The sequence below is a fragment of the Bacillus cereus group sp. BfR-BA-01522 genome, assembly GCF_022662635.1.
GTDB lineage: Bacteria > Bacillota > Bacilli > Bacillales > Bacillaceae_G > Bacillus_A > Bacillus_A cytotoxicus.
In genome coordinates, this window is sequence record NZ_JAKUDY010000001.1 from 1 (window position 1) to 115,343 (window position 115,343).

A 115,343-nucleotide genomic window follows, 5' to 3' on the forward strand; every position below is an offset into this window, starting at 1 on the left:
ACATATGGCTGTTCGTAGAGCACGTACGGGGAAAAAGGGAACAAACAATAGTCAAAGTCATACCTACTATTTTGATATTGAAAAATGCAAAGTATGTCCATTCAAAAGTGGGTGTTACAAGGAAGGCGCTAAAAGTAAAACATATTCTGTGACAATTAAATCCACTGAACATAAGGAACAACAAGCATTTCAAGAAAGTGCATATTTTAAAGAAAAGGGGAAAGAGCGTTATAAAATTGAAGCGAAAAATAGTGAACTTAAGCATAGACACGGGTATGATGTGGCATCTTCCTCGGGTCTGATTGGTATGCAACTGCAAGGTGCAATGGCTATATTCGCTGTCAATTTAAAACGAATCCTAACCTTGATGAAAGAAACAAAGTAAAAAAGGATAAAGAGAAAGACGACTTTTCATTCAAAATTGAATGAAAAGTCGTCTTTCTTGTTTTGTATCCGGTTTATAAACCGAAAAACGTAAGTTTTTCAGTGCCCTCTCGCTTAGAAGACTCTTTTTATGTTTCTTATTTTATTTTGTAATGAATTGTTGTGTCCAGTAGTTACCGTTTTCTACATGACCCACACCGATGTGAGTAAAGCTACTATTTAAGATGTTTGCGCGGTGACCTTCGCTATTCATCCAAGCTTGTACAACTTCTTCTGGTGTACGTTGACCTTGTGCGATATTTTCACCTGCAGATTTGTAAGAGATACCAAATCGTTTCATCATGTCAAATGGAGAACCGTATGTTGGGCTATTGTGATCAAAGTAGTTATTTTTTTGCATATCTTCAGATTTTGCACGTGCTACTTTGCTTAATTCGTTATCAACTTGTAACGCTGATAAACCGTGTTTTGCACGTTCAGCATTTGTTAATTTAACAACACGTTGTTCAAATTCGCTTAAAGAACCTTTTTTTTCTTCAGCAGGTTTTTGTGTTTCAGGTTTAACTGTTTCGTTGTTTACAGCAGGTTTTTGTGCTTCAGGTTTAGCTGTTTCGTTGTTTACAGTAGGTTTTTGTGCTTCAGGTTTAGCTGTTTCGTTGTTTACAGTAGGTTTTTGTGCTTCAGGTTTAGCTGTTTCGTTGTTTACAGTAGGTTTTTGTATTTCTGGAGTTATAGGTACGGGTTGCTTATTAGAAATGAAGCAGTTTTGTTGGAATGCTACTTGATTCCACTCTGCTAAAGATTGGATTCCGATAGATTGTAAGTATGCTTGTAATTCTTGTTGATTCATATATTTCATCATAACTTTAGAATTATGAATGTTTTGAATCTTAATTTTAGCTGGTTGTACAGTTGCAGCTTGTGCGTCTAAAGATGTTACTCCTAGCGTTAATGCAGTTGCAGCTGCTACAGATAATAAAACACGTTTTTTCATAAAGATGTGTCCTCCTATGGAAAAGTATTGTACTGTTTTCAACAGATTCATTTTTGACAGCCTGTCTGACTGACAAATTTATGGTAACACAGAAAAGGTCGCAAAAAAGATGGAAAAAAATTCATAGACTGTAAAATTTCCTGTTTTATCCTAGAGTAGGAGGAGAATAAAAATAGGAGAACACTAGATTATAAGAGGAATGATTAGCAATTTTATCTTTACTAATAAAGATGAAATTTTGGTATAATTTACCGTAGTTTCATTATAAGAAACCTCACATAGCGAAGAGTTTCAAAGTTTTGGAAGGAATATAATGGATATTATTTAACAAAACTGTAACGTTTTTGTTGTTCTTTTTTATCGGACAGTAACATATTTTTAATCTTGTAGCGGATAAAAACAGCGGCTATCTCTTTACATAGAAGAAAGGGATAGCCGTTTTCTTATTATTATGAGTTATACTCAATTGCCTCTAATAGTAGATCTACAATATGAACTCCTCGCATTTTATGAGAGAGATGTTCACGTTCAATACCAAGTTTCATTTGTAATAAACAACCTGGATTAGCAGTAACGATTGTAGTTGCATTTGTTTCGTGGACACGTTCCATCTTGTAATTTAAAAATTCCATCGATAGTTCAGAATGAACAATATTATAAATTCCAGCTGAACCACAGCAACGATCAGCATCTTTCATTTCTCGATATGTTATGCCTTGAATTGCTTGTAGGAGCATACGTGGCTCTGAGGATGTATGCATTACGTTGCGCAAATGACAAGAATCTTGATACGTAATAATTTGCGGTGGTAGGCGTAAATCAGTTCGTTTATGGAAATCTAACTCAACTAAAATGGCTGTAATATCTTTTATTTTCGCAACAAACTGTTTTGCCCGTTCAGCCCACTTCGAATCATCTTTTAACAAGTGATCATAATCTACAAGATATGCTCCGCAACCACCAGCATTTGTAATAATATAATCAATATTCAAATCCTCAAAAGCTTTGATATTTCGTTTCGCAAGTTCTTTTGCTCCCCTCTTTTCACCAGCATGACCATGGAGCGCACCGCAGCAATTTTGATTTTTCGGAATCACAACATCACAACCAGCAAGTTGAAGAAGTTTCATCGTTGCATTATTTGTTTCTAAGAACATGGTATCCATTAAGCATCCTGTAAAGAAAGCAACACGTTTTTTCTTTGTCGCTTGAGCAGGTAAAAATTCTGGACGGTTTTTCATTTTTTTCATTTTTGGTACTTTTGGTAAGACAAGATCCATCGTTGCAAGTGTTTCAGGAAATAGCTTCATAATCCCTGTTTTATGTGTCAATGTTTGTAAACCAGAGCGTTGGTAAAATCCAATGATTCCTGTTAATGTGCGCATGCGATTTTGATGGGGAAATAGTCCCTCAAATACCATTTTACGAACAGCTTTCACAGGCATAGAGAACTTTTTATTTTGATTAATAATATCTCGTGCTTCTTCTAATAGATGGCCGTAGTTTACACCTGATGGACAAACAGGTTCACACGCGCGGCAACCAAGGCAAACATTTAATGTATTTTCCACATCTTCATCAGGTTCTATTAAACCATCAACAACCGCTTTCATTAAAGCGATACGCCCGCGAGGTGAGTGAGACTCCTTATAACCAGATTGAATATAAGTAGGACAAGTTGGTAAGCAAAATCCGCAACGCATACAGTTTAATAATTCATCTTCATTTAAGCGCTCTTTAAACTCTTTTTGAATTTGTTCTTTGTTCAATGTTGTCATTGTTCGACCACCACTCTTTTACGAGAATCTTTGGCGAACATTTTTCCTGGATTCATAATATTGTTTGGATCGAAAGCTTGCTTAATTCCTTTCATAGCCGCGATGCCCTCTTTGCCTAATTTTAATTCTAAATAAGGAGCTTTCATAGCACCTACTCCATGTTCACCTGTAATGGTGCCGCCGAGTTTAATAGCTGTTTCAAAAATTTCAGCAAAGGCTTGTTCAGCACGGTGCATTTCTTCTTTATTGCGAGCATCTGTCATACAAGTTGGGTGTAAGTTTCCATCACCAGCATGACCAAATGTACAAATTGAAATGTCGTATTTTTTAGCGATTGCATTAATTGCTTCCACCATTGGCGCAATTTGTGAGCGAGGAACAGTTGCATCTTCTAATATTGTTGTCGGCTTTAATCTTGCTAAGGCAGAAAGGGCGCTACGACGTGCGGTACGCAGTGCATCTGCTTCTTGCTCATCTTTTGCAATACGCACATCAACCGCATGCATCTCGCGGCAAATTTCAGCCATTTTTTCAATATCACGATTCACCACTTCACTTGCACCATCTTGTTCAATGAGAAGGATGGCTTTTACATCGGTAGGCAGACCGATTTGGGCAAATTCTTCTACGACTTCAATTGTCGGCTGATCTAAAAATTCAAGTGTTGCAGGAATGATTTTATTCGCAATAATCGTAGAAACGGCTTGAGCAGCTTCATTCATATCTTGATATAATGCGAGCATGGTTTTCTTTGTTTCAGGCATTGGAACGAGTTTTAAAATAGCCTCTGTTACAACACCGAGAGTACCTTCCGAACCAACGAATAAACGAGTTAAATCATAACCCGCTACATCCTTCGCTAATTTACCACCTGTTCGGATGATATCACCATTTGGTAAAACGATTTCAAGACCGATTACATAGTCTCTTGTTACACCATATTTTAAGCCGCGTAAGCCACCGGAATTTTCGTTAATATTCCCGCCGATTGTAGAAATTTTCATTGAGCTTGGGTCCGGTGGGTAAAAGAGTCCTTTCGCTTCTACAGCATTCATAATAGCAAGGGTAATAACGCCAGGTTGCACAGTAACTGTTAAGTTTTCTTCATCTATTTCTAATATTTGATTCATATGACGGAAAATCAAAACAACGCCACCTTCAAGCGGACATGTTCCTGCACAGAGATTTGTACCAGAACCACGAACGTACACAGGCACTTTATGCGTGTTGCATATCTTTAGCACTTCGGATACTTCATTTGTATTACGTGGTGCAACGACTGCATCAGGAATCGATTGAAAGTTTGGCGTCGCATCATAACTATACGTTAAACGACCCATATTGGATGTATCTACATTCTCTTGACCAACAATAGATACAAATGAATCAATAATATGTTGTTCTAGCATTAGAAATCCCCCTCAAACTGTTGACTTAATATCCTATTCATGAGAGTTGGACTTATTTCATGATTTGCCTTTGTGAAACAAATCGCATTATGAGTACAAACATCTTTCAAGTAAATTGTTTTTCTCCCGTGAATAACCTTGAGATTGTTGACATGCTTCTGAAAGAAAATAAGAATAAAAGCGCTGTCACATTGTTTTCATTAATAATGATAAAAAAGTAGGGAATTTCTTTCTATATATAAACAACTAAAGATTAGTTCGTTTTTTCACCCTTTTTTGTATGATTATCTAATAGGAGGAGGGCAAAGTATAAAACAATTAAATCTTTAAATTGTTTTGGGTTAAGTCCTGTACGGTCCTCGACTCTTTTTAACCTGTAATGCAATGTATTAATATGAATATGTAAACTTTTAGCTGTTTGTTTATACGACTGATTGTGCTCAAGAAATAGTCGTAATGTTTGCATCAGTTCCCCTTCAGATAATAAAGGGGCGATTGTACGTTTCAGAAATTCTTTCCGAGTTTCGGTGGTAATATCTTGTAAACACATTTCCAATCGTAAGTCTTCATGAAATACAATTCCTTTTGTTTCAAAGGCGACAGAAAGGGCACGCAATGCTTGTTCATAAGATATATGCATCTCGCTAGGCATAACAGTTTGACCGATTCCAATATAAACTGTAATCGGGAATAAAGCTTCACAATCTTGTTTTAATCGTTTGAAAAATTGAAAGGATTTGTTTTTAGATTCGATTGTAGTAAATAAAATAAAGCGGTCATTTCCCCATCGTACAAATAATGCATCTTTTGTTAATAAATTGCGAATATGTTGCCAAATTTTTCTTTGTAACATTGCGTCCTCCTGATTAAAGGAGATTAAAACGAGTTGTTTCTTTTTGTATAAATCGATTCCAAGTGTTTTGGCACGATCTAAAAAACTAGGTGACCAATCCTTACTTTGAAGCCAATCAAACACGAATGCTTCATAGGAGCGCTGCTTCAGTTCTAACTGTTCTAGAAAATAATTTTCATGGATAAGCAACTCTGTCATTTTTCGTAATATTTCTCCGTATGGTGAAATGTTTTTTGGGTCACCTGTTATGCCAATCACACCGATGACTTCATTGTGAAAAAGGAGCGGGAGGTTCATTCCAGCTTTTACGCCTTGTAAATGGTGTTCATCCTCTTTTGTAATAATGACAGTTTTCTTTTCTTTTGCACACCGAAGGGCTCCTTCATGAAACTGTCCAATTCGCTCGAAATCTGTACTCGCAATGATGATCCCCTGTATATCAATAATGATAATATTCCCTGTAATGAGTCTTCTCACTTCACGGACAATTTTATTTGCTAAATCAGGAGAAAGCATAATTTGCACACCTCTACTTTTATTTGTTGTACATTATATATGTTGTCGTTGTATTCATATAGGAAGATTTCACACATTCCTCACAATTATTTGTTATTTTACAATTATAACGAAATTATCTACAGATGGAGGGAATCTCTTGAAGAAATATTTGTTTCTTCTATGTTTTTTGTTTCTGTTAGCAGGGTGTAATGAAAATTCGTATACACCGATTGCAAAACATAAAAGTGTAGTTATAACAACAAATATAAAAGAAGGCAGCATTAGCTTTATTGATAAAAAGTTAAAAAAAGTAATTGCATCATGGGAGCTGCAAGAACCTATTACTGGTGTTACGATACTTCCAAATGGTGAGGATATGCTTGTATACGGAAAGCAATTAGAATATATATATATTTATTCGTTAACAGAAGGGAAGCAAATGAAGAAGTGGAAGACAGGAAAAGGAATTGCAAATATTATTGTAGCAAATGATGGTAAGCAATTGTTTTTGGCGGACCAAAATGAACAAAAGATACGATTTTTTACGATGGATGGGAAAGAGATAGGAAATGTTCCTGTAGCAAAAGGCCCCCTTACAATGGTGCAGCATCATAAAAATTTATATGTACTAAATTTTTATGATACAGAGCTATCTACGATCGATTTAGAGAAAAAGCAGGTGAAACAATCTTTTATAGTACCACCAGCATCGACAGGAGCTATGGTGAGTAGCGATGGGAAGGAAATATGGATCGGCGGACATGGAGATGGAAAGCAAGTGAATGAAAAAGTACTTGTATATTCACTACGTAATGGAGAAATGCTTCGTTCGTTACATGCACCATTTATGCCGATTAGTATTTCTGGGGATGGAAAATTTGTATACGTCTTAAGTCATGGATCAAATATGCTTCGAAAGTTTGATGCGGGAACATATCGAGAGGTAGGAGCAACCGAAGTAGGATCCAATCCATTTGCTTTCTTAAAGAGCGGGGAAGAAGAAGGATATGTCGCCAGCTATGATAGTGACGAAGTGTATATCATTGATATAAAGGATATGAAGATAAAACAAACGGTTGCAGTTGGCAAAGGGCCATTTCACTTGACTGAGAGAGAGGAGAGAGAAAAATGAACAAATATAAAGTATTACTTGTTGATGACGAGAGTGATATGAGGCAACTTGTTGGTATGTACTTAGACAACTTTGGTTATGAATGGGATGAAGCGGAAAATGGAAAAGAGGCACTTTTAAAATTAGAAGAGGCGCATTATGATTTTGTTATTTTAGATATTATGATGCCAGAGATGGATGGAATTGCCGTTTGTAAAGAAATTAGGAAAACATCAGATATTCCGATTATTTTTTTAACGGCTAAGGGAGAAGAATGGAATCGAGTAAATGGTTTACGAAATGGTGCGGATGATTATGTTGTGAAGCCATTTAGTCCCGGGGAGCTGATTGCACGCATGGAAGCTGTACTCAGACGATATACAAAGCAAGGGCAACAAGAAGAATTGGAATTTGGCCCAATACGTATGAATGAAAAAAGCAGGAAGGCTGAAACGAACGGAAAAATCATTTCCCTTACAGTAAAAGAATTTGATTTATTATATTTTCTTTGCCAGCACCATGGCCAAGTATTTAGCCGAGAGCAGTTATTAGAGAAAGTATGGGGATATGACTATGCAGGAAGTACAAGAACGGTGGATACACATGTGAAAACAATGCGTTTGAAACTAGGAGAAAGCGGGAACTGCATCCAAACAGTTTGGGGTGTAGGATATAAATTTGAGGTGTAATATGTTTACAATGGTACAGAAGCTATGGCTTACAGTTGTATGTGCAGTATGTATAACAGTTTCTTTTCTTTACTTTGTGTCATTGTACTCGTATGAAAAATTATACGTTCAAAATATTAAAGACACATTAATTGTAGAAGGAAAAAAACTTGTTTCACAATACAATAAGCGTGAAGGGATTTCCGCATTTGAGGAAAAGGTAAGAATGTTTGATAGAGTCTCTCATGCAGATATACTATTTGTAAATAACCCGCGTGATTTAAGTGCGTGCTTACCTTTTGATGTGCATTATGATTCACTTATTAGTGAACAGGATCGACAAATATTATTAGACGGTAAAACAGTGACAAAGGTTGGATATGAGGAACACTTTAATCGGAATATTATGGGAGTAGTTATTCCTGTTTTAGAAGAAAAGAAATTAGTGGGAATTGTATATTCTTACATCCCTTTAAAAAGTATTAAAGATTTAATATTTGATATGGGCATCATTTTAGCACCGTTAGCGCTTATTATAGTAATACTTACTGTATGGATTGGCCGGAAAATTATTATTGCGATTACAAAGCCGCTTTCACAAATGGAACAGATTGCAAACCATATGGCAACGGGGGACTTTTCAGAGCGTATTACCATTTCATCTGAGGATGAAATAGGTCGCCTTGGAAGAGCATTTAATAAAATGGCTACTTCATTGGAGAATGAAGATATAAAGCGAAAGGAATTTTTAGCGAATGTTTCACATGAACTTCGGACGCCTCTTAGCTATATTAAAGGATATAGTGAAGCGATTTTAGATGGTGTGGCAAAGGGGAAACAAGAGAAATTTATGCAACTTATTCATAAAGAAGCAGGACGGATGCAGCGACTTGTGCATGATTTATTAGATTTAGCTCAATTAGAAGGGGAGCATTTTCCACTTCAAAAACAGCCAATTGTCTTTGCGCAGCTTATTGAAGATGTGGTGGAAACGTATGAATGGAAATGTATCGAAAAACAAGTGGAAATTTCAATGGAACTAGATCCGGATATTATTGTAATGATTGATGAAGATCGAATGCAACAGGTGCTCCATAACATATTGGATAATGCTATCCGCTATACAAATGAAAAGGGAAAGATTACAGTGCAGCTACAGAAGCTGAAGAAAGATTGTCAGTTGAAAATCATGGATACAGGAATTGGAATTGAACGAGAACATGTAGAACAACTTGGCGAAAGATTTTATCGAGTTGATAAAGCAAGAAGTCGTCAGCATGGTGGGACTGGACTCGGACTTGCGATTGTAAAACAAATTGTGCACATTCATGATGGGAAATGGAAAATTGAGAGCGAAAAAGGAAAAGGAACAACTGTTATGATCCAATTACAAATGGAGTAACGCAGAGAGGGGGGCATGGTAGAACGATAGGATTTTTATGGAAATGAAGGGTGAAAATAATATAGTATGCAGAGAAAAGGAAGATAAATAGAAAAATTATTAATTTTATTCCTTGTATAGTGAAAAATTGACGAATTTATGAACAAAATATTTGTACTTCATACCAATTCGTTCTAAAATAGGTATGATGCTTAATTCTTATAAATCGTTTTAATTGTTGTTTGGATGATACTGAGGTGATTTAACTGGAATACAAATCTATTAAACCAAAAAAAATTTACGAAGAGGTATCTGAAGCCATTTTAACAATGATTAAAAATGGTACATTAAAACCTGGAGACAAACTTCTTCCTGTACATCAATTAGCGGAGCAGTTTCAAGTGGGCAGATCTGCGGTTCGTGAAGCGTTAAGCGCGCTTAGAGCGATGGGCCTAATTGAAATGAAACAAGGAGAAGGAACATATGTGAAGAACTTTGATTCTTCGTCATTGACAAAGTCGTTAAATCATACGTTACTAATGAAGAAGGAAGACATTTTGAATTTATTAGAAGTGCGAAAAGTGCTTGAAGTGGGGGCAGTTCGAGCAGCAGCAGCAAAGCGCACGGAAGATAACTTGCAAAATATGAGGCATTGGTTAGATGAGATGGAAAAAGGTATTGGAGATGAAAAAGCTGGCGAAAAAGCAGATTTTCATTTTCATATGGCAATTGCAGAAGCTTCACATAATAAGATTTTACTTGAGCTTATGAATCATGTTTCAGAAATGATTGCTGAAACGATTGGTGAGTCAAGGCGCATTATTTTATATGGTGAACAAACGACAGCAGAACGACTTTTAGAAGAGCATCAAGCAATTTATGAGGCAGTATTGGGGCAGGATATAGACTCTGCACAACAAGCAATGCTAAATCATTTAACGAATGTAGAGCATATTGTCACAGGTAAAAAGATATAAATTCGTGATTTGGTCATTCAAACATTTACTGTTAGAGAAAGATTAACTGAGCGTGTTTTTAGAAAAGGAGATTTGGGCGTTGGTTGAGCCTACTTCTTCTTTTTGGTCATCTGATGACCATATGATTGTGAGCTAGATTGTAATGAGGGGGAATTTAAATTATGAAAGTTACTTTATTTGTTACTTGTTTAGTCGATATGTTTGAAACAAATGTCGGTAAAGCAACAGTCGAAGTGTTGGAGCGTTTAGGTTGTGAAATCGAATTCCCGGAAGCGCAAGTTTGTTGTGGGCAACCAGCTTATAATAGCGGGCATGTAGAATCAGCAAAAGAAGCGATGAAGCATATGATTGAAACTTTCGAAGATGCAGAATATATTGTTACACCTTCTGGATCTTGTGCGACAATGTTTCACGAGTATCCACACGTTTTTAAAGACGATCCAAAGTGGGCAGCACGTGCACAAAAAGTAGCAGACAAAACATATGAATTAACACAATTTATTGTAGATGTGTTAAAAGTTACAGATGTTGGAGCGAGTTTAAAAGGAACAGCAACCATGCATAAATCTTGTCATATGACACGTATGCTTGGAGTAAAAGAAGCACCAGGAATTCTATTATCTAATGTAAAGGGATTAACTGTAAAAGAACTGCCTAACGTGCAAAATTGTTGTGGTTTTGGCGGAACGTTCTCAGTTAAGATGACACCAATTTCTGAGCAAATGGTAGATGAGAAAGTAGATAGCGTGATGGAAACAGGCGCAGATTACTTAATTGGTGCAGATTGTGGGTGCTTGTTAAACATTGGCGGACGTATCGAGCGTTTGGGGAAAAAAGTAAGAGTCATGCATATTGCTGAGGTATTGAATAGTCGTTCATAAAGGGGGAACATAAGCTATGTCTATGAAAATCAGTGAAAAAAAATTTAATGATCGCGTTGGTGATGGAATTCAAGATTCATTTATGCGCGGTGCAGTAACTTCTGCGCAGACGCGTTTATATACGAATCGTCTAAAAGCAGCAGATGAATTAGGAAATTGGGAAGAGTGGCGTGAGCTTGGTGAACAAATTCGCCAACATACTTTAGAAAATCTTGATTATTACTTGATGCAACTGAGTGAAAATGTATCAAAACGAGGTGGAAATGTTTTCTTTGCGAAAACAAAAGAAGAAGCAGCTAACTATATTCAAGAAGTAGCGAAAAAGAAAAATGCAAAAAAAGTTGTGAAATCAAAATCAATGGTAACCGAAGAAATTAGCATGAACCACGCGCTTGAAGAAATCGGTTGCGAAGTTGTTGAGAGTGACCTAGGAGAATATATTTTACAAGTGGACAATGATCCACCATCTCACATTGTTGCACCAGCACTTCATAAAAATAAAACACAAATTCGTGATGTTTTTAAAGAAAAATTAGGATATGAAAACTCTGATGATCCATATGAAATGACAAAATTTGTTCGTAAGCATCTTCGTAAAAAATTTATGGATGCTGAAATTGGGATAACAGGTTGTAACTTTGCGGTTGCAAATACAGGTTCTCTCTGCCTAGTAACAAATGAGGGGAACGCAGACCTTGTTATGTCTATTCCGAAAACACAAATTGCGGTAATGGGTATGGAGCGTATGGTTCCAACTATGGAAGAGCTCGATGTTTTAGTTGGTTTACTATGCCGCAGTGCAGTAGGACAAAAACTAACGAGTTATGTAACAGTAGCTGGTCCAATTCAAGAAGAAGAAATAGATGGACCTGAAGAATTCCATTTAGTAATTGTAGATAATGGACGTTCTGAAATTTTAGGATCTGAATTCCGCCAAGTACTGCAATGTATTCGTTGTGCAGCATGTATTAATGTGTGCCCTGTATATCGTCACGTTGGTGGACATTCTTACGGTTCTATTTATCCAGGCCCAATTGGAGCTGTTTTATCCCCACTTTTAGGTGGATATGACGATTATAAAGAACTTCCATATGCATCTAGTCTGTGCGGAGCTTGTACAGAAGCATGTCCAGTAAAAATTCCATTGCATGATTTACTGTTGAAACATCGTCAAGTTATTGTTGAGAAAGAAGGACGTGCCCCACTTGCAGAAAAATTAGCAATGAAGATGTTTAGTATGGGTGCTTCTTCAGCCGCTTTATACAAAATAGGATCAAAAATGGCACCAGTTGCACTAAGCCCATTTACATCCGGTAATCGTGTTACAAAAGGAGTAGGGCCACTGAAAAATTGGACAGAAATTCGTGAGTTCCCAGCTCCAAGTAAAGAAAGATTCCGCGATTGGTATAAAGAGCATAAGAAAGGCGGGGACAAGTAATGGCAGGAACAATTCAAAATCGTGATTCTTTTTTAGATAACATTGCAAAAGAACTTGGACGTGCACGCAAGACAGAAGGAGTGCAGCGCCCAGTATGGAAAAACAATGTGAATCTTGAAACATTAAAAGATTGTTCAGAGGAAGAATTATTAGAAGTATTTAAAAAACAATGTGAAAACATTCATACAACTGTAATTGAAACAACAAAAGATGAGTTAAAAGACGCGATTCAACAAATGATTGCTGAAAATGGTGGAGGACCTATTTTAGTATCTGATGATGAACGTTTTGAAAAGTATGGTTTAACATCTTTCTTTAGAGAAGAGCTTCCAAGCCAAAATGTTGAGGTGAATATTTGGGATCCTGAAGAAAAGGACGAAAATATTCGTTTCGCTGAAAAAGCAAACATTGGAATTGCATTCAGTGATTATACATTAGCAGAATCGGGTACTATCGTTGTCCAAAGTCGTAAAGGACAAGGTCGTTCTTTGCATTTCTTACCAACTGTATACTTTTCGATTATTCCGCGTGAAACAATTGTACCTCGTATTACACAAGCAGTTCGTGATATGAATGCACGTGTTGAAAAGGGAGAAGCGGTAGCATCTTGTATTAACTTTATTACAGGTCCAAGTAACTCAGCTGATATTGAGATGAATCTTGTTGTTGGTGTACATGGACCATTAAAAGCATACTATTTTGTAGTATAAAATGGAGAAAAGCAGGCGAGAAATAGCCTGCTTTTTTTAGTGGACTTAAGAAAACAGTAATTAGCAAGATCGCACTCTCTTTGATATATTTTGGGGAGAAAGGGGGAGGAAGTAGTGCTGTTATATATATATGCATTTGTAACAGGAATCGTGTTCGGATCCTTTTACCTTGTGGTGGCTCTTCGTGTACCAAGGGGAGAATCTATCATTACTCCGCGCTCATATTGTCCTCATTGTCAGCATAGATTGCAGCCTAAAGAACTGATTCCCATTTTGTCTTTTTGTATGCAAAGCGGTCGTTGTAAACATTGTAAAAGGAAAATACCTTATACTTATCCGATAGTTGAATTGATAACGGGAAGTTTATTTCTTATTTCAGTATGCATGGTGGGAGTGGAGCAAGAATTGATTGTCATTTGTACACTTTTTTCTTTACTTGTTATGATTACGCTTACGGATCTTTTTTATATGATGATTCCCAATGCTGTATTACTTAGTTTTAGTTGTATTTTTCTTATCGAATATATGATAAGCCCGTTTATTTTTTGGTTGGATAGTGTGCTTGGTGGAGGAATTATATTTTGCGTATTGTATATACTCCGAATGATATATCCAAATGGTCTTGGAGGTGGCGATGTGAAATTGTTATCTCTACTTGGATTTGTACTAGGAATAAAAGGGATTTTGATTACGCTTTGTATTGCTTCTTGCTCCAGTCTTTGCTTTTTAGGAATTTGTTTCCTATTTAAGCGAATGAATATAAGAGATCCCTTGCCGTTTGGCCCTTTTATTGCACTTGGGACAATCTGTTATGTCGCTATAAAATTTTTGGAATAAGGCGGGGGCACATTGCTGAATTGCATATCAATTCTTTAATAACCAATCATATCCATTGCAATAAAATATGATTGGTTGTAACATTTACCAGTATTTAAATGACGAACATTGTTTAAAGGATTTTAACTAGTATTTAAGAGGAGAATACAATGAATAAAATAAAACGGTTACTGAAACGTAAAACGACTTGGATAATTCTTATCCTATTTGTATTTGTTTATGTAAATAACAGTTCTCTTTTGGCTAAGAGGGCCGAGGGGACTCCTCTTCTTCTTGCTCACCGAGGACTTTCGCAAACATTTAGCATGGAAGGGATTGAGGATGATACATGTACAGCAGAACGTATAGATAAACCTGAACATCCTTATTTAGAAAATACAATTCCATCTATGGAAGCGGCATTTAAAGCTGGAGCTGATCTAGTAGAGTTTGATGTTCAACCAACTAAAGATAATAATTTTGTTATTTTTCATGACTGGACTCTTGATTGCCGTACTAATGGTAAAGGTGTTACAAGAGATTTTACAACAAAAGAATTACAAGCACTTGATATTGGTTACGGTTATACAGCTGATGGGGGTAAAACATTCCCGTTTCGTGGTAAAGGGATTAATCTTATGCCAACACTTGATGAAGTACTTCACCATTTTCCAGATCGTTCTTTTCTTATTCATATTAAAAGTGATGATGAAAATGAAGGAAACCAATTGGCGGCTTACCTCAAGAAACTACCAGCGAAACGCCTTGATCAACTAACTGTATATGGCGGTGATAAACCAATTGCTGCGATAAAAGAGCGTATCCCTAGTTTACGAACAATGTCAAAAGCAACCATGAAAAAGGATCTTCTTACTTATATTGCATTAGGGTGGACTGGCTACATACCTTCAAGCCTGAAGCATGGAGAATTACATATACCAGACAAAGTAGCTCCTTGGCTTTGGGGATGGCCAAATCGTTTTCTTAATCGAATGGATAAAGCGGGTACTCGAGTTATCGTTGTAGGAGGAAATGGATTTGGATTTTCAAGTGGATTTGACTCATCTGAAGATATAAAACGTCTTCCTGACGATTATACAGGTGGAATTTGGACAAACCGCATTGATAAAATAGCACCTGTATTTAAGAAATAAGGGATGATATAACAATCGAAGTTTTTTCATATGTTTAACTATTTATATTTTAAAAGAAAACGTATTAATAATGTTGAAGTTTTATATGCGCCCGATCTCCCACTGGGAGCGTCAATATTTTTGTGTAAATGCATTTTCAACCTTTTCGGATAGAACGTCACTTTTAGTATAAATATAAGCTTTGCTCGAAGGATCGATTTTATTTATTGGCAGGGCTAGCCCTGCCAATAAATAAAATTTCACGATGCTGTGTCCTTCCTCTTCAAATTCTTCCAACATCGTTAACGATGCAGCACGCGCCTTACGAATTTTGTGTGATAAATTGCGGGCTATATGGACTAAACAAGATTGATATTTGGCTCTTGAAAATACGTTTGAGATGGCATCTACCATGTCTTTGAAGCCATCTGAAATAAACAGAAGGATATCCTTTACACCACGATCTTTGAGTTCTTCTAAAAGCTCTTGCCAGTTATACGCTGATTCAGTTGGCGCAATCGTGTACGCAAGCACTTCTTTTGATTTATCTTCACAAATACCAACAGCGATATAGGTTGTATCTACATACACACATATATAGCGAGTATGTAAAGGTCGTTGATGAAACGCTTTAACTTGTTCAGAAACAGATTTCTTTGAGGCGTGTAACATTTTCTCGATTAAACGTGCAATTTCTGTCCTTGTAATTCCTTTTGGAAAGAGATGAATCACAGTCGCGTTTCGCGTATCATTTGAGCGCTGATATGGTGCCACTGTCTGTTGCTTAAATTCGCCGTTAGATCACGCGGTATTTGTAAGTGTAACTCTCCATACTCGGTGTGTCATGTACGAGAATACGAACCATTGCGAGAATTACCTGAACTGAAACCTATACAATCATATTTTTCTAGTTTAAAAATGAAGTTCATTTTTGGGAATAATTAATTTCTTAAGTTGATGGCAACGGGGCGAGCCCTCTAATATAAATAAGAAATTGGGATGAAATGAATACTTTCTTTTATTATCAAGAACTCAATGAAAAAGTTTTTAAAATAAAAGAATATTAATGATAAACTTCTTCAATTCTGTCCAGCCATTCATTTACTAGAGTGTTAAAAAGTTGTGGTTGCTCTATTTGTAAATTATGTCCAGCTGTATCCAATACGGCAAATGTTCCTCTTGGATATTTATGTAAAATGTTAAGGGCATCTTTATATCCAACAGAAGCGTCTTGTCTTCCTAAAAGAAATATACTGGGCTTATCAAAATTAGATTGATCAACTTTAAATGAAAACTCATATTTATTCCTAACTCTATTTAAAAACTTTTCATCTGCAATTTTACAGCCTGCAACAATTTCATTTTTGTAACGCAACCAATTATACTCATCAAGTACAACTTGATTGCTTTTGAAATGTTCTAATTCCTCTTTCGATAAACTTTCAATAAATTTAGCATCTGTTTTCAAGACTCTATGTTTCTCAACGGCTCTATTTTCGTTCAGAGGGATAATAACAGGACATATAAATGCTGCTCCGAGTATTCGTTCTTTTTGTTTTTCGATAAGTCCTCTAGCTATATAGCCGCCGTAAGATTCACCAGCAATTATGTATTCTTGATCATGGAGAACGGCTTGAATAAAATCTAAAACAGCATTCAACATTTCATCAGAGCAACTTATTTCGTCATAGTTTTTTGTTACTCCCATTCCAGGTAGATCGATATAAATACGTCGCCATCCATCTCTTTTAGTAAATATAGGTTCCATACAACCACTCATTAATCGATGATCAGGTGCATAGCCATGTACCATTAAAATTGGTTTTCCTTTCCCTATATCTTCATAGTAAATGTCGGCTTGTTTAACTTTGCAATATGGCATATTGAACCCTTCTTTCTTGAAAATTTTGAATATTCTATCGGTTATTCCCTCTAAATTTAAATATACAAGAAGAAAATTAAAGATTCCAGTTATTTGGAACGGAATCTTTATCCTGCAAAATTCCCCAATCTTGACCATAGCTTCTCTACTCCATCATTATCGTTTTGAAACTATTGGCTGTTATTTTCGGGGAATTTGGAACTGTTGTTATAAGGGAGTTTACCACCGTTACTAACATCTACAAAATATTATTTCAGTTAGTTGCATATTTTTTACTGTAGAATGAATTGTATAAGCGTAAATTTGTACCGAATTATTTGGAGAATGCTAGTGAGTGAGGCCATAAGTTAAACTAGAACACGTCAATTTATAAAAAATTTCACAAATCGACCATGTATCTCAATTTTTTGCGCTTACAATGAATTTCTGAGGAGGAAATTGACTATGATGGATTGGAATAAGGGGAAAAAACAGATTGAAAATACGTTTAATGGCACGATATTGCTTGCACAAGATAAAAAATTCTATTACAAGGTGCCTATGGAGAAGCTTCTATTCAAACACATGCTCCAATGAAACTCAAGCAACGTTTTAACTTAGCTTCTGTATCAAAACCCCTAACAGCATTAGGTATTTTACTATTAGTGCAAGAAAATAAAATCAAATTAGATGATGATATTAACAAATGGTTTGCAAATTTACCTTATGATAATATTACTGTACGCCACCTTTTACAACACACATCAGGTTTACCTGATTATATAGAATTGTTTGCTGATCATTGGAACGAATCAACATTTGTTTCAAATGAAGATGTGCTACAACTCTTAACTCAATATGCACCACCTCGGCTCTTTGAGGCAGGTGAACAAATGGTATATAGCAGTATGTATTATTATCCCTGTTGATTGAGCGTGTTACGAATAAGAGTTTTTCTACGTATATGACTGAAGCGATCTTTAATCCATTAAATATGAAACATACAACAGTAACTTCAACTACTTTTATAGAGGAATATCCTTGTGAAATTGCACAAGTATATGTATATGATGTTTATAGTGGCAAACATATTAGGCCTGTTGAATTTGAAGAAACTAGGGATACTGTTTATTTAGATTATATTACCGGTGATGGAGGAATTTATTCAACGGTGGAGGACTTATGGAAATTAGGGCGTGCTGTCATTTGTGCGCAACTTTGGAATAAAGAATTGCTTGAACAAGCTTTTACTCCATCAACTCTTTCGGCAGAACAATCTTTTCCTTACGGTATGGGATGGATGATATATGAAGATGAACAACTGGGAACATGCGTGTCCCATACTGGTGGTTGGCCAGGCTATGCAGCCACCTTTAAAATTTTTCTTCAATCTAAAACAATCTTTGTCTTTTTACGTAGTAAAGAGCAAGGATTAACCTACGAACAAGCGATTGAAAAGGCACTAAAAACAAATGAATTAATCTTACCAAAAAAACCTAAGCAACTGAAAGCTATACATTTATCAACTGAATTATTGGAAGGATATGTGGGAAAATACTATTTACAAGAGAATCCTGAATATGCGATTGAGGTGGTATTACAACCCAATAATCGCTTATATATATTTACCAAATACAATGCCAATGGAATTACATGCAATTAATGAGAATGAATTTTTTTTACGTAGTATAGAAGTTTTAATAACGATTAAACAAAATATATTAACTGTTATTGACGGAGATCAAAAAACGATCGCAATAAAATAGTATGAAAGTGGGGGAGTATCACATGCCCATCAAGCTAACCAAGTAACTTACTAGATATGGAACGATCCTTGGTTCAAAACTAATAATTGATAGAAAAGTAGGCATACTAAAGAAGCCTATTAAAATCTGATTTTTTCGCTAGGCAGCTTGTCTATGCTTCACCGTCGTTTTATACACAATCCCTAGAATATCAAAGACGGTCATTTTCTTATACCGATGACATTTACGACCGTTCTTTTTGAGCAGTAGATAAAGACGATGCAAAATTTTCAAAAGTTCTTCTGTGCCACCGGCTATCGCTTGAAACAGTAACGGAAAGTAATCTTTAATCATATAAATCGCTTTGTATTCACTCAGCTCCTGCTTTGTTTTTTCAAGCAGAAACTGTCGCATTTGAAACATCGTAGAAGAACAGAGGAGAATGCCGATGAGTTGTCCATATAAATGGCACTCTAGGCGTTCTCTTTTAATATTTTTACATTCATCAATTTCAAAAAATGACTTCCACGTTTTAAACAAAATTTCAATCTGCCAACGAAGTGAATACAGTGAGTGCACGTAGTTCATTGGTACTCCTTCTAGAGACGTGTTCGTGATATATACATTCATACCCATTAAACGTTTACTTTTATCCTTCATGACAATGCCTTTTTTCTTTTCACGTATCGCTTGGTTTTTCAGGCGTGTTTGCGTTTCATCATCGGTTAAACGATGGATAATGACACGTGCTGGAAGCTTCTGATTTTGTCCAATGTATGCCTCGGAAATTTCTATTGTTTCACCAGGGATTAGGCTCGACATTATTTGTGTCATATCAAGCTGTATGTATTCTGTTTGCTTTTTTAACGTGCCGTTGTTGAAGTATTCTGGCTCAGGATTCTTGATATAAATGCGTGTATTCAGCTTCAACCGCGAGATATAGTAAGCCTCTTTATCATGAATAGTTTGTAAGTCTCCTAAATCGAAGTAACCAAGATCACGTAAACACAAATCGCCCGCCCCTACGGTTTCAAGGCAGATGGTACCGTATGTTTTATCATTATTCTTTCCTGGCCCAAGCTGCACGTTAAGAAATTGACCACTAAGTAAATCATATTCCAATTGGATTTTCACGCCTGCCGTATTACTACTTCCACCTGAACCTTGATAGTCAGTGGCGAAATGGTCAGGCAGTTGAAACACTGTTGCATCTAAAATACGGATACGATTGAAAGTAGAGATCATGTGTGCAGAAAGTGAGTGATTTGAACAGAGTTTTTGTTTGAGAAGAGAAGTAAAGACTTCTCGAAGAAATGCGACAGCTGCTGGATTAAAGCGTTGATTCAATCCTTCTGAGCTCATCAGTACTCCAGTTGAAGCTTCTAACTGACTGCACAAATGTGTAAGTGATGCGCTGGCGACTTCTTGACTGAGCCATACGCAAAGGGCAATGAGTTCGTTCGCTTGATACTTACTAGATCGCTGTACAAAGCCAACTTGTTTGGCGATATCTTGTAGGACTACTGGAGATAAAAAGTATTGTAGCTCTTGTGCGAAAAGATTCAGCTCATTTGAAATAATAGGATTCATTAAAAACACCATCCTTTCTCATAAACTTCTTACGATAAGCATAGCGTTTTTCTATTTTGAGGATATGATTTTAACTTCGCTTGACGGGCAAGTGGTGAGATACCTTATAAGAATAAATTATAAATATAGATAAATAAATTGTAATTTACTCTATTGAAGTGATGCACCTAAAATGAAGATAACAATTATATAAGGGATAATTTTATGAATAATAAATTGAAATATTTATTAGGGATTAGCATTACCGGATTTGGGGATGGAATTCAACAAATTGCCTTGCTATGGTATATTTTTCATTTAACAGGACAAGCAACTTCTATCGGATTAATGATTGCAATTTATTATATACCAAGTATCATTTTAACACCTTTTGTGTCTGTTTATGTAGATCATCATGATTCTAAAAATATTGTTGTTCTAACAGATAGTATTCGATTTGTACTTGTTTTAATCATGGCAATACTTATTTTCATAAAATTTGAATCAGTATTTATTTTTTACATTATGCAATTCTTATTAGCAGTTTGCTACACTGTTTACAAACCTGCATCTTCTGCATTTATTAAGGAAGCATTCTGTAATCATGATATACCATTTGTTATATCAAAAGCATCTTCATTAAATGAAGCAGCATTACTAGTGGGAACTGGTATATCTGGGTTATTTCTAGTTAAATTTTCTTTAGCCACTAGTTTCTTTATTAATTCTGTAACATTTTTAGTTGCGGCCATTTTCTTTTCTTCTATAAAAAGAATGAACCCTAAAAAAGTAAAAAATACAAGAATATCCTACCTTGCAGAATTAATATCGGGATGGCGTTTTATTAATCAAACAGAAGGAATGAAGTACTTACTGTTTTTATCCATTTTGAATAGCATTAGCATACAAATGACAACAACTTTATTATTACCTCTTGCAGAACAGTTTGAAGGAGGTAGCGGGCTTTACTCAATATTTGAGATAGCATTTTCAGTAGGAGGAATTATAGCAGGCTTGATTGCTATCTATTTTTTAAAAAAGTTTAAACATAAAGTTATTTTTATTACGATGATGGGTATGGCAACCTCTTCTTTTTTATTATATTTGAATGACTATAAAACAACGGCCGTTATTTGTATATTTATAATGGGGCTATTTACCATGTCGCATTTGATTATCGTGCAAACGTTAATACAGTTAAATACTACAACAGAATATATTGGTAGAGTAATAGGCTTAAGAACAATTCTAGCATCATTTGTTAAGATATCTTCTGCTCTGTCGACTGGTATTTTAATAACTCATATGGGAGTGAATAATATTTTACTTTTATTTTCTATCTTAATATTGGCTAGCTTTATTACGATTGGAAATATAAAAAAACACATGTATTAAAATGAAGGGAAATACATCTGGAAGATTATTCAGAGATGCTATTACGGGTTGTAAATAACTTGCGAATCGAGGGGTAAAATGGTTAATATACGTTCGAAAACAGAAGAATTAAGGGCGAAATTAAAAACTATATTGAATCGAGAATATAAAGAATTGGCTGTTCAGGAGTTAAAAGTAATAGGAAATGGAGTACAAAATATTGTGTTCCGAGGGGATTCGGAAAAAGGACCTTTAGCATTTCGAGTACCTTGGGAACGTGAAGTGAAAAATATAAATGAAGGGTTGTTTAATAGTCGAATCTCATTGCAAAAGGAAGCGGAGCTTTCTAAGTTTTGTAATTCTAAAGACATTCCAGTGCCAAAGGTTCACGGACTGCACCTTTCTACAGAACTTGATTTTTTAATTTCAGATTACCTGGCTACTGATCATATTCAAATTTCTGCGTACAAAATAGGAGAAGTAGTTAATAATCTCCATAATATGCCAATTGAAGATTTAAATTACCAACATAGGACTAGGAAACCATCTAGTAAGTATATAGCTGAACGTCTCGTAAAAAGAGTAGAAGGATTTAATAAAATTACACATTGCGATATTGAATTTCCTGATATATCGATAATCGAAGAGATTCTTAAACAAGCAGATCATGTAAAGAAATTATTACATATGGACATTCGACCAGCAAATCTAATTGGATATAACGGAGAAGTTAAGGCGTTGATTGATTGGGATAATGCTCTAATTGGTCACCCGCTGCTAGAACTTATGAGGATAGCTGAAACTAATGAAATTGATTGGTATGAATTTAAAGATGGATATAAGAATAAAGATATCTTTGAATCTATGCCTCGTATTGTCAGCTTATTTTATCAGCTTGATACAGCGGTAATGCTTGCAAATCTGTTTATAGCGCAACTGAAAATAGAGGAAAAAGGCATATTCTATAAAGAGCGTGTGAAAACACTTCATAATGAAATACATAGATATTTATAAAAATAAATAAAAGATGCTTTGACATAGGAGGCCACTACATCGCCATCAAGCTAAAAATATGAATTTCCCCAAAACAATAAATACGAGCAAAATGCACAAAATTTTCGTTCTGGGGGTAATATGAGATTTTAACTTGATGGGCATGGGGGAGTATCAACAAAACGCGAATTTCGTATCCTAAGCAATTTTTTACATAGAAAAAGCCGATTTCCTGTACGTTAGGGGATCATCGGCTTTTATTTTAAATATTTAGGACTTGGTTTCAGAGGCAAGACTAGGCATTAGTACGGACTGATTGCCATAGGCTACAACTTCCTCAAACAGGCGAAAAAAACAGCTTGTTTGAGGAAGGAAATCAAAAAAATAACAACCCCCCACAGAGAAAGTACATTTTCTCTGTGGGGGGTTAGTCATTGAAAGTAGCTTTTGGGACAGTCCTTTCATTAATGTTTCATATGAGCTTGTAAAGGAATGATTTCCTCTTGAGGAGCAACTTTACCAGCTTTTTTTGTTCCGCTCGTTAAATAATGATATACCATACCTACAAAGACGGATCCGCCAATGATGTTCCCGAGTGTTACGGGAATTAAATTGTGAATGGCACCAGCAAAACTAATTGTATCAGAGTGTGGCGATAGTAAAGATAATGCAAATAATGATAAGTTTGCAATGCTATGCTCATAACCGGATAGGAAAAAAGTAAAAACAAGGAACATCATAACAAGAATTTTGGCTGTATCACCTTTCACTTGAGACGGAAGAAAACAAGCTAAACAGACAAGCCAATTACATAAAATACCTTTAAAGAAAAGCTGAATGGTAGGTGTTCCCATTTTGATTTCCACAACTTTATTCATCAAATGTTCATGATCGATTGTTTCAAAAATTCCAGTTGCATAAAATAATAATGCAAAAAATAATGCCCCTGCTAAATTGCCTGCATAACAAGTAATCCAGTTACGAAATGTATCGGAAATAGTTGTTTTGTTTCTTAAAGTGGAGACTGTAAAATACATTGTATTTCCTGTAAATAATTCAGCGCCACCGTATATGATTAATACGAGTGCAATACCGAAAAACATAGAAGCAGCTAAATAAGTTGCCGGAGAATTTTCTATACTGAAGAAATTACCTAATTTAAAACATAGTACAATAATAAAGCCGATATAAACGCCAGCAAGTGCAGCACGAATGAAGTATTGCATTAAATTTGTGTCTAGCATTTCTTTTTTTTTCTGAGCAAGTTTTACAACGTAAGTCAATCCGTGTTCTAGCATAATAATTGCGCTCCTTTGTGTAAATACTCTTTATATGAATAAAGTACATGGATTCGATTCCATTTTCAACAAAATTGTGAAACGTTTCACAAAAGGGACACATATTAAAACAAAGAGTATAAGGATTAATATGTAATTTATTCGCTATTTGCGGACATTCAGATGAATAGTGAGGGCTCATAGTCAGTTGAGGATAGGAGACAATTGCCATTGATTCCAGTTGCGCTTTATGTGAGAAAGTAGGAAGGGTAAGCTTGTATAATAAATGAAAAAAGCGCTGTGATTACAACGCTTTTTCATCAAAATTCTTTTGTATAGTGTTTGTTTTTGTATCTTTGGAGAAGAACCAACCACCAGCTGCAATTCCAACTAGTACAATCCAGAATCCAATTTTCCATGGAGCAGATTCAGGGAATGAATGAGGGAGAATCCCTAAAGTTGGGTGTGCTAAGGTGTAAACAGCAAGTTTTACCCCAACCCAACCAACAATCAAGAAGGCAGCTGTTTCTAGTCCTGGCTTCCGTTTTAATAAGTGTACGAAAGCAGAAGCAGCAAATCGCATAATGATTAGACCAATTATACCGCCGGCAAAAATAACAAGGAATTGACCAGTATCGAGGCTGCCGATTGTACCTAATCCTGTTTTTGGTAAAGTCATTGCCAATGCAACAGCAGCTAAAATAGAATCAACTGCAAATGCGATATCAGCAACTTCGACTTTAAATACCGTCCACCAAAAGTTTTCTTGTTTTTTCTTTATGTTTGCATCTTTTTTCTTCGTTTCTTCATTTGTATGCTTTCTCATATAAGTTTTGAACAAATGGTTACCTGCAATAAACATTAAATAAATGGCACCTAGCGCCTGCACTTGCCATACATCAACTAAGAAAGAAATGATAAACAGTGATCCAAAGCGAAATATGAAAGCACCAGCTAATCCATAAAATAATGCTTTTTTTCGTTTTTCTTCGGGTAAATGTTTTACCATAATGGCAAGAACAAGTGCATTATCTGCTGCTAAAATCCCTTCTAATGCAATTAAAATAAGTAATACCCAGCTGTACTCCAAAAGTAATGATACATCCATACACATTCTCCTCTCATTTGTATAAATCCTAAACGAGTGACGAAAATCCCCACAGTTTAGTTTCCCCATACTCCTACCTATCAGCGGTAGAAGAATCTGGAAAAGAATGCAAAAAAGACCTCTGCCGTTGGTAGGCAAAGGTCTTGCTAGACATATGTAATGAAAATGCCAACAAAGCCGGAAGAACTAAGTTCTACGTAATGACGACTTTGTTTCCAAGAATTATTTCTTGGACGCTACTCCCCTTTGGAGATATGTTATTGTAGTTATATTATATGAGGGATGGAATTGGTTGTCAACCTGTTAAAAGATCTTCGTTTGGATATTTTATTTTTTTTTGCTTTTTACGTGCAAAGGAAAAGGCTAGTGTTAGTGGACCCATCTTTCCAAAAAACATCATAAATATAATAATAAATTTTCCAATGACCGTTAGCTGCGGTGTAAGTCCCATGCTTAATCCAACGGTTCCAAATGCCGAAAAAACTTCGAATGCACTCATGAAAAGAGGGGTTTGTTCAGTAATGCTTAAAATAAGTATGGAAAAGAAAATAAATGAAATGGATATGACAGTAATTGTTAAAGATTTAACGATAAGAGTATCTTTTATCGATTTTTTAAAAATAACAATATCATCTTGTTCTTGAAGGAACTTAAATACACCAAATAACATAATTAAAAAGGTTGTTAATTTAATACCACCTCCCGTAGATGCACTACCAGCTCCGATAAACATAAGTAGCATCATGAGTAAAAGAGAGGGGGTGGAGAGCTGTGCGATATCAACTGTATTAAAACCAGCAGTGCGTGTCGAAATGGCTTGAAAGTAGGCAGCTAATGTTTCTTCAAATGGTGTAAATCCTTTCATGGAGATAGAATTATGAAATTCAAATATAAAAATTAAAAGTGTTGCAATAATATTAATTATAAGAGTAGAAGAGAGCATAAGTTTAGAATGTAAGGTCAGGGTTTTAAAACTCTTTTTTCGTTTTATGTCCACGATGACTGTAAAACCCATCCCTCCTAAAATAATTAAAGTCGAAATAACAATATTCACAAGAATACTGTGAGATTGAGACATTAAATTGTTACTCCAGATGGAAAAACCGGCATTATTAAATGCAGAAATGGAGTGAAACAAACTATAATAGACCCCTTTCTTTATACCATATTTAGGAATCCATTCGAACGAAAGAAAAAGAGCTGCGATACACTCAACTGTAAACGAAAATATAAACAAAGATTTGACAAGGCCGATTACACCGCCAATATTCGTTTGATTTAATGCTTGTTGGAGTAATATTCGGTTTTGAAGTCCAATTTTTCTTCCTAACATAATCGCAATGAATACGGCAAAGCTCATAATACCTAGTCCACCGACTTGAATGAGAAATAAAATGACACATTGTCCAAATGTAGTGAATATTTTCCCTGTATCTACAACACCTAGTCCAGTAACGGTACAGGCAGAAACAGTTGTAAATAAAGCATCTAGCCATGAAATAGAAGTTGTTGTTGAAACGGGGAGTTTTAATAAGCATGTTCCAGCAATGGAGAGCATTATAAAAGATAAAATGAGTACACGAGGTGGGCTCATTTTCATATTAATCTGTTTCATGTACATCTGTCCTTTCAGTGTGCTCTCTGTAGTATGTGAAGAAGAAATATAATGTATGTCTAAAAAGAAAAAGGCAGAATCTCTGCCTTCTAAATCCAAACAGTATAAAATTATCCACGCAATTGTTGTTGTGCTAAAGAAACAAGACGTTTTGTTACTTCGCCACCGACAGATCCATTAGCACGAGCAACTGTATTCGATCCTAAGTTTACGCCGAACTCTTGCGCAATTTCGTATTTGAATTGTTCCAGCGCTTGTTCAGCACCAGGAACAAGTAATTTATTTGTTTTTACCATTTATACACACATCCTTGTCTATAATCCAGTTTGGTAACTGGTATCGTTATTGTATGTGTTATAGAGCCAGTCATACGCGGAAGTAATCGGAGGGATTAGTAGTTCTTGGATATACAAAAGGAGTAGCTCATTTGCTACTCCTTTTTGAGTATCGTTGCAGTTCCTTCGACAACAATAACATTTGATTGGTTATATATGTTTGTTTGCAATGTAATGATTTTTTTATCATCACGTTTTTTTATCACTTCTACTATAACGCGTAATGTATCACCAATTTTTACAGGTGCACGAAATGAAACATTTTGCGATAAATAGATGGTATTTTTACCTGGCAATTGCGTACCGAGAACAGTAGAAATAAAACCTGAAACAAGCATTCCATGTGCGATACGCTCTTTGAAGATTGTTGTTTTTGCAAAGGAATCTAGAATATGAATGGGGTTGACGTCCCCAGTTAATTTTGCAAAAGCAAGGATATCTTCATTTGTAATCGTTTTGGTTAATGAAGCTTGATCGCCAACTTGAATCTCATCGTACTGAAGCTCTTGAACGGATTGTGCTTCTTGAAATAGATTCATGTGATCCTCCTTCTTTTCCATATCGAAAAATGTAAGCCATCTAGATGCAATAGGAGGAAGAAAGAGTTTTGTTTGTTTAGCAGTAAGCTGCCACATTTTTCTTATTTGATGGAAGTAAATAGATTTTTGGAGTTTTCCTCGAACTTTTTTACAAGTTCCAGTTGTGTAGACTTGAACTCCATCAAAAAATCATCTAATTGTTTTTGAAGTTCCTCACGCTGAAGTTGATGTTGCTCAATAAATTGTTTTGTTGTTTCCTCGAATTGACCGCTTGTTTGTGTAAGAATAGACAGTGATGTTTTTGTAGGAGAAACAGTAAGTTGATGAATGTGGTTAGAGAGTTCATTCCATTTTTCTTGCCACTCATGAATTTGATCATTTAGAGAATTGCCTGTAAGTTGGTTCACATATTCTGTATATTGGCTGTTCCATTGAGCAGTGAATTGTTGAAGTTCTTTTTCTAGTTCGTCAACTCCTGCTGTTAGTTTATGCAAAGCGTCTTGTTGTTGTTTTAATATTTCTAATGTAAGTTGTTCTAATTGTTTTCCCGCTGAAGAAAAAAGGGAAAGCGAATGTGACCAATTTTTCCAAAATGCATCGATAAGTTCATATGGTTTAGTTTCCATAGTTTGACCTCCAAATGTTTTTTTACATATTGTGAACGCAGATTATTCTGCTGTACCACCAGGTGAAGATGAAGAATTTTTTTCATCCTTGTCTGGAGAAGTAGAAAACGGAAAGAATGCATTGGTGTATAAAGTGAAAAATGTTCGCAACATATTTTGGTAATGTTCAAAAGAGGTCGCGCATGTTGCTAAATATTGCTCTCCATATTCCGTTAAAGAGTAGATACGTTTTGCTGGCCCTCCTTCACTTGTATCCCAAGTTGAAGAAATAAGATTTTCTTTTTCTAATTTGCGTAATGTTCGATAAACATTACCTTGATCGATAGAAGAAAAGCCGATGTCCATTAGCATTTGAATGAGTTTGTAACCGTGAAGACTCCAGTCTTTCAGACAGAGAAGTAAGAAGGGAACTAAGAAGTTTTTTGGCATGGAGTTTGGTTGTTTTGCTGAGATTTTTTCAATACTTTCTTGTTGGTCTGGTTCATTATGTAGCATGATTGTACATCACCTCATGAATCAGTTAGATGGAATTTTTTGCTTATAAGTGCAATTTACACCTATCTGTTTCTCATGTCAATACATTTATTGGAATAAAAAAGTAAAATACAGACTTGAAGTTTTTTTCATAATATCAGAAAATAGTGAATAGGTTGAATTGTTTCAAAAACGAATAAAGGAGTGTAGGAGAAGTGATTGATCAAAAATTTGATCCACTGCAAACATGGAAAGAGGTTTATGAAAAAACAGAAACGTTTTGGGGAAAAGCATTAAATGAAACAATCAAAACAGAAGAGTATTCTGCTTGGATGGGAAGCGTTCTAGATTTGAACTTGTTTTATCAGAAAATGTTAAATGATGTAACGAAGGGCTATTTAGAAAAAGTAAACATACCGACTCAAGAAGACATTGCTAGGGTAGCAACACTTGTTATTAACTTGGAAAATAAGGTTGATAACATTGAGGAAATTCTAGAGGAAAAAGCAGAAACTTTAGGCCAATCTCCTACGCTAAAACGTGATGTGACAAAAGTGAAACAAGACATTCGAACTTTAGAAAATAAAGTTGATAAAATTTTAGAATTATTAGAAAAACAAAATGAAACATTAGCAAAATTACAAGACCCTGTGAAGGAAGAGACAAAAGCACAAGTGAAACCAGAAAATAAAAAATAAGGAATAGGCGCCTTGTTTATCAATTTCAAAAAAGATGGGGAGAACTTTCTTGAGATTGTGTAAACGGCGAAAACATACTATATATAGGATTTTTTGAATAAGTACCAAATGGAGTTATTAACTATTGTTCACAATTCATTAAAGGGGGAAAAGAAATGACTCAATTAAATGGAAAAGTTGCAATTGTAACAGGCGGAGCAAAAGGAATTGGGAAAGCAATTACGGTGGCTTTAGCAAAAGAAGGAGTAAAGGTTGTTATGAATTACAATAGCAGTAAAGAAGCAGCTGAAAATCTTGTAAATGAGCTAGGAACAGAGGGTCATGATGTATATGCAGTTCAAGCTGATGTTTCAAAGTTAGAAGATGCAAAGCGCCTTGTAGATGAAACTGTGAATCACTTTGGTAAAGTAGATATTTTAGTTAATAATGCTGGTATTACAAGAGATCGTACGTTTAAAAAGTTGAATCGTGAAGATTGGGAGCGCGTCATTGATGTGAACTTAAGTAGTGTATTCAACACAACAAGCGCAGCGCTTCCTTACATAACAGAGTCTGAAGGTGGAAGGATTATTAGTATTTCTTCTATTATTGGACAAGCAGGCGGATTCGGTCAAACGAACTATGCCGCTGCGAAAGCAGGTATGATAGGATTTACCAAATCGTTAGCGTTAGAGCTTGCGAAAACAAATGTAACAGTAAATGCAATCTGCCCAGGTTTTATTGATACTGAGATGGTTGCAGAAGTACCGGAAAATGTTCGTGAGCAAATCGTTGCGAAGATTCCAAAGAAACGATTTGGACAAGCGGATGAAATTGCAAAAGGCGTTGTGTATCTGTGCCGAGATGGAGCATATATTACAGGGCAGCAATTAAATATTAATGGCGGATTATATATGTAATGAAGCGAGAAAAAAGTGCATATCCATAGCAGGAGTGCACTTCTTTTTTGAAGAAGGAAATTAATCGAAAAGGGAGATAGAAAAATGACTACATTCGTAACTGAATGGGAAAAACAATTGGAGTTATACCCAGAAGAGTATCGAAATGCATATCGTCGTTTGAAGAGAGCAAGTGAGGTTTTATTGCGCGAACCGGAACCGCAAGTTGGTTTAACGCCGAAAGAGGTCATTTGGACAAAGAACAAAGCGAAATTATATCGTTATATTCCAAAGCAGGAAACGACACATTCAGTTCCTATTTTATTAATATATGCTTTAATCAATAAGCCGTATATTATGGATTTAACACCAGGAAACAGCTTGGTAGAATATTTAGTAGATCGTGGTTTTGATGTGTATATGTTAGACTGGGGAACATTTGGCTTAGAGGATCGTCATTTGAAATTTGATGATTTCGTATTCGACTATATTGCAAAAGCAGTGAAGAAGGTAATGCGAACTGCAAAATCGGACGAGATTTCATTATTAGGTTATTGCATGGGCGGAACGTTAACTTCTATTTATGCAGCACTTCATCCGCACATGCCGATTCGCAATTTAATTTTTATGACAAGTCCGTTTGATTTTTCTAATACAGGATTATATGGTCCTTTATTAGATGAAAAATATTTTAACTTAGATAAAGCTGTTGATACATTTGGAAATATACCTCCAGAGATGATTGATTTCGGAAATAAAATGTTAAAACCAGTTACAAATTTTGTAGGGCCGTATGTAGCATTACTGGATCGATCAGAAAACGAAAAGTTTGTAACAAGCTGGAAGCTGGTTCAAAAATGGGTGGGAGATGGAATTCCATTCCCAGGAGAAGCATATAGACAATGGATTCGTGACTTTTATCAAAAGAATAAACTAGTAAAAGGTGAGCTTGTTATTCGAGGACAAAAAGTGGATTTAAAAAACATTAAGGCAAATGTATTAAACATTTCTGCTAGACGTGATCACATTGCTTTACCGTGTCAAGTAGAAGCATTGTTAGAACATATTTCTAGTGTGGATAAACAATATGTTTGCTTGCCGACAGGACATATGTCTATCGTATATGGTGGAACAGCTGTAAAACAAACATATCCAACCATTGGGGAATGGCTTGAAGAGCGCTCTCAATAAAGTGAAAAAATCCAGCTAACGGTAGCTAGCTGGATTTTTTCTATGACATGATGAACAGTGAAGTATTTTACATTAGCATGTGGTTCTTTACTTTTACTATGAGAGCTTTACTGTCCTAAAATAGCGGGATGAAAGGAACGAAACGAATATAGAAGTATAATCAAAAAACGGCAAAAGTGAGAGTTTGTTTTGAAGTAAAGGAAAGAGTATACCTTGTTATTCGCTATTGGAAAATGATATGATATGTGATGTGTTTATTGTTAGTCGCGGTGCAGTAGAGATGTACTACGTATATTAGGAACAAACAGGGAGAGGAAAATAATTTTTCTTTATTTAATTGATGGAAAAAGGTAGCGAAGTGATGGAATGAAAGGTATAAAGAAATTTTTACAAAAATTACGACCAGTGCAGCTTATCGTTTTCTTTTATTTTATAGCAGTCATTGTCTCGGTAATTCTCTTAAGTATGCCCTTTGTTATTAAACCGGGGGTAAAGTGGACGTTTATAGATGCACTGTTTACATCGGTTAGTGCTGTAAGTGTTACAGGGCTTTCGGTTGTTTCAATTCCCGATACATTTAATACAGTGGGTATTATTGTTTTAGCGTTCGTTTTACAATTAGGCGGTTTAGGAATTATGGCGCTTGGAACGTTTCTTTGGATTTTAACAGGTAAAAAAATTGGTTTACAACGTAGACGATTAATTATGGCCGACCATAACCAAGGAAATTTATCTGGCCTTGTTGAATTGATGCGATCTATTTTGATTGTCATTATTTCAATAGAACTCGTCGGTGCGCTTCTTTTAGGAACGAGGTTTTTAAATTATTTTTCAACATGGCAAGAAGCCTATTTTCATGGTTTTTTTGCTGCAATTAGTGCGACAACAAATGGTGGGTTTGATTTAACAGGTCAATCGCTTATCCCTTATCAAAAGGATTATATTGTACAAATCATTCATATGCTATTGATTATTTTAGGAGCAATCGGTTTTCCGGTATTAATGGAAATAAAGCAGTACATAAGTAAGAGGAAACATCAATTGTTCCGCTTTTCATTATTTACAAAATTAACGACTACGACATTTTTTGCGCTTATTGTTGTTGGTACGATCGTCATTATTTTATTAGAGCAGGACCGATTTTTCACGGGAAAGTCATGGCATGAAACATTGTTTTATGCATTGTTTCAATCTGTAACGACAAGAAGTGGTGGATTAGCGACAATGGATATAAGGGACTTGTCACAACCAACACTACTATTTATGAGTGTGTTAATGTTTATCGGTGCTTCGCCAAGTTCAGTTGGAGGGGGAATACGTACAACAACTTTTGCAGTTAACATTCTTTCTTTATATTCATTTGCAAAAGGTGGAAGAACGGTGCGTATTTTTAAACGCCAATTACATGAGGAAGATATTTTAAAAGCATCTGTTGTGATGACGATGGGCATTTTATTATGTGCCTCAGCATTATTTATTTTATCTATTACAGAAACAGCACCACTTATGAAATTAATTGTTGAAGTTTGCTCAGCCTTTGGAACGACCGGTTTATCGACTGGTATCACATCAGATTTAACAACTGTTGGAAAATGTGTCCTAATTGTTCTTATGTTTATTGGACGTGTAGGGATTTTAACCTTTATTTTAGCAAGCGGTGGAAGAGAACAGCCGCCACGCTATAAATATCCGAAAGAACGAATTATCATTGGATAACTTGAAACCATTCTACCTAAGGAGGCAGAATGGTTTTTTTAATCGTGAATCCCAAATTGTGGATGCATAAATATATCTTCTGTTTTTTGGGTTTTATTTTTTAATAACTTTTGGTTTTCTTCTGAAATCCATCCGATGTCATTCGTTGGGTGGATCCACTCTTCACCGGCCATAATAGCAGGGTCAATGTCATCGCTCCAATGATTAAGAGGACTGTTTGGTGAATTGTATTGACTGTCCCCAATGACAACACCATATTGATTAGTAAAAGGCTCTTGCATCTTTTTTCCGCTTCCTTTATAGGACGGAAAGTTTATTTGATGCGGAAGCGTTTCGTCTAAAATTGGTGATTGAATTTTTGATGCTTTCTTCAAAGTAATCCTTCCTTTTTTTATAATGAGCACAATCATATATAGTCTTTCCGCGAGTATAGTATTTTGTACATGTTAACACTTCCCAGTTATAAAATGAAGTAGTCTCCTTAATCTATTAGAGTAAAGACTTTTCATAAGGAGGCTGAAATGTATGGTAAAGCGAAAAGTAAAACAACATGCAGCAGTCAATCATAATAAAACACCAAAAGAAAGTTTGCCCGATGCAGAGTTTGCATTAGAATATGAAAATGAAAATCCAGCGAAATATGCGAATCGTAATTCAAAAAAAGGGAAGCAAAAATAAAGCGAAACTTTAATTAGTGGAGGTTTATCCTCTGTTGATTCGTAGTGCTTATGAATTGGACTTTTAAGAGCCTGCCGTGGGTGGGCTCTTTTACAAATATTGTTTTTATTATGGGACATTTTTTACAAATGCCTCATTTTTTTGTGGGATTTTAAATGTTTTTTTAATTATTTGTAAATTTATTGTTTTAAATTGACGAAAAAGTCCGGAAGAACATTGAAGTAGCAACGTATTGCACAAATAGACACAACAAACAAAAGATTAATGTTGGTTTAATACTCCTTTTACACTAATAGTTTATATTTGAATTGTACATAAGAAAAGTTAAAGGAGAGGGAAACAGTGAAAAAAATGTTTTGTAAAGCGGTGACAGCGGCGATGACATTTTCTTTATTAATGGGCTGTGGAGCTGCAAAAAAAGAAGCCACTGCTGATGCGAAAGCAAAGGATGATAAATTGTCTGGGACATTAACTGTTTACACAGCGATTGAAGAAGAGCTTGTACCAACTTATCTTAACTCTTTTAAAAAAAAATATCCGGATGTGAAATTAAATATCGTTCGTGATTCAACGGGAGTTATTACAGCGAAATTGTTAGCAGAAGGAAAAAATACAAATGCGGATGTCGTATGGGGAATGGCAGCGTCTAGTCTTCTTGCTTTAGATAAGAAAGAAATGTTAAAAGAGTATTCTCCAAAAGGTGTAGATCGTGTTCTTCCTCAATTTAAAGATGATAAAAAGCCGGAGAAATGGGTTGGAAATACAGCTTTTATGACAGGCATTGCAGTGAATAAAGAGGAATTGAAAAAGAAAAAATTACCGATGCCAGCATCATACGAAGATTTAACAAAACCAGAATATAAAGGAACGCTTGTGATGCCGCACCCAGCTTCTTCAGGCACAGGATTTCTAACAGTGTCTGCATGGTTGCAAATCATGGGTGAAGAGAAGGGATGGGCTTACATGAAGAAACTTCATGAGAATATAGCAACTTATACGCATTCTGGTTCAAAACCGGCAAAATTAGCAGGTGCTGGGGAGCATCCTGTCGGTGTATCTATGATTTATAGCGGTTTGAAGGAGAAACAAAAAGGTGCTCCGATTGAAGTCGTTCTTCCAAAAGAAGGTCTAGGCTGGGAAGTAGAAGCAAATGCACTCATTAAGAAAGAGGACGCTAAAAATGAAAAGCTTGCCAAAGCCTTTTTAGACTGGGCCATTACAGATGATGTTATGAAATTATATTTTGAGAAAAATGGATTTGCAACAATTAAAAATGATTATAAACTTCCAGATGGTTTTCCAAAAAATGTGACCGATAAGTTGTATAGAGAGAATGATTTTAAATGGGTTGCTGAAAATCGAGATAAAATCTTAGAGCGCTGGGAAAAAGAGTTTGGACAAAAAGCAGAAGCGAAAAAGTAAGTGGGAGAGAAGAAAATGAGCGAATATTTATCCATTCAACATATTCAAAAACAGTTTGATACATTTACGGCATTAAAAGATATTTCTTTTACAGTGAAAAAGAATGAATTTGTTTGTTTACTTGGACCGAGTGGTTGCGGGAAAACGACATTACTTCGAATTTTGGCTGGTTTAGAAGAACCTACAGTAGGTAGTATTACGATTAACGGAAAAGATATAACGGCGTTGCCTCCTGGAAAACGAAATGTAGGAATGGTCTTTCAATCCTATGCGTTATTTCCGAATTTAACTGCACTTGAAAATATTGAGTATGGTTTGAAAGCGAAACGATATCCAAAACTAGAAATCAAGCGAAAAGCAATAGAGGCATTAGAGCTTGTTGATTTGTTGAATGTGAAAGATAAATATCCTGCTCAAATGTCTGGTGGACAACAGCAACGAGTGGCACTTGCACGCGCACTTGCGCTGTCTCCAGATATTCTGTTGCTTGATGAGCCATTGTCTGCACTTGATGCAAAAGTGCGTGAGAAATTGCGCAGGGAAATGCGAGAATTGCAAGAAAAAGTAGGTGTGACAACAATTATGGTGACACATGATCAAGAAGAAGCATTGACAATGGCTGATAAAATTGTTGTCATGAATCATGCTGAGATTATGCAAATTGGAACACCAGAGGAGATTTATCAAAAACCAGCTAATCCGTTTGTAGCAGACTTTATTGGTTCTATCAATTTCTTTTCGCAAAATGATAGAAGTCAAGCCATTCGTCCTGAACATATAATGGTTGTGAAGGAGAATGGATTGAAAACAGTTGTCGAAAATATGGAATTTCGAGGATCTGTATATCGAGCGGAAGTACGTGTAATCGAAGAGGAGACACATCTTTATAATGAGAGAGTTGTTGTTGATATATTAGCGTCTGTAGCCGAAAAACAGCGCATTCAAAAAGGGACGACTTTACAAATCACTTTTTCAGAGAAGCATATGCTGTCGTATGGAAAGAAGGTCGTTGTTTAGATGGACATGTTAGAAAATCACAAAATAGAAATTTCTGAAAAAAAAGTCAAGCGAAGTATTGGGAAGGAAGAGAGGTTACAAAGGTTGCTCATTTTTGGCGTGCTTGTAGCCTTTCTAATCATGCTTGTTTTACCGCTGCTACAACTGTTTACACAAGCTTTCTATGATAAAGATGGTACATTTGTTGGCGTTGCAAATTTTAGTAAATATTTTACAACACCAACGTTAATTCAATCTTTACAGAATACGGTTTGGATTTCAGGAATGACAACAGTAATTTCCGTTACACTTGCTTTTATGTATGCTTATGCAATTGCAAGGACCAACGTTTTGGGGAAGCGAATATTTCAATACATTGCATTGTTACCATTATTCGCGCCGACGATGTTGCATGGTATCGCACTTACATATTTATTTGGAAATCAAGGATTAGTAACAAAGGGGCTATTTGGTTTATTTGAAGGGATTCAGATTCCGTTGTATGGTCCTGTTGGAATTACGATCGCTGAAGTTATTTACACATTTCCACAAGCGTTCCTTATTTTGTTCATTGCGTTTCAAGGAGCTGATTACCGATTACATGAAGCATCAAATATGCTAGGTGCGAGCAAGGTGAAACAGTTTTTTTCTGTTACATTGCCTGGGGTAAAATATGGATTAGTTAGCGCTATGTTCGTTGTATTTACACTGAGTTTTACTGATTTTGGCGCTCCTAAAATTGTAGGAGGGCAGTATAATGTGCTTGCGACGGATGTTTATAAACAAGTCATTGGACAACAGAATATGCCGATGGGGGCAACTGTTGGAATGATATTGTTACTTCCAGCCATATTTGCTTTTATGGTGGATCGGATTACGCATAGAAAACAGGAAACCTTTTTATCTTCCAAAGCCGTACCGTACCGGATCACGCCAAATAAGACAAGAGATATCATTTCATTTATGTACTGCACCGTCATTACGTTAATGATTATTCTATTATTTGTCGCGGTTGGAGTTGCAGCAAGTGTGAAAGTATGGCCGTATAACATGACATTTACACTAGAACACTTCAATTTTTCAAGTTTAACAGGAGATGGAATAGAAGCTTTTAAAAATAGCGTAATCGTTTCATGTATTACAGCTGTCATTGGAGCAATTGTCACTTTTGTATTTGCTTACATCATTGAAAAAATTCAGCAGTTAGCGTTTTTTAGAAAAGTGGGGTATTTTTTCTCTATTATTCCACTAGCTATTCCAGGGTTAGTGCTGGGGCTTGGATATGTCTTTTTCTTTAGTCAGCCTACTCTTCAATTTTTAGGGTGGGAAGTAACAAATCCGTTTCATTCTTTATATGGCACGATTGCGCTTCTTGTACTGGTAAATATTATTCATTTTTACGCTGTAACATTTGTTACAGCGACGACAGCATTAAAGAAACTAGATCGAGAGTTTGAGCTTGTTTCACAATCGCTGAGCATTCCTTTTTACAAAATGTTTTTTAAAGTGACCGTACCGATGTGTTTACCAGCAATTTTAGAAATGGTGATGTATTATTTTGTGAATTCAATGGTCACAGTGTCAGCAGTTGTCTTTTTATATGCGGCTGATTTTAAATTAGCAGCTGTTTCAATTGTAAATATGGACGATGCTGGAAACGTGGCGCCGGCAGCGGCGATGAGTGTGTTAATTGTTGTAACGAATATTGTCGTGAGAGCGATTTATGAATGGGGAACAAAGGCTGTTCGCAGGCGAACATCATTATGGCAGAAAAGATAAAAAGGAGGACATTATATGAAAATTGAGGCTGTTATTTTTGACTGGGCTGGTACAACAGTTGATTATGGATGTTTTGCACCACTTGAAGTGTTTATGGAAATTTTTAAAAATCGTGGTGTTATGATTACGGCTGAAGAGGCACGAAGGCCGATGGGATTACTAAAAATTGATCACGTTCGTGCATTAACAGAAATGCCTCGTATACGTGGAGAATGGGAGCGAGTTTTTGGACAGTTACCAACGGAAGCAGATGTTCAGGAAATGTATGAAGAGTTTGAAGAGATTCTCTTTTCCATTTTACCGCGTTATGCAACGCCGATTTCTGGAGTGAAAGAGGTAGTGACTTATTTACGAAGTCAAGGAATTAAAATTGGTTCCACAACAGGCTATACAAGAGAAATGATGGATATTGTGGCAAGAGAAGCAAAAGCGCAAGGATATGAACCAGATTATCTTGTTACACCAGATGATGTCCCAGCTGGCCGTCCGTATCCATGGATGTGTTATCAGAATGCGATGCAACTTAATGTATACCCAATGAAGCATATGGTGAAAGTTGGAGATACAATTTCGGACATGAAGGAAGGAAGAAATGCAGGAATGTGGACGGTTGGTGTCATTCTTGGTAGCAGTGAACTTGGATTGACAGAAAAAGAAGTTGAAAGTATGGATTTGGTAGCACTTCAAGAGAGAATGGAAGTTGTCCGAAAGCGATTTATCGAAAGCGGCGCTCATTATGTAATCGAAACAATGAAAGAGTTACCTCAAGTAATCGAATATATCGAAAAACAAGAATTTATCATTTCTTGAAAGGAGCATAAATTATGAAGAATCATCACTATTTATTATTAACGCCAGGGCCATTAACAACAACAAAAACCGTCAAGGAAGTAATGCTATACGATTGGTGCACATGGGATACAGAATATAACGAGTTAGTACAAGAAATACGAAAACGTCTTGTATCATTGGCGACGAAAGAAGAGGAATATTATACAACTGTTTTCATGCAAGGAAGCGGTACATTCTCCGTAGAATCAGTTATTGGATCCGTGATTCCACAAGAAGGAAAGCTACTTGTTTGTACGAATGGAGCATATGGAAAGCGAATCGTTCAAATAGCAACAACATTACATATTAATGTTGTTGAGAGTTATACAAATGAATGGGAACCAACGAATCTTGCAGAAGTAGAAGAGATATTACAAAAAGACTCGGAAATTACGCATATTGCGGTGGTGCATTGTGAAACAACAACAGGAATAATCAATCCAATCGCTGATGTATGTCGGTTAGGAAAACAATATGGAAAAGTTACAATTGTGGATGCTATGAGTAGTTTTGGCGGAGTAGAAATGGATGTTGCTGATTTACAAATTGATTTTATGATTAGCAGTGCAAATAAATGTATTCAAGGTGTTCCAGGATTTGGATTTGTCATTGCAAAGCGTACGGAGTTAGAACAATGTAAAGGAAGGGCTCGCTCTTTATCATTAGACCTTTATGACCAGTGGGAAACAATGGAACTTCAAAATGGGAAGTGGCGTTTTACATCGCCAACTCATACTGTACGTGCATTTTATCAAGCCTTGCTCGAGTTAGAAGAAGAGGGGGGAGTGAAAGCACGAAATACCCGTTACCGTAACAATCAACAAGTATTAGTGAAGAGAATGAGAGAAGTTGGGTTTGAGCCATTGTTAGATGAAGCATATCAGTCTCCTATTATTACATCTTTTCTATATCCAGGGGAAGGTTTTACATTTCAGCAGTTATATGAGGAGTTAAAAGAGCATGGATTTGTTATTTATCCCGGAAAAATTTCAAAGGTAGATACATTCCGAATTGGGAATATTGGTGATGTGTATGAAAGTGATATTCATCAATTAGTAGATTGTATTTCTGAAGGAGTTGTAATTGGATGAAAGTATTTTGTTTAAGCGTGCAAGTAAAACTTGTCGAGAAGCACATTTAGATTTCATACAATATTTATCTTTTGAAATGAAAAAACGTATTTTGCATAAGAGGAATTCAGCATATAGAGCTGAGAAAAGGGTGCCTATATAAGTGAAAGAAACGAGGTGAAAGAATGTCTGTTGCTGGAGAAGAAAGAAAGCGTACTATTCTTGAAAAAGTAGAGTTTAAAGGAAAAGTGAAAGTGTCCGAACTAGCAAAAGAGTTTTCTGTATCAACCGAAACAATTCGCAGGTATTTAGAAGAATTAGATCGTGAAAAAAAGTTAAAAAAGGTGTACGGTGGTGCTGTTCAATTGCCAGGAGTAGGTACAGAACCATCTATGTTAGAAAGGGAAATGTTACATATAGAAGAGAAGAAGCGAATTGGCTATAAAGCAGCGACGTTTGTGGAAGATGGTGATGTTATTGTAATTGATGATGGAAGTACACCACTCCAAATGGTTCCCTATCTCATACACCGGAAAAATTTAACGATTGTAACAAGTTCCTTTCCAGTTGCAACACAATTGATTTCTTCTATTAATAAAAATATGTTTCATGGTGAAGTACTCTTTATTGGAGGGAAAGTATCTCCAAAGCATTCTCGTGTATCAGGTTCTATTTCACAGCAGATGATTCGCCAATTCCATTTTCATAAGGCTTTTATTTCAATCGATGGATTATTACCAAGTTTCGGAGCATCAAGTTTTGAACTGGAAAAAGCGAAGTTATCAGAGGCGATGATTCAATTAGCAGAAAAAACATTCATTCTTTGTGATCATACGAAGATTAGTGTGAAAGGAAATTATCGAATTGCAGGGTTTTCTCATATTCAACATGTAATTTGTAATAAAAGAATGCCGTATAGTTTTGAAGAAGAGATCGCTAAACATCATATTCGGTGGACGATTAGTTAAATATAAATTGAATTTACACATGAAAAATTGTATTTGTGCAAAAAAATGGACACATTTTCCCAACTTGTTCATATAATTTACCAATGAAAAAAAGTTGACTTGAGGAAAGAGGGGGACGAGAATGTCGGAACGCATATACAATAAATTAGTACTGTATGCTCATATATTACAGAAACTGCGGGTCATTAATGAGCAAGAAAAAAGTCAAATCCTTCAAATGATGGACAAAAAAGCCCTATGAGAAAGGGCTTTTTATTTTAGGCTTGATAGAATCCTCTCTTTTTCTAGATAGAGAAATCGTATTGACAAAAAAGCGTTCTCATGTAATAATTCAATTAAATTTTTGGAATAATCAAAAAACAGTCTTTTTTACATAGAAATGATCGTGGGATTACCATGGGGGTGACGAAATGTTATTTTTTTTAAAGAAATGGAAAGAATTAAAGAATGTAAAGATGGAATTGGCACTTCGTGATTGGTTTTATGGAACAAAAATTAGTTTGTCTATGTGTACATCAAAAGAACCATTAACATTTTTAGTGAACATAGAAGGAAAGGATAAAGGTTTATTTGTTGATGAAGATTTTATTGTGGTAAACAGTATGTGTGAGCCTGTTTTTGAAAATGATCAAAAGCCGGCTATTGAATCCTTTATGCATGCTGATATTTATAAAAAAAGTAATGCGGAATGCATTTTACAAGTTCAGACAGTAGACAGCCATTTAATGTCAGAGCTATACGGGAAAGAAGGAGAAGTAACATTTGAAAAAGGGAGTGTGAAACGTATTTTTGGATCAGAAGGGATAGAAGAGCTAACGATTCCGATTGTAGAAAATGAAAAGGAATTTGCAGATTTATTAGAGGAGAGTGTTCCAAACTTTACAAAGGACGGGGGCGTTGTTCTTGTTCATAATTATGGAATGATTGTTTGGGGAAAAACACCAGAAGAAACAAAAAAATGGTTAGAAGGACTTGAATATTTAATGAACTATCATGTCAAGTTGTTAATGATTAAAGGGGTAAAGAGTTCGGTAATGTGAAATATTCCTTATTGATAAACTAGGCAATGAAAGCGTTTTAATATTAGTTTTACTCATAAAATATAGGTCTCCTTATTATATATAGATTACATGTTAATGTGAGGGGGAACATATTTTGCGAGTTAAATATCATTTTCTGCCGAAACAGCAGGTGTTTTTTTGTAAAAGCCATGATTCGGCAGAAAAAGCACTAAGTATAATGAATGAAAATGGATATCGGGCCATTCCTGTGTTAGCAGAAGATGAAAAACACTTTCAAGGAATCATTTATAAAGTAGATATTCTAGAACAAAAATGTGGAGGTGGAGGAAACGGAATATATGTAAAGGACATATGTGAGGATCAATCTGCATTTATTTTTGAAAAAGATTCTTTTTTTCGAGCGTTTTATATGATTAGACGTCTGCCGTTTCTAGCCGTTTTGAATGAATATAGTGAATTTGTTGGGATATTAACACATTCTAACATATTTGATGTGATTGAAGATTCATTTGGTATGCGAACAGGTGGGCATATACTTACAATTGCAACGCAGGATTGTAAAGGAACGATGAAAGAGATAGGAACAGTGCTAAAATCGTATCATATTGGGGGGCTATTGACATTAGATAATGGAGATCAATACATTCGTCGGGTGATTGTCAATATTACAGATGAATTACATGATAAAGCGCTCAAGCAATTAATAGCTAAGCTAGAGAAAAAAGGATTCCGAGTCAGTCATGTTGATTATATTTAAGAAAATAAGAGAACAGTGATACGCTGTTCTCTTATTTTTGCTTAGAAACAGGAGGAGATAGGACAAGATCAGATAGAAAAATGAAATCTGCATGTTCCCGTACTTTTGGAATGGTAGATTGGATTGCACGTGAAGTGGTTTCTCCTGGCGGTCCAACGTGGCCAATCGCTACGACAACAGGTGTTTTTCTTGTTTTTTGTAGAAGGAACTGTGCTTGTTTCAAAATGTGTGATGATGTATAGATGTCATCAAAAAACATTTGGTTTTCGATAATCGGAACATCTAGTTCTTTTCCAATTCTTGAGACGACGCTATTTGAATTGGTTTTACTATCCAAATAAAATAAACCATGTTTTTTACATACAGTGAGTATGATTCGCATAATTCGTTCATCTGCTGTCACTTTGGACCCCATATGGTTATTCATACCGATTGCATATGGTACTGCTTCAATTGCTTGTTCGATTCGATGTTTAATTTCATCGTCACTTAAATCAGTTGTAATAGCTTTCGGTCCTAACCATTCTTTTTTTCCATTTATCGGTTCCATTGGCATATGAATAATTACTTCATGTCCTTTTTTATGAGCGGCGATTGCATCTTGTTTAGTGGAAGGGAGAAAAGGCATAACCGCAACTGTAAGTGGGATTGGAAGAGATAACATTTCTTTCGTTCCCTTCATATTATTTCCAAAATCATCAATTACAATAGCTACTTTATTCGTATGAGCATGTATGTTGATTGGGAATATAAGAAATGGAATCAAAATGAATAATATAAATGTAATCATGTATTTACGCATATATGAAATTCCTTTCTATTTCATAAAATAAATCATCTTTTTTAAAAAGGATATATGTACCTACTACAATCGGTGCGCTTACCTGGAGATAGGAAGAAATAACATCATCATTATGATTTGCTTTTTTATCTAAATTAAACAAAAAATGTCGAAGAAAAATAAGGTAATAACGGAAAAACAACGTTTGTCCACGTATTGTAAAAAAATAATATAAAAAAAATGTCTATTATTGCGAATGTATTTACAAAGATAGAATAATTTGTAATAATTCTCAAGGTGAGGTTAAAGGTTTGTAAATTACAGGGAGAAATTGTTAAAATTTCTGAGTATTCGAACTTGAATATGGATACTGAAAAGCTTATGTGATGAACAGAAAAAATAAGGATGAGAGTATGGGAAGAATAAGGGGGATATGAATGTTTACAGCAAAAAGGAAGTACACAATGGAAAAACTTTCACGTGATATTCATATGAAGCGTGAAGAAATGATTCATTTAGGATTGACATATGGATTAACCAATAAGGAAACAGTTCAAGTGAGCCAAGAATTGGACAAGCTTATTGTGAAGTATCAGCGTTACAAAGAAAAACAATCATCAAGATGGCTATTTTTCACTAAAATACCGATCTTTCAAATTGAATGGGGAGCAAAATCAAATGATTTTTGGAAAATTCTCGTAACCGGTTTTATGAAATAAGTATAATTACCCTCCAAAGAGAAGGATAATTATACTGAATCTAGCGGAAACTCTATTTGCACAGTTGTTCCTTGAGCCTCTTTACTTTTGATTAGAATACGACCACCGTACATTTCTATAATTCGTTTGCATATAACAAGTCCAAGACCTGTTCCAGTATCTTTACTAGTAAAGAACGGATGAAAGAGGTGTTTTTGAATATGTTTTGGGATTCCTTTTCCTGTGTCAATAATGTGTAATTGCGCATGATCTTGATTGCTGGTTATGATGATTGTTAATGTATCACCAGATGACATAGCTTCAATTGCATTTTTTGTAATATTTAAAATCACTTGTTTCATATGATCTTTTGAGCAGCGTATGTAAACAGGATGATCAGGTAAATACAAAGTAAATGTAATGTTATATAGGTTTGCCTCTGATCGAATAATTAATGAAACTTCTTGCATGATATCTCGTATATCATATTTGTCTTCGATAATCGCCGTCGGTTTACCAAGAATGAGAAATTCGCTAACAATCTCATTAATACGTTCGATTTCTTGTTCAATCACTGAAAAATAGAATTGGTCTTGTTCTAGTGTATATTTCTCTTTCAATAAAGCAACAAGGCCTTTAATTCCAGTTAGCGGGTTGCGAATTTCATGAGCTGTACTAGCTGCAAAAGTTCCAACTAACTCAATCTTTTGCATTTCATTTTGTTGGCGTTCTAAACGTGCTTGTCGCTTTAATAGCATATTTTGAATTAATAAAAATAAAATGGTCATTAAAAATAATGTGACAAGACATTCTACAATAACCATTTGATATAAAGCTTTTGTATGGATAGGTAATGGAGCAACAGATACTTTCCAATTTACTTTTTGGAGTGGAGTAGAAAGTATATTCGTATGCTGTTCGTTTTGTTCGTTATTATGATCCTTCAGGAAGACTACATCATATTGATCAGTTATCTCAAAATGATATTGCGGTTTAATAGCATTTAAAGTATCTGATATATAATCGAAACGCAAACTGGCTAGTAATAGACCAGAAGTTTTCGCATGTTTTGTGAGAATGGGGGTAGCAATCATAATTGCTTGATGGCCAAGTACATGATCTGTAATCACAGATGATACAGTTGTTTTTTTGGATTGAAAAGCTTCCTTAATATAAAAACAATCTGAAACATTGACAGGAGCTGTTAGTCCTTCTGAGGCAACAGTTATGACTCCATCGGAATTTGTATAATATAGACCAGAAAACCGTTCGTCGTTCGTATCTGTCTCATGAAGCACTTGCTTAATACCGTTTCTGTTTCCTGTTTCTGTGCTTACGACCATAGCGAGCATTTCGAGGGCAGAAATCGCTTCGCCGATATGATGATCGAGATAATCCCTATATACAAATAAGACCGTATGAGTAGCTTGTTTATTTTCTTCTTTCATTTGATAAGTATGGTACGAATAAAATGTTACACCAATTCCGATTGTGGGTAATATAACAAGTAATATATACAAAGTGGTGCCACGGAGTTTCTTACTCAAAGTTGCTACTCCTTCTTTTTTATTATCATTATATATAAACTATGTTAAAATTGTCATGTTTTATTCAGGGAAATTACTGGGATATGTAAAGAAGTAAAAGATGAGTGAGCAATCAGTCAGAAATGAGCAGGATGAATGGGTTATGATGCAGAGTGTCTTTCATTTTTAGAATTTACAAGAAAGGTTGGAAAAATGTAATGTCGAATGATATACGAGAAGAAATTTCGCAATCTTTAAAGATATTTATTGCGTTATCACGTGTGCAACGCTCAATTATGGATACAACAAATAAGTATATACAAGGTAATGGATTAAATCCAACTGAATTTGCTGTGCTAGAATTGTTATACCATAAAGGAAGTCAACCTCTTCAACAAATTGGAGAGCGTATATTAATTGCTAGTGGTAGTATTACATATGTTGTAGATAAGTTAGAAAAAAAGGGGCTTGTGAAGCGAACTCCTTGCCCGAATGACAGACGTGTTATATATGCGGAACTTACGGAAGACGGAACAATGCTAATTGATTCTATTTTTCCGAATCACGAAAGGCTTATACATCAATCTTTTGAAATGTTAACAAAAGAAGAAAAGGCAGAGTTGTTAACTTTATTGAAAAAGATTGGGAAATATGAAAAGTGATATGTGATCAAAAAAGTTTTTGATAAAGTGATACTTTAATTAATGGGGATTCTCCATCCTCCCACCAATCGGGCTATTACTGCCCTAAAATAGCGGGAAAAATGATCTAAAGTTTTTTGTTCAGTCATTTTTTATAGGAAAAAAAGTGACTGAAAATGTTTCGTTTTTAAAACAAATCGTTATGTTCTGGCGAATTTTGTTGGAAAATAACAGGAGAAAGGGGAAGGGAAATAGAACTATAAACAGATACATATAATTGAAAGGAGGCATATTTTCTATGTCATTTAAAGAGTATGAATATAAACGTCCGGATATAGAAGAGTTCCAAACAAACTTTACTGCAGCTTTAGAACGATTTGAAAAGGCAAAAACAGTAGAAGAACAAAAAGAAGCTATTGGGTTTATTAATCGGATTCGCAATGATTTTGGGACAATGAGCACTCTTTGTTCGATTCGTCACTCGATAGATACAACAGATACTTTCTATAAAGAAGAACAAGATTTTTTTGATGAATATGAGCCAGTGGCACAAGGGTATGTAACAAAGTATTATAAAGCATTGTTAAGTTCTCCATTTCGTGCAGAATTAGAGGACTACTATGGAAATCAATTATTTTCGTTAGCAGAATGTGACGTAAAAACATATTCAGATGAAGTTGTGAAAGACTTACAAATCGAAAATAAATTATCTTCGCAATATACACAGTTGTTAGCTAGTGCAAAAATTCCATTTCAAGGAGAAGAAAGAACGCTATCACAACTGATTCCTTTTATGCAAGGAAATGAAAGAGATACGCGGAAACAAGCAAGTGAAGTATACTATGGTTTCTTAGCAGAACATGAAGAAGCGCTAGATCGTATTTATGATGAACTTGTGCAAGTAAGAACGAAGATTGCCAAAGCGCTAGGCTTTAAAAACTTTGTCGAACTTGGATATGCGAGAATGTACCGTACAGATTATAATGCGGAAATGGTTGCAAGTTATCGGAAACAAGTATTAGATTATATCGTCCCAGTTGCAACGGAACTTCGAAATAGACAGAAAACAAGAATTGGTGTAGAGAAATTAGCATATTATGATGAAAACTTTGAATTTGCAACAGGCAATCCGACTCCGAAAGGGGATGCGAATTGGATTATCAATCATGGAAAGACGATGTATCAAGAGTTATCAAAAGAAACGGATGAATTTTTCCATTTCATGCTAGATAATGATTTGTTAGATTTAGTTGCGAAAAAAGGAAAAGCTGGCGGTGGGTATTGTACATATATTGAAAATTATAAGGCCCCGTTCATTTTCTCAAACTTTAATGGAACGTCTGGAGATATTGACGTATTAACACATGAAGCTGGTCATGCATTTCAAGTATATGAAAGCCGCAAATATGAAATTCCAGAATATAATTGGCCGACATATGAAGCATGTGAGATTCATTCCATGAGTATGGAATTTTTTACATGGCCATGGATGAAGTTATTCTTTGAAGAAGATACAGACAAATATTACTTCTCTCATTTAAGCTCAGCATTATTATTTTTACCATACGGTGTGTCTGTTGATGAATTCCAACACTATGTATATGAAAACCCAGAAGCATCACCAGCAGAACGAAAGGCAGCATGGCGGAATATAGAAAAGAAATATTTACCTCATCGTGATTATGAAAATAATGATTATTTAGAGCGCGGTGGATTCTGGCAACGCCAAGGACATATTTATAATGCACCTTTTTATTATATTGACTACACATTGGCTCAAATTTGTGCGCTCCAATTTTGGAAACGCGCAAGGGAGAATAGACAAGAAGCATGGGCCGATTATGTGAATCTTTGCCAACAAGGTGGAAGTCAGTCATTTTTACAATTAGTAGAAACTGCAAATTTAACATCTCCGTTTGCAGAAGGGTGTGTACAAGGAGTTATTAAAGACATTCACGCGTGGTTACATGCAGTAGAGGACACAAAATTGTAAAAAACATATGCTGTTTTCGTTCTGTTTCTCATCGACACAATTATAAAATAATGAGATAATAAAAGAAAATTCAGATTTATTAAAAGGAGGTGTTTCTACATGAAGAAGCACCTCTTTTCACCAAAAAAGAGGGGGGAAATATATGATTCAATCGAATATAAGTTTGGAGACATTGCTGCAATCATTACAAGCAACAAGACATGCATTATTATCAGAAGTTGAAACGTTAAATGATACAGACGTAAACATAAGACCACGGCGTGATAAATGGAGTATCATTCAAATTATGCATCATTTACATTTAGTGGAACAGTCTATTACATCGGCGCTTGTATATGCACTGCAGAAAAGAGAAGGAAAATTCGTTCCATTTAAAGACCTCCAGTTAACACTTGATCGAACGTATAAACGCGAAGCTCCTCAACAAATGCAACCTACAGAGACACTTATGAAAAAACAACACGGAATTCAATTGCTAGAACACTCAAGGCAAGAGCTCCTTCATACGCTCCATAGTATTATAGATGAAAAAGAACTATGCCAAAATTCATTAAAACACTCGATTTTTCAAGAACTTAGTTTGTATCAATGGATTCAATTTCTTGATTTACATGAACAAAGACACCTTACCCAATTAAAAGAGGCAAAACATGCTATTTTACAAAGATAGTTACCTTTTTATATGAAAGAAAGTGAGTGAGCGATTGACTCACTTTTTTTATTAGGGTGAAAGAATTTTTCTGATCATACTTGGAATAATACAAGGATAGAAAGGAGCTGAAAATATGTCCAAAAAGAAGAAAGAAAAAGAGCGTGCTTGGAAAGCAAGGAAAGAAAATCAAAAGCCACATGGAAAAGTAAAAGCTTTTGCAGAACTTGTAAGTGAAACGGAAAAAACGTGATGGATTATCATCACGTTTTTTTAAAGGATAAAAAAATTAGATATTTCCTTGATTCTGCACCGTATGATACAATATGTTTTGTCAATGAAAGAAGAAATTCCATGTTATAACATGGGAGAGGTTCGCGAACTCCCTCTATAAAAAACTATGAGAACAACAATATCTTAAGGTATTGTTTTGTTTTTTTATTATGATAGTTCAAGAACGTTCTTTCTTCTTATTTATAATAGAGAAGGAGAATGAGTAAAATGAAAAAAGAGAAAGCAGTTGTTGTTTTTAGTGGTGGTCAAGATAGTACAACTTGTTTATTTTGGGCTATGCAACAGTTTGCAGAAGTAGAGGCTGTAACGTTCAACTATAATCAACGTCATAAATTAGAAATTGAATGTGCAGCAAATATTGCAAAGGAATTAGGAATTAAGCATACAGTACTAGATATGAGCCTTTTAAATCAACTTGCTCCCAATGCTTTAACAAGAACAGATATCGATATTACGCATGAAGAAGGTGAATTACCATCTACCTTTGTTGAGGGACGAAATTTACTGTTCTTATCATTTGCAGCTGTTTTAGCGAAACAAGTAGGAGCACGTCATATTGTAACTGGCGTGTGCGAAACAGATTTTAGTGGCTATCCTGATTGCCGTGATGCATTTGTAAAGTCATTAAATGTTACCTTAAATTTATCTATGGATTATCCGTTTGTCATTCATACTCCGCTTATGTGGATTGATAAGGCGGACACATGGAAGCTATCAGATGAATTAGGTGCATTTGATTTTGTGAGAGAAAAGACTTTAACGTGTTATAACGGAATCATTGGCGATGGATGCGGTGAATGTCCAGCATGTCAACTTCGCAAAGCAGGTTTAGATACGTACCTACAAGAACGTGAAGGAGCGAAGGCATAATGGAACAAAGTTTTTTTGGGTTTCGTGTTGTAGAAAACTTACAAAAAATAGATAAGGATATTCAGCGTCAGCAATTAAAATATCATAATAAACGCGTAATGGTCAGTAAGGAATTTACATTCGATGCAGCTCATCATTTGCACTGCTATGATGGGAAATGTAAAAACTTACATGGGCACACTTATAAAGTTGTCTTTGGAATTAGTGGATATGTAAATGAAATTGGTATTGCCATTGACTTTGGAGATATAAAAGAAATTTGGAAAAATGAAATTGAAATTTATTTAGATCATCGTTACTTAAACGAAACATTACCAGCGATGAATACGACTGCGGAAAATATGGTCGTTTGGATTTATGAGAAAATGGCAGAGGCATTAACAAAGGGAGGCCGAGCAGAAGAGTATAAAGGAGCTCGAGTTGAATTTGTTCGTCTGTTTGAAACGCCGACAAGTTATACAGAAGTAAGACGGGAGTGGATGCTCGATGAGTAAAATCCCCGTTTTAGAAATATTCGGTCCAACCATTCAAGGAGAAGGAATGGTTGTGGGGCAAAAAACGATGTTTATTCGTACAGCGGGATGTGATTATAGTTGCGCATGGTGTGATTCTGCTTTTACTTGGGATGGATCGGCGAAAGATCAGATTCGACAAATGACCCCAGAAGAAATTTGGAAGGAACTTATTGAGATTGGTGGAGAAAACTTTTCGCATGTAACAATTTCAGGTGGAAATCCAGTGTTACTGAAACATATGAAAGAACTTTTAGAGAGATTAAAAGAGAATAACATTCGGACCGCCATTGAAACGCAAGGGAGTAAATGGCAAGAATGGCTTTTGGACATAGATGAAATTACAATTTCACCGAAACCACCAAGTTCAAAAATGAAAACAAATTTTACGATGTTAGACTTAGTAGTAGAAAGATTAGTAGATAAAAATATGAGTTTAAAAGTAGTTATATTTGATGATGATGACTTTGAATATGCAAAGAACGTTCATGAACGTTATCCTCATGTACCTTTTTTCCTACAGGTTGGAAACGATGATACAAAAACAGCAGAGGACGCAGTGTTAATTCCTAAATTATTACAGAAATATGAATGGTTAATTGAAAAGGCAGTTCATAGTAAAGAAATGAATGATGTAAAAGTATTACCTCAGCTTCATGCCTTAGTATGGGGAAATAAGCGAGGCGTATAAGTGAATAGAAGGGATGTTTAAAGATGGCAGGAAGATTAGATGAAGATTTAAAAGATGTAACGTTGCTTGGAAATCAAAATACAAAATATTTATTTGAATATAGCCCGGAAATTTTAGAGACTTTTGATAATAATCATCCAAATCGTGATTATTTTGTGAAATTCAATTGCCCTGAATTTACAAGTCTATGTCCCAAAACAGGACAACCAGATTTTGCAACCATTTATATTAGTTACATTCCTGAGAAAAAAATGGTGGAAAGTAAATCGTTAAAGTTATACTTATTTAGTTTCCGTAACCATGGTGATTTTCATGAGGATTGTATGAATGTGATTATGAATGATTTAATAGAATTAATGGATCCGCGTTATATCGAAGTGTGGGGGAAATTTACGCCACGCGGTGGTATTTCAATCGATCCATATTGCAACTATGGGCGCCCAGGTACGAAGTATGAGAAAATGGCAGAGTATCGCATGATGAATCATGATTTATATCCGGAAACAGTAGATAACCGTTGATGAGAAAGGATCTGTACGTTGTGTACAGATCCTTTTTATCTAGGAAGTTATGCATATTGATTGATTACAGTATAATTTTTATGGTTTACAACTGTAAGAGGTTCCACATCTAATTCTCTAAAGTTCTCCATAATTGTTATATCAACAATAACGGAATTTTTATTTACTTTTTGAACACGTCCGTGCATACCGTCTTTAAATTCGATAATATCTCCAGCCTTTGCGATTTCCATGAACAACTCTCCTTATTACAGTTTTAACAAAAAATAAATTTTTTTCTAGTTTCTTCTATTTTGAACTATATTTCTTGGTTTGTAAATGCTTCCAAAGGGAGAGTTTGAAAAATATTCATTTTTCATAAGAAATTTGTAAAGATATGTTGAAAGGAAGAAAGGAGATAAAATTGTGATTCAGTTACTATGTATGTAAGAGTATGTCTTTCTGCTTTTTCATGGTATGATGACAATAAGAAATCCGTGTATAATCATATGGGCGATAAGCGGTGAATGAGGAGGGAAGAGAATGCGAATTTCTTTTATTCGTCACGGTCGCTTGAATCATTGTGTAAATCCAATGACAGTTACTGAGTTTCATGAATGGATGCAATGCTATGATATAGAGGAGATGAGAGTAGAGGAAAGCATACCACGTGAAACGATTGAAGCGATTGAATCTTCCAAGTTAGTTGTGACAAGTAATCAAAAACGTGCTGTGCAATCAGCAGCAGAGTTAACAAATTCTTTATCTTTTATCCAAAATAAACTTTTTCGAGAAGTAGAGGTACCATCTTATTTTTTTGCTCCCAAATGGATAAAATGTAAACCAGAAATATGGACAATGGTAGGGCGTACATTATGGATTATAGGTTACTCTAAAGGGGTTGAATCTTATCGAGAGGCACGGGAGAGAGCAAAGCAAGCTGCTGATACACTTATTGGTTATGCCCTTGTCTATAACCATATTGTCCTTGTAGGACACAGTTATTTTAATACAATGATTGGTACGGAATTACGTACGAGAGGTTGGGTTGGGCCACCTATCTTTCATAGGAAACCGTGGGGATGTACAGAATATACATTTCACGAAGCTTTAAACGGAACGAAACTAAAAACGAATTTAACATAAAAGCACACGATTCAAACGGTGAATCGCGTGCTTTTGTTATGAAACGAAAGTCTTTTTTAAGAGCGGTTTTACTAAGTGAGCATATGGCTCACCTACAAGCATGACAGTCTTGTCTTCTTCGTAGCCAAGCTTTTTATATAAAGAGAAAGCTCTTATGTTTTCTAAATTTACAAGTAACGCAATTTTTTCATACCCTTTGTCCAATCCGTCATTTTCAACCGTTTTAATTAATTGGGAGCCAATTCCTCGTCCGCTATATTTGCTTGAAACAGATAATGTATCGATATAATACTCATCTAATTCTGCTTCTTTTTCTAACGTAATGGTTGAATCTTGGTGTAGCTTTTGCAGGTGTTTTACAATTGGAGCATCGAGCTGCTTTGCATGACTTCCGTGGTAAGCAACGATAATTCCAACTACTTTCCCATCTAATTCTTCAACGAAACAGTTTTCATAGCTCAACCGATTACCTGTTTTGGAAAACCAATTTTCAAGGCCTTTTAATACTTCTGTTTTCTCTTTGGCACCGGTGAGTTTCTCAGCAATTTCATGCAGAGCATTATACAATAGCGGAGCGATTGCTCGTGCATCTGTTTTTTTTGCTTTCCGAATCATAGTATCCCTCCTAATTGTTAACCTTATTGTAACATAAAATCAAATTGGAGCTACTCTATATCCATAATAGAGAAAGCTTTTTAAAGAAGCTATAATAAGGCTGAACAGTAAAATAAGGTGAATCATTTGTTTAGTTAGTAAGAAACATAGAGATTCCCTCACCTTAGGCTTATAAGTAGGTAGCCGTGTTCGATGACTCAATGATCCTTCTTTCCGAATTAAGATAAAATTACCGTTGTCGACTGGTACAAGATAAGATAGAATATTGCAGAGAGGTGAAATACATGGATAAACAATTAGCAAATACAATTTTAGATCAACTGAAAAATGGTGAGATAAAAGAGTATGTTGTAACAAAAGATGTATTTTATACGTTTCGCGAAGTTTTAGTAAACCGAGAAGATTTTAAACATTTTATTGGAAATGCACAGCGCGGTGGGCAGGTTATTTATACATATACGGAAACCCCACGTTCATAATAAGAGATAAAGGAGAGGCGATTTATGGGAGAGTTTAAACAAGGAGCTTTGCCACATTGGGACTATATGTGGAAAGATGAAGCTGGGAGAAGGCTTGTTGGCATGGTTATGTTTCCTGAGAGACGAAAGCATATGAAAGAGATCGTGGAAAGAATAAAAGTTGCCTATGAGCAAGGGAATAAAATTAAAATGACAGTAAAAGTACAACATACTTATCAACATGTTGAAGGAACTGTTGTATATTTTGATGAAGAGGCACCAGTATTTACGATTCAAGATAAAGAAGAAAATTTTCATCACATTTTTATAAAAGATGTTTCAAAGTTAAATATTATCAATGAATAACAAAGTTTTGTATATATAATGCACTTGTTTTACAATCCAGTCGCACGAATCAATATATGGATGTGCGTTTCTAATTGTCTTTTATCATTCAAATGATATTTTTATTATGTAACAAAATGAGTATATGTATTTAGAGAGTCGTATTTCTGATTTGTACAATATAGATAATGTGTAACCGGTTTCGAACAGATTACAACATACAGTCTGTTCTTTTTTGTGTGTGCTGGAGAAAAGGATTTCTTCAGCATTTCCCGTTTTTTACAAAAATGATTCTTAACATTTTTGTAAAAATGGTTAAATTCATTGACAACTTTTTTGAAAAGCACTTTATTGACATGAGTTTTAGAATGTTGTTTCATAGTCATTGTATTAAAAAAAACGACTGTTTATGTCGAAAAGTAAAAGTTAAAAAAAGAAAGAATTTATACATACATCTTGTGTCTTGTTTTAAAACGTAATACAATATATAGGGACATCGAGAATCGGCAGCGAGATATAAAAGGAAGAAAGGGAGGGTCGGAGATGTTAATTGCATATGATTCTATGACAGGGAACGTGAAGCGTTTCATCAACAAATTAAATATGCCGGCCGTTCAAATTAGTGAGGATTTAGTAATAGATGAAGAGTTTGTACTTATTACGTATACAACAGGTTTTGGAAATGTGCCAGAACGTGTTTTAGAATTTTTAGAACGCAATAATGCAAATTTAAAAGGCGTATCTGCAAGTGGCAATCGCAACTGGGGAGATATGTTTGGAGCGAGTGCAGACAAAATTTCAATGAAATACGAAGTACCTATTGTATCAAAATTTGAGTTATCTGGAACAAATAAGGATGTAGAATATTTTAAGGAAAGGGTGCGGGAGATTGCGACACATTGAACTGAATAATGAAATCACGCAAATGCAAGATGGTTTCTATCAGCTTCATAAAGATAAAGAAGCACTGGAAGTCTTTATGGAAGAAGCGAGAGCAAATACCATTCATTTTGATAGCGTGGCAGAACGAATAAAGTATATGATTGAACATGATTATTATTACAATGTTTTGGACGAGTATAAGTTGGAGGAAATAGAAGCAGTATACGATATTGCGTACGGAGAAAACTTTAAGTTCCAATCTTATATGGCAGCATCTAAGTTTTATAAAGATTATGCGCTCAAAACAAATGATCAAAAGCAATATTTAGAAAGCTATGAAGATCGTGTAGCAATTGTATCCTTATATTTGGGACGCGGTGATGTGAAAAAGGCAAAACAATTTGCGAGCATGATTGTTAAACAAAACTACCAACCAGCGACACCAACCTTTTTAAATGCCGGCAGAAGCAGAAGAGGAGAAATGGTGTCTTGTTTCTTGTTAGAGATGGATGATAGTTTAAATTCGATTGGATTTAATATTAATACGGCGATGCAGCTATCAAAAATCGGTGGCGGAGTAGCCTTGAACTTATCTAAGCTGCGTGCACGTGGTGAACAAATTAAAGGTATCGAGAACGCAGCAAGCGGTGTTGTACCAGTTATGAAATTACTTGAAGATTCGTTTTCATATGCGAATCAGTTGGGTTAACTTATGGCTCAACTATAAAACCGGGTCAATTGCTGGAACGCCTGAGTATATCGAGGTAGGATACTACGAAGAAATTACGTAGCGCCCCCTAAAAAACCAAGATTGCAGGAAATCAGCAGCCGAGCTCCTAAGTCTATTAGATATGGAGAAGGTTCAACGACCAAGTAGTTATGTAGGTGACTATATAGCTCGAACCTGGCTTCTCAAACCAAATTCAAAGGGTGTATATAGTTATGGAGAGAACAAAGAGCTTTATAACAAAAATATGTCCTATTTGTAAAAGTAAATATGTGGTTAATCAAAAGAACAAAAAATACACTGAGATTACATCACATTATTCCATTTCGTTTTTTTGAAAGTCTTGATCAAGCAAATCTTATGATGAATTTATTGCTACTTTGTGATTCGTGGCATATTTAGGTACATCAAAAACATGATGAGTGGCTAAACAAAGAATTTGGTGAGAAGAAGATATGGTCTGAACTCTATAGCGATATAGAGAGGGTAGCAGAAATGACTATCCCCCATACGTTTTAAGGTATGGAGTAACAATATGCAAAGAAAAGGTGCCGGTGCTGTATACTTAAACATTTTCCATTGGGATATTATTGAATTTCTCGATACAAAAAAAATAAATGCCGACGAGAAGAGCCGGATTCAGTCTCTATCAATCGGTATTATCGTTCCAAGTAAGTTCTTTGAGCTTGCTGAGAAAAATGAACCATTCCATGTTTTCGCACCATATACAGTATATAAAGAGTACGGAAAACATTTAGATGATATTGATATTGATGAAATGTATGATGAGTTAATGAGCAATCCAAATGTAAAGAAAAAGTCACTAGATTTAAGTGCGCGTGATATGCTCATTAAAATTGCAATGATTCAGCTTGAGTCTGGTTATCCATACTTAATGTTTAAATCAAATGCGAATCAGCAACATCCATTAAAGAATATTGGAACTGTGAAGATGTCGAACCTTTGTACAGAAATCTTTCAATTACAAGAAACATCCGAAATTAACGACTACGGTACAGATGACATAATCCGCCGTGATATTAACTGTAACTTAGGATCATTAAACATTGTAAACGTAATGGAGAATAAAGAAATTCGTGAAGCGGTACATGCAGGAATGGAAGCTTTAACAGCCGTTTCTGATATGACTGTTATTCCAAACGCACCAACTGTGAAGAAGGCAAATGATGAGCTTCATTCGGTTGGACTTGGTGCTATGAACTTACATGGATATTTAGCGAAAAATAAAATCGCTTATGAAAGTGCAGAAGCGAAAGAATTTGTTCGTACATTCTTTATGATGTTAAACTACTACTCGATTGAAAAGAGTATGGGTATTGCGAAAGAAAAGGGCGAAACATTTAAAGACTTTGATAAGTCGGATTATGCAAATGGCACGTACTTTGAAAAGTATGAAACAACAGACTATAGCCCTGTAACGGAGAAAGTACAACAGTTATTTGAAGGGATTTACATTCCAACAAAAGAAGATTGGACAAGTCTAAAAGAAGAGGTGCAGAAGTATGGTTTATATAACTCATATCGTTTAGCTATTGCGCCAACACAATCGATTAGTTATGTTCAAAATGCAACTTCAAGCGTAATGCCAATTGTAAGTCAAATTGAGTCAAGAACATATGCGAATGCGACAACATATTATCCAATGCCATATTTATCAAAAGATACGTTCTGGTATTATAAGTCTGCTTATGATATGAATCAGTTTAAACTGATTGATTTAATTGCAGAGATTCAAGAGCATATTGATCAAGGAATTAGTACGATTCTTTATGTAAATAGTGACATTTCTACACGAGAGTTAGCACGTTACTACATTTATGCACATAAAAAAGGCTTAAAGAGTCTGTATTATACAAGAACGCGTAAGTTAAGTGTGGAAGAATGTGTAGCTTGTACGGTTTGATGTAATGATATATAACTTAAAGGATAAGACATCATGAGCAGGGTTTTATAACCCTGCTCATGCTTAGTTATAAATTTTTAGGTTCTGATAGACTGTGATTAGGAAGTATGAGTTTAGAAAGGATTTCATTATAAAAAAGAAGGGGCGATTCAATGCGTGCGGTAAACTGGAATAAAAAAGAAGACGATTTTAGTTTAATGTTTTGGAAGCAAAACATCGCTCAGTTTTGGACAGAAGAAGAAATCGCAGTATCTTCTGACAAAAATACTTGGGTGCAATTATCAAAAGAAGAACAAACGACGTATAAGCGTGTATTAGGTGGCTTAACACTTTTAGATACAAAACAAGGTGGCGAAGGGATGCCACTTGTGCTTGTACATATCGAGAATTTACAAGCGAAAAGTGTGTTAGCTTTCATGGGCGCTATGGAAGAAGTGCATGCAAAGAGTTACAGTCATATCTTTACGACACTTGCAACAGAAGAAGAAATTGATGAGATTTTCGATTGGGTGGATCAGCATCCATTACTTGAGAAAAAAGCTGGTATTATTACAGGATACTATCGCAAGTTATTAAAGCCAGAAGTAACGAAAAAAGAGTTATACATGGCAATGGTAGCGAGTGTATTCTTAGAAAGTTATTTATTCTATAGTGGTTTCTTCTATCCTCTATATTTAGCAGGACAAGGGAAATTAACTGCAAGTGGTGAAATTATTAACCTAATCATTCGTGATGAAAGTATTCACGGCGTATTCGTTGGTCTTTTAGCACAGCAAATCTTCGCTGAACTGTCTGCAGAAGAACAAGAAGACGTGCAAAAGGAAACACAAGATTTATTGATGGAACTGTATGAAATTGAAACGGCATATACAGAAGAAATTTATGCGTCTATTGGTCTTGTCGAAGAAGTAAATCGTTTTGTTCGTTACAATGCGAATAAAGGGCTTATGAACTTAGGATTAGAACCACGCTTTGAAGAAGAAGAAATTAACCCAATTGTTTTAAATGGTTTACGTACGGATACGAAAAATCATGATTTCTTCTCTGTAAAAGGGAATGGCTATGTAAAAGCAACGAATGTTGAAAAATTATCGGATGATGATTTTGTATTTGATTTTTAATAGATGACTGAGGAAACAGGAGGCAAAAGCCTCCTGTTTTTGTTTTTTACCATATTGCTCATATTATTTCATTTACCCAATTATCAGTAATGATTAGGTTACCCATTGTTTTCATATATTCCTTAAATAGTTTACATAATGTTATTATTTTGCAAAAGAGTTTCTCTGTCTTATGATTTCGTCACGATCTTTACAATTGATAGGATGTAAATCGCATTTGAAACGTGTACATGGGCAGGAGAAGTTCATACTCTTTTTTTATGCTCATTTTCGTATGAGTATTTACAATCCTTTTGTATCGGTGTACTATTAAACTAGTACACCGATACAAAAGGAGGGAAGAAATGAAAATTGAGTTTTCTCCAAATATACCAATTTATATTCAAGTGATGGAATACATAAAAAAAGAGATTGCAACCGGTCATTTATCACTTGATGATAAAATTCCCTCTGTTCGTGAATTGGCAAGTGAGTTACAGGTAAATCCAAACACAATTCAGCGAACCTTCCAGGAGTTAGAGCGGGAGGGTATCGTCATAACTCGTAGAGGGATGGGACGATATGTAACGAGCGAAGGAGAGAAAATTATGGAATTGCGTAAAGAGATGGCCAAAGAACTGCTGGATTCTTTTATCAATGGAATGGATCATTTAGGGTTTTCTGGAGATGAAATTCTCTCTATCCTTCGTTCTTCATTAGAAGACAAAAAGGGGGATAAAGGATGACGAATTTACTTGTGATCAAAAACCTATGGAAGCAGTATGGTTTAAAGACAGTAATCCGGAATGTAAATTTGGAGATTACAGAAGGAAAAATTATTGGTCTTGTTGGGGATAATGGAAGCGGAAAAACGACGCTATTAAAAATGATGGCTGGTTTACAACATCCTTCAGAAGGAAGTATTACAATTGCAGGAAAGAAAATAGGATTAGATACGAAAAAGGTTGTTTCATTTATGCCAGATTACCCTGTATTTGATGAGTGGATGACTGTAAAAGATGCAATATTTTTCTATCGTGATTTCTATCAAGATTTTGATATACAAAAATCGGTAGATACAATTGCTGCATTCAAAATACCGTTAGAAGAGAGAATTACAGCTTTATCAAAAGGAATGGTTGAAAAGTTACAACTCATTTTAACATTTTCCAGAAAAGTAAAGTTTTACATATTAGATGAACCGCTTGGTGGGATAGATCCTATATCAAGAGAACATGTATTAGAGCTTATTTTACAGTTTTATCGAGAAGATTGTACAATTATCATTTCGACACATTTAATTGGTGAAATTGAAAATATTTTTGATGAAATTCTCTTTTTAAAGGATGGAGAAATTGTACTTCATGAAAATGTGGAAGAGCTTCGTTTTCAAAAAGGGAAAGCTGTGACTGAGTTGTTTAAGGAGGTGTTTAGTAGGTGAGCGGATTATTACATTATATGTGGAATTGTAATAGAAAGAGGTTCATTATTTCATTTTGTATACTTATATTTATTATGGCTATATTATGTGTACAAATGAATGTACAGTTAAGTGGTACATCTGATAAGAAGCAATTGGAACTCTTTTTTGTTATAGTAATATTATATATATTTAGTCTATTTCTTTCCTTTATACAAACGGTAGCTACCTTTTCAAAACTTTTAAAAAATCCACTTATTCGTTTAAGTGGGGTTTCCGGATGGAAAATAGTATGGGGAATCGTTTTATTCTTATTTGCGGTGATGATAGTATGGGAAGTTGTAGCGGATTGTCTATTATATATTTTGGGAATTTTGGCAATACCGGGTTCGACATTATTTCAATTGTTGACTGAAATAAAAGATATGACAAGAATGGAATGGCTTTTGAATTCTTTGATAGAAATGCTGAAAGTAGAAAGTATTATGGTTCAAATATTATTTTTAATCGTACTAATGAAATGGTTGATTAAAAAGAGGAAGCTGCAATTCTTATTTATCATTGTTTCCTTCTTTATTTTAAATGCAATCTTTAAAGGAATATATGTAGGGTTAGGAAAAGTAACAACAGCATATGAATTCACAAAAAAAGTAATGTATTTAAGTGGTGAAGGATTAGAAATTGGTATGTATGCAGGAACAACTATTAATATATACAATGTTAGTTTTGCTTGCATAATAAGTGTAGCATGTATGTACGCAACAGCCTACATCATCGATAACAAACTAGAGGCCTAAAGGAGGAAGAATCATTGGGAAACGTAGTAGTTAAATTAGAAAATGTTTATAAGAAGATTGGTGGAAATGAAATTATTCGTGGTCTTTCATTTGAAGTGGAAGCGGGAGAGGTATATGGATTTCTCGGGCCGAATGGAAGCGGAAAAACGACAACAATTCGCATGATGACAGGTCTTATTGCCATGACAGCAGGAGATATTACGATTTGTGGTCATAGTATTCGGACAGAACGTGAGAAGGCGTTAGAACACATTGGAGCGATTGTTGAAAACCCGGAATTATATGATTATATGACAGGTATGCAAAATTTAAAACATTTTGCTAATATGGCTGTTACGCCAATTAGTAAAGAGCGTATCGCTGAAATTGTGAAGCTAGTTGAACTAGAGCATGCGATTCATAAAAAGGTAAAGACATATTCACTTGGTATGAAGCAGCGCCTAGGAATTGCTCAAGCACTTCTTCACAATCCGAAAGTTCTTATTTTAGATGAACCGACAAATGGATTAGACCCAGCTGGTATTCATGAAATTCGTGATTATTTACAAAAATTAGCGAAGGAAAAAAATATAGCTGTCATTGTATCGAGCCATTTATTAAGTGAGATTGAATTAATGTGTGATCGCGTTGTTATTATTAAGAATGGTCAATTTGTACAAGCATATAACTTACATGAGCAAGCGAAGCATGATGAAACTGTTGTCGTAATGTTTGAAGTAGATCAAATCGAACGTGGAAATGAAATCATTCAAGGTAAGGTGCAAGAAAATATTATTGTTGCTTCTATAACAAAGACTGAAATTCCGCAAATTGTGAAACAACTTGTTCATCATGATATTCTCGTATATGGCGTTACAGTACAAAACAAAACACTAGAAGATAAATTTTTATCAATTACAGGAGGAGTGAAGGCATAATGGTAAAATTAATCCAAAATGAATGTTTAAAATTACATGCGAAAAAAGGTATATATATTTTAATGGGAATATTAATTGGATTGGAAATTATAATCGCAGTCGGTGTGAAACAATGGGCACCGTCTGAGATGCAACCGTCTGGATATGGCTCATTTACAAATAGCATGTTCGATTTTATATTTCTTATTGTTACAATTTTTGGAATCATCTTAGCAACTCGTTCTATTACAGAAGAATTTCAAAAAGGAACAATTAAACAGTTGCTGATTCGTCCTAGAAAGCGAGTTACAGTTTTATTTTCAAAATATATAACAATTGCATTAGTTGTAACAGTCATATTATTTATTGCTTTCATGGTTTCCGTATTAATTGGAATGGTTGTTTTTGGTGGAGAAAAAGAGGGACTAACAGTTGCGGTATTAATGAAGAAGTTTATGTATGAGATAATATCAGTGTTATTCTTTATAACATTAGCTTTTTGTTTAGCAAATATTTTTAGAAAATCTGTATTACCATTAGTTATGACCCTATTTATCTTTTTCTTAAAAGGAACAATCAATACAGTATTAATGATTTTGGCAGAAGGTGTAGCAAAGTTCTCTGTTTTTTCTCATTTAGATTTAAGTGTATATGATAGTAATGAATTCATTAACGCGGGAATGAAACCTCCATTTGCTGGGTTTACCTTTACAACATCATTATTAATCGATATCGTATACTTTGCTATATTACTGATTGTGTCAAGTGCCTTATTCCAAAAACGTGATGTACTATAAATGATAAATGATAAATCCTCCGCAATGAGCGGGGGATTTATTAATACATTTGTTCTTTTTGTATATCGTCTTGCAGTGATTTTCTTAATGACAATTAAGATGGATACAATGCTTATAAAGAGGGTATAACGGTCTGGAAAATGATTGTGATTATAGAAGTACGCATGAATTTATTTCTACAAATATGCGTTTAATAATGTAATAGATTAAGGGGTAGAGGTTATCATATTTTCAAAGAAATCCGTGTAAAAACTTTTTCTTATTTTCAACACGTTAAGATGTTTTATAAAATGAAAGTATAAAATGCGATATTTGGCATTATCTTGTAAAGAGGAATTTTTATTACATAGTTTCATTGAAATGCAGTAACAAAGGAACTGAGCAAAATCGGAAGAATTTTATGGATACATCATTTTTGGGGGTGTTTTTTATTCAGTACGCATTTTCACATATAAGACTTCGCAGTTTTTTTGCATGGATGATTTTAGGAATGATTGTTACAGTAGTAACGTTAACGGTGATAGGAGTTTCAAAAACGATTGAAGATGTCGTCATGCAAACGACAGTGTTTTTTATATTCCCATTATTATGGCTATATATGAAAACACAAAAAAATAATATTGTATTTACTAGTTTTTTTGATAAAACATCAAAAATGAATTGGAAATTAATTTTGATTGCAACAGCAATGGGAATGATTTTTTCTTTTGGTGTATCATTTATTCAATTTTACATACTAGCACATCTTGTCCCGAATTTTATTGTAGATATATTGAATGATACTAGTTTAATGAATACGAACAATGTGTTCACAATGATATTTAGCTTTATTTCGGCATGTATATTTGCACCGATTATGGAAGAAGTGATTTTTCGAGGTTTTTTCTTACAACGTATGACAGTAAAGTGGGGAATTAAACGAGCTGTAATTATTTCATCTCTTATTTTTGGGTTAGGTCACTTTGATATTGTAGGTGCCTTCTTATTTGGAATCATTATGTGTCTTTTGTATATTAAGACACAAAATATATGGATGAACATTGCTGTACATGCTTTAAATAATTGTATTGTAACGATTATGCAATTAATAGGAGGAGAAGAAGCAAATGATACGATTTCTGCTAGTACATTACAAGGAGTAGGAAACCTATGGGTTGGAGCTATTTTCATTTTGATTAGTTTATTATGGTTTGTACCTTTTATTCGGAAGAATTGGCGAAACATAAAGGAAACAGGAGTGCCGCCTCTTCGTTTCATCGATGAGGAAAAGAGAACGGAAATAGCGCCGCAAAATAGAATATATAGTCAAGTTATTATAACGGAGCGATTGATGGCTGTAGAATTACCAGATGAAGTTGTCAATCGGATCAAATTAGAAGAAAATGATGAAGTAACAATAACGGTAGAGAATGATCAAATTATTATTCAAAAAGCTGAGTAAAGTAAAAAGTAGCCTTCCGATGAAAGGAAGGCTACTTTTTTAATGAATAACAATTTCTACATGAAAGTTATTTCCTTTTTTTATATATTTAATATCTGTAACGGTACGAATCGTTTTTAAAATCTCTACTTTTTCCCCAATGCGGGGAATGGTAGGAACATTATCCCAAATGCCAAGTAAGTCATCTTCCTGCGCTGTTTTTTCATAAAACAAAATTTTCAAAACGATACCCCTTTCTCGAAGATTTTGTATTTTAATACATAATAAAACATTTTTATTCTTTTTGTAAGAGGTTTTTAAGGTTGTTTTGAATAAAAATTAATTTTTATTTTTCTGGAAAAACATGTTCAATATCAGGCGTTAGTGCAACTTCTGATAAGACAATATGAGAAACAGTTGTTGCATAGGAAGAGACATCATTAATAAATTCCTCAAGTTCAACTAAGGAAGGAACAGAAATTTTCACGATATAACAGAGGCTACCTGTTACGCGATAACAAAAGCTTGCTGATGGATAAGACTGAATAAATTGTTGCATACGTGTTGTATCACCATTTTTTAAAGTAATTTCTAAAATACAATCTAAAACGAGGCCAGCTTTTTTATAGTCAATATCGATTGTATATTTTCGGATTACCCCCTCACTTTCTAATTTACGAACGCGTTCTGTTGTCGAAGGTGCGGATAAATTCACACGTTTTGACAGCTCTCGCATTGAAAGGCGACTATCATTATATAATTCATTTAAAATTTTACGATCCACACGGTCTAGTTGCATTTGTAAATATACCTCCAGAAAATTTGTATTTTTTGTAAAGAAATCATATAAATTAAGATTCATATGAAATGTAAAGAACGTCTTATCTATTTTACAATAAAAGTGTGAAGAGGAGGAGAGAGTGATGGAGAGAATTTCATTATCAAATGTAGGAGATACAAAGTTTCAAAAGTTATTAGGTCATAATCCGGATATATTACATTCATGGAGTGCGTTAGAAAACACGCTGTATCATACAGGAAATCTTTCGCCAGAGTTGAAGGAGCAAGTAAGAAGAACATTAGCGTATGGGAATGAATGTCCGTACTGCATGGCAAAGGGAAGACCTGATGATATGCAACAGGTGGAAGAAATTAGTGTAGCAGTTACTTTTGCACATACATTTGTTCATGATCGAAAGGCGATAGATGATAATCTGTTTCATATATTAAAACAATATTGGACGGAAAAAGAAATTGTAGAGCTTTGCGCGTATATTTGTTTTATTACTGCGTCGCAGCAACTTGGATTTGTATTTCAATTACAGCCTGATTCATCGCTAAAACTATTCCGATAAAATAATTGCATAATTATATAGAAAAAAATAAGAATATTTCGTATAATTAAAGTGTAATTATTTTGAGAAATAGGGGTGGCAGTATATGGAGCAAATTCCAGTAAAAAAAATAGAAACCGTACTCGTTTTAGCAGAGGATGATAAGCAAAAACAAAAAGAATTTTATGAACTGTTGCTTATGACTCATTTTTATGTTGCTGGTACAATTGAAGCAGAAGATTCAGCAAAAGAAGGAACGTTGCGTTTGCGCCATTTTCAAGGAGAGGGTAGATGGATTGTTCCGTTCTTTACGCAATTGGAATTTGTAAAAGAAGTATTGCCAGAAGATACGCCCCTTATTACGATACGTGGTAAAGAATTGTTTGAAAGTATGGATAAGGACGCAACGGCGGTATTAAATGTAGGCACGGAAATAAGTAAAACATTTATTCCTGAAGAAATCGCAGATATTGTGTCTGGTCGTATCTTTCAGTATTACAACTAAAAAAGAAAAGCCATTTTGGCTTTTCTTTTTTAGTTTGTAAATGGCACGATACCAGAAGGGATAGAAATTGTATTTCTGTCTGTATTCATTGTGACTGTAATCCCAAGGGGAATCCCAATATTAGGGCTAATATGTCCAATTGGTAAGCCGAATAGAACTGGGATATGATGCGGTGCAAAGTATTCGTACAATATCGTTTGTAACGATTGAGATGGTTTTGAAGAAATGCAGTTATGACAGCTTGTAAAAATAATACCTCGACATTTATTAAATTTTCCTGATAAATGGAGTTGATTCAACATGCGATCAATGCGATATGGTTCTTCGCCAATATCTTCAAGTAATACAATTTTATTGGTTGTATCGACTTCAAATGGTGACCCAAGTGTGCTTGTCAATACAGTTAAGTTCCCTCCAATGAGTGTTCCAGTAGTGAAGCAGGAAGGGGCTGGCACAATACATTCTGATGCCGTTAAGATAGATGAATAAGGAGAGAAGAGTTGGTTGAAAGAAGAACGCGATAGAGAATCTACCCCTTTTCCTAATTCTTCAATCATCGGTCCATGGAACGTCACGAGGTTTGCATAGCGTGAAAAAGCGGTATGTAAAGCTGTAATATCACTATATCCCCAAAAGATTTTTCGATTTTGTTGAATGATTTCATATTGAATGCGAGGGAGGAGACGCGCACTTCCGTAACCACCTCGTGCACAGAAAATCGCCTTTACTTCATTATTTGTAAAGGCTTCATGTATATCATCAAGACGAACTTGATCATTTCCAGCTAAATATCCATACTTCTCATAAACACTCTTTCCAATTATTACGGATAAGCCCATCTCTTGTAAGATGTCCACACCTTTTAATACATTTTCAAGTGTTGGTGGGCCAGACGGTGCAATAATCATTACTGTATCACCTTGTTTTAACGCATTTGGATATATCATTGTTTTCAGCCTCCTTCTCTTTCAATATATTCGCTTCGTATGAAATTCAATCCTTGTAAAAGAAGGGGAAAACTTGTCAAATAAAGAAGGTATAAGGGAAGGGGAATAGGAGGAGGCATAATGTTTACAAGTCGAGTTACAGACATATTACAAATTAAGTACCCTATCATTCAAGCAGGTATGGCAGGTGCGATTACGACACCAGAACTTGTTGCAGCTGTAAGTAATAGCGGAGGATTAGGCACGCTTGGAGCCGGCTATATGAGCCCAGAAAAAATTCGTGAAGCGATTTATAAAATAAGGCAGTTAACTGATAAGCCTTTCGGTGTTAATTTACTTGTAACGAAAGAGATACAAATAGAAAAAGAGAAGGTAAATGAGGCGAAAGTCTTACTTAGTGGAATGAGTAGAGAGTTAGGTATAGAGGAAGATGAATTCAAGCTTCCACAAAGCTATAAAGAACAATTACAAGTACTATTAGAAGAAAAGGTGCCGGTTGTTAGCTTTGCATTTCAAACGTTAGAACAAGAAGAAATAAATGTTTTGAAAAGAAGAGGAATAAAAGTGATTGGAACAGCTACTCATGTAGCGGAAGCAAAAGCACTTGCTGAACTTGGGGTAGATATGATCACTGGGCAAGGTAGCGAGGCAGGAGGACATAGAGGAACATTTATCGGTAAAGAACAAGATGCTATGATTGGTACGTTTGCGTTAATACCTCAGTTAGTAGCAGCAGTCTCGCATATCCCGATTATTGCAGCTGGTGGTGTAATGAACGGGAAAGGGTTTGTTGCTGCATTGGCATTAGGTGCAGAAGGTGTTCAAATGGGATCAGCCTTTTTAACGAGTGAAGAAAGTATTGCACATGATGTATATAAAGAGGCCATACTGCAAAGTGCAGATACGAGTACAACTGTTACGAGAGCATTTTCTGGAAGATATGCAAGAGGTATACGGAATACTTTTATAGAAAAGCATGAAGGAAAAGAAGATAGGCTTCCGATGTATCCAGTGCAAAACGTATTAACTTCTAAAATACGCCAAGAAGCAGCGAAACAAAATAAAGGAGAATACATGTCGCTTTGGGCAGGACAAGCATCATCATTAGCACGAGTAGAATCAGCTCAGCGCGTCGTGGAGCGAGTGATGAAAGAAACAGAGAATGCCATTGAACAATTAGAAAATGTATATAGAAAAAGACCACTTGAGTAATTCAAGCGGTCTTTTCGTTAGTTTGTTTTATAAAATTGTTGGATAGCTTCGTCGATGTAAACCCAGCCTTTCCAACCTAAGTGCATATGATCTTTTAAGAAGTATTTATCATACTCATGATTTGAGAAGTCGGCAATTGGATACCCAGCTTTCTCAATTTGTTTATGAACTTTTTTGTAGTACAATTCGCGGCGTTCTTTCGGGAATCCCGCGTAATCGTACCAAGTTCCTTTGACAGGAACAGAAATGAAGAGTGGTTTTGCACCTGTTTGCTTTAATAAGTCAAGTACAGTTTGTAAATCTTCATACTCTGGAGATTGATCATACGCATCATGTTTTAAGTATCCTTGACGTTGTTTTAATTTCTTTTTAATTTTTTTATTGAAATAATGATCTTCGATACCGTATTCATTCGATTGCGATTCCATTTTACCAGCTTCATCCGCATATTTACGCGCTTCTTCCCAGTTCATTTGTTTCAATGCTGGATCAAGCTTTTCTTTCGGTGTTTTAATATGAAACATTGCCGTAAATAAATCTTTACGATCTAAAATATTGCGATACAGATAAGCAAAAGGTTTCACAGCCATTGCTTTTATTTTATGCTCTGTATCATCATAAACAATACCTTCTAAAGAAGTTTTCAACAATGTTTCTTTCTTTACAATTTCAAAGTTCAGCAAACGCTTTGCAATTTGTTTTTTCATTTCCGGTTTTAAATCATTGTTGAAAATGAAATGATAGCCTTGTTGCTTAGAAAAGTTAGGTGCAAAATGCGTTTCGTCAATACCGTGTGGGACAAACCATTGAGGTGAAAGAACAAAGACCATTTTTTTATCTTTTAATTGATCCATTGTAGATGCAAAGTTTAATACATGTACAAGGTTTTGTGTTCCACCTCGGCCAAGAAGGAATGGTGTGAATCCTTCTGGTTTTACTTTAAAGTAATTGGATGGATGAAAAGCATCCATTCGAGCAAACTCCGATGAACCATACATCGGAAGGTATTTCGGGTCTTCTAACATTTTTTGCTGTAAAATCATACTTTGAATTTTTTCTTCTTGTAAAGAAGTAGCAGCTCGTTCTACTTTCTTATCACTGACAAGTGGAAGTAGAAAGCGTGTTGGAATAAGTAGGAATACAGCAAAAAGGGCCAATGCTAGAAGCATCGGTCCAAATTTTGCTTTGCTCATCGGATTTCTTCCAATTTCTTAATAACCATATTTGGTGTTGCCCACTCATCACGGTCGAAATCAGAAATAGAAACTTCAATACCTAAGCGCTCTTGGAATTCTACTAATAAAGATACGACAGCGAAAGAATCAAGAATACCTTCTTCAAATAATTGAACATCTAGATTCTCTTTCACAATATCATTTTCACATACTTCTTCTAAAATATCTAATACTTGCTCTTTAAATTCTGCCATTTAAAAAATCTCCTTTATATCCGAAATGTATTATATATGCGAACTTCTTAATGAAATAAGAAGTGATGCATTAAAAGTATCTGTTTAGGTGACCAGAGAAGATTAGGAAACCGAAACATACAAAATGGAATGTAATTACAACCGCAAGGATATGCATCCATTTATTATTTGGCCAAAATTTATGCTTCTTGTTTTTCCGTTCGAAAATATCGAACAGGATAAATAAAGCAGCATGATAAAGGCCGTAAATAATGTATTGATATACATGCTCACCAGTAATGTGCCATATCCCCATAATGAAAAAGTTTAAAAATGCGCCAATATATGAAATCGTATACCGATTTTTCAATAACTTTTTCTTCGTTGCAAAAAAGACAAAGCGCATATAGATAAAGTCACGGAACCAGAACGATAAACTCATGTGCCAGCGATTCCAAAAGTCTTTAATGTTACGACTAATGAACGGCTTATTAAAGTTTTCTGGCGTTTTAATTCCCATCATATAACTTACACCGATTACGAATGCACTATAGCCAGCAAAATCGAAGAATAAATAGAAGCTATAGCTATACATGTAAATTACATTTGAAAGAAAAGTATCTTGTTTAGCAAATGCTGCTTCCATAAGATGTTGATTTATTAAATAAGCAATAATAAATTTATACAGAAAACCTTGGAAAATACGATTCATTCCTGTATAGAGTAGTTGTTGATATTCCTCACTACTAGGTGGTTTTTGAATATCTTTTTGGAATCTTCGATACCGATCGATAGGTCCCGTAGAGATAGCAGGGAAGAATAAAACGAACTCCCAGAAATGAAAGAATGAAAGCTCTTTAATTAAGCCATCACGTACTTCAAAGACCATCTGTACTGCTCTGAATGTTACGTAAGACATACCTAAGAAAACAACAAACTTTAGTTCAGGTACAAACGGTGCGATTTTGGCTAAAATAAGCGGCAAAATCGACAAAATAACAGCCATGCAAAACATGAACGTGTTATTATTTTGTTTTCTCAAATGTAAATAGCCTCGAATAAGGACATATTGCCAAATAATAAATACTGCTAACATAATGGCTTGCTTTGGTTTGTCTGAGAAGATTATCGCAAGCATAACAAGTGTTAAAACAGCGTTATATTTTCGCAACATTTTACCTTTTAATCCGGCAATAATCGTAGGTATTAATAAAATGCCTACAATCACGAAAAAATAAAATGATCCATATGCGGTCATGCTGTAACCTCACTCAATAATTTTTTGCGATCTACCTTTCCATTTGGTGTCATTGGAATAGAAGATTGATACATGAATTTACGTGGAATCATATAGTTTGGTAATCGCTCATTGAGTTCTTTTTTAATTGCAGATGTTAATTTGAATTCCTTTTCAAACGAATGCTCCCCAGGAACAACAACCGCTAATAAATAATCGTATTTCTCACCTTTTTTAATAGGAACAATAACTGCTCCTTCTACGTAAGAACATGCACGAAGATGATGCTCAATTTCTTCTAATTCCATTCGATACCCATGAAGCTTAATTTGGAAATCAAGACGACCATTATAGAATAGAAGACCGTTTTCCATATAGCCAGCATCGCCTGTTTTATAGGCGCGCTCGCCGTCAATCATAGTAAATGATTTTTCTGTTAATTCAGGGCTTCCTAAATAACCAACGCTTACGCTTGGGCCGACAATTACGATTTCACCTTTTTCTCCATCTGATGCAATCGTTCCATCTTCTTTCATAATAAGAAGACGGCAGTCTGATTTACAATAGCCAACTGGAAGGGATTGATACGTATCAATAACTTCTTGCGTAACAGGAATACTTGTTACAGCAACAGTAGCTTCTGTAGGGCCATACGTATTCATAATTGTTGCTTTTGGAAAACGTTCCATTAATTTTTTCGCAACCTCATTTGGTAATACTTCCCCGCAGAATAAGAATGTTTTCATATTTGGTAGCATACTTTCAGAGAAAGATGTTTCCATTAAACACATTTCTGCAAAAGATGGTGTAGAAGTCCATACTTGAATGTTCGATTGTTTTAATGATGCAAATAAATCTTTTGGACGCGCAATCATATCTTTATCGATTGCCCATAGTGTACCACCTGTTACTAACGATGGGTAAATATCCATCACAGATAAGTCAAATGAGAAAGGTGCTTGATTTAAGAATACTTGTCCTGTTTGTAAGTTGAAATCTTGAATCGCCCATTTTGTAAAACTAACAAGACAATTATGCGTAATTTGTACACCTTTTGGATTACCTGTGCTTCCTGATGTGTAAATAATATAGAAGTTCTCATCGTCTTTTACTGCATGTTCAGGATTTGGAATTTTCCCTTTATGTGTAAAGAAAATGTCTTTTAAGTTGTTTTGAGATACAGTGCGAACTGGTAAGTCAGTTACAGTTAATTCTGCTGCTGATAAAAGAAGTTTCGCACCAGAACTTTCCGCAATACGTAGTACACGGTCAGCTGGAATCGATAAATCAACAGGAATATAAGCATGTCCGGCTTTTACACAACCTAAGAAGCTGATGATCATGTCAGGTTGCATATGGCCATACACCATAATTGGTGAAGAATCATCTGGATATTCAGATGAAATCCAATGTGCTAATGCATCAGAATCGTCTTTTAACTGTTTGTACGTAATCTTTGCATCTCGCCAAACGAAAGCGGTTTGATCAGGCGTTTCTGTCGCCCACTTTTCGATTTGTTCTAATAACTTCATAACGTTCTTCCCACCCTAAAATTCATTGTAAATAAATGTACTTGTGTTTGTATCATGAAAGCCATACAACCAAAGTAATGCAAATAAAATTGCAAGGTAATAAAAGGTTTTTGTAACCCATTGTGTGAGTGGTCGAGACCATATCTCTTTTAATCTTTCCATGTCTTTCCCTCTCTTATAAAATGATAACTCTATGTAGGTAGCATGTCCTACATAATTGTGAAAAAAACAAAATTCCACATTTTAGGTAAAAATAAGATGAAAGGCTCTTTTCTGATAGTAGCACTAAATACTAAAAAAGAAAATCCCCAACTTGCTAATTATATTACAATCATCATAAATTTGTAATGAATTTGTCATGTAAAACGTAGAAATCCTAAAAGACTGCCTTTAAAAATAAATATATTGAAATAGAGGACGAACGATTAGAAGGAGGGTATTAGGGATGAATGATAAAATGATAAAATGGCAAAAGCTTATCTCAGAGAAAAATATAATAAAGTGGCGTCGCCATCTTCATCAGTTTCCTGAACTTTCATTCCATGAAAAACAAACTTCTCAGTTTATCTATGATATATTGTGCTCCTTTTCCGCTTTTGAAGTAACAAGACCAACAAAATATAGTGTGATGGCAAAGAAAAAGGGTAAGAAACGCGGAAAAGTTGTCGCCATTCGAGCAGATATAGATGCGTTACCAATTCAAGAAGAGAACGAAAAGCCGTATACATCATTCGTTTCAGATGTTATGCATGCATGTGGTCATGATGCACATACAGCTATTTTATTAGGAGCAGCAGAGGCGATTGCAAAAATGGAGGAAGAATGGGCTGGCGAGATTCGGTTATTCTTTCAACATGCAGAAGAGGTTTATCCTGGTGGTGCTCAAGAAATGGTAAAGGCTGGGGTTATGGAGGGAGTAGATTGTATTATAGGTCTGCATGTCATGTCTGGGTTAGAAACCGGTAAAATTGGAATCGTATACGGGCCTATGATGGCAGCGCCAGATGTATTTACAATTGAAGTGAAGGGAAGGGGGGGGCATGCGGCTAGACCTGAAGAAACAATTGATCCGATAGCAGTAGGAGCGCAAATCATTACGAATTTACAACATATTGTTTCGAGAAATACAGGTGTTTTTGAACAAAGAGTTGTCTCTGTTACACAATTTCATGGCGGAACAGCGGATAATATTATTCCTAATACAGCATTTTTAATGGGAACGGTACGGTCTTTTCAGCAAGATGTTAGAAAAGAAGCAGAAGAAAAAATTAACCAAATTGTAAAAGGTGTTACAGAAGCACATGGCGCTACATATGAATATACATATCGCTATGGATATGATCCAGTGATTAACGATGTAGAGGTTACAAAAGTTGTCGAAGAAAGTGCTCGAGTGCTATTGGGAAGTGACAGCATTATACAACTGGGTCCTTCCATGGGAGGAGAAGATTTTTCTGCTTATTTAAGAAAAGCTCCAGGCTGTTTCTTTAAACTAGGGACTGGGAATGAAACAAAAAAGACGTGTTATCCACATCATCATCCGAAATTTGATGTAGATGAGTCGGCACTTATGTATGGTGCGATGCTATTTTTAGAAGCGACAATGAAACTATTAGAAATCGAGTGTTGATATAAAGTGAACCTTTAATCAGTGGGGAAGTTCTTCACCAACCGAATTATTACCGCTTTAAAATAGCCGGGATAAAAAAAGGCAACTGCGAGAATCGCAGTTGCTTTTATTTCTTTCCGTTAGAGAGGGCTGAGAAAGAACTATGCTCATTCATAGTATATGAACTTTTAGAGGACAAGCTTGTACCTTTTCATTATTTTTTTGAAAATAGTCATTGACTTTGATAATCGTTATCAATTAACCTGATGGTGTAAATAAAAATGTGGAATGGAAACGAATCACATAGAAAAAGTAGTACATAAACGAAGGAGAGATTGAATTGAGTAAGTTGGTAATGGTTTTTGCAAGTATGAGTGGCAATACAGAAGAAATGGCTGATCACATTGCTGGAGCAATTCGTGAAACAGGAAATGAAATTGATGTGATCGATATTATGACTACACCAGAAGCTTCTATATTAGAAGAATACGATGGTATTCTTTTAGGTGCATATACTTGGGGCGATGGTGAGCTGCCAGATGATTTTTTAGATTTCTACGATGAAATGGATAAAATTCATTTAACAGGAAAAAAAGCGGCTGTATTTGGTTCTTGTGACTCCGCTTATCCGAAATATGGTGCAGCTGTGGATATTTTAATAGAAAAATTACAAGAACGCGGTGCTGAAGTTGTGTTAGAGGGACTAAAAGTAGAGTTAACGCCAGAAGATGAGGATATAGAAAAGTGTCTTCAATTTGGTATCGATTTTATAAAATACCTTTCTTAATGGCGGGAGGGAGATGAAGAGCAGTTGCAAAGGAAAATCTCAATTAAGATGATGACAGACTATCATTTATATGAATTTATGCGTTGTCCACATAAATATTATCTTCGTCATATAAAAAGGAGAGAATCTTCTTCACTTGAATGGCAACAAATCGTTCAAATGATTGTAAATCAAATTGTTCATGAATATTACTTGACGTCGAAGGAGAAACAAACAGAAATCTTGTTGCTAGAGCTATTGGAGAAACATTGGCATAAAGTAAAAACTTCTATGTTTTCTTCTAAAATAGAATATTATATTGTGTTGGCAAAATTAACAGATCATTTGTTACAGTTTGTGAAAAAAGATGAAAGTAAAACACCACCTTTATTTTTATATGAAAAAATTCAAATGTACATGGAAGAACTAGGTATCCATATTTCTTTAACCTTTGAAATTGGTGAATGGTCTTCTCAATCTTTTGTCATAAAAAAGTATGTTGTGGATGGAAATGAAGAAATGTTTGCTCTTTGTCAGAAATTAACAACTGTATTTTGTTATAAGGCTTTTGGTATATTGCCAGAGACAATTGAATTTGTTAATTTAATAGAAGGAACTAGGTATGAATATGTTCCAAAAGATAAAGATATAATAGAAGGAATAGAGTATTTAAAGATAATGAAGGAAATGATAATAGACTCGAGGAACTATATGAAGGCTTCATTCCATTCAAAATGTGCAAACTGTGTATTTCAAAGAGAATGTGTTCGAGGAAACCAGTCAGTAGAGACAACAATTCATTAAAATAATATTCATTTGGATGCTATTTCTTTATTTTATATCTTGATAGGTATAAAGAATATGATATAATAAAAATTCATCATTATATATTAGGTAAGAGTAAGTTTGAAATATAGTTTTAAAAAAAGAAACTGATATGATGACGAATAAAAAATCTAGTCAGTTGTTATATTGACTAGATTTTTTATTCGTTATAAATCTTTCATACTATATACCTTAGAGACGATATATAGTATGAAAGATTATCATTACTTATATCACTTTGACCGTAATTTCTTTAAAATATAGTCCATCAGCGGAGCTAATTGTTACCTTTGTTGTACCTCGATTCATGATTTTCATATTTAGATTACCCGCTTCGGCATAATCAGGATAGATGATAGGGTCTAGAACATCACGGTTTGAGACAGTAACTTGTGCTCCTTTTAAAGAATAATCAAAATTGAAGTCTATAAACGGAGCATGTTGAGTATTTTTGTATAATTTGGTAACTGTAATGTTTTGTGAGTCAGTGACGTTTTTATCACCAAATGGTTTTGCATACCACGTAATGTTAGAGAAGTTGCTAGGAACTCTACTTAATAATTTTGTACGTCCAGGGCTATCAGGAAGTTTCTTTAAATCTGTACGTACTTTATCAATATCTGTTTGTGTAATGCCTTGTTTGACAGGAGTTCCGATACCATTTGTAAATAGCGACTCTAGTAGTTCTTGTGCTTTTTGCAATTCAGAAAAGAGTCGTTGTGCCTTTTTAATCTCATCTAATAGATTTGTTTTATCTTCCGTATCAGGAAGTTGATCAACTTTCGCTTTGGAGGCATCAATGTCAGCTTGTGTAATATTAGCTTTTAACGTATTGTGATCATTGGCCGTGAACAAATCGTTAATTGCTTTTTGAGCATTTTGTAATTTTAGAGTTTGAGTAGCATTGAATAAATTTTGTGCTTTTTCAATTTCTTTTATTAAAGTTTGCCTATCATTGTTGTCAGAAAGTTGGTCAACTTTTATTTTGACATTATCAATATCAACTTGAGTAATGGTCTCTTTTAATGCTGTATGGAAACGATCAGTAAAGAGAGAATCTACGTTTTTACGAGTCTCGTTTAATACATTTAATAGATGTTCAGCTCGTTCGATTTCTTTTTGTAATACTTCTTTTTCAGGTAAATTTGATACAAGTTCCACTTTTTGCTTAGCTTCTTTGATTTCTTTTTCAGTAAGAGAGTCATTTAATATAGTGTGTTTATCATCGCTGAATAGAGCATTAACCGCTTGTTGCGCATTTTTTAATTGTGTTGCCTCCCGTTCCTTGAGCAATTGTTGCGCTTTTTTAATCTCGTTTAACAGTTCTGTTTTATTGCTGTTATCAGGAAGTTGTGATACTTTTTCTTTTGCTGCATCAATCTCTGTCTTTGATGTTTCGTTGTGAAGAATAGAATGAGATTCATCGCCAAAAAGTCCATGGACGATACTTGTTGCGTTATTGAGATGATTCAATAGATTTTGCGCTTTTTCCAATTCTTGCTGTAATTGTTGTTTATGCTTTGCTTCAGGTAAACTTAATACAAGTTTCGCTGAAGCATCAATGTCACGCTGAGTAATATTTGCATGTAATGTGGAATGACCTTCATCAGTGAATAAACGATTTACTCCTTTTGTTGCTTTATTGATGAGTTCGTAGCTTACTGTAATACCAATTCGTGCATCTTGCTTCACCACGGTATCTCCATAGTAGCCATAATAGGAGGCAACACTATAAATAAGCTTCTGATCTTCCGCATCTTCTGGTACAGTAAATTCTTTTTGAACTGTAACTTCTTCTCCAGGTATTAAAATTTTATCAGGACCAATATCCGCATATTCTTGGTACATGCCAAGATGCCAGTCTGCTCCCCAAACGTTAGTCAAATTACGATTGCCTGTGTTTTTTATATGATAAGTGTATATGATAGTCTCGCCGGGTGTTACAACCTCTTTATTTGTTGAAACCGTTAGTGAAATTTCTGGTTGTACTACATCAACTGTAATCAATGTTTTTGCTTGAGTTGTTATTTTTTCACCGTCAATCACACCATACACGGTAGCTAAACTGCGAAGCGTTTGGCCCTCTGTCACATCATTTGGCACAGTGAATTTTTTCGTCATTGTAATGGTTTCCCCTGGTCCGAAAGCGTTATCATTATCTAAATCGAAACGGCCTTGTAACATATTCACATTCCAATCTGCAATCCACACATCTTTAATGACTTTATTTGTGGCATTTGTAAGCTTATAGCGATATGTAATCGTTTCACCAGGCATAGGGGTTGGATTACTTGGGGTCACCTGTAAGATCATATGACCTATTTGTTCCTTACTAGTAATCTTAGAATTGTTAGTTTGTTCCGTTGCAGCTTCTGAAACGATAGGTGTTGTTAATACAGATAAACATAATAGCGATGTAATGACTCTTCTACCATTTCTTTTTTTGTATGGTTCTCTCATAAGAAATCCTCCTCTAGTATGTTTGGTGTCAAAATTAACACGCAAATTACCTTATAACATTTTGGAAAAAAAATCAAACTTATTTTTAAAAAATTTAGATTCTTTCATTTCTTTTTTTAGAGTACGTCATAATGAATAAATGTTGATATAAAGGGATTTAAAATGAGTTTTTTAATAAAAATAAGGTTTTATAAATAAAATGTTTATCAATATAAATCATTAATCTATTTCCAAATATGTAAAAAAAAGGGTTGAATTTTTTTAGGAAACGATATAACCTAATGGATGTGCATGAGGGAGATTTAATCACATAAATTCTATATTTATGATTTTACAATAATTAACTAATTTGTTCAATTTTTTTATATTTAACACTATCATGATAGTGTTAAATATAAAATTAATAGAGAATGGATAAGGGGGATTCGTTAAAAGTTTTAACAATGAAATGATGACGCACACATATAAGTGTTACGTAATAAAGATATTTTGTTAAGGAGAGAGAAGAAATGAACAAATATCTAGTTGGAATCGGAATAGCTTGTTTATTACTTAGCACAGGATGTTCAAGTAGTAAGGAGAATATGGTTAAGCAGGAAATCAATAAACAAGAAGATAGAGAAAGGAAGGAAATAACTTTTCCTAAAGGAGTAAAAGAAACTGGGGAAGCTAGTATGCAATTAATTACGAATAGTGGGAAAAAAGAAGAAAATCAAATCCCAATTTTAAAAGTAGATCCCAAGTTCAATTTAGCTCAAATTCAATTGGAGTTAAAAGGGTTAAATGAAAATGAAACCGCTTATATATATGTGGATAAGCAATTTATTACAAAAGAAGAAGTAACGAAAGCGTTTTCTACTTTTGTTAACTTAGAAGGAGAATTATTGAAGACAGGGGAACATACTGTTTCTATTGTTCAATTTAAGGATGAAAAATCTAGAAAAGAGATACAAAATTATAAAGAAGCAAAATTTAAAATTGAACAAGGTACAGTAGAGGATAAATAACGGTTTATAGGACAAGAGAATTTTCAATATGTAATTCGCAACTTACGATTTTTTTTGGAAGTTATGTGAATGATTTGTTAATGAAAATATTAATTTATATAGGTTTTACAAAAAAAGGGTGTTTTTCTCAGTTTATAAAAGTTAGAGATGGGAGAAGGAATAAAAAATGAATATCAATAAAGCGAAGAGGCTTTGGATTCTATTCGTATTGTGTACGATTTGTACAGTACTTATGAGTTTTAATGATATATCGTTTGTGAGCTATATAGGCAGAGTACTTTTATATGTGATGATAGCTTTTTTGATTTTCTTGACACAGTTTCAAGGTGTGCTGTCATTATATCAAGTAGTGGTTAGTTTATTAGGTTTTGTTAAGAAAAAGAATTCATATGTGTTGGATCATGATATTGCACATACTAGATTCGCTATATTGGTATGTGCACATAATGAAGAAAAAGTAATTGAACAAATTGTGAAAAATTTGAAGAAGATTGATTATCCGAAAGAAAAGTATGATATCCATGTAATTTGTGACAATTGCACAGATAATACAGCTCAAATTGTGAGAGAGAATCAAGTGAAGGCCTGGGAAAGGCACGATAATCAGAAACGAGGAAAGGGATATGGGCTAGAATGGATGTTTCAAAATTTATTTCGACTGGAAAAAGAGCAGCAAGAAGTATATGATGCAGTTGTTATATTAGATGCAGATAACGTAGTATCAAGAAACTTTTTACAAGTATTAAATGCTAAGTTGGTAAAAGAAAAATACGAAGTTGTTCAAGCCTATTTAGATTCGAAAAATCCAAAAGATAACTGGATTTCAAAATCGTATGCAATTGCTTATTGGTCTACTAATCGTTTATATCAATTGAGTAGGGGGAAATTAGGGCTATCAGCACAACTTGGAGGAACAGGTATGTGCTTTACAATGAATATTTTAAAAGAGATTGGTTGGGGAACGGAAAGTTTAACAGAAGATCTTGAGTTTACAGCGAAGTATATATTGGCGAAAGGAAGAGCGGTAGGCTGGGCACATGATGCGAAAATTTATGATGAAAAACCAACGGATTTTAAGGTGTCGTTTCGTCAAAGGATTAGATGGATGCAAGGGCACATGGACTGCATGGTTAGATATTCTGGTCCACTTTTGAAGAATTTTACTCAAACATTTAATATGAATGCAATAGATATGTTCATTTATCTTGTTCAGCCAACAAGAACAATGCTCTCAGTAAATTCTATCATTTTATTTTTTGTTACATACTATGATTTGCTTCCATCTTACATCATGCTATATGTATTACATCCATGGATTTGGCTTTTGATAGCGGTATCTTTTTATATACTACCTATTATAGCTTTATTACAAGAGAAAAAGGTAACGAATATAATATGGACACCTATTGTTTATATTTTTGGTTTTTCATGGGTACCTATTATTTTTTTAGGATTTATAAAAAGAAAAGAAAAGGTATGGGTTCATACTCCGCATAATCGAGTAATGGATAGAGAAAATATGATAAAAATGGAAGAATCAGTGTAGAGAGTGAAAAAGTGGAGGAATAAAATTGAGTTTCTTAATGTTTTTTATAATAGTTTGTAAAATGTTCATTGGATATACTGAGTTGTATGAACAATTTAATATTAATAGTTTTATAATGGACTGTTTATATATTATCTTTGTATTTTTTCTAATTAGATTTTTCATAACGAAAAAAATAAGACCAACTTTATATAGCGTACTCAGTTTAATAGTCGGGGTGTTATTGATTATTTGTGTATTGTATAAGAGGTTTTATGGTGTGATGCCGACGTATCATTCCTTAGCATTAGCAAATCAAACTGTAGAATTAAAGGGAAGCATCTCTTCTCTTTGGAAATGGCAAGATTTATATTACATAGGAGATATGATTATCATACCTTTTTTGATTTACAGGGCAGGGAAAATGAACAAAAATCGAAAGGATATGAAAGTTTCAAAAAAAGCGATGGGCGTGATTGCTCTAAGTTTTGTAGTTGTAATATTTACATTCACCTATGTCATAAATAAAGAAGATATAGTAGATGAGAAAAAAAAATCAGAGAAAATGGGCTTTTTTTCGTATAATGTATCATTTCCAATGAGTAAGATCTTCCCACAAAATAATTTGTATGATATAGCGAATGGTAAAATAACAAATTCTGTTATAAGAGATGTGAAAGAAATACAACCTTTGCAACATCTTGAATATGAGGGCGTTGCTAAGGGGAAAAACTTAATTATGGTTCAACTCGAATCAGTGCAAGAAAATGTAATCGGTTTAAAACTAAATGGGAAATCAATCACTCCGAATCTAGATCAGTTACGTGATCAATCTCTGTCATTTCCAACCTTTTTTCAACAAACAGGAAGAGGAAATACGATAGACGCTGAGTGGACTGTTAATACATCAACGTTTCCAGGAATTCATGAGCTAAATTCAAATCGATTTGCAAATCGTGAAGTTCCAAGCCTTCCTAAACTATTAAAGAAGAATCATTACGTGACGAATACGTTTCATACAAATCATGCAAAATTTTATAACCGAAAACGAGTATATAAAGCATTAGGATTTGATCAATTTTATGACCAACAATATTTTGGAAATAAAGAGGTAATCGGTATAGCAGCCAGTGATAGAGTATTGTATACAAAAACAGTACCGATTTTAAAAGAATTAGATAAACAGAATAAAAAATTCTATGCACATATTATTGCATTAAGTAGTCACCATCCGTTCAAGATACCAAGCAATCATAAACCGCTAGTATTACCAAAAGAATTAGAAGGGACACAATTTGGTGATTATATTCAGGCTGTTCATTATGCAGATAAAGAAGTGGGCTTCTTAATAGAGGAATTAAAACGTGAAGGATTATGGGATAAATCTTTATTTGTCTTATATGGAGATCATCATATTATTGATACAAATGCTCTACCAAATCATGAAAAAAAATATTTGCCAAAATCTCAACTGAAAAATGGGCAAATTGATCCATATCGCATTCCATTCATTATACATTATCCTGGGTTAGAAGAAGGAAAGCAAATTGAGACAATAGGGAGTGAGGTAGATATTTTACCTACCATTACAAATCTATTAGGTATCGATACAGGAGATCAAGTTATATTTGGGCAAGATTTGCTGAATTATAGAAAAAATATGATTCCGCAGAGATTCTTTTTTCCAGATGGAACATTTATTGCTCAGGAGTACAGTTATATTCCAAAAGAAAAATTTGAAACTGGACAAGCAATGAGCTTAGAAGGAGAACAAGTTCCGTTAACTCCAGAGATAAAAAATCAATTCGAACAGACAAGAAAGTTACTATATTTATCAGATCAATATCTTGAGAATTTACCAAAAGCAGAAGGATAAGGTGGCTGAGTTATCATGAAAAAAATATTCATTATGATTTTATATAGTAGTTTTTTCTTTTTCACAGTTTATCGTTTTATAGATACACCGAATATACTACAGTTTTTGTTTCCTGGTATTAAATAAGGAAAATCATAGATAGTAAGGGCAGGAGAGTTTTATTCCTGCCCTTACTATTTTTCTTAGAGGTAAATTTTTCACATAAAAAAGTAATATATATAGTAAGGATTGACATGAAACGCTTTTCATCCTTTACGCTATAAATGGAAAGGAATCAAGCGAGCAACAAAAAAAGACATAAGTATATAGTTAGCAGTGGAAGGGAATAAGTAATAAAAAATGGAGGAACTGTAATTGATAAAAGTTTTACCTGATAACAGGAGGGATACTAGTGGAAAATGAGAAAAAAGTATTTCAATGGTTAAAAGAACAAAATGCGCCGTTTTGGATTCGACTGCAAATTTTACAAGCATTTCAAATGCACAAAGTGATGGTTGAAATAGATAAAAAGTTAATGGCGTATGAGGAAAAAGAATATAGGGAAAGAATCTAATTCAATCCCTGCAGCATGGTTCGTAATTTTTTCAACCCATTATGTATTGCGTGTTCATCTTTTCGTTCCAAATTGTAAAGGAGCTGATGAAGTAAAGGACTATGCTGATAAAAAGAAATAATGCGTTGCATGAAGGACGAATCATGATGAAGGATAAGGGTACAGTATTTTTTATAAACATCTTCGGTAAATACATTCCCAAAATCATGATATAAACCAGCAAAATCAAAGGCAGGATCTCCAATTTGTGTATCGCCAAAATCAATAATTCCAGAAACCTTTTTACGCTTCTCATCGAATAAAATATGATGATGAGTAAAATCGGCATGAATCATTGTATACTGTAAGTCGTATCGATGGAAAAGTGTGAAAAATTGATGAAACAATTTGTCAAAGGCCTCTTTTTCGCATTTTATGAATGTATGGGAAAGGTAACGGTTTAATTTCATTTGTAGTTGTTTCCAGTAGGTGATTGTTTTTTCTATTTTAAATCCTAATTGTGTAGCATGTTCTAGTGAAATAGTATGTAAAGTCGCAAGAAATTGAGCAATTTGTGTAATTACTTGTTCGCGCTCTTGTATGGTTAAGTTAGCAATCATTTGAGCTGTTAAGGGCTCTCCGTAAATGAGCGTATAGTAACTACAAGTTGGAATAGTGTCTGATTCATTTGTATAGAACAGGTGATAATTAGGAATTTCAATATCATGTAAAGACTTAGCTAAGAGGGAACAAAGTTCTTTTTCTAGCGGAATTCTCTTTGCAATCGTGGCTTCCCTAGGAAAGCGAAAAAGCAAAGCGTTATTTATAATAATCGCTATATGATCCCAGCCGCTTTCATTTTGTTGAAAAGAATCTATATGTAAATGCGGAAGGGCTTGTTGTATATATCGTTGAAAAGAATTCATACATTATTCCCCGTTTCTGTTATAGTGAGAGTTCTCACTATATAATATCAGAAATTTCTTTATTATCAACATAGGAATGGTAATATGAATCGTATATTCATGTTTAAAAAAGTGATACCGTCTACACATTGGTATCACTTTTTATCTTCTTTTACAGGTTTTCATTTTGCTGTCCGATTTCTTTTTGTGCGATGTGAAGATTTCCTCGCTCCATTTGTTTCTGTTCATGAATAGAATTTCCAGCGTATTCCTTTTTTGTTGGAACGACTCTTTTGGAGGGATGAGCATTTTGCTGTTTCATAAAATGGTCCGCCTTTCATTAAAAATAAACGAAAATGATGAGTAGAAGCAATATAGCAGCGAAGATGGTAATACCAACTAAAAAAGATGTATTTTTATATTTAGGAGGCTTATGAACATCTTGGCGATATCCAGGTGAAATTTCAGGGGCGAATTCTTCATCGAATGTTTTCTTTTTATTTTGTTCGTCCATATGCTTTCACCTTCCTTTTTTATTTATGTTACACGTTGTGAAGAAGAACTATACATGAAAGAAAAACTCTATAATTAGCAGTTTTTCTCAGAGTATGGGGAACATAATAAAAAGTGATATCGATATATGAAATACCCCTTCATTTGCCTCTTTTTTAGCATTTTCGATTTCGCATGCAGGCCTACTGTACTGACACGTATTTCTTTGTTTGGAGCATTATGTTTCTTTTTATAGGCTGTATCCTTTTTGGTTATAGTTGCTTCTAATTTTTTATTGAATACTATCTAACTAGAAGTTCTATCATTTCGCCGTAGTAATTGAAAATAGAAGGAATCCAGATTATTATATTATTATTGTAATTTTATTTTGTTGAAGGAGGATACATAGTATGATGAAAAAGTCGAAAGGTTCTATCGAATCAGAGATAAGTAAAGCAATTACGCAGTGGGAAAAAGATTATCTTGGGCGTGGGTCTATATCTGTTAAGACAGATATATTACGGGATATGATTATTGTGAATTTACAAGGTATTTTAACACCAGCTGAATATGCTGTTTGTGAAACGAAAGATGGTATGTTAACGATAAAGAAAACACGTTCGGAACTAGTGGAATCGGGAATAGATGATCTTAAGGAGATTATACTAGACTTAACTGGAGAAAAAGTAAAAAGCTTTCATACTGATATAAGTTCCCGTACGGGTGAACGGATAATGATTTTTAAGGTATTTCATAATCTTGAGAAAAAAATTTAATGTAAACAACAAGTTAGAAGCATAACAAGCAGTAACGGGGATAAACTCGAAAAAATAGTTGATAACAGTAAAGAAACGTACAATGATTTAGAAATAGGGATTTTTTGAAAGAGATGTGCTTCAATTCAGAAGTGTTCTGGTGAATTTTGATGAAAATAATTTTCAGAAATCTTATAAAGGAATTGACAAATTTTTAAATATAGTTTATCTTATAGTTGTTTTAAAAACTTACAGATGTTTATATTTAGAGCTTTAGCATTTTTTTAATCATTCATATTGACTAAATGAAAAAGTTTCTGAATATAAAAACTGGGTGTAACATAAATTTGTATATCGCATAATCTAGAAGGTTAGAGGTATATTATTTTTTCTTTAGATAGAAGTAATAAACAAATAAATTATGATCCTTTATAAAATGGGAGCTCTTCAAAAAACTTCGCTGAAGTTAGTTGAAGTGAAACCGACAATGTCCATAATTCAATGATTTTATATCATCATTGAATTATGGAAGTTGTCGGTTTTTTTATTGATAAAAAACATCTATTCGCTAAAAGAAGGAAATGAAGATTTGAAATTCTGAAAAATTACCTTGATGAAACAGAAGTTTGTATAAGTTCGTCGTTGGGAAGGGAGTAAGTTAAATGTTAATTTTGCTAAATTCATCAACACTATTAACATTATTGTTCATTACGCTTAGTGCTTCTTTGCTAAGTGGATTATTGTTTTTAAATTCAAGGATCCCCTTACATTTTGTTCGTATTCATATTGGCATCGCTGCTTTACCATCATTCGTTTCCTTACTTGCACTTATTCATACAAATGTAGATGGAGTTATTGGTCCTTGGCATCTAGATTCTTTAGCTTGGTTAATGGCTTTCTTTGTTCTTACAATTGGTTTTATCATTCAGCGTTTTTCTTTACGTTACTTAATGGGAGATCGCTCATATCGAAAATATTTTATACTTTTCACATTCACTACAGGCGCCTCTTCCATTGCATGGTTAAGTAATGATCTTCGTTTAATGGTCATTTGTTGGGGAGTAACTCTTGTTGGATTGCTCCTACTCATAAGATTAAATAGCAGTTGGAAAGTGGTAAGTGAAGCAACGAAAATTTCTGGTCGTTTATTTACAATAAGTTGGGTGGCTCTATTATTAGCTGTCATTTGGCTTTCTCAAGTAACTGGCCAGTGGCAGTTAACATCCGTTTTAGGGGATGAAAGTTTAGCTCAATATGGAAAATGGGAGAAAGCGGGGATTAACCTATTAATCCTATTAGCTGTGATGATTCCGGCAGCCCAATGGCCTTTCCAACGATGGCTCATTGAATCTGCTGTTGCTCCAACTCCTGTTTCCGCTATTATGCATGCAGGTTTAGTAAATGCTGGCGGTATCATGCTAACTAGATTTTCACCTCTTTTTCATGATGATATAGCACAAATCATTTTACTTATTTTCTCTAGTATCTCTGTATTAATAGGAACTGGAATTAGTCTAGTCCAAGTTGACTACAAACGTCAGCTAGTGGGTTCAACGATTGCACAAATGGGATTTATGCTCATTCAATGCGCATTGGGTGCTTATTTAGCTGCCATTATTCATTTAATTTTACATGGTCTGTTCAAAGCTACATTGTTTTTACAAGCTGGTTCTTCCGTACGCCATTTTGAGGTTGTGAAACACTCTCATGAAAAGGCATCGTATTTATGGATTATGATTGGACGTATTTTAGGCTTACTTATAGCAATTGGTTTCTGGCTTATGACTCCTAAAGAGGGATATCAATTGGTGAGTGCGCTAATCTTAGGGTGGTCATTATACTTTTCGTGGAAACAGCTTGTTGTTTTCGGAGAGGGAAAAATTGGTCGAATTGCTGGCTTATCTTTTTTGATTGGATTTTCGCTCATTTACTTTACCGTTCATACCCTTTTTTATGAGTGGTTGCATACAGATGTGTATCAAAATGTTCAACCTCCAGTTCTAGCTATTACCTTTGTTATCTGTCTCTTACTATTTGGTAGCGCTATTGTTGCTTTGGTTGCTCGCAATCGATCCTCTACTATATTCGCTATATTATACCTTTGGTTAGTTCGAGTAGGCGAGGCAAATCAAAAGTCAGTAGAAAGTCACCCTAACTACTTGAAACACTATGTATCACAGGGAGGTAATCAGTGATGAGCGTATCATCTGTAGTAACGAAAGAAAGTTTTAAAAAGAAAGACGTAAATATGAATATTCAGGAAAAGGATATAAATGATTTCGTTCAATCTGCTAGCCGAGTTATAGCACCACTGTGGCCTATCTCTACGTTTGCAGCGCGTCATCCTTGGGTGGGGCTTGAAAAGCAATCCTTTGAACAAGTTGCAGATTGGCTAAAAGAAATTCGTGATGTGGATATATACCCTAGCGCTTCTATGATTCATTCGGCAAAGAGAAGGGGAGAGATCGATGAATCTTTTTTACATGCGGGATTGCATCGTTGGCTTGACTCACAACCCTTTCATATACCAAGAGAGAAAGTAGAACGTTATTGCCAGGCAGCTTTAAAGTTAGATAAGTTACCTTCTCACCTCTTATTATCAAAAGAGTTAAATACATTAGTAGCGGAAATAAATAATGTAAATACAGAAAGTACCGAAGATTTCTCAATGCAACCAATAAGTTCGCTTATAGAGAATCAAGATAGCGAAAGGTTAGTGAATATCCTTGATTATCATGTTATCAAATGGTGTAAATTATATCTGGATAACTTTCAGTCAAGTTGGGCAATGCCAAATCGTGAGAAAGGTTTCTATCGTGCATGGCACCACCTTATTAAATATGATCCAGCACTCAGTAAACAGCAGCGTAAAGCTTTAAAAGATTGGCCACAAGATGCAAATGCAGCTTTAGTAAGAGCTTTGTCCGAATTAAAAATCCCTAAGTCAAAAATACAGACGTATCTTGAAGGTCATTTGCTTTCCTTACCTGGATGGGCAGGAATCATACTGTGGCGCTCAAAACAATCGATTCGGGAACATGCACTCCTAACAGAATATTTAGCAGTTCGAATTTCAATGGAGTGGGCGCTTGTACAGCCTTATTTATCTTTAGTAAATCATCGGCTCAAGAAAAAAGTTTCGATTGTTCCTCTTTTAGCTTCTTGGATCCATTGGGGGGATCTTTCAATTGAGGAATGGTCTCAAATGTCTGCAACTGAACAAAATGAATTATTATCAATTGCTCATCATTTTGATGAGAAACTTCGTAGAAAGCTTTGGTGGGAAGCTTGGGAACAAACACATGCAGAACGATTAAGTCAAGAGATTCTTTCTAAACAATGTGTAAATAACAAGAAAAAATTTGTATTAGCTCAAATGGCATTCTGCATTGATGTACGTTCAGAACCTTTTCGTCGACAACTTGAAAAAGCAGGTCCGTTCGAGACGATTGGAATTGCAGGTTTCTTTGGATTACCGATTGCAACGAGTGAATTAGGTAGTCATCATAGCCATCCTTCTTTACCGGTTATGCAAAAACCAAAACATCGAATAAAAGAGCTTGCGAGTGAAGATGAACTTAAGTCTTACCAACAACGTAAGAAGGTAGACCACTCATTAAGCTATACCTTTAAAATGATGAAACAGAATGTGCTTACGAGCTTGCTTTTACCTGAGTTAAGTGGACCTTTTCTTGGTCTACAAATGATAGCACGGAGCTTTGTACCAAGAAGATTAGGTAGTTTCATTCGTAACCTTCGTAAAACTTGGTTACGAAAACCTGATACAAGATTTTCGCTTGATTATGCTCATGACACAGAGTCGGAAATACCTATTGGTTTTTCTAAAGAAGAAAAAGTGAACTATGTACGTCAAACATTAAAAATGATGGGGCTAACAGAGAATTTCGCTCCTTTAGTCGTAATATGTGGGCATAGTAGTCAAAGTACAAATAATCCTTATGCTGCAGCTCTTGAGTGTGGTGCTTGTGGTGGAGCGGCAGGAGGATTCAATGCAAGAATTTTCGCTACTTTATGCAATCTGCCAGAAGTAAGAGAAGGGCTTTCTGCGGAAGGAATTAAAATCCCTGAGGATACGGTTTTCGCAGCTGCTGAGCATAAAACAACTGTGGATGAATTAGAATGGATTTATATTCCTGAACTTTCGGAATCTGCACGAGAAGCATTGAATCATATCGAAGCGATTATGCCGAAAGTCAGTCACAATGCAAATAGGGAGCGTTTAGCTCAATTACCTAATTTCAAAACGAAAATGAAAAATCCGAGGGCAGAGGCACACAGATTTGCAGAAGATTGGAGTGAGATACGCCCGGAATGGGGATTAGCTCGTAATGCATCTTTTATTATCGGGCAACGTGAATTAACTCAGGATTGTGACTTGGAGGGAAGAGCTTTCCTTCATAATTATGATTGGAAACAAGATGAAAGTGGGGATATTTTAGCCAGCATTATTGCAGGACCAGGAACTGTGGCTCAATGGATAAATCTACAATATTATGCTTCAACTGTAGCTCCTCATTATTATGGTAGTGGAAACAAGGCAACACAAACCGTAACAGCGGGTCTCGGCGTTATGCAGGGGAATGCGAGCGACTTGTTATCAGGGGTACCATGGCAATCCGTCATGCAATCAGATGATGAGGCATATCATTCTCCGCTTCGTTTATTAATTGTCATCCAAGCACCTAGCCAATATATAGAACGTTTGTTAAATAATGATTTTACATTTCGAGAAAAAGTTCAAAATGGATGGGTTAGACTTGCTAGTGTTGATCCAGAAGTGGGATGGAAAAACTGGTAACTGCTAAATTAAAAGTTTCATAAATAGAATGATTATAATGAAGAAGGGGTGCAACACATGCAGTTAGAGAATAAAAAAGTTTTATTGTTAACGGACATTGCAGACGGAATAGAGCGTATGATACAACAAGTAATAAATGTTCAACCAGAAAATATGTTAACAATACAAAGCTATGGTTCCATAATTGTACATCCTTATGGAGATATAATGAGATCTATTATCATTGCTATTTATCAAGAAAATGTTGAAGAAATTTTTGTTGTAGGAATAAAAGATAAAGAGACTGCCCCAGTTAATATACAAAGCCAGCTTGATTCTATAAAAGATAACATGCAACTGGACTATCTTTTTCAACATTGCATGCCTGAATTTTCAGGTGGTACCTTTGACGATTGGCTAAATGGAAAAGGAAATGTTAGTGAAAATATCGAAAAGAGTATTGATATTATTCGTCATCATCCGCTCATACCGTCTGATATTAAAATTCATGGTTTCATGATTCATAAGATGGGGAAAAGAGCGGATGTTGTCAACGTTCTTACTAATAAAACAGTATAAAACGTTAATTTCTTGTACTGAAGTAAATTTATGAATCCTTTCAATAACTTGAAGAAAAATCGCTATATTTAGCGATTTTTCTCTGTAATATATTTGCGTTGTACTTGGAAAAGGCGTACAAGCAGGAAGCTAGCACCGAATGCAAGTCCAAGAATAAGACCAATCCAATACCCTTTTGCGGCCCAATCTGTATATGTTGCGAAGAAGTAACCAAGTGGAAGTCCAATCACCCAGTAGGCGATTAAAGTCATAATGAGTGCAACATTTACATCTTTATAACCGCGCAGCGCTCCTTGCACTGGTGTTGCAATTGCGTCAGAAAATTGAAATAAAATCGCGAATATAAGAAATTCTTTTGCCAAATGATGAACAGCTAAATCTGTTGTATAAATAGAAGCAATCGCATCATCAAAGAAATAAAGAAGGATGGAATAGAAAAGAGCAAAGGCAAGTGCGAAACCTATTCCAATCCATCCGTATTGTTTGGCGTTTCTATATCGTTTTGCTCCAACTTCAAATCCAACGGCAATTGTCATAGCCATAGATAGACTCAATGGCGTCATGTATAATAATGAAGCAAAATTCATAGCTGCTTGATGTGCAGCTATTGTTGTGGTACTAAAGTTACTCATTAAAAGTGTTACAGCAGCGAAAATACTTGTTTCGAAAAAGATCGCAAAGCCAATTGGAACTCCGAGTTTTAGGAATTCTTTCCAACTTGAAAAAGAAACGCGGTATAGCTGTTTAAAGATACCGAAAGATGCGAACGGTTCCTTCGTACAAATGATCATAATCGTAATCAATAAAATGCACCAATATGTTGCAGTGGAAGCGATAGCTGCTCCGACACCACCGAATTTTGGAAAACCGAAATGTCCAAAAATAAGCACGTAATTTAAAACAACATTAATTGGTAAAGAAAGCAATGTAATAATCATCGTCGTTCGTGTTTTTCCCAGTGCATCAATGAACCCTCGTAATACAGTATAAACAAATAAAGGAATAATTCCGATTGCAATTATGCTTAGAAATTGAGCTGCAATACGTTCTACAGATTCTTCTAATTGCATGCCGCTTAAAATGGGAGAAACAGCGAAAAAACCAATTATAATAACAAGGATACTAACAAAAATTGCTAAATATACGGCTTGTATAATAATATGAGGAACATCTTCTTTTTTATTCGATCCTACGAGTTGAGCAACAATTGGGGTAGTAGCCATTAAAATGCCAGTTAATCCAGTACTAACGGGAATCCAAATGCTAGTCCCAATTGCCACACCTGCTAAATCAGTCGGACTTGCATGTCCTGACATTGTCGTATCAAAAAAACTCATTGCAAATAGTGACATTTGCGTGACGAAAATCGGAAGGAATAGTAATAAAAATTGCTTTATTTTTTGTGAGAATGAGAGCGCTTCGTTCATAAAATCCTCCTTGTCATATAAAATAAACTCTTATTATCATACAATTTAATTTAAGGATAGAAAAGAAATATGTGCATGGTAGCGAAGAAAAAATAAAAATAGATGCACTTTGAAAACGTATAGGGTATTATGATAAGGTGTGGAAATTTATAGATTTGAGAGTAAGGAGGCACAAGTTGTGGCTGATTGGTTAATTGGATTAATCATGGGTGCTGTTGAAGGATTGACAGAGTTTTTACCAGTATCATCAACGGGTCATATGATTTTAACAGGTCATTTACTTGGATTTGACGACGAGAGAGCAAAGGTTTTTGAAGTTGTTATCCAGTTGGGATCGATTTTAGCCGTTGTCGTTATATTTTGGAAGCGATTATGGTCGTTAGTGGGAATTGGAAAAGTGACAGAAGGACCATCATTAAATTTATTACATATTATTATCGGAATGATTCCCGCTGGGGTGCTTGGCGTATTGTTTCATAGTACCATTAAGGAAGTTTTATTCGGACCAGGTCCGGTTGTCATTAGTTTAATTGCAGGTGGTATTTTAATGATTGTGGCTGAGAAGTTTTCGAAGCCAAGTACAGCAAGAACATTGGATGAGATTACATACAAACAAGCATTTGCTATTGGGATGTTCCAATGTTTAGCGCTTTGGCCAGGATTCTCACGATCTGGATCAACAATAAGTGGTGGATTGATCGCTCGTGTGTCACATACAGCGGCAGCTGAATATACATTTATTTTAGCAGTACCGATGATGGTAGCTGCTAGCGGACTAGACTTAATAAAAAGCTGGGATGTATTAAGTGTAGCGGATTTACCGCTATTTGCGAGTGGATTTATTACAGCATTCATTGTTGCGATGCTTGCAATTGTTTCGTTTTTAAAATTATTAGCACGTGTAAAATTAACACCGTTTGCTTATTATCGCTTTATTTTAGCAGCGGTATTCTATTTCTTTCTTATGTAAAACAACTGCCGGAATGGCAGTTGTTTTATTTCGCGATTGTTTCAATCATAGTCTCCATCACATGTTCCCAAAGGGACGTATCATTAGCTAATGTTTCGCGGAATTTTGCATACATTTCTTTTTGTTTTTCTTCAAATGATGGATCTTCTTTTTCTGGCAATGTTTCTCGCATGGAAGTGATTAATTCTTGTATTTTTGGAGCACGTGGTCCCCATACGGCTTTTTCATTTCCTTCTTGATCAACGAAAATGAAAATTGGAATGGATCGCGCTGTGCCGTTTGTTAAATATTGATCCATTAATTCTAAATTTTCATCACGAATTAATAAGCGCATATCAATATTTGCCACTTCACAAATGCGTTTCATAACAGGTACACAAAGAAGGGCATCCCCACACCAATCAGCCGTTAAAACGATAACGCGCCATTTATCATTTTGACGTTCTTCTAAAACAGGAAGTAATTCGTTTGGAATTAAAAAGTTATTATAAATGTGTAATAACTTATCTTGATTTACTTTCATTTCGTTGACATATGTATCAAAGGACATACCTTTATCAGCCCATTGTTGTAAACTCATGATTCACACCTCTTTTGTTTAAGATGCTTTTATTGTACCAATTTTCGCTTTGAAAAGCTTGTATCATTACTTCCTAAAATGGAATGGATAGAACTGAATTTTTATAAGACAATAAGATGACAAAAGGTAAGATTTAAGGTAAAATTATTAATAATATTTTTATTTAACTATATGAAATAAAAGGGGATGTAAATGGTGTCTTACAATCGTGAACAATTAATGGAAGACCTATCTACAAATGTCTTTGCTATGTTTCGTTCGTTGCGTAATGATATTGGCAAGATCTTTGGTGGTTACATACCGTGGAATGAGTTTGTTGTGCTTCGTATATTAAATCGTGCTAACAAAGAGATGGTTTCACGAGTGGCGAATGAATTGAATGTTTCGAATAGTCATATTACAGCTGTAACAGAGAAGTTAATTCATAAAGGTTTTGTAACACGTTCACGTTCTACATCAGATCGGCGTGTTGTATATTTAGAAATTACAGAGCAAGGAAAAGAATTAGTTGCTAAAATGGAATCGGCGAAAAGACAATATTTAAAAGAAAGATTCTCAGCTTTATCTGAAGAAGAAATGGAATGTATGATAGCTATTTCGAAAAAACTTATATAAGAACAAATCCTTCTCAGCTTTGAGAAGGATTTTTTATTAAAAAAGTGCTATAAATAATGAAAAAATGCGTAGCTGCTATAGGTGGAAAATGAGTATGATTGGTTACGAAAAGCCATACTAAATATGATGGAAGAAAGGAGAGAGAAAAATGACGAATCGTAATGGTAGTCACGGTAGTAAAAATCAAGGTTCACCCAAATTAGGACAGTTTCAACAGGAATTTGGTGCAGAGTTTGAAGTTGGAAATGATAATAAAGGAAAAGAATACCGTTCTAAAAAAGGAAGTAAATCAAAAAAGGAGTGAGTCGATTCACTCCTTTTTCATTAGGATGCAGCAGAGTCATTTTCAATATATTTCTCTTCAGATTTTGAAACAATCATGGCACAGATTGCATCACCTGAAATATTAACAGCTGTTCTAGACATATCAAGAATACGATCCACCCCAATAATTAAGGCGATGCCTTCTACCGGAAGATTAACTTGATTTAAAACCATCGTTAACATAACAAGACCGACACCAGGAACGCCGGCTGTTCCGATACTAGCTAGCACAGCAGTTAATACGACCATAGCTAATTGAGCAATTGTAAGTTCAACACCATATACTTGTGCAATAAATACGGTGGCTACCCCTTGCATAATAGCGGTCCCATCCATATTGATTGTGGCTCCGAGTGGTTGAACGAATGAACTAACAGGTTTCGAAACGCCAAGCTTTTCTTGGGCTGTTTTCATAGCAAATGGAAGAGAAGCATTAGAACTAGAGGTACTAAATCCAATTGCCATTACAGGTGCAAAATGTTTGATGAAGCGAACGATACTTTCTTTTGAAAATATTTTTAATAACCCGCCATATATAAAAATGCCATGTATGACAAGTGCTAGCATAACAACAATCATATACTTGAACATTGCAGCGACGCCTGCAAGCCCCATCTGTCCAACAGAGGAAGCGAGCAAGCCAAATGTTCCAATTGGAGCGAGTTTCATAATGAGGTTTACAAGATACATCATTAATTCGTTACCCTGTTCAAGTAATGAGTGGATTCCTTGAACTCGTTTTCCAAGAATTGCAAGTCCGAGTCCGATTAATACTGCAAAAGCAATAATTTGAAGCATATTTCCATCACTCATTGCTTTCGCTGGGTTATCTGGGACGATATTGAGGAGTGTATCAACAATAGATGTTTCCGCTTTGTCACCTTTATAAGAAAGCCCTTCTGTTTTAAATGTACCGCCTTGTCCTGGTTGAATAAAGAGTGCGAGTGTAACAGCAAGTGAAATAGCAATGGCTGTTGTTGTTAAAAAGAAAGAAATGGCTTTGATTCCGATTCTACCAAGTTGTTTCGGATCGCCAAGACCTGCGGCACCAAGAGCAATCGAAATAAATACAACTGGAACGACAAGCATTTTAATAAGCCGGATGAAAAGTTGTCCGATTGGATGAAAGACATATTGATTTAAAGGTGTAAAAATGGATGGAGCATATAAATTTAGAGCGAGACCGATGATAAGACCGAAAAATAGAGCGATTAAGATAGCTTTTGTTTGTTTCAATAAAATCCCTCCTTATTTTTGAAAATATGTTCTAATTTAATTGTACCGAAAAATGATATTATTTGACAATATTTTCTGAAAACTTTCCGATTGAAAAATGAATATTTTGTTTGTCTTTCAGTGATGTAAGTGAAAATGGATCATTAGCGAGAAGTAAAGCAAATAGGCAGGAGGAGAGTTATTCGTAACATCCTTCACTTTATGAGAAAGAAAAAAAGACCACCCTGTCAAAATAAGGTGGTCATGGAAGGGGACAATTTATGTCAATTTTAATTAGGGATAGAAAGCTGTTTGAGACATTGGGGAATGTCTCGTTATTAGGGAGGAACAGCTTTGATAGTTATAATATAAAAGAGAGATGTGACTTCAATGTGAACTTGAAGTGAAAGGTATGGGGATTTTAAAAAATAAACAGAATCCATTCGTTAGCGCTTGTGAAAATAAGAGTTGAAATCTATAAAAAAAAGGATTATGCTCAACTATATTATAAGAGTATAAGAATTTGTTTTCATAATGAAATTCTACCTTATAGCATGAAAGATAGAAGCATTTTATTGAGGAGTTTGTGATATGAAAGCAGAAAAAAAGCAAGGGGTTTATAATCGTTCTATCAGATTAAGTCCACCACAAATTTTAGCAACAGGCTTTTTTTGTTTAATTGTCGTCGGAGGTATATTATTAAAGTTACCATTTGCGACAAAGGAATCGATTAGTTGGGTTGATGCTTTTTTTACAGCAACTTCTGCAGCGACTGTAACTGGTTTAGGAGTTGTAGATACCGCAAGTACTTTTACTATGTTTGGTCAAATTGTCATCATGTTTTTAATTCAAACGGGTGGTCTTGGATTAATGACAATTGCGATTTTAATTGTATGGGTACTCGGTAAAAAAATTGGTTTACGTCATCGTTTACTCATTGGAGAAGCTTTTAATCAGACAAATATTGGTGGTCTTGTGAAATTAGTGAAACGCGTTTTTATTTTTTCTATTTGTATAGAAGGAATTGGAATTATTTTTCTATCTATTCGATTTATCCCGGAATTCGGGTTTAGTAAAGGAATGTATTACAGTATTTTTCATGTGATTGCAGCTTATAATAATGCAGGATTTGCACTATGGCCAGATAATTTAATGAGATATGTAGGAGATCCGATTATTAATATCGGTATTTGCTCTTTAATTGTTATAGGTGGTTTAGGATTTACAGTATTAATTGATATGTGGTATAGCCGTAGTTTTCAGAAACTATCACTTCATTCGAAAATTATGATTGTAGGAACGATTGCTCTGAATGTAATTGGTATGATTGCGATTTTTATATTAGAGTATAATAATGTGAAAACATTAGGCCCATTATCTGTAAATGAAAAATTATGGGCGTCCTTCTTCCAAGGAATTACACCTCGTACCGCAGGATTTAATACAGTTGATTATGGCGGGATGGAAGAGTCATCCATATTATTTACGATGATTTTAATGTTTATAGGTGCAGGTAGTGTTTCGACAGGTGGAGGGATTAAATTAACAACATTTGTTATTTTAATTACATCTGTTATTTCCTTTTTTAGAAAAAAGGAAGACATTGTGTTATTTCAACGTACGATTAAAATGGCGACAGTAACGAGAGCTTTAGCGATTGTGGTTGCTAGTCAAATTCTCATTTTTGTGGCAGTATTTTTATTAATGCTTACAGAAAAATTTAGTTTCATTCAATTATTATTTGAAACGATTTCAGCATTTGGAACAGTTGGCTTAACAATGGGGATTACTGCGAAATTATCTGCAGTTGGAAAATGTATCATCATGTTCGTTATGTTTTGTGGATTAATCGGACCGTTAACCTTAGTATTTTCTTTAGCACGACCTGCAAAACAAAAAATTCGCTATCCATCAGAAGATGTTTTCACAGGATAAGGTATCTCGCTTGGCGAGATACCTTTTTTAGTTAAAAGAGTGAAAACAATAAGCCGATAATTGCAGCGCGGAATAATAAAGAAACAAGTACAGCAATACCGCCAACAATAGCAGCGATACCACCGGTAACAGTAGCACCACGATTATAAGCATAAATACCGAGTAAAATGGAGACAAGCCCAAATAGTGTTGGGAATGTGAAAAGTGATAAGACTGCAAGAGCAAGAGCGATGAAACCTGCCGTTGATCCTGCTGTTTTTGATTTTACATCATCTCTATCGTCTCGATCATAAGTGACACGCTTAGGGGCAACCTCTGCCGCATATTCTTCTTTATAATCATTTTCAATTCTATGATGATCATCAAATTTATCAGCCAAGATAATAGCTCCTTTCCTAGCAAGGTTCTTTAGTAGTATGTATAGATTTTTCTTTTTTATCCTGCTATTTGTCACTTTTTAAAATTTGTAGGTAGAGTTGTTATGCTGCGTGAAATTTCATTTTGATGAGAGGGAAAAGAGGTATGGATAGCAATTGGATTCGATTGTAAAACCTGGTATGAGTTTCTTTATTTTGGAGAGTATAAAAAAGAATGATAAGGAAAGGTTGGTTGAAATGATGGAACATCCAATTGAAAATTTAATGAAAACAGCAATGACAAATTTAAAAGAAATGGTAGATGTAAATACGATTGTAGGGAGTCCTGTTTCGACAGCAGATGGACATGTAGTGTTAACGGTTTCGAAAGTTGCTTTTGGTTTTGGAGCAGGTGGAAGCGATTTTAAAGGAGAAGTATCTCGCCGCGAACAACAACATACGCATGCAGGACAGGGATCACAAAAAGAAATGAAACAAGAATATCCGTTTGGAGGAGGAAGTGGAGCTGGAGTCTCCATCAATCCTGTTGCTTTTTTAGTAGTAGGATCGAGTGGTGTGCAAGTATTGCATTTACAGAGTGGGACACATTTAATTGAGAAGGCGCTGAATACAGTTCCGAGCACTGTGGATAAGCTTGTAAATGGACGCTAGACAGTACTTTGCATTTTTTAGGAATTATGATATATTAGGAAAAGTGTGTTTGAAATGACAAATATAATTGAAATGTAAATATATATGATATATGAAATAAGGGAGAGGTAGTTATGATTAATATTAAGAATTTTGCTGTTGGCTTATGCATGCTAGTAAGCGGATTTGTTATTTACGTTGTAAAAGAAAAAGCGCCATTTTAAAACAGGTAGATGACACTGCCTGTTTTTTGTTTCTGTAAAAATGTTGACGAATTTGTTGTTATATGTTAAAATTTTAATTCGTGTCTCGGTTACAGCTAGTATAGCTTAACTATTACTTATCCATACAAAATGAAAAGTTTGTGAAAGATCGGGTAATTTTACCAACAACTTTTGTGAACAGACCCTAAACTTTGTATGTATAGGTGATACGCATGCTAGTGTATCAAGGAGCGGTCAGAGGAACCGTATTGATGAGAGAGAGGTAGGGCTTTCATCCAGTATATGTTACTTTCCCGTTAGGTGAATATAAAAAAGAGAAGTCTCCTGTATGTAAGGAGACTTCTCTTTTTCATTCGGATACATATAGTAGATATGATATCTTTTATACTCTACTTTCAACTTGTTGACAAATTTCATCTGTCGTTAAACCGCTTGCCTTAATGACAGATCCTTTTGTCGATACATCGCTAATTCCCATTACATTCGAATCTTGGCCAGTAATGACACAACAATCGCATTCCTTTGCATCACTTTCAGATTGTAGAGAAATGACTTCATGTCCTTTTTGTTGCAACGCTTGTTGAACATCTGTTAACGAACTTTCAACACCGATTTTTGCCATATCTATCACCTCCTACCATTTACTAATATGCTCAAATTCTCGCCAGATATTTATATATTTGAGAAAAAGATGGTAGGAAGTTATAAAGTGAAAGTTTTATCAATAGAGCTTTTTCCTTCGCTAATGAAAAGCTTTCACTGATCGGTTGTCACTACAATAGTGGGATACATACAAGGAAATATATCGCTAGATTAGTCGTTATATACACCAGTTAACATTTGACTTACAAATTGATCATTTAAGTGCTCTTGAATAGAATTGTTATTGGTTTGGAAATCGATGGAAGCGGTAAAGTGATTATGTTTCGTTTCATTCGGCTCTACTTCCACATAATCATTGAATTTACAAAATCCTTTTGTATCCATTAAATCAAATAATTGTAGCATCTTTACGACCTCTTCTCTTGTTCCTTTAATTTGTACATAAGCCATCTTGATTTCCTCCTTCGCTTGATAAATTATTTTTTAAACATAGGATTATGACAACGACATAAAAAATATGATGGTTATTTTCGCATCGAGATTTTTTGCTTGATTTCCTCCTTTCTCCTCAAAAATTATACATAAATGCCAAATATATAAAATCAATGTCCGTTTATTGAATACAATAGATTCGCAGCATTTGCCAAAAATCCTTCTTGTGAAAAAATATTTTTTGGATAAAAAATGACGAAAAAAATTTTTAGCTCTTTTGTAAACGTTAACAATGTTGATAAATCAATATGTTTTAAGAAGTTCATTTGTTTTAAGATTGTAAATTTTCTAAAAAATAACCTTGATTTATTTAAAAAGGAGAGTAAACTAGGAAGCAATAAAAAATCAATAGAAGATAGGAGGCGCATTTAAGTGGATGAACAATTGGTTCTTGGAAAATGGATTCGCATATCAAAAAGCGTTTGCTACAAGAGTTTCGTCAATAGTTGCAGAAGATAGAGAGGGAATGTATGAGGAGAATAAAGCGGTTTAATCATTCTCATGAGACGATAAAGCGTTGATGGGGAGGAGTAGTTGATAATGAAGCCTTACAGAGAGTCGGTGGTTGCTGGAAACCGATGGTTCATGTCGACGAACATCGCCCTTGAGTGCTAAGCTGAAGCATTTGCCTAGGTTTAGACGGTAGCTCCGTTACTAGCTAGACTCATTTTTAAAGAGTCACTGAGGCAAGAAATATTCTTGCAAAGAAGGGTGGTACCACGAAATCTTTCGTCCCTTCAGCACATAGCTGAAGTGTGGACGTAGGATTTTTTTATTTGAGAAAAAAGGAGGGATACAATCGATGGCTTCAAAAACAGAAGAAAAAATGGTAACTGGTGCAGAGCTATTGTTAGAAGCGCTAGAGAAGGAAGCGGTTGAGGTGATTTTTGGATATCCAGGCGGTGCGGTTTTACCACTATATGATGCATTGTATGATTGTAAGATTCCTCATATTTTAACAAGACATGAACAAGGTGCGATACATGCAGCAGAAGGATATGCCCGAATTACCGGGAATCCAGGTGTTGTCATTGCAACAAGTGGACCAGGAGCAACAAACGTAATCACTGGGCTCGCCGATGCAATGATTGATTCATTGCCGCTCGTTGTTTTTACAGGGCAAGTGGCTACAACTTTAATTGGAAGTGACGCATTCCAAGAAGCGGATATTATGGGACTTACCATGCCGGTAACAAAGCATAATTATCAAGTCCGAAAAGCTTCGGATTTACCCAGGATTATTAAAGAAGCATTTCATATTGCAAAAACAGGGCGACCGGGACCAGTTGTGATTGATCTCCCTAAAAATATGGTGATGGAGGAAGGGGAGCGATGCAGTGATGTGCAAATGGATTTACCCGGGTATCAGCCGAATTATGAACCGAACGTATTACAAATTACCAAATTATCACAAGCGATTGCTACGGCTAAAAAACCGCTTATTTTAGCTGGTGCTGGTGTGCTACATGCAAAGGCTTCAAAAGAATTGACAAAATTTGCTCGCATGTACCGTCTACCAGTCGTTCATACGCTTCTTGGATTAGGAGGATTCCCATCAGATGATGAATTGTTTTTAGGAATGGGAGGGATGCATGGGTCCTATACAGCGAACATGGCAATGTATGAATGTGATTTGCTTATCAATATTGGTGCAAGATTTGACGATCGGCTTACAGGGAATTTAGCATATTTTGCGAAAAAGGCCACTGTTGCACATATTGATATCGATCCTGCAGAGATTGGTAAAAATGTCCCAACGGCTATCCCGATTGTTGCAAGTGCGAAGCGAGCTTTAGAAGCACTATTAGAACGTAAAGAGCGAAAAGAGAATCATGAAGAGTGGCTTACGCTTTTAAAAAAGAGAAAAGAACAATATCCGTTTTTTTATAAACAAGATGCAGAAAAAATGAAACCGCAAGCAGCAATTGATATGTTGTATGAAATTACAAAGGGGACAGCGATTATTACGACGGATGTTGGTCAACATCAAATGTGGGCTGCTCAATATTACCCACTTAAAGAGCCGAATAAATGGGTAACATCAGGAGGACTTGGAACGATGGGATTTGGGCTTCCAGCAGCAATTGGTGCACAAATTGCTAAGCCAACTGAATTAGTGGTTGCGATTGTCGGTGATGCTGGTTTTCAAATGACATTGCAAGAATTAAGTGTTTTAAAAGAACATTCTTTACCCGTTAAAGTGTTAATTTTAAATAATGAGGCGTTAGGAATGGTAAGACAGTGGCAAGATGAGTTTTATCAGCAAAGATATTCTCATTCGCTCCTTTCTTGTCAGCCGGATTTTGTGACATTAGCACAAGCTTATGGCATAAAAGGCATAAGAATTCAAGATCCACTGCGAGCGAAAGAAGAATTACAAGCGGCAATGACATTAGATGAACCTGTCGTAATTGATTGCCGAGTGTTGCAGTCTGAAAAAGTAATGCCGATGGTTGCTCCAGGAAAAGGAGTCCATCAAATGGAGGGGGTGAAAAGGAAATGAAAAGAATCGTGACTGCAACTGTACGAAATCAAAGTGGTGTATTAAACCGGATTACAGGAGTGATGACACGAAGGCACTTTAATATTGAGAGTATTTCCGTAGGACATACGGAATCATCAGATGTTTCACGGATGACATTTGTTGTCCATGTGGAAAATAGGCAACAAGTTGAACAGCTTATTAAACAGCTCCATAAACAAATTGATGTACTGAAAGTCACCGATATAACGGAAGAAGCGATTATTGCAAGAGAACTTGTTCTCATTAAAGTAGCGACAACAAGTGTATCAAGGTCTGAACTATACAGTTTAATTGAACCGTTCCGATCTACTGTAATAGATGTTGGAAAGGATTCCATAGTCGTGCAAGTAACAGGGACACAGGAAAAGGTAGAAGCTTTAATTGAATTGCTTCGTCCGTATGGGGTGAAAGAAATTGCAAGAACAGGTGTGACAGCTTTTACAAGAAGTATGAAAAAACAAGAGAAACAAGTAATGTTAATTCATTAATTATTTCAATATAGGGGGAGAAGAAAATGGCAAAAGTTTATTATGAAAAGGATGTAATGGTAAATGTATTAAAGGGAAAGAAAGTAGCAATTGTAGGATATGGATCGCAAGGGCACGCTCATGCACAAAACTTACGTGATAACAACTTTGATGTAGTAGTTGGTCTTCGGAAAGGAAAGTCGTGGGAAAAGGCAAAAGAGGATGGTTTTTCCGTTTACTCTGTAGCCGAAGCGGCAGCGATGGCTGATGTAGTGATGGTTCTTCTACCAGATGAATTACAGCCAGAAGTATATCAGGCGGAAATTGAGTCAAACTTACAATCTGGAAATGCACTTGTATTTGCTCATGGTTTTAATGTTCATTTTAATCAAGTAACACCGCCGGAAGATGTAGATGTATTCCTAGTAGCACCGAAAGGACCAGGCCATTTAGTGCGCCGCACCTTTACTGAAGGAGGAGCTGTACCAGCGTTGTTTGCTGTATATCAAGACGCAACTGGAACAGCAACAGAAAAAGCATTATCCTATGCCGATGGAATTGGAGCTACAAGAGCTGGTGTGTTAGAAACGACATTTAAAGAAGAAACAGAAACGGATTTATTTGGAGAACAAGCTGTACTTTGTGGAGGAGTGACTGCACTTGTAAAAGCAGGATTTGAAACATTAGTAGATGCTGGTTATCAGCCTGAACTTGCCTATTTTGAATGTTTACATGAATTAAAGCTCATTGTTGATCTTATGTATGAAGGTGGACTTGAAAATATGAGATATTCTGTTTCTGATACAGCGCAGTGGGGAGACTTTGTATCTGGTCCGCGTGTCGTAACAGAACATACGAAAAAAGCAATGGGCGACGTGTTAAAGGAAATTCAAGATGGTACATTCGCAAAAGGATGGATTGCAGAGCATCAAGCAGGAAGGCCGCACTTTCATGCGATAAACGCAAAGGAAAATGAGCATCAAATTGAAGTAGTTGGACGGCAGTTACGTGAGATGATGCCGTTTGTAAAACCGAAAGTAAAGACGGGGGTTAAATAATATGAAACAGATTTTGTTCATGGATACGACGCTTCGTGATGGGGAACAATCACCTGGAGTCAATTTAAATGAACAAGAAAAATTACAAATTGCTCGGCAGCTAGAAAAGTTAGGAATCGATGTGATGGAAGCGGGATTTGCCGCGGCATCTGAAGGAGACTTTCAATCTGTTAAACGGATTGCAGAAAGCATTCAAAATGCTTCGGTCATGAGTTTAGCAAGGGCAAAAGAAAGCGATATTCGCAAAGCGTATGAAGCGGTAAAACGAGCTGTTTCTCCTAGACTGCATGTATTTTTAGCAACGAGTGATATTCATATGAAATATAAGCTCTGCATGTCAAAAGAAGACGTATTAGACAGTATTCACCGTTCTGTTATATTAGGAAAATCTTTGTTTCCTACTGTACAGTTTTCAGCGGAAGATGCAACGAGAACAGCGCAACCTTTTTTAGCTGAAGCTGTTGAAGTTGCTATTCGTGCAGGAGCAGATGTCATTAATATTCCAGATACAGTTGGATATACACACCCAGAAGAATATTATTCTCTCTTTCAATATTTACAAGAATCAGTGCCTTCCTATGAAAAAGCAATTTTCTCTTGTCATTGTCATGATGACCTTGGCATGGCGGTAGCCAATTCGTTAGCGGCAATTGAAGGCGGGGCACTGCAGGTAGAAGGTACGATAAATGGGATTGGGGAGAGAGCAGGGAATGCAGCTTTAGAAGAAGTAGCTGTCGCTTTGCATATTCGAAAAGATCACTATAAAACGCAGTCTTCTATAATATTGAAAGAAATAAAAGCAACGAGTACATTAGTAAGTCGTTTAACCGGGATGATGATACCTAAAAATAAAGCAATAGTGGGAGCAAATGCGTTTGCCCATGAATCAGGCATTCATCAAGATGGCGTTTTAAAAGAAGTGACAACGTATGAAATTATTGCACCAGAATTAATTGGTGAATCACAGAATCTATTTGTTCTTGGAAAACATTCTGGACGCCATGCCTTTACGGAAAGAATGAAAGAACTCGGGTATGAGCTTACACAAAAAGAACGAGATGCTGCTTTTGAAGCCTTCAAAGCATTAGCAGATCGTAAAAAGGAAATTACGGATGAAGATTTACGGGCACTTATGCTTGGAGAAGCTGCACTTTTAACACAGCAGTACAATATTAAGCAGTTGCAAGTACATTTTGTGTCCAATCATATTCAATGTGCAACGGTTGTTTTACAAGATGGGAAAGGTAATAAATATGAGGATGCTGCAACTGGAGCAGGTAGTATCGAAGCCATTTATCATGCAATTCAAAGAATTTTAGAGATGGAATGTAAGTTAGTTGATTATCGTATTCAATCGATTACGCAAGGTCAGGACGCACTGGCTCATGTTCATGTGGAATTAAAAGAAGGGCCTCATCAAGTTTCAGGGTTTGGTGTTGCGCAAGACGTATTAGAAGCATCAGCTAGAGCATACGTTCATGCTGCTGGAAAATTAAAAGCACTGTTAACGCTCGTTAAGTAACAATCAAATAAGTAAGAGAACACCTTTACTTATTTGATTCAGAAAAATCAGATAAAAAGGGGTGCTTATCATTTGGAAAAACGCATTGTTTGTTTAGCTGGAGACGGTGTTGGACCAGAGATTATGGAAAGTGCGAAAGACATATTGCATATGATTGAACGATTGTATGGTCATCAGTTTTATTTACAAGAAGAGGAATTTGGGGGAGCTGCAATCGATTTATTTGGGCAACCATTACCTCAAAGAACATTGGCTGCATGTTTAGCAAGCGATGCGGTCTTACTTGGAGCAGTTGGTGGACAAAGATGGGACAATGTGAAAGAAAGGCCGGAAAAGGGATTACTTGCTCTTCGAAAAGGGCTTGGTGTATTTGCGAATGTTCGTCCGGTAACAGTAGAGGCGGAGATTGCACATTTGTCTCCATTAAAGACGGCGACAGAGATTGATTTTGTTGTTGTTCGTGAATTAACAGGCGGGATTTATTTTTCGTTTCCAAAAGAAAGGACCGAGGAAGTAGCAACTGATACATTGACATATCATCGCCGTGAGATTGAACGCATTGTCTCCTATGCTTTTCAGCTCGCAAGTAAACGGCGCCAAAAAGTTACTTCTATTGATAAAGCGAATGTACTCGAATCTAGTAAATTGTGGAGAACAATTACCGAAGAAGTTTCTCTTCGGTATCCAGAGATAGAGCTGGAACATATGTTGGTTGATGCAGCAGCAATGGAATTCATTCGGAATCCAGCAAGGTTTGATGTGATTGTCACTGAGAATTTATTCGGCGATATTTTAAGCGATGAAGCGTCTGTTTTAGCAGGATCGCTCGGGATGCTTCCATCAGCAAGTCATGCGGAGAATGGCCCATCGCTTTATGAACCAATTCATGGCTCAGCGCCAGATATTGCAGGGAAAAATAAAGCGAATCCAATTGCGATGATGCGTTCCGTTAAGATGATGCTTGAGCAGTCATTTGGGCTCATAAAGGAAGGAAGGGCAATTGAAGAGGCAATTACAGCAGTACTTCGATCAAAGAAATATACAGCTGATCTTGGCGGAGAAGAAACGACAACTTCATTTACACAAGCTGTCCTTCAAGAAATGGAAGAACAAGCGCTAGTTGGGAGAGGGCGATAATGGGAAAGAGACTACTAGATAAACTATGGGAAAAGCATATTGTAGCAACAAATGAAAATGGACTGGATCTATTATATATTGATCTTCATCTTGTGCATGAAGTTACTTCACCGCAAGCCTTTGAAGGCTTGCGGCTTGCAAATCGTACAGTGCGGAGACCAGATTTAACATTTGCGACGATGGATCATAATATTCCGACAAAAGACGTTTGGAATATTACAGATCATATTGCTAAGCAACAACTAGATACATTGCGTGCAAATTGCAAACAATTTCATATATCGTTAGCCGATATTGGAGATGAAGCACAAGGAATTGTTCATGTTATTGGGCCAGAACTTGGTCTTACGGTGCCAGGAAAGACAATTGTATGCGGTGATAGCCATACAGCAACGCATGGAGCATTTAGTGCACTAGCTTTTGGAATCGGTACAAGTGAAGTTGAACATGTATTAGCGACGCAAACGCTATGGCAACGGAAACCGAAGGCGATGGGAATTGAACTAAAAGGTACATTGCCGAAAGGGGTATATGCAAAAGATATCATTTTACATATTCTTGCCACATATGGAGTAGCAGTTGGTACTGGATATGTGATGGAGTTTTATGGAGAAACAATTAGGAGTATGGAAATGGAAGAACGGATGACACTTTGTAATATGGCGATTGAAGGTGGAGCAAAAGCAGGGATAATTGCGCCAGATGAAAAAACATTTGCTTACGTAAAGGGTCGGAAATACGCACCGAAGGACTTTGAGCGTGCCGTAGAAAAGTGGAGTGAACTGTATACAGATTCAGATGCGGTGTATGATATGCACATTTCAATTGATGTATCAAAGTTAGCGCCTTATGTAACGTGGGGAACAAATCCGAGTATGGGGATTCGTATCGATGAACAGTTACCAGCAATAAGCGATCAAAATGAAGAAAGAGCGTTTGCTTATATGGGACTGAAACCGAAGCAAAGTGCATATGACATCCCGATTAAACATGTCTTTATTGGTTCTTGTACAAATTCAAGGCTGTCGGATTTAGAGATTGCAGCTGCGATTGTAAAAGGGAAGAAAGTAAAAGACGGCGTAAGAGCACTTGTTGTACCAGGATCACAAAAAGTAAGACAATTAGCGATGGAAAAGGGACTACATCATATATTTGAGGAAGCTGGATTTGAATGGCGGGAGCCAGGCTGTTCCATGTGTCTTGGGATGAACCCAGATCAAGTACCTGCAGGAGAACATTGTGCTTCTACTTCAAACCGCAACTTTGAAGGGAGACAAGGAAAAGGTGCAAGAACACACCTTGTAAGTCCTGCAATGGCTGCGGCGGCAGCATTATATGGTCATTTCGTCGATGTGAGAAAGGAGAGTTATGATGGAGCCATTTCGTACTCATAAAGGTACTGTCGCTGTACTTATGAACGACAATATTGATACCGATCAAATTATTCCGAAACAATATTTAAAGAGGATCGAGCGAACTGGGTTTGGAAAATTTTTATTTGATGAATGGCGGTATGAAGAGGATAGAAAAGAAAATCCACATTTTCCGCTCAATGACCCTGAACGAAAAGGAGCAAGTATTCTCATTACAGGAGAAAATTTTGGTTGTGGATCATCGAGAGAACATGCACCATGGGCCCTTGCTGATTATGGATTTCGCGTTATTATTGCTGGAGGATTTGCAGATATTTTCTACATGAATTGTATGAAAAATGGAATGTTACCGATTGTAATGGACAAAGAGACGCGAGAAAAATTGGCAGCGATTGAGGCGAGGACTATAGTAGAAGTTGATTTGGAAAATGAGGTAATCATGACAACGCAGCATCAATTTCATTTTTCTATTGAAAAAATGTGGAGAGAAAAATTGTTAAAAGGTTTAGATGAGATTGAGATTACGATGCAATATGAAGAGTATATTCAAGAATATGAGGAAAAGGTAGTACATTAAACAATGTCAAAAAATATAAAGTTATAATTGTATTTACTTTCTGAATAGTTTGTTATATAATGTGTGAAAATAAGCGGAGGAAAGGAGTAAGGATTATGTTTGCAATGAAGTGTATAAATATGCTTACAAAACTACACCATCATCCATAAAACCCTTGCTCCTAGCGTGAAAAACGTGTAGGTACAAGGGTTATTCCTGTTGTACCTACACTCTATAAAAAGAGCCTTGTAGGTATTTTTTCTACAAAGGCTCTTTTTCTTTTGTTTGTGATTGTTATGGTGAGCATATACATAAAAAGAAAGGGGGAGTTTACATGACGAAGTGGAGACGTACAAAACCAAATGGAACGAGAGATTATTTATTTGAAGAATGCACATTAATTGAAGAAACAGAACAAAAGTTAAGACGAATGTTTTTAGAAAGAGGATATGACGAAATTCGAACACCTACAATTGAATTTTATGATGTATTTTCTGTTCAAAACCGTCCGATTGATGAGGAGAAAATGTATAAATTTTTTGATGAGCAGGGGCGTATTATTGTGTTGCGACCAGATATGACCATTCCGTTAGCAAGAGTAATTGGAATGCAGGGCGGAGATTCTCCAATGAAAGTCACGTATAGTGGAAACATATTTCGAGCACATAAATCACTCTCTGGTAAATATAATGAAATGATTCAAACTGGAATTGAAATTATTGGGATTGATAATGTACGAGCTGAAATTGAATGTGTTGTTAGTGCAATTCAAGCGCTGAAAGCGGTGGGGGTACATTCTTTTACAATTGAACTCGGGCAGGTTCATCTCTATAAATGTATCGTGAAAAAGCTGTCATTTCATGAAGAAGATGAAAGAGTACTGCGCACATATATTGAAAGTAAAAATTACGTAGCACTCTCGCGTTTTATCAAAGAGAAAAATTTAGATCGCAGTGATGAAACAGTGCAGTTACTTGAAAGATTACCAAGGCTATTTGGTAAGCTTGAAGTACTTGAGGAAGCGGAAAAACATGCTTCTAATAAGGAAATGAAAGATGCAATTGCACGTGTAAAAGCAATTTATGAAATGATTAAAAAATTAGGATATGAATCCTATATATCAATCGATTTAGGAATGATTCAACATTTACACTATTATACAGGTGTTATTTTTAAAGGATATGTATGTGAAGTGGGAGAAGAAATTGTTAGTGGCGGAAGGTATGATGACTTAATTGAACATTTTGGTGAATCGATGTCAGCAGTTGGCCTCGCTATGCAAGTTAATCAAATTGTGAAAATTTTGCAGGAACAACAAGAATCTGTAAAGCAAAAACAATTAGATATGATGATCCATTATACTTTGGGGCAATTAGCAGAAGCAGAAAAACTATGGTATTTACTAAAAAAAAGATGGTTGGAAAGTGGAAGTTTCTTTATTTGAAAGTTTACAAGATACTTTTCACTTTGCTAGAAAGAAGAGCATTCAAACAGTTATTGAAGTGACAGAAACATCACTAGTGGAATATGCTTGGAAAGATAAATGGCTTAGGAAGAAGGAGGGAGAAACTACATGCGTAACGTTCAAATTGCATTAACAAAAGGAAGGCTTGAAAAGCATGTTATACCACTATTTGAACAAATCGGTATGGATTGTTCAGAGATGATGGATAAGGGAAGGAAGCTTACTTTCAAAAGTAACAATTCAAATGTTTCATTTATTTTAGTGAAGGCGGTTGATGTTGCAACCTATGTAGAACATGGAGTTGCAGATATAGGGATTGTAGGAAAAGATATTTTAATGGAGTATGAGAAAGATGTATATGAAATGATAGATTTACAGGTCGGATGTTGCAAATTGTGTATTGCATCTATTCCTGCATATGACCCGAAAAAGTATAGAAAAAAGAGAATTGCGACGAAATACCCGTCTATTACTTCAAGATATTTTTGTGATAAAGGCGAAGATGTAGAGATCATTAAAATTGAAGGCTCTGTAGAAATTGCTCCGCTTCTTGGTTTAGTAGATGCAATTGTAGATATTGTAGAAACAGGGAAAACGTTGCAAGAAAATGGCTTAATTGTATTGGAAGAGATGTATCCAATATCAGCGCGAATGATTGTAAATAAAGCTGCTTTAAAAATGAAAAAAGACGAAATATTCAACATTATAAATAAAATAGAGTGTATCGTTTCTAAAAAATAAAGGAGGGGTCATATGATTTGTAAGAACTTTATAGAAGGATTATCGAAAATAAAGTTGTTAAGAGAGCACACCTATATAATGGAAGAAACGATGCAAATACGTGTGAAGGAAATCGTTCAAAAAGTAAGAGAGAAAAGAGATACAGCACTATTTTCATATACAAAATTATTTGATGATATCCAATTAACACAGTTTCGTGTATCAAAAGAAGAAATAGAGAATGCACAGAAATCTGTTTCATCTGAATTTATAGAGGCTTTACAAGAGGCAAAGAAAAATATCATATCCTATCATGAAAAGCAAAAAAGGCAATCGATATGTGATTATGAGGCGAAGGGAATTATTCAGGGTCAACTCATCAGACCATTAGAAATAGTCGGTGTATATGTACCAGGCGGAACAGCTTCATATCCTTCCTCGGTACTTATGAATACATTGCCGGCTAAAATTGCAGGTGTTCAAAAGGTTGTTATGGTAACACCACCAGGGAGAAAGGGAGTAGACCCCTACATTTTAGTTGCCGCACAAATTGCAGGTGTAGATGAAATCTATACGGTGGGCGGTGCGCAAGCAATTGCTGCTTTAGCATATGGAACGGAATCGATTCCAAAAGTTGATAAAATAGTTGGACCAGGAAATATATATGTGGCTTTAGCAAAGAAAGAGGTATACGGAATAGTCGATATTGATATGATTGCCGGCCCTTCCGAAATTGTAGTAATTGCTGATGAAACGGGGAAAGCATCGTTTATTGCAGCAGATTTATTATCTCAAGCAGAGCATGATACGAGAGCAACTGCGATTTGTATTACAACAAGCGCAATATTAGCGTCAGAAATAGAAAGAGAGGTAAACGTGCAACTGCCAATGTTGCCAAGAAGTGAAATTGCTCGTGAAGCGATAGAGAGAAATGGAGCAATCCTTATTGTTTCTTCGTTGACAGAAGCTTTTCAACTGTCAAATGAAATAGCCCCAGAACATTTAGAGTTACATATAAAAGAACCGATGAATGCTTTACCATATATTCGGCATGCGGGTTCTATTTTTCTTGGCCCCTATGCCCCAGAGCCGCTTGGAGATTATTTCGCAGGACCGAATCATGTGTTGCCAACGAGTGGAACAGCACGCTTTTTTTCACCGTTATCAGTAGATGATTTTATTAAAAAATCTAGTTTTATTTCTTATACGAAAGCGGCATTAAAAGATGTACAGCATCATATTATCAGTCTTGCTAATAAAGAAGGATTGCATGCACATACAAGAGCTATTCAAATTCGATTTGAGGAGGAGAAATGATGCGCCGGGCAAGCCAAGAGAGACGAACAACAGAAACGAAAATTAAACTGCATTTACAGTTGGATGAAAGTGAAAATATTTCTATTCGAACTGGTGTTGGATTTTTTGATCATATGTTAACGTTGTTTGCAAAACATGGAAGATTTGGACTGCAAATTGAAGCAGTAGGCGATATGTTTGTTGATGCACATCACACTGTGGAAGATGTTGGTATTGTACTTGGGAATTGCTTGAGAGAAGTTTTGCAAAATAAAGAGGGAATGAACCGTTATGGTGCAGCATATGTGCCGATGGATGAGGCATTAGGGTTTGTTGCAATTGATATAAGCGGTAGGTCTTATCTTGTATTTCAAGGAGAACTAGTAAATCCAAAGTTAGGAGATTTTGATACAGAACTTACAGAGGAATTTTTCCGAGCAGTTGCCCACGCAGCTCATATAACATTACATGCACGCATTTTATATGGAAACAATACACATCACAAAATAGAAGCTTTATTTAAAGCATTTGGACGTGCGCTTCGAGAAGCTGTAGATAAAAATGAAAAGATTGTCGGAATCAATTCTACGAAAGGAATGTTGTGATTGATTGCAATTATAGACTATGGCATGGGAAATATTCGGAGTATAGAACAAGCATTAACATCTATTGGAGTGGAACATCTTGTGACGGATCGTCAACGAGAAATTGTAAAAAGCGATGGTGTTATTTTACCGGGTGTAGGTGCGTTTCCGAAAGCAATGGAAGCTTTAGAGGCAAAAAAACTAGTAACTGTATTACAAGAATGCGGAAAGACAGGAAAACCGCTTCTTGGCATTTGTTTAGGAATGCAGTTACTGTTTGAAAAGAGTGAAGAAATGAAAAGTTCCAATGGTCTAGGTTTGTTACCAGGGGTAGTTCGTAAGCTACAAGTTCCGTATAAAATTCCGCATATGGGATGGAATCGGTTAACAAAAACGAAAGAAATGCCAATTTGGAATAGAGTAGCAGATGGTTCGTTTGTGTATTATGTTCATTCTTATTATGCTGAATGTCCAAATGATATGATTTGTGGTACGAGTGAATATGGAATTTCTGTTCCAGGGCTTGTTGCAAAAGGAAATATATTTGGAGCGCAATTTCATCCTGAAAAGAGTGGGGAAATCGGAATACAAATGCTTGCAAATTTCAAAGGAGTGGTGAAACAATGGAAATCCTCCCAGCTATCGATTTAAAAGAAGGACGATGTGTTCGGCTTTATCAAGGAGAGTTCAACAAAGAAACAGTTGTGAATGAACATCCAGTTGCACAAGCGATGATATTTGAAAAAATGGGAGCGAACAGGCTACATATTGTTGACTTAGATGGTGCAGTCTTGGGAAAATCAGCAAACTTATCTACCATTGAAGATATATGTAAAGCTGTTCGGATTTCGGTGCAAGCTGGCGGGGGGATTCGATCGCTTTCAGCTGTTGAAATGTTGCTATCAATAGGGGTAGAAAAAGTGATTTTAGGAACAGCTGCTTTGCATAATCGCTCATTTTTAGAAGAAGTAATTCGTCTATATGGAGAGAAGATTATTGTTGGAATTGATGCCAAAAATGGCTATGTGGCGACAAGAGGATGGCTTGATATGTCGGAAATTTCTTACATTGAACTCGCGAAACAAATGGAAGCAGTAGGCGTACAAACAATTATTTTTACTGATATTTCGAAAGATGGAACGCTTATGGGCCCCAATTTTGCGCAACTGCAATTGTTACAAGAAGAAGTATCGCTTCGTATTATCGCTTCAGGCGGCATTTCTTCATTGCAAGATGTAGAACAATTACAGGCAATGAATATGTACGGTGTGATTATTGGAAAAGCGCTGTACGAAAAAACAATGGATCTACAAGAAGTATTGCGGGTGACAAAGTCATGTTAGCAAAGCGAATTATTCCCTGCTTAGATGTGAAAGCGGGCCGCGTTGTGAAGGGAGTCAATTTTATCGGATTACAAGATATAGGAGACCCTGTTGAAATAGCTGCTTTGTATAATCAAGCGGGTGCAGATGAAATTGTTTTTTTAGATATTACAGCCACATATGAAGAGAGAAAAACAATTGTGGATGTTGTTGAAAAAACAGCTTCGAAAGTGTTTATTCCATTAACAGTTGGAGGCGGTATTTCTACAGTTAAAGATATATATACATTGTTAAGAGCAGGTGCTGATAAAGTTTCACTGAATTCAGCCGCTGTGAAAAATCCATTATTCATTCAAGAAGGAGCAGAGCACTTTGGTTCCCAATGTATTGTCGTCGCAATTGATGCAAGAAAAGTAGAAGAAGACAAATGGCACGTATATGTAAACGGTGGAAGAACGGATACAGGAATTGATGCGGTTCATTGGGCGAAACAAGTGGCTGAACTTGGGGCAGGGGAAATTTTATTAACAAGCATGGATGCCGATGGAACGAAAGATGGGTATAATCTTCGTTTAACAGACATCATTTCTGCAAATGTCTCCATACCTGTTATTGCTTCAGGTGGATGTGGAAGTGCTAATCATATTGTTGAAGTATTTGCGCATACATCTGTAAATGCAGCGCTAGCAGCATCCATTTTTCATTATGGAGAATGCACAGTACAGGAAGTAAAACAAAAATTACAATATGCAGGTATTGAGGTGAGAATATGAGACCTAATTTTTCTAAAGGATTATTACCTGCTATTGTTATAAATGAGGAGACAAAAGAAGTTTTAATGCTAGCTTATATGAATGAAGAGGCATATGAAAAGACGTTAAAAACAAAAAAAACATGGTTTTATTCCCGTTCGCGGCAAACACTTTGGAATAAAGGAGCAACATCGGGCCATGTACAACATGTGAAATCACTTTATTTAGATTGTGATCAAGATGCTATTGTGATAACAGTGAATCAAGTAGGAGTGGCCTGCCATACAGGTGAAAAAACATGTTTTCATCATAAAATAATCTAGGGAGATTTGAACATGGAGAAAGTACTAAAATCATTATTTGAAACGATTGAAAATCGAAAACAAAGCCCGCTGCAGGGTTCATATACAAATTATTTATTAACAAAAGGAGCAGACAAAATTTTAAAGAAAATAGGAGAGGAATGTACGGAAGTTGTCATTGCTGCGAAAAACGATAATAAAGAAGAGATTGTTAAAGAGATGGTGGATGTATTGTATCACTGTTTCGTTTTATTAGTAGCAAAAAATATTTCATTAGAAGAAATTGAAAAAGAAGTGAGAGAAAGAACAGGGAAGATATCAAAGACAGAAGAGC

The 115,343-nt window shown here is 35.3% G+C and carries 116 protein-coding genes, 5 pseudogenes, 2 riboswitches and 1 other annotated feature (1 of these 124 running past the window's edge); of the genes and pseudogenes, 84 read left to right on the forward strand and 37 right to left on the reverse strand.

Annotated features, from left to right (window positions below; all coding sequences use genetic code 11):
- Positions 1-385 (forward strand): transposase (locus tag MR059_RS00005; RefSeq protein ID WP_242161368.1); only part of this gene is annotated, 385 nt, incomplete at its 5' end.
- A gap of 141 nt (positions 386-526) precedes the next feature.
- On the opposite strand, the gene MR059_RS00010 is transcribed toward MR059_RS00005, so the two are convergent.
- The 4 genes from MR059_RS00010 to MR059_RS00025 form a co-directional block, all read right to left on the reverse strand.
- On the reverse strand, positions 527-1,378 hold the full coding sequence (locus MR059_RS00010) for a CAP domain-containing protein (RefSeq protein WP_242161370.1): 852 nt from the start codon (positions 1,376-1,378) through the stop codon (positions 527-529).
- A 449-nt stretch (positions 1,379-1,827) separates the two neighbouring features.
- A complete protein-coding gene (locus tag MR059_RS00015) occupies positions 1,828-3,156 on the reverse strand; it encodes a (Fe-S)-binding protein (protein ID WP_011984096.1) in 1,329 nt (442 codons plus the stop codon).
- Entirely contained in the window at positions 3,153-4,565 is a 1,413-nt protein-coding gene (glcD, locus tag MR059_RS00020) for a glycolate oxidase subunit GlcD (RefSeq protein WP_011984097.1), read from the reverse strand. The genes MR059_RS00015 and glcD overlap by 4 nt, the downstream gene beginning before the upstream one ends.
- A 253-nt stretch (positions 4,566-4,818) precedes the next feature.
- Entirely contained in the window at positions 4,819-5,934 is a 1,116-nt protein-coding gene (locus MR059_RS00025; RefSeq protein WP_011984098.1) for a CdaR family transcriptional regulator, read from the reverse strand.
- A gap of 139 nt (positions 5,935-6,073) precedes the next feature.
- Between MR059_RS00025 and MR059_RS00030 the strand changes: the two genes are divergently transcribed.
- The 9 genes and pseudogenes from MR059_RS00030 (at position 6,074) to MR059_RS00070 (ending at position 15,052) form a co-directional block, all read left to right on the forward strand.
- Entirely contained in the window at positions 6,074-7,048 is a 975-nt protein-coding gene (locus tag MR059_RS00030; RefSeq protein ID WP_011984099.1) for a YncE family protein, read from the forward strand.
- Positions 7,045-7,716 (forward strand): response regulator transcription factor, encoded by a 672-nt coding sequence (locus tag MR059_RS00035; RefSeq protein WP_011984100.1) that lies wholly within the window; start codon positions 7,045-7,047, stop codon positions 7,714-7,716. Before MR059_RS00030 ends, MR059_RS00035 begins: the two co-directional genes overlap by 4 nt.
- A gap of 1 nt (position 7,717) precedes the next feature.
- Positions 7,718-9,097, forward strand: coding sequence for a sensor histidine kinase (locus MR059_RS00040; protein WP_011984101.1), 1,380 nt, complete (start codon positions 7,718-7,720; stop codon positions 9,095-9,097).
- Between the two features lie 308 nt (positions 9,098-9,405).
- Positions 9,406-10,061, forward strand: a pseudogene (locus MR059_RS00045) (FadR/GntR family transcriptional regulator).
- A 153-nt stretch (positions 10,062-10,214) separates the two neighbouring features.
- Positions 10,215-10,934 carry a (Fe-S)-binding protein gene (locus tag MR059_RS00050; protein ID WP_011984103.1) on the forward strand — a complete coding sequence of 240 codons (720 nt, stop codon included), beginning with the start codon at positions 10,215-10,217 and terminating at the stop codon, positions 10,932-10,934.
- A 16-nt stretch (positions 10,935-10,950) separates the two neighbouring features.
- Positions 10,951-12,372 (forward strand): LutB/LldF family L-lactate oxidation iron-sulfur protein, encoded by a 1,422-nt coding sequence (locus tag MR059_RS00055; protein ID WP_011984104.1) that lies wholly within the window; start codon positions 10,951-10,953, stop codon positions 12,370-12,372.
- Positions 12,372-13,082 (forward strand): LutC/YkgG family protein, encoded by a 711-nt coding sequence (locus MR059_RS00060; protein WP_011984105.1) that lies wholly within the window; start codon positions 12,372-12,374, stop codon positions 13,080-13,082. Before MR059_RS00055 ends, MR059_RS00060 begins: the two co-directional genes overlap by 1 nt.
- A gap of 114 nt (positions 13,083-13,196) precedes the next feature.
- The gene (locus MR059_RS00065) at positions 13,197-13,919 is read left to right on the forward strand and encodes a prepilin peptidase (RefSeq protein WP_011984106.1); all 723 of its coding nucleotides are present in this window, start codon (positions 13,197-13,199) and stop codon (positions 13,917-13,919) included.
- Positions 13,920-14,068: 149 nt separating this feature from the next.
- A complete protein-coding gene (locus tag MR059_RS00070; protein WP_011984107.1) occupies positions 14,069-15,052 on the forward strand; it encodes a glycerophosphodiester phosphodiesterase family protein in 984 nt (327 codons plus the stop codon).
- Positions 15,053-15,355: 303 nt separating this feature from the next.
- On the opposite strand, the pseudogene MR059_RS00075 reads toward MR059_RS00070, so the two are convergent.
- A pseudogene (locus tag MR059_RS00075) lies at positions 15,356-15,939 on the reverse strand (IS256 family transposase); the annotation flags it as partial.
- Between the two features lie 155 nt (positions 15,940-16,094).
- The gene (locus MR059_RS00080; RefSeq protein ID WP_011984109.1) at positions 16,095-16,913 is read right to left on the reverse strand and encodes an alpha/beta fold hydrolase; all 819 of its coding nucleotides are present in this window, start codon (positions 16,911-16,913) and stop codon (positions 16,095-16,097) included.
- Between the two features lie 572 nt (positions 16,914-17,485).
- Between MR059_RS00080 and MR059_RS00085 the strand changes: the two are divergent.
- Positions 17,486-18,555 (forward strand): annotated as a pseudogene (locus MR059_RS00085) (serine hydrolase domain-containing protein).
- Positions 18,556-18,796: 241 nt separating this feature from the next.
- Here the strand turns inward: MR059_RS00085 and MR059_RS00090 are convergent.
- Positions 18,797-20,227 (reverse strand): IS4 family transposase, encoded by a 1,431-nt coding sequence (locus MR059_RS00090; protein ID WP_011984111.1) that lies wholly within the window; start codon positions 20,225-20,227, stop codon positions 18,797-18,799.
- A 204-nt stretch (positions 20,228-20,431) separates the two neighbouring features.
- On the opposite strand from MR059_RS00090, the gene MR059_RS00095 reads away from it, so the two are divergent.
- Entirely contained in the window at positions 20,432-21,601 is a 1,170-nt protein-coding gene (locus MR059_RS00095) for an MFS transporter (RefSeq protein WP_063259543.1), read from the forward strand.
- 78 nt (positions 21,602-21,679) lie between these two features.
- The gene (locus MR059_RS00100) at positions 21,680-22,594 is read left to right on the forward strand and encodes a phosphotransferase family protein (protein ID WP_011984113.1); all 915 of its coding nucleotides are present in this window, start codon (positions 21,680-21,682) and stop codon (positions 22,592-22,594) included.
- Positions 22,595-23,037: 443 nt separating this feature from the next.
- On the opposite strand, the gene MR059_RS00105 is transcribed toward MR059_RS00100, so the two are convergent.
- The 7 genes from MR059_RS00105 to phaQ form a co-directional block, all read right to left on the reverse strand.
- Positions 23,038-23,871 carry a formate/nitrite transporter family protein gene (locus MR059_RS00105; protein WP_011984114.1) on the reverse strand — a complete coding sequence of 278 codons (834 nt, stop codon included), beginning with the start codon at positions 23,869-23,871 and terminating at the stop codon, positions 23,038-23,040.
- A gap of 283 nt (positions 23,872-24,154) precedes the next feature.
- Positions 24,155-24,958: a TerC family protein gene (locus MR059_RS00110; protein ID WP_011984115.1), complete on the reverse strand. Its 804-nt coding sequence runs from the start codon at positions 24,956-24,958 to the stop codon at positions 24,155-24,157.
- Positions 24,959-25,040: 82 nt separating this feature from the next.
- A riboswitch (yybP-ykoY riboswitch) is annotated at positions 25,041-25,215 on the reverse strand.
- 38 nt (positions 25,216-25,253) lie between these two features.
- Positions 25,254-26,573: a TrkH family potassium uptake protein gene (locus MR059_RS00115; protein ID WP_048722395.1), complete on the reverse strand. Its 1,320-nt coding sequence runs from the start codon at positions 26,571-26,573 to the stop codon at positions 25,254-25,256.
- Positions 26,574-26,683: 110 nt separating this feature from the next.
- Positions 26,684-26,869 carry an alpha/beta-type small acid-soluble spore protein gene (locus MR059_RS00120; RefSeq protein WP_011984117.1) on the reverse strand — a complete coding sequence of 62 codons (186 nt, stop codon included), beginning with the start codon at positions 26,867-26,869 and terminating at the stop codon, positions 26,684-26,686.
- Positions 26,870-27,003: 134 nt separating this feature from the next.
- Complete coding sequence (locus MR059_RS00125) at positions 27,004-27,447, reverse strand: MaoC family dehydratase (RefSeq protein WP_011984118.1); 444 nt, start codon at positions 27,445-27,447, stop codon at positions 27,004-27,006.
- Positions 27,448-27,548: 101 nt separating this feature from the next.
- Positions 27,549-28,073: a polyhydroxyalkanoic acid inclusion protein PhaP gene (gene phaP / locus MR059_RS00130; protein WP_087094655.1), complete on the reverse strand. Its 525-nt coding sequence runs from the start codon at positions 28,071-28,073 to the stop codon at positions 27,549-27,551.
- Positions 28,074-28,115: 42 nt separating this feature from the next.
- Positions 28,116-28,568 (reverse strand): poly-beta-hydroxybutyrate-responsive repressor, encoded by a 453-nt coding sequence (gene phaQ / locus MR059_RS00135; protein WP_011984120.1) that lies wholly within the window; start codon positions 28,566-28,568, stop codon positions 28,116-28,118.
- A 194-nt stretch (positions 28,569-28,762) separates the two neighbouring features.
- On the opposite strand from phaQ, the gene phaR reads away from it, so the two are divergent.
- The 4 genes from phaR to MR059_RS00155 all read left to right on the forward strand — a co-directional run bounded on the left by phaR (position 28,763) and on the right by MR059_RS00155 (position 33,030).
- The gene (phaR, locus tag MR059_RS00140; RefSeq protein ID WP_011984121.1) at positions 28,763-29,245 is read left to right on the forward strand and encodes a polyhydroxyalkanoic acid synthase subunit PhaR; all 483 of its coding nucleotides are present in this window, start codon (positions 28,763-28,765) and stop codon (positions 29,243-29,245) included.
- 155 nt (positions 29,246-29,400) lie between these two features.
- Positions 29,401-30,144, forward strand: a complete 744-nt coding sequence (locus tag MR059_RS00145) for an acetoacetyl-CoA reductase (protein ID WP_011984122.1) — start codon at positions 29,401-29,403, stop codon at positions 30,142-30,144.
- 84 nt (positions 30,145-30,228) lie between these two features.
- Positions 30,229-31,314: a class III poly(R)-hydroxyalkanoic acid synthase subunit PhaC gene (gene phaC / locus MR059_RS00150; RefSeq protein WP_048722401.1), complete on the forward strand. Its 1,086-nt coding sequence runs from the start codon at positions 30,229-30,231 to the stop codon at positions 31,312-31,314.
- Between the two features lie 366 nt (positions 31,315-31,680).
- Positions 31,681-33,030, forward strand: a complete 1,350-nt coding sequence (locus MR059_RS00155) for a TrkH family potassium uptake protein (RefSeq protein ID WP_011984124.1) — start codon at positions 31,681-31,683, stop codon at positions 33,028-33,030.
- Between the two features lie 38 nt (positions 33,031-33,068).
- Here the strand turns inward: MR059_RS00155 and MR059_RS00160 are convergent, their stop codons facing one another.
- Positions 33,069-33,404 carry a DUF3905 domain-containing protein gene (locus MR059_RS00160; RefSeq protein WP_011984125.1) on the reverse strand — a complete coding sequence of 112 codons (336 nt, stop codon included), beginning with the start codon at positions 33,402-33,404 and terminating at the stop codon, positions 33,069-33,071.
- 151 nt (positions 33,405-33,555) lie between these two features.
- Between MR059_RS00160 and MR059_RS00165 the strand changes: the two genes are divergently transcribed.
- The 9 genes from MR059_RS00165 to cbpA all read left to right on the forward strand — a co-directional run bounded on the left by MR059_RS00165 (position 33,556) and on the right by cbpA (position 42,553).
- Complete coding sequence (locus MR059_RS00165) at positions 33,556-33,708, forward strand: hypothetical protein (RefSeq protein WP_011984126.1); 153 nt, start codon at positions 33,556-33,558, stop codon at positions 33,706-33,708.
- Positions 33,709-34,050: 342 nt separating this feature from the next.
- Positions 34,051-35,130 carry a putative 2-aminoethylphosphonate ABC transporter substrate-binding protein gene (locus tag MR059_RS00170; protein WP_041809548.1) on the forward strand — a complete coding sequence of 360 codons (1,080 nt, stop codon included), beginning with the start codon at positions 34,051-34,053 and terminating at the stop codon, positions 35,128-35,130.
- 15 nt (positions 35,131-35,145) lie between these two features.
- Entirely contained in the window at positions 35,146-36,147 is a 1,002-nt protein-coding gene (locus MR059_RS00175) for an ATP-binding cassette domain-containing protein (RefSeq protein ID WP_011984128.1), read from the forward strand.
- Positions 36,148-37,905, forward strand: a complete 1,758-nt coding sequence (locus tag MR059_RS00180) for a putative 2-aminoethylphosphonate ABC transporter permease subunit (RefSeq protein WP_242161371.1) — start codon at positions 36,148-36,150, stop codon at positions 37,903-37,905.
- 15 nt (positions 37,906-37,920) lie between these two features.
- A complete protein-coding gene (phnX, locus tag MR059_RS00185) occupies positions 37,921-38,715 on the forward strand; it encodes a phosphonoacetaldehyde hydrolase (RefSeq protein ID WP_011984130.1) in 795 nt (264 codons plus the stop codon).
- A gap of 14 nt (positions 38,716-38,729) precedes the next feature.
- Positions 38,730-39,827 (forward strand): 2-aminoethylphosphonate--pyruvate transaminase, encoded by a 1,098-nt coding sequence (gene phnW / locus MR059_RS00190; RefSeq protein ID WP_011984131.1) that lies wholly within the window; start codon positions 38,730-38,732, stop codon positions 39,825-39,827.
- A 164-nt stretch (positions 39,828-39,991) separates the two neighbouring features.
- Positions 39,992-40,774, forward strand: a complete 783-nt coding sequence (locus MR059_RS00195) for a DeoR/GlpR family DNA-binding transcription regulator (RefSeq protein ID WP_011984132.1) — start codon at positions 39,992-39,994, stop codon at positions 40,772-40,774.
- A 410-nt stretch (positions 40,775-41,184) separates the two neighbouring features.
- Complete coding sequence (locus tag MR059_RS00200) at positions 41,185-41,814, forward strand: class II aldolase/adducin family protein (RefSeq protein ID WP_011984134.1); 630 nt, start codon at positions 41,185-41,187, stop codon at positions 41,812-41,814.
- Between the two features lie 115 nt (positions 41,815-41,929).
- Positions 41,930-42,553, forward strand: a complete 624-nt coding sequence (gene cbpA / locus MR059_RS00205) for a cyclic di-AMP binding protein CbpA (RefSeq protein WP_011984135.1) — start codon at positions 41,930-41,932, stop codon at positions 42,551-42,553.
- Positions 42,554-42,584: 31 nt separating this feature from the next.
- On the opposite strand, the gene MR059_RS00210 is transcribed toward cbpA, so the two are convergent.
- A complete protein-coding gene (locus MR059_RS00210; protein ID WP_011984136.1) occupies positions 42,585-43,355 on the reverse strand; it encodes a divergent polysaccharide deacetylase family protein in 771 nt (256 codons plus the stop codon).
- 416 nt (positions 43,356-43,771) lie between these two features.
- Here MR059_RS00210 and MR059_RS00215 point away from each other — a divergent pair, with 416 nt between their 5' ends.
- Positions 43,772-44,053 (forward strand): aspartyl-phosphate phosphatase Spo0E family protein, encoded by a 282-nt coding sequence (locus MR059_RS00215; RefSeq protein WP_011984137.1) that lies wholly within the window; start codon positions 43,772-43,774, stop codon positions 44,051-44,053.
- 29 nt (positions 44,054-44,082) lie between these two features.
- Here MR059_RS00215 and MR059_RS00220 read toward each other — a convergent pair whose 3' ends face one another.
- The gene (locus MR059_RS00220; protein ID WP_011984138.1) at positions 44,083-45,579 is read right to left on the reverse strand and encodes a DUF3149 domain-containing protein; all 1,497 of its coding nucleotides are present in this window, start codon (positions 45,577-45,579) and stop codon (positions 44,083-44,085) included.
- Positions 45,580-45,776: 197 nt separating this feature from the next.
- Here MR059_RS00220 and MR059_RS00225 point away from each other — a divergent pair, with 197 nt between their 5' ends.
- The 8 genes from MR059_RS00225 to queF all read left to right on the forward strand — a co-directional run bounded on the left by MR059_RS00225 (position 45,777) and on the right by queF (position 51,729).
- Positions 45,777-46,220 (forward strand): MarR family winged helix-turn-helix transcriptional regulator, encoded by a 444-nt coding sequence (locus tag MR059_RS00225; RefSeq protein ID WP_041809554.1) that lies wholly within the window; start codon positions 45,777-45,779, stop codon positions 46,218-46,220.
- A gap of 277 nt (positions 46,221-46,497) precedes the next feature.
- Entirely contained in the window at positions 46,498-48,192 is a 1,695-nt protein-coding gene (locus MR059_RS00230) for a M3 family oligoendopeptidase (RefSeq protein ID WP_242161373.1), read from the forward strand.
- A 142-nt stretch (positions 48,193-48,334) separates the two neighbouring features.
- Positions 48,335-48,862: a DinB family protein gene (locus MR059_RS00235; protein WP_011984141.1), complete on the forward strand. Its 528-nt coding sequence runs from the start codon at positions 48,335-48,337 to the stop codon at positions 48,860-48,862.
- Between the two features lie 115 nt (positions 48,863-48,977).
- Positions 48,978-49,094 carry a DUF6254 family protein gene (locus MR059_RS00240; RefSeq protein ID WP_011984142.1) on the forward strand — a complete coding sequence of 39 codons (117 nt, stop codon included), beginning with the start codon at positions 48,978-48,980 and terminating at the stop codon, positions 49,092-49,094.
- 111 nt (positions 49,095-49,205) lie between these two features.
- Positions 49,206-49,249, forward strand: a riboswitch (PreQ1 riboswitch).
- A gap of 93 nt (positions 49,250-49,342) precedes the next feature.
- Positions 49,343-50,005, forward strand: coding sequence for a 7-cyano-7-deazaguanine synthase QueC (gene queC, locus MR059_RS00245; RefSeq protein WP_011984143.1), 663 nt, complete (start codon positions 49,343-49,345; stop codon positions 50,003-50,005).
- Positions 50,005-50,499, forward strand: coding sequence for a 6-carboxytetrahydropterin synthase QueD (queD, locus tag MR059_RS00250; protein WP_011984144.1), 495 nt, complete (start codon positions 50,005-50,007; stop codon positions 50,497-50,499). The genes queC and queD overlap by 1 nt, the downstream gene beginning before the upstream one ends.
- Positions 50,492-51,208 (forward strand): 7-carboxy-7-deazaguanine synthase QueE, encoded by a 717-nt coding sequence (gene queE, locus MR059_RS00255; protein WP_011984145.1) that lies wholly within the window; start codon positions 50,492-50,494, stop codon positions 51,206-51,208. Before queD ends, queE begins: the two co-directional genes overlap by 8 nt.
- Before the next feature lie 23 nt (positions 51,209-51,231).
- On the forward strand, positions 51,232-51,729 hold the full coding sequence (queF, locus tag MR059_RS00260) for a preQ(1) synthase (protein WP_011984146.1): 498 nt from the start codon (positions 51,232-51,234) through the stop codon (positions 51,727-51,729).
- Positions 51,730-51,776: 47 nt separating this feature from the next.
- Here queF and MR059_RS00265 read toward each other — a convergent pair whose 3' ends face one another.
- The gene (locus MR059_RS00265; RefSeq protein WP_011984147.1) at positions 51,777-51,962 is read right to left on the reverse strand and encodes a YkvS family protein; all 186 of its coding nucleotides are present in this window, start codon (positions 51,960-51,962) and stop codon (positions 51,777-51,779) included.
- A 289-nt stretch (positions 51,963-52,251) separates the two neighbouring features.
- Between MR059_RS00265 and MR059_RS00270 the strand changes: the two genes are divergently transcribed.
- Positions 52,252-52,854: a histidine phosphatase family protein gene (locus MR059_RS00270; RefSeq protein ID WP_011984148.1), complete on the forward strand. Its 603-nt coding sequence runs from the start codon at positions 52,252-52,254 to the stop codon at positions 52,852-52,854.
- Between the two features lie 36 nt (positions 52,855-52,890).
- Here MR059_RS00270 and MR059_RS00275 read toward each other — a convergent pair whose 3' ends face one another.
- Positions 52,891-53,469: a GNAT family N-acetyltransferase gene (locus MR059_RS00275; protein ID WP_011984149.1), complete on the reverse strand. Its 579-nt coding sequence runs from the start codon at positions 53,467-53,469 to the stop codon at positions 52,891-52,893.
- Between the two features lie 284 nt (positions 53,470-53,753).
- Between MR059_RS00275 and MR059_RS00280 the strand changes: the two genes are divergently transcribed.
- The 12 genes and pseudogenes from MR059_RS00280 to MR059_RS00335 all read left to right on the forward strand — a co-directional run bounded on the left by MR059_RS00280 (position 53,754) and on the right by MR059_RS00335 (position 64,256).
- Positions 53,754-53,948 (forward strand): hypothetical protein, encoded by a 195-nt coding sequence (locus MR059_RS00280; RefSeq protein WP_011984150.1) that lies wholly within the window; start codon positions 53,754-53,756, stop codon positions 53,946-53,948.
- 24 nt (positions 53,949-53,972) lie between these two features.
- Complete coding sequence (locus tag MR059_RS00285; protein WP_011984151.1) at positions 53,973-54,293, forward strand: hypothetical protein; 321 nt, start codon at positions 53,973-53,975, stop codon at positions 54,291-54,293.
- A 522-nt stretch (positions 54,294-54,815) separates the two neighbouring features.
- Complete coding sequence (gene nrdI, locus MR059_RS00290; protein WP_048722429.1) at positions 54,816-55,175, forward strand: class Ib ribonucleoside-diphosphate reductase assembly flavoprotein NrdI; 360 nt, start codon at positions 54,816-54,818, stop codon at positions 55,173-55,175.
- Positions 55,162-55,860, forward strand: a pseudogene (locus MR059_RS00295) (ribonucleotide reductase N-terminal alpha domain-containing protein); the annotation flags it as partial. The gene nrdI and the pseudogene MR059_RS00295, both read left to right, overlap by 14 nt.
- 529 nt (positions 55,861-56,389) lie before the next feature.
- Positions 56,390-57,805, forward strand: coding sequence for a ribonucleoside-diphosphate reductase subunit alpha (locus MR059_RS00300; RefSeq protein ID WP_370684822.1), 1,416 nt, complete (start codon positions 56,390-56,392; stop codon positions 57,803-57,805).
- Between the two features lie 152 nt (positions 57,806-57,957).
- Complete coding sequence (gene nrdF, locus MR059_RS00305) at positions 57,958-58,926, forward strand: class 1b ribonucleoside-diphosphate reductase subunit beta (RefSeq protein WP_242161375.1); 969 nt, start codon at positions 57,958-57,960, stop codon at positions 58,924-58,926.
- Positions 58,927-59,270: 344 nt separating this feature from the next.
- Positions 59,271-59,651 carry a GntR family transcriptional regulator gene (locus MR059_RS00310; RefSeq protein ID WP_087094661.1) on the forward strand — a complete coding sequence of 127 codons (381 nt, stop codon included), beginning with the start codon at positions 59,271-59,273 and terminating at the stop codon, positions 59,649-59,651.
- Positions 59,648-60,346: an ABC transporter ATP-binding protein gene (locus MR059_RS00315; RefSeq protein WP_242161377.1), complete on the forward strand. Its 699-nt coding sequence runs from the start codon at positions 59,648-59,650 to the stop codon at positions 60,344-60,346. Before MR059_RS00310 ends, MR059_RS00315 begins: the two co-directional genes overlap by 4 nt.
- Entirely contained in the window at positions 60,343-61,122 is a 780-nt protein-coding gene (locus tag MR059_RS00320; protein ID WP_011984158.1) for a hypothetical protein, read from the forward strand. The genes MR059_RS00315 and MR059_RS00320 overlap by 4 nt, the downstream gene beginning before the upstream one ends.
- 14 nt (positions 61,123-61,136) lie before the next feature.
- Positions 61,137-62,039 carry an ABC transporter ATP-binding protein gene (locus MR059_RS00325; RefSeq protein ID WP_011984159.1) on the forward strand — a complete coding sequence of 301 codons (903 nt, stop codon included), beginning with the start codon at positions 61,137-61,139 and terminating at the stop codon, positions 62,037-62,039.
- Entirely contained in the window at positions 62,039-62,815 is a 777-nt protein-coding gene (locus tag MR059_RS00330; protein ID WP_011984160.1) for an ABC transporter permease, read from the forward strand. Before MR059_RS00325 ends, MR059_RS00330 begins: the two co-directional genes overlap by 1 nt.
- 430 nt (positions 62,816-63,245) lie before the next feature.
- Positions 63,246-64,256, forward strand: a complete 1,011-nt coding sequence (locus MR059_RS00335; RefSeq protein WP_041810278.1) for a CPBP family intramembrane glutamic endopeptidase — start codon at positions 63,246-63,248, stop codon at positions 64,254-64,256.
- A 39-nt stretch (positions 64,257-64,295) separates the two neighbouring features.
- Here the strand turns inward: MR059_RS00335 and MR059_RS00340 are convergent, their stop codons facing one another.
- Both MR059_RS00340 and MR059_RS00345 read right to left on the reverse strand, forming a co-directional pair.
- Entirely contained in the window at positions 64,296-64,478 is a 183-nt protein-coding gene (locus MR059_RS00340) for a DUF3913 family protein (protein ID WP_011984162.1), read from the reverse strand.
- A gap of 103 nt (positions 64,479-64,581) precedes the next feature.
- The gene (locus MR059_RS00345; RefSeq protein ID WP_011984163.1) at positions 64,582-65,034 is read right to left on the reverse strand and encodes an Lrp/AsnC family transcriptional regulator; all 453 of its coding nucleotides are present in this window, start codon (positions 65,032-65,034) and stop codon (positions 64,582-64,584) included.
- A 124-nt stretch (positions 65,035-65,158) separates the two neighbouring features.
- On the opposite strand from MR059_RS00345, the gene MR059_RS00350 reads away from it, so the two are divergent.
- Together MR059_RS00350 and MR059_RS00355 are read left to right on the forward strand one after the other, a co-directional pair.
- Positions 65,159-65,590: a carboxymuconolactone decarboxylase family protein gene (locus MR059_RS00350; RefSeq protein ID WP_011984164.1), complete on the forward strand. Its 432-nt coding sequence runs from the start codon at positions 65,159-65,161 to the stop codon at positions 65,588-65,590.
- Between the two features lie 85 nt (positions 65,591-65,675).
- Positions 65,676-66,074: an SseB family protein gene (locus MR059_RS00355; protein WP_011984165.1), complete on the forward strand. Its 399-nt coding sequence runs from the start codon at positions 65,676-65,678 to the stop codon at positions 66,072-66,074.
- A gap of 29 nt (positions 66,075-66,103) precedes the next feature.
- Here MR059_RS00355 and MR059_RS00360 read toward each other — a convergent pair whose 3' ends face one another.
- Entirely contained in the window at positions 66,104-67,021 is a 918-nt protein-coding gene (locus MR059_RS00360) for a S66 peptidase family protein (protein ID WP_011984166.1), read from the reverse strand.
- 120 nt (positions 67,022-67,141) lie between these two features.
- On the opposite strand from MR059_RS00360, the gene MR059_RS00365 reads away from it, so the two are divergent.
- Complete coding sequence (locus tag MR059_RS00365; protein WP_011984167.1) at positions 67,142-68,233, forward strand: NAD(P)H-dependent flavin oxidoreductase; 1,092 nt, start codon at positions 67,142-67,144, stop codon at positions 68,231-68,233.
- A 17-nt stretch (positions 68,234-68,250) separates the two neighbouring features.
- On the opposite strand, the gene dltD is transcribed toward MR059_RS00365, so the two are convergent.
- The 5 genes from dltD to MR059_RS00390 all read right to left on the reverse strand — a co-directional run bounded on the left by dltD (position 68,251) and on the right by MR059_RS00390 (position 72,572).
- Positions 68,251-69,426 (reverse strand): D-alanyl-lipoteichoic acid biosynthesis protein DltD, encoded by a 1,176-nt coding sequence (dltD, locus tag MR059_RS00370; RefSeq protein WP_011984168.1) that lies wholly within the window; start codon positions 69,424-69,426, stop codon positions 68,251-68,253.
- Entirely contained in the window at positions 69,423-69,662 is a 240-nt protein-coding gene (dltC, locus tag MR059_RS00375) for a D-alanine--poly(phosphoribitol) ligase subunit DltC (protein ID WP_011984169.1), read from the reverse strand. Before dltC ends, dltD begins: the two co-directional genes overlap by 4 nt.
- Before the next feature lie 70 nt (positions 69,663-69,732).
- A complete protein-coding gene (gene dltB, locus MR059_RS00380) occupies positions 69,733-70,899 on the reverse strand; it encodes a D-alanyl-lipoteichoic acid biosynthesis protein DltB (RefSeq protein WP_011984170.1) in 1,167 nt (388 codons plus the stop codon).
- Positions 70,896-72,410: a D-alanine--poly(phosphoribitol) ligase subunit DltA gene (dltA, locus tag MR059_RS00385; protein ID WP_011984171.1), complete on the reverse strand. Its 1,515-nt coding sequence runs from the start codon at positions 72,408-72,410 to the stop codon at positions 70,896-70,898. The genes dltB and dltA overlap by 4 nt, the downstream gene beginning before the upstream one ends.
- Positions 72,411-72,425: 15 nt before the next feature.
- Positions 72,426-72,572 carry a teichoic acid D-Ala incorporation-associated protein DltX gene (locus tag MR059_RS00390; RefSeq protein ID WP_041809557.1) on the reverse strand — a complete coding sequence of 49 codons (147 nt, stop codon included), beginning with the start codon at positions 72,570-72,572 and terminating at the stop codon, positions 72,426-72,428.
- 283 nt (positions 72,573-72,855) lie between these two features.
- Here MR059_RS00390 and MR059_RS00395 point away from each other — a divergent pair, with 283 nt between their 5' ends.
- From MR059_RS00395 to MR059_RS00405, 3 genes are all read left to right on the forward strand, one after another.
- Positions 72,856-74,040 (forward strand): M20 metallopeptidase family protein, encoded by a 1,185-nt coding sequence (locus MR059_RS00395; protein ID WP_011984173.1) that lies wholly within the window; start codon positions 72,856-72,858, stop codon positions 74,038-74,040.
- Positions 74,041-74,359: 319 nt separating this feature from the next.
- The gene (locus MR059_RS00400; protein ID WP_011984174.1) at positions 74,360-74,806 is read left to right on the forward strand and encodes a flavodoxin; all 447 of its coding nucleotides are present in this window, start codon (positions 74,360-74,362) and stop codon (positions 74,804-74,806) included.
- Positions 74,807-74,830: 24 nt separating this feature from the next.
- Complete coding sequence (locus tag MR059_RS00405; protein WP_011984175.1) at positions 74,831-75,589, forward strand: hypothetical protein; 759 nt, start codon at positions 74,831-74,833, stop codon at positions 75,587-75,589.
- A 249-nt stretch (positions 75,590-75,838) separates the two neighbouring features.
- Here MR059_RS00405 and MR059_RS00410 read toward each other — a convergent pair whose 3' ends face one another.
- Entirely contained in the window at positions 75,839-78,070 is a 2,232-nt protein-coding gene (locus MR059_RS00410) for a toxin Cry1Ac domain D-VI-related protein (protein WP_011984176.1), read from the reverse strand.
- Between the two features lie 509 nt (positions 78,071-78,579).
- On the opposite strand from MR059_RS00410, the gene MR059_RS00415 reads away from it, so the two are divergent.
- From MR059_RS00415 to MR059_RS00430, 4 genes are all read left to right on the forward strand, one after another.
- Positions 78,580-79,077, forward strand: coding sequence for a hypothetical protein (locus tag MR059_RS00415; protein ID WP_011984177.1), 498 nt, complete (start codon positions 78,580-78,582; stop codon positions 79,075-79,077).
- Between the two features lie 166 nt (positions 79,078-79,243).
- Positions 79,244-80,623: a glycosyltransferase family 2 protein gene (locus MR059_RS00420; RefSeq protein WP_048722473.1), complete on the forward strand. Its 1,380-nt coding sequence runs from the start codon at positions 79,244-79,246 to the stop codon at positions 80,621-80,623.
- A gap of 262 nt (positions 80,624-80,885) precedes the next feature.
- Positions 80,886-82,478: an LTA synthase family protein gene (locus MR059_RS00425; RefSeq protein WP_235436383.1), complete on the forward strand. Its 1,593-nt coding sequence runs from the start codon at positions 80,886-80,888 to the stop codon at positions 82,476-82,478.
- Between the two features lie 391 nt (positions 82,479-82,869).
- Positions 82,870-83,031, forward strand: coding sequence for a hypothetical protein (locus MR059_RS00430; RefSeq protein WP_011984180.1), 162 nt, complete (start codon positions 82,870-82,872; stop codon positions 83,029-83,031).
- Here MR059_RS00430 and MR059_RS00435 read toward each other — a convergent pair.
- The 3 genes from MR059_RS00435 to MR059_RS00445 all read right to left on the reverse strand — a co-directional run bounded on the left by MR059_RS00435 (position 83,028) and on the right by MR059_RS00445 (position 84,429).
- Positions 83,028-83,936 carry an aminoglycoside phosphotransferase family protein gene (locus MR059_RS00435; protein ID WP_048722476.1) on the reverse strand — a complete coding sequence of 303 codons (909 nt, stop codon included), beginning with the start codon at positions 83,934-83,936 and terminating at the stop codon, positions 83,028-83,030. The two genes, MR059_RS00430 and MR059_RS00435, sit on opposite strands and share 4 nt — an antisense overlap.
- A gap of 151 nt (positions 83,937-84,087) precedes the next feature.
- The gene (locus tag MR059_RS00440; protein WP_011984182.1) at positions 84,088-84,237 is read right to left on the reverse strand and encodes a hypothetical protein; all 150 of its coding nucleotides are present in this window, start codon (positions 84,235-84,237) and stop codon (positions 84,088-84,090) included.
- Between the two features lie 18 nt (positions 84,238-84,255).
- On the reverse strand, positions 84,256-84,429 hold the full coding sequence (locus MR059_RS00445; protein WP_011984183.1) for a hypothetical protein: 174 nt from the start codon (positions 84,427-84,429) through the stop codon (positions 84,256-84,258).
- A 391-nt stretch (positions 84,430-84,820) separates the two neighbouring features.
- Here MR059_RS00445 and MR059_RS00450 point away from each other — a divergent pair, with 391 nt between their 5' ends.
- From MR059_RS00450 to MR059_RS00465, 4 genes are all read left to right on the forward strand, one after another.
- Positions 84,821-85,183 carry a Na-translocating system protein MpsC family protein gene (locus MR059_RS00450; protein ID WP_048723067.1) on the forward strand — a complete coding sequence of 121 codons (363 nt, stop codon included), beginning with the start codon at positions 84,821-84,823 and terminating at the stop codon, positions 85,181-85,183.
- Between the two features lie 641 nt (positions 85,184-85,824).
- Positions 85,825-87,357 (forward strand): NADH dehydrogenase subunit 5, encoded by a 1,533-nt coding sequence (locus MR059_RS00455; RefSeq protein ID WP_048722479.1) that lies wholly within the window; start codon positions 85,825-85,827, stop codon positions 87,355-87,357.
- Positions 87,357-89,981, forward strand: coding sequence for a DUF2309 domain-containing protein (locus tag MR059_RS00460; RefSeq protein WP_048722483.1), 2,625 nt, complete (start codon positions 87,357-87,359; stop codon positions 89,979-89,981). Before MR059_RS00455 ends, MR059_RS00460 begins: the two co-directional genes overlap by 1 nt.
- A gap of 57 nt (positions 89,982-90,038) precedes the next feature.
- Entirely contained in the window at positions 90,039-90,539 is a 501-nt protein-coding gene (locus MR059_RS00465; RefSeq protein ID WP_011984187.1) for a carbonic anhydrase, read from the forward strand.
- Positions 90,540-90,607: 68 nt separating this feature from the next.
- On the opposite strand, the gene MR059_RS00470 is transcribed toward MR059_RS00465, so the two are convergent.
- Positions 90,608-91,966, reverse strand: a complete 1,359-nt coding sequence (locus MR059_RS00470) for an MATE family efflux transporter (RefSeq protein WP_011984188.1) — start codon at positions 91,964-91,966, stop codon at positions 90,608-90,610.
- A 178-nt stretch (positions 91,967-92,144) separates the two neighbouring features.
- On the opposite strand from MR059_RS00470, the gene uppP reads away from it, so the two are divergent.
- Positions 92,145-92,936, forward strand: coding sequence for a bacitracin resistance undecaprenyl-diphosphatase (gene uppP / locus MR059_RS00475; RefSeq protein WP_011984189.1), 792 nt, complete (start codon positions 92,145-92,147; stop codon positions 92,934-92,936).
- A gap of 25 nt (positions 92,937-92,961) precedes the next feature.
- Here uppP and MR059_RS00480 read toward each other — a convergent pair whose 3' ends face one another.
- Positions 92,962-93,516 carry a thioredoxin family protein gene (locus MR059_RS00480; RefSeq protein ID WP_011984190.1) on the reverse strand — a complete coding sequence of 185 codons (555 nt, stop codon included), beginning with the start codon at positions 93,514-93,516 and terminating at the stop codon, positions 92,962-92,964.
- 195 nt (positions 93,517-93,711) lie between these two features.
- Between MR059_RS00480 and MR059_RS00485 the strand changes: the two genes are divergently transcribed.
- A complete protein-coding gene (locus tag MR059_RS00485) occupies positions 93,712-94,131 on the forward strand; it encodes a MarR family winged helix-turn-helix transcriptional regulator (protein WP_041810288.1) in 420 nt (139 codons plus the stop codon).
- Between the two features lie 148 nt (positions 94,132-94,279).
- On the forward strand, positions 94,280-94,435 hold the full coding sequence (locus tag MR059_RS00490) for a hypothetical protein (RefSeq protein ID WP_011984192.1): 156 nt from the start codon (positions 94,280-94,282) through the stop codon (positions 94,433-94,435).
- Positions 94,436-94,455: 20 nt separating this feature from the next.
- Here the strand turns inward: MR059_RS00490 and MR059_RS00495 are convergent, their stop codons facing one another.
- A complete protein-coding gene (locus MR059_RS00495) occupies positions 94,456-95,691 on the reverse strand; it encodes a dicarboxylate/amino acid:cation symporter (RefSeq protein WP_011984193.1) in 1,236 nt (411 codons plus the stop codon).
- 570 nt (positions 95,692-96,261) lie between these two features.
- Here MR059_RS00495 and MR059_RS00500 point away from each other — a divergent pair.
- Positions 96,262-97,605 (forward strand): TrkH family potassium uptake protein, encoded by a 1,344-nt coding sequence (locus MR059_RS00500; protein WP_011984194.1) that lies wholly within the window; start codon positions 96,262-96,264, stop codon positions 97,603-97,605.
- Positions 97,606-97,636: 31 nt separating this feature from the next.
- On the opposite strand, the gene MR059_RS00505 is transcribed toward MR059_RS00500, so the two are convergent.
- On the reverse strand, positions 97,637-97,984 hold the full coding sequence (locus MR059_RS00505; protein WP_011984195.1) for an acyl-[ACP]--phospholipid O-acyltransferase: 348 nt from the start codon (positions 97,982-97,984) through the stop codon (positions 97,637-97,639).
- 178 nt (positions 97,985-98,162) lie between these two features.
- On the opposite strand from MR059_RS00505, the gene ytfJ reads away from it, so the two are divergent.
- Together ytfJ and MR059_RS00515 are read left to right on the forward strand one after the other, a co-directional pair.
- On the forward strand, positions 98,163-98,633 hold the full coding sequence (gene ytfJ, locus MR059_RS00510; RefSeq protein WP_041810290.1) for a GerW family sporulation protein: 471 nt from the start codon (positions 98,163-98,165) through the stop codon (positions 98,631-98,633).
- 113 nt (positions 98,634-98,746) lie between these two features.
- Positions 98,747-98,836, forward strand: coding sequence for a hypothetical protein (locus MR059_RS00515; RefSeq protein ID WP_041809560.1), 90 nt, complete (start codon positions 98,747-98,749; stop codon positions 98,834-98,836).
- 382 nt (positions 98,837-99,218) lie between these two features.
- Here the strand turns inward: MR059_RS00515 and MR059_RS00520 are convergent, their stop codons facing one another.
- Positions 99,219-99,458: a YkuS family protein gene (locus MR059_RS00520; protein ID WP_011984197.1), complete on the reverse strand. Its 240-nt coding sequence runs from the start codon at positions 99,456-99,458 to the stop codon at positions 99,219-99,221.
- A 191-nt stretch (positions 99,459-99,649) separates the two neighbouring features.
- Entirely contained in the window at positions 99,650-99,889 is a 240-nt protein-coding gene (locus MR059_RS00525; RefSeq protein ID WP_011984198.1) for a DUF3911 family protein, read from the reverse strand.
- A gap of 550 nt (positions 99,890-100,439) precedes the next feature.
- Positions 100,440-100,671: a binding site (T-box leader), on the forward strand.
- A 62-nt stretch (positions 100,672-100,733) separates the two neighbouring features.
- Here MR059_RS00525 and ilvB point away from each other — a divergent pair.
- The 16 genes and pseudogenes from ilvB to hisE form a co-directional block, all read left to right on the forward strand.
- Positions 100,734-102,434 (forward strand): acetolactate synthase large subunit, encoded by a 1,701-nt coding sequence (gene ilvB, locus MR059_RS00530; RefSeq protein WP_011984199.1) that lies wholly within the window; start codon positions 100,734-100,736, stop codon positions 102,432-102,434.
- Complete coding sequence (gene ilvN / locus MR059_RS00535) at positions 102,431-102,943, forward strand: acetolactate synthase small subunit (protein WP_011984200.1); 513 nt, start codon at positions 102,431-102,433, stop codon at positions 102,941-102,943. The genes ilvB and ilvN overlap by 4 nt, the downstream gene beginning before the upstream one ends.
- Positions 102,944-102,969: 26 nt before the next feature.
- A complete protein-coding gene (gene ilvC, locus MR059_RS00540; protein ID WP_011984201.1) occupies positions 102,970-103,980 on the forward strand; it encodes a ketol-acid reductoisomerase in 1,011 nt (336 codons plus the stop codon).
- Position 103,981: 1 nt separating this feature from the next.
- Positions 103,982-105,502 (forward strand): 2-isopropylmalate synthase, encoded by a 1,521-nt coding sequence (locus MR059_RS00545; RefSeq protein ID WP_011984202.1) that lies wholly within the window; start codon positions 103,982-103,984, stop codon positions 105,500-105,502.
- Positions 105,503-105,574: 72 nt separating this feature from the next.
- Positions 105,575-106,639, forward strand: a complete 1,065-nt coding sequence (gene leuB / locus MR059_RS00550) for a 3-isopropylmalate dehydrogenase (protein ID WP_011984203.1) — start codon at positions 105,575-105,577, stop codon at positions 106,637-106,639.
- Positions 106,639-108,033 carry a 3-isopropylmalate dehydratase large subunit gene (leuC, locus tag MR059_RS00555; protein WP_011984204.1) on the forward strand — a complete coding sequence of 465 codons (1,395 nt, stop codon included), beginning with the start codon at positions 106,639-106,641 and terminating at the stop codon, positions 108,031-108,033. The genes leuB and leuC overlap by 1 nt, the downstream gene beginning before the upstream one ends.
- Positions 108,011-108,589 carry a 3-isopropylmalate dehydratase small subunit gene (gene leuD, locus MR059_RS00560; RefSeq protein WP_041809563.1) on the forward strand — a complete coding sequence of 193 codons (579 nt, stop codon included), beginning with the start codon at positions 108,011-108,013 and terminating at the stop codon, positions 108,587-108,589. The genes leuC and leuD overlap by 23 nt, the downstream gene beginning before the upstream one ends.
- 313 nt (positions 108,590-108,902) lie before the next feature.
- Positions 108,903-110,166, forward strand: a pseudogene (gene hisZ / locus MR059_RS00565) (ATP phosphoribosyltransferase regulatory subunit).
- The gene (gene hisG, locus MR059_RS00570; protein WP_011984206.1) at positions 110,142-110,774 is read left to right on the forward strand and encodes an ATP phosphoribosyltransferase; all 633 of its coding nucleotides are present in this window, start codon (positions 110,142-110,144) and stop codon (positions 110,772-110,774) included. Before hisZ ends, hisG begins: the two are co-directional and overlap by 25 nt.
- Before the next feature lie 12 nt (positions 110,775-110,786).
- The gene (gene hisD / locus MR059_RS00575) at positions 110,787-112,070 is read left to right on the forward strand and encodes a histidinol dehydrogenase (RefSeq protein WP_011984207.1); all 1,284 of its coding nucleotides are present in this window, start codon (positions 110,787-110,789) and stop codon (positions 112,068-112,070) included.
- A complete protein-coding gene (gene hisB, locus MR059_RS00580) occupies positions 112,070-112,654 on the forward strand; it encodes an imidazoleglycerol-phosphate dehydratase HisB (protein ID WP_041809565.1) in 585 nt (194 codons plus the stop codon). Before hisD ends, hisB begins: the two co-directional genes overlap by 1 nt.
- Entirely contained in the window at positions 112,655-113,284 is a 630-nt protein-coding gene (gene hisH / locus MR059_RS00585; protein ID WP_011984209.1) for an imidazole glycerol phosphate synthase subunit HisH, read from the forward strand.
- Positions 113,257-113,976 (forward strand): 1-(5-phosphoribosyl)-5-[(5-phosphoribosylamino)methylideneamino]imidazole-4-carboxamide isomerase, encoded by a 720-nt coding sequence (gene hisA / locus MR059_RS00590; protein WP_011984210.1) that lies wholly within the window; start codon positions 113,257-113,259, stop codon positions 113,974-113,976. The genes hisH and hisA overlap by 28 nt, the downstream gene beginning before the upstream one ends.
- Complete coding sequence (gene hisF, locus MR059_RS00595; protein WP_011984211.1) at positions 113,970-114,728, forward strand: imidazole glycerol phosphate synthase subunit HisF; 759 nt, start codon at positions 113,970-113,972, stop codon at positions 114,726-114,728. Before hisA ends, hisF begins: the two co-directional genes overlap by 7 nt.
- Positions 114,725-115,030, forward strand: coding sequence for a phosphoribosyl-AMP cyclohydrolase (hisI, locus tag MR059_RS00600; RefSeq protein WP_011984212.1), 306 nt, complete (start codon positions 114,725-114,727; stop codon positions 115,028-115,030). Before hisF ends, hisI begins: the two co-directional genes overlap by 4 nt.
- A 12-nt stretch (positions 115,031-115,042) precedes the next feature.
- Positions 115,043-115,343, forward strand: partial view of a phosphoribosyl-ATP diphosphatase gene (hisE, locus tag MR059_RS00605; protein WP_011984213.1) — the 5' portion only. The gene runs 23 nt beyond the window's last position; the window shows 301 of its 324 coding nt (coding positions 1-301); its start codon is at positions 115,043-115,045; its stop codon lies beyond the right edge, outside the window.

What these genes read in the sequence shown, in the direction of transcription:
- MR059_RS00390 (WP_041809557.1), bottom strand. Translation starts at nt 72,572, where the DNA reads ATGGAAAGATTAAAAGAGATATGGTCTCGACCACTCACACAATGGGTT.
- hisI (WP_011984212.1), top strand. Translation starts at nt 114,725, where the DNA reads ATGAGACCTAATTTTTCTAAAGGATTATTACCTGCTATTGTTATAAAT.
- MR059_RS00455 (WP_048722479.1), top strand. Translation starts at nt 85,825, where the DNA reads ATGTTAATTTTGCTAAATTCATCAACACTATTAACATTATTGTTCATT.
- MR059_RS00275 (WP_011984149.1), bottom strand. Translation starts at nt 53,469, where the DNA reads ATGATTCGGAAAGCAAAAAAAACAGATGCACGAGCAATCGCTCCGCTA.
- dltA (WP_011984171.1), bottom strand. Translation starts at nt 72,410, where the DNA reads ATGAAGTTATTAGAACAAATCGAAAAGTGGGCGACAGAAACGCCTGAT.
- queD (WP_011984144.1), top strand. Translation starts at nt 50,005, where the DNA reads ATGGAACAAAGTTTTTTTGGGTTTCGTGTTGTAGAAAACTTACAAAAA.
- MR059_RS00055 (WP_011984104.1), top strand. Translation starts at nt 10,951, where the DNA reads ATGTCTATGAAAATCAGTGAAAAAAAATTTAATGATCGCGTTGGTGAT.
- hisA (WP_011984210.1), top strand. Translation starts at nt 113,257, where the DNA reads ATGGAAATCCTCCCAGCTATCGATTTAAAAGAAGGACGATGTGTTCGG.
- MR059_RS00270 (WP_011984148.1), top strand. Translation starts at nt 52,252, where the DNA reads ATGCGAATTTCTTTTATTCGTCACGGTCGCTTGAATCATTGTGTAAAT.
- MR059_RS00155 (WP_011984124.1), top strand. Translation starts at nt 31,681, where the DNA reads ATGAAAGGTATAAAGAAATTTTTACAAAAATTACGACCAGTGCAGCTT.
- MR059_RS00395 (WP_011984173.1), top strand. Translation starts at nt 72,856, where the DNA reads ATGAATGATAAAATGATAAAATGGCAAAAGCTTATCTCAGAGAAAAAT.
- ilvC (WP_011984201.1), top strand. Translation starts at nt 102,970, where the DNA reads ATGGCAAAAGTTTATTATGAAAAGGATGTAATGGTAAATGTATTAAAG.
- MR059_RS00310 (WP_087094661.1), top strand. Translation starts at nt 59,271, where the DNA reads ATGAAAATTGAGTTTTCTCCAAATATACCAATTTATATTCAAGTGATG.
- MR059_RS00450 (WP_048723067.1), top strand. Translation starts at nt 84,821, where the DNA reads ATGAAAAAGTCGAAAGGTTCTATCGAATCAGAGATAAGTAAAGCAATT.
- queC (WP_011984143.1), top strand. Translation starts at nt 49,343, where the DNA reads ATGAAAAAAGAGAAAGCAGTTGTTGTTTTTAGTGGTGGTCAAGATAGT.
- MR059_RS00225 (WP_041809554.1), top strand. Translation starts at nt 45,777, where the DNA reads ATGTCGAATGATATACGAGAAGAAATTTCGCAATCTTTAAAGATATTT.
- ilvB (WP_011984199.1), top strand. Translation starts at nt 100,734, where the DNA reads ATGGCTTCAAAAACAGAAGAAAAAATGGTAACTGGTGCAGAGCTATTG.
- phaP (WP_087094655.1), bottom strand. Translation starts at nt 28,073, where the DNA reads ATGGAAACTAAACCATATGAACTTATCGATGCATTTTGGAAAAATTGG.
- MR059_RS00010 (WP_242161370.1), bottom strand. Translation starts at nt 1,378, where the DNA reads ATGAAAAAACGTGTTTTATTATCTGTAGCAGCTGCAACTGCATTAACG.
- nrdF (WP_242161375.1), top strand. Translation starts at nt 57,958, where the DNA reads ATGCGTGCGGTAAACTGGAATAAAAAAGAAGACGATTTTAGTTTAATG.
- MR059_RS00315 (WP_242161377.1), top strand. Translation starts at nt 59,648, where the DNA reads ATGACGAATTTACTTGTGATCAAAAACCTATGGAAGCAGTATGGTTTA.
- MR059_RS00230 (WP_242161373.1), top strand. Translation starts at nt 46,498, where the DNA reads ATGTCATTTAAAGAGTATGAATATAAACGTCCGGATATAGAAGAGTTC.
- MR059_RS00285 (WP_011984151.1), top strand. Translation starts at nt 53,973, where the DNA reads ATGGGAGAGTTTAAACAAGGAGCTTTGCCACATTGGGACTATATGTGG.
- MR059_RS00415 (WP_011984177.1), top strand. Translation starts at nt 78,580, where the DNA reads ATGAACAAATATCTAGTTGGAATCGGAATAGCTTGTTTATTACTTAGC.
- leuD (WP_041809563.1), top strand. Translation starts at nt 108,011, where the DNA reads ATGGAGCCATTTCGTACTCATAAAGGTACTGTCGCTGTACTTATGAAC.
- MR059_RS00440 (WP_011984182.1), bottom strand. Translation starts at nt 84,237, where the DNA reads ATGAAACAGCAAAATGCTCATCCCTCCAAAAGAGTCGTTCCAACAAAA.
- MR059_RS00090 (WP_011984111.1), bottom strand. Translation starts at nt 20,227, where the DNA reads ATGAATCCTATTATTTCAAATGAGCTGAATCTTTTCGCACAAGAGCTA.
- nrdI (WP_048722429.1), top strand. Translation starts at nt 54,816, where the DNA reads ATGTTAATTGCATATGATTCTATGACAGGGAACGTGAAGCGTTTCATC.
- MR059_RS00165 (WP_011984126.1), top strand. Translation starts at nt 33,556, where the DNA reads ATGGTAAAGCGAAAAGTAAAACAACATGCAGCAGTCAATCATAATAAA.
- MR059_RS00015 (WP_011984096.1), bottom strand. Translation starts at nt 3,156, where the DNA reads ATGACAACATTGAACAAAGAACAAATTCAAAAAGAGTTTAAAGAGCGC.
- MR059_RS00050 (WP_011984103.1), top strand. Translation starts at nt 10,215, where the DNA reads ATGAAAGTTACTTTATTTGTTACTTGTTTAGTCGATATGTTTGAAACA.
- MR059_RS00200 (WP_011984134.1), top strand. Translation starts at nt 41,185, where the DNA reads ATGTTATTTTTTTTAAAGAAATGGAAAGAATTAAAGAATGTAAAGATG.
- MR059_RS00490 (WP_011984192.1), top strand. Translation starts at nt 94,280, where the DNA reads ATGACGAATCGTAATGGTAGTCACGGTAGTAAAAATCAAGGTTCACCC.
- MR059_RS00460 (WP_048722483.1), top strand. Translation starts at nt 87,357, where the DNA reads ATGAGCGTATCATCTGTAGTAACGAAAGAAAGTTTTAAAAAGAAAGAC.
- dltD (WP_011984168.1), bottom strand. Translation starts at nt 69,426, where the DNA reads ATGAGCAAAGCAAAATTTGGACCGATGCTTCTAGCATTGGCCCTTTTT.
- MR059_RS00240 (WP_011984142.1), top strand. Translation starts at nt 48,978, where the DNA reads ATGTCCAAAAAGAAGAAAGAAAAAGAGCGTGCTTGGAAAGCAAGGAAA.
- hisB (WP_041809565.1), top strand. Translation starts at nt 112,070, where the DNA reads ATGCGCCGGGCAAGCCAAGAGAGACGAACAACAGAAACGAAAATTAAA.
- MR059_RS00180 (WP_242161371.1), top strand. Translation starts at nt 36,148, where the DNA reads ATGGACATGTTAGAAAATCACAAAATAGAAATTTCTGAAAAAAAAGTC.
- MR059_RS00365 (WP_011984167.1), top strand. Translation starts at nt 67,142, where the DNA reads ATGTTTACAAGTCGAGTTACAGACATATTACAAATTAAGTACCCTATC.
- MR059_RS00500 (WP_011984194.1), top strand. Translation starts at nt 96,262, where the DNA reads ATGAAAGCAGAAAAAAAGCAAGGGGTTTATAATCGTTCTATCAGATTA.
- ilvN (WP_011984200.1), top strand. Translation starts at nt 102,431, where the DNA reads ATGAAAAGAATCGTGACTGCAACTGTACGAAATCAAAGTGGTGTATTA.
- queE (WP_011984145.1), top strand. Translation starts at nt 50,492, where the DNA reads ATGAGTAAAATCCCCGTTTTAGAAATATTCGGTCCAACCATTCAAGGA.
- MR059_RS00105 (WP_011984114.1), bottom strand. Translation starts at nt 23,871, where the DNA reads ATGCTAGAACACGGATTGACTTACGTTGTAAAACTTGCTCAGAAAAAA.
- MR059_RS00175 (WP_011984128.1), top strand. Translation starts at nt 35,146, where the DNA reads ATGAGCGAATATTTATCCATTCAACATATTCAAAAACAGTTTGATACA.
- MR059_RS00445 (WP_011984183.1), bottom strand. Translation starts at nt 84,429, where the DNA reads ATGGACGAACAAAATAAAAAGAAAACATTCGATGAAGAATTCGCCCCT.
- MR059_RS00470 (WP_011984188.1), bottom strand. Translation starts at nt 91,966, where the DNA reads ATGAACGAAGCGCTCTCATTCTCACAAAAAATAAAGCAATTTTTATTA.
- MR059_RS00025 (WP_011984098.1), bottom strand. Translation starts at nt 5,934, where the DNA reads ATGCTTTCTCCTGATTTAGCAAATAAAATTGTCCGTGAAGTGAGAAGA.
- phaC (WP_048722401.1), top strand. Translation starts at nt 30,229, where the DNA reads ATGACTACATTCGTAACTGAATGGGAAAAACAATTGGAGTTATACCCA.
- dltC (WP_011984169.1), bottom strand. Translation starts at nt 69,662, where the DNA reads ATGGCAGAATTTAAAGAGCAAGTATTAGATATTTTAGAAGAAGTATGT.
- MR059_RS00100 (WP_011984113.1), top strand. Translation starts at nt 21,680, where the DNA reads ATGGTTAATATACGTTCGAAAACAGAAGAATTAAGGGCGAAATTAAAA.
- MR059_RS00420 (WP_048722473.1), top strand. Translation starts at nt 79,244, where the DNA reads ATGAATATCAATAAAGCGAAGAGGCTTTGGATTCTATTCGTATTGTGT.
- MR059_RS00545 (WP_011984202.1), top strand. Translation starts at nt 103,982, where the DNA reads ATGAAACAGATTTTGTTCATGGATACGACGCTTCGTGATGGGGAACAA.
- MR059_RS00115 (WP_048722395.1), bottom strand. Translation starts at nt 26,573, where the DNA reads ATGAAACAGATTAATATGAAAATGAGCCCACCTCGTGTACTCATTTTA.
- MR059_RS00410 (WP_011984176.1), bottom strand. Translation starts at nt 78,070, where the DNA reads ATGAGAGAACCATACAAAAAAAGAAATGGTAGAAGAGTCATTACATCG.
- MR059_RS00425 (WP_235436383.1), top strand. Translation starts at nt 80,886, where the DNA reads ATGCCGACGTATCATTCCTTAGCATTAGCAAATCAAACTGTAGAATTA.
- MR059_RS00345 (WP_011984163.1), bottom strand. Translation starts at nt 65,034, where the DNA reads ATGCAACTAGACCGTGTGGATCGTAAAATTTTAAATGAATTATATAAT.
- MR059_RS00195 (WP_011984132.1), top strand. Translation starts at nt 39,992, where the DNA reads ATGTCTGTTGCTGGAGAAGAAAGAAAGCGTACTATTCTTGAAAAAGTA.
- MR059_RS00480 (WP_011984190.1), bottom strand. Translation starts at nt 93,516, where the DNA reads ATGAGTTTACAACAATGGGCTGATAAAGGTATGTCCTTTGATACATAT.
- MR059_RS00145 (WP_011984122.1), top strand. Translation starts at nt 29,401, where the DNA reads ATGACTCAATTAAATGGAAAAGTTGCAATTGTAACAGGCGGAGCAAAA.
- MR059_RS00465 (WP_011984187.1), top strand. Translation starts at nt 90,039, where the DNA reads ATGCAGTTAGAGAATAAAAAAGTTTTATTGTTAACGGACATTGCAGAC.
- hisG (WP_011984206.1), top strand. Translation starts at nt 110,142, where the DNA reads ATGCGTAACGTTCAAATTGCATTAACAAAAGGAAGGCTTGAAAAGCAT.
- MR059_RS00435 (WP_048722476.1), bottom strand. Translation starts at nt 83,936, where the DNA reads ATGAATTCTTTTCAACGATATATACAACAAGCCCTTCCGCATTTACAT.
- MR059_RS00355 (WP_011984165.1), top strand. Translation starts at nt 65,676, where the DNA reads ATGGAGCAAATTCCAGTAAAAAAAATAGAAACCGTACTCGTTTTAGCA.
- MR059_RS00070 (WP_011984107.1), top strand. Translation starts at nt 14,069, where the DNA reads ATGAATAAAATAAAACGGTTACTGAAACGTAAAACGACTTGGATAATT.
- MR059_RS00125 (WP_011984118.1), bottom strand. Translation starts at nt 27,447, where the DNA reads ATGAATCTATTTCAAGAAGCACAATCCGTTCAAGAGCTTCAGTACGAT.
- MR059_RS00110 (WP_011984115.1), bottom strand. Translation starts at nt 24,958, where the DNA reads ATGGATGTATCATTACTTTTGGAGTACAGCTGGGTATTACTTATTTTA.
- MR059_RS00515 (WP_041809560.1), top strand. Translation starts at nt 98,747, where the DNA reads ATGATTAATATTAAGAATTTTGCTGTTGGCTTATGCATGCTAGTAAGC.
- phnX (WP_011984130.1), top strand. Translation starts at nt 37,921, where the DNA reads ATGAAAATTGAGGCTGTTATTTTTGACTGGGCTGGTACAACAGTTGAT.
- MR059_RS00330 (WP_011984160.1), top strand. Translation starts at nt 62,039, where the DNA reads ATGGTAAAATTAATCCAAAATGAATGTTTAAAATTACATGCGAAAAAA.
- MR059_RS00360 (WP_011984166.1), bottom strand. Translation starts at nt 67,021, where the DNA reads ATGATATATCCAAATGCGTTAAAACAAGGTGATACAGTAATGATTATT.
- phaQ (WP_011984120.1), bottom strand. Translation starts at nt 28,568, where the DNA reads ATGCTACATAATGAACCAGACCAACAAGAAAGTATTGAAAAAATCTCA.
- MR059_RS00215 (WP_011984137.1), top strand. Translation starts at nt 43,772, where the DNA reads ATGTTTACAGCAAAAAGGAAGTACACAATGGAAAAACTTTCACGTGAT.
- leuC (WP_011984204.1), top strand. Translation starts at nt 106,639, where the DNA reads ATGGGAAAGAGACTACTAGATAAACTATGGGAAAAGCATATTGTAGCA.
- queF (WP_011984146.1), top strand. Translation starts at nt 51,232, where the DNA reads ATGGCAGGAAGATTAGATGAAGATTTAAAAGATGTAACGTTGCTTGGA.
- MR059_RS00525 (WP_011984198.1), bottom strand. Translation starts at nt 99,889, where the DNA reads ATGGCTTATGTACAAATTAAAGGAACAAGAGAAGAGGTCGTAAAGATG.
- dltB (WP_011984170.1), bottom strand. Translation starts at nt 70,899, where the DNA reads ATGACCGCATATGGATCATTTTATTTTTTCGTGATTGTAGGCATTTTA.
- MR059_RS00350 (WP_011984164.1), top strand. Translation starts at nt 65,159, where the DNA reads ATGGAGAGAATTTCATTATCAAATGTAGGAGATACAAAGTTTCAAAAG.
- ytfJ (WP_041810290.1), top strand. Translation starts at nt 98,163, where the DNA reads ATGAGTTTCTTTATTTTGGAGAGTATAAAAAAGAATGATAAGGAAAGG.
- MR059_RS00040 (WP_011984101.1), top strand. Translation starts at nt 7,718, where the DNA reads ATGTTTACAATGGTACAGAAGCTATGGCTTACAGTTGTATGTGCAGTA.
- hisD (WP_011984207.1), top strand. Translation starts at nt 110,787, where the DNA reads ATGATTTGTAAGAACTTTATAGAAGGATTATCGAAAATAAAGTTGTTA.
- MR059_RS00520 (WP_011984197.1), bottom strand. Translation starts at nt 99,458, where the DNA reads ATGGCAAAAATCGGTGTTGAAAGTTCGTTAACAGATGTTCAACAAGCG.
- MR059_RS00120 (WP_011984117.1), bottom strand. Translation starts at nt 26,869, where the DNA reads ATGGTAAAAACAAATAAATTACTTGTTCCTGGTGCTGAACAAGCGCTG.
- hisF (WP_011984211.1), top strand. Translation starts at nt 113,970, where the DNA reads ATGTTAGCAAAGCGAATTATTCCCTGCTTAGATGTGAAAGCGGGCCGC.
- phnW (WP_011984131.1), top strand. Translation starts at nt 38,730, where the DNA reads ATGAAGAATCATCACTATTTATTATTAACGCCAGGGCCATTAACAACA.
- MR059_RS00210 (WP_011984136.1), bottom strand. Translation starts at nt 43,355, where the DNA reads ATGCGTAAATACATGATTACATTTATATTATTCATTTTGATTCCATTT.
- glcD (WP_011984097.1), bottom strand. Translation starts at nt 4,565, where the DNA reads ATGCTAGAACAACATATTATTGATTCATTTGTATCTATTGTTGGTCAA.
- MR059_RS00080 (WP_011984109.1), bottom strand. Translation starts at nt 16,913, where the DNA reads ATGCCATATTGCAAAGTTAAACAAGCCGACATTTACTATGAAGATATA.
- MR059_RS00060 (WP_011984105.1), top strand. Translation starts at nt 12,372, where the DNA reads ATGGCAGGAACAATTCAAAATCGTGATTCTTTTTTAGATAACATTGCA.
- MR059_RS00280 (WP_011984150.1), top strand. Translation starts at nt 53,754, where the DNA reads ATGGATAAACAATTAGCAAATACAATTTTAGATCAACTGAAAAATGGT.
- MR059_RS00265 (WP_011984147.1), bottom strand. Translation starts at nt 51,962, where the DNA reads ATGGAAATCGCAAAGGCTGGAGATATTATCGAATTTAAAGACGGTATG.
- MR059_RS00035 (WP_011984100.1), top strand. Translation starts at nt 7,045, where the DNA reads ATGAACAAATATAAAGTATTACTTGTTGATGACGAGAGTGATATGAGG.
- MR059_RS00095 (WP_063259543.1), top strand. Translation starts at nt 20,432, where the DNA reads ATGAATAATAAATTGAAATATTTATTAGGGATTAGCATTACCGGATTT.
- MR059_RS00235 (WP_011984141.1), top strand. Translation starts at nt 48,335, where the DNA reads ATGATTCAATCGAATATAAGTTTGGAGACATTGCTGCAATCATTACAA.